The organism is Microbacterium sp. NPDC077391 (genome assembly GCF_040686955.1).
GTDB lineage: Bacteria > Actinomycetota > Actinomycetes > Actinomycetales > Microbacteriaceae > Microbacterium > Microbacterium commune.
The window spans coordinates 1-112,245 of record NZ_JBFBMI010000005.1 but is presented as its reverse complement, the minus strand read 5'-3'; the positions used below and the strand labels follow the sequence as shown (position 1 = coordinate 112,245).

Annotated in this window: 108 protein-coding genes, 1 tRNA gene, 2 pseudogenes and 1 riboswitch (1 of these 112 only partly in view); of the genes and pseudogenes, 74 read left to right on the top strand and 37 right to left on the bottom strand. The window is 70.2% G+C overall.

Translation table 11 applies throughout. The features are described 5' to 3' along the window. The 4 genes in view from AB0O65_RS13045 to AB0O65_RS13030 are tightly spaced (at most 45 nt apart) and all read left to right on the top strand, a layout consistent with a single transcriptional unit that may run on beyond the window. A protein-coding gene (locus tag AB0O65_RS13045; RefSeq protein WP_071644497.1) for a ribose-phosphate diphosphokinase crosses the window boundary here: on the top strand, positions 1-728 show its 3' portion. It extends 307 nt beyond the left edge of the window; the window shows 728 of its 1,035 coding nt (coding positions 308-1,035); its start codon lies beyond the left edge, outside the window; it ends in the stop codon at positions 726-728. 45 nt (positions 729-773) lie between these two features. After that, complete coding sequence (locus AB0O65_RS13040; protein ID WP_363385659.1) at positions 774-1,238, top strand: FMN-binding protein; 465 nt, start codon at positions 774-776, stop codon at positions 1,236-1,238. 6 nt (positions 1,239-1,244) lie between these two features. Further along, entirely contained in the window at positions 1,245-2,135 is an 891-nt protein-coding gene (locus AB0O65_RS13035) for an FAD:protein FMN transferase (RefSeq protein WP_363385656.1), read from the top strand. Between the two features lie 41 nt (positions 2,136-2,176). Then, complete coding sequence (locus tag AB0O65_RS13030; protein ID WP_313480449.1) at positions 2,177-3,706, top strand: flavodoxin reductase; 1,530 nt, start codon at positions 2,177-2,179, stop codon at positions 3,704-3,706. On the opposite strand, the gene AB0O65_RS13025 is transcribed toward AB0O65_RS13030, so the two are convergent. The 4 genes from AB0O65_RS13025 to AB0O65_RS13010 all read right to left on the bottom strand — a co-directional run bounded on the left by AB0O65_RS13025 (position 3,700) and on the right by AB0O65_RS13010 (position 8,471). After that, complete coding sequence (locus AB0O65_RS13025) at positions 3,700-5,229, bottom strand: ATP-binding protein (RefSeq protein ID WP_363385653.1); 1,530 nt, start codon at positions 5,227-5,229, stop codon at positions 3,700-3,702. The two genes, AB0O65_RS13030 and AB0O65_RS13025, sit on opposite strands and share 7 nt — an antisense overlap. A 3-nt stretch (positions 5,230-5,232) precedes the next feature. After that, positions 5,233-5,961 carry a response regulator transcription factor gene (locus AB0O65_RS13020; protein ID WP_363385650.1) on the bottom strand — a complete coding sequence of 243 codons (729 nt, stop codon included), beginning with the start codon at positions 5,959-5,961 and terminating at the stop codon, positions 5,233-5,235. A gap of 131 nt (positions 5,962-6,092) precedes the next feature. After that, the gene (gene gndA, locus AB0O65_RS13015; protein WP_313480399.1) at positions 6,093-7,541 is read right to left on the bottom strand and encodes an NADP-dependent phosphogluconate dehydrogenase; all 1,449 of its coding nucleotides are present in this window, start codon (positions 7,539-7,541) and stop codon (positions 6,093-6,095) included. 54 nt (positions 7,542-7,595) lie between these two features. Next, on the bottom strand, positions 7,596-8,471 hold the full coding sequence (locus AB0O65_RS13010) for an NAD(P)-dependent oxidoreductase (RefSeq protein ID WP_363385923.1): 876 nt from the start codon (positions 8,469-8,471) through the stop codon (positions 7,596-7,598). A 23-nt stretch (positions 8,472-8,494) separates the two neighbouring features. On the opposite strand from AB0O65_RS13010, the pseudogene AB0O65_RS13005 reads away from it, so the two are divergent. Next, a pseudogene (locus AB0O65_RS13005) lies at positions 8,495-9,279 on the top strand (GntP family permease); the annotation flags it as partial. Between the two features lie 12 nt (positions 9,280-9,291). On the opposite strand, the gene AB0O65_RS13000 reads toward AB0O65_RS13005, so the two are convergent. Continuing rightward, a complete protein-coding gene (locus AB0O65_RS13000; RefSeq protein WP_256220989.1) occupies positions 9,292-9,417 on the bottom strand; it encodes a hypothetical protein in 126 nt (41 codons plus the stop codon). Positions 9,418-9,626: 209 nt separating this feature from the next. On the opposite strand from AB0O65_RS13000, the gene AB0O65_RS12995 reads away from it, so the two are divergent. Continuing rightward, complete coding sequence (locus AB0O65_RS12995; RefSeq protein WP_071640646.1) at positions 9,627-10,223, top strand: 50S ribosomal protein L25/general stress protein Ctc; 597 nt, start codon at positions 9,627-9,629, stop codon at positions 10,221-10,223. A 74-nt stretch (positions 10,224-10,297) separates the two neighbouring features. Further along, entirely contained in the window at positions 10,298-10,876 is a 579-nt protein-coding gene (gene pth / locus AB0O65_RS12990; protein ID WP_071640648.1) for an aminoacyl-tRNA hydrolase, read from the top strand. Between the two features lie 34 nt (positions 10,877-10,910). On the opposite strand, the gene AB0O65_RS12985 is transcribed toward pth, so the two are convergent. The 8 genes from AB0O65_RS12985 to sdhC all read right to left on the bottom strand — a co-directional run bounded on the left by AB0O65_RS12985 (position 10,911) and on the right by sdhC (position 17,885). After that, entirely contained in the window at positions 10,911-11,435 is a 525-nt protein-coding gene (locus AB0O65_RS12985; RefSeq protein WP_071640650.1) for a hypothetical protein, read from the bottom strand. Between the two features lie 8 nt (positions 11,436-11,443). Beyond that, positions 11,444-12,448: a tryptophan--tRNA ligase gene (trpS, locus tag AB0O65_RS12980; RefSeq protein ID WP_071640652.1), complete on the bottom strand. Its 1,005-nt coding sequence runs from the start codon at positions 12,446-12,448 to the stop codon at positions 11,444-11,446. A 64-nt stretch (positions 12,449-12,512) separates the two neighbouring features. After that, entirely contained in the window at positions 12,513-13,406 is an 894-nt protein-coding gene (locus AB0O65_RS12975; protein WP_071640654.1) for an exodeoxyribonuclease III, read from the bottom strand. A 34-nt stretch (positions 13,407-13,440) separates the two neighbouring features. Continuing rightward, entirely contained in the window at positions 13,441-14,364 is a 924-nt protein-coding gene (locus AB0O65_RS12970; protein WP_363385643.1) for a YihY/virulence factor BrkB family protein, read from the bottom strand. Positions 14,365-14,417: 53 nt separating this feature from the next. After that, complete coding sequence (locus tag AB0O65_RS12965; RefSeq protein ID WP_191713165.1) at positions 14,418-15,185, bottom strand: succinate dehydrogenase iron-sulfur subunit; 768 nt, start codon at positions 15,183-15,185, stop codon at positions 14,418-14,420. Positions 15,186-15,187: 2 nt separating this feature from the next. After that, the gene (gene sdhA, locus AB0O65_RS12960; RefSeq protein WP_071640660.1) at positions 15,188-16,993 is read right to left on the bottom strand and encodes a succinate dehydrogenase flavoprotein subunit; all 1,806 of its coding nucleotides are present in this window, start codon (positions 16,991-16,993) and stop codon (positions 15,188-15,190) included. 17 nt (positions 16,994-17,010) lie between these two features. Next, positions 17,011-17,451, bottom strand: coding sequence for a succinate dehydrogenase hydrophobic membrane anchor subunit (locus AB0O65_RS12955; protein ID WP_071640662.1), 441 nt, complete (start codon positions 17,449-17,451; stop codon positions 17,011-17,013). After that, positions 17,451-17,885, bottom strand: a complete 435-nt coding sequence (gene sdhC, locus AB0O65_RS12950; protein WP_256220990.1) for a succinate dehydrogenase, cytochrome b556 subunit — start codon at positions 17,883-17,885, stop codon at positions 17,451-17,453. Before sdhC ends, AB0O65_RS12955 begins: the two co-directional genes overlap by 1 nt. A 143-nt stretch (positions 17,886-18,028) precedes the next feature. On the opposite strand from sdhC, the gene AB0O65_RS12945 reads away from it, so the two are divergent. From AB0O65_RS12945 to AB0O65_RS12910, 8 genes are all read left to right on the top strand, one after another. Further along, the gene (locus AB0O65_RS12945; protein ID WP_191713167.1) at positions 18,029-19,141 is read left to right on the top strand and encodes a mannose-1-phosphate guanylyltransferase; all 1,113 of its coding nucleotides are present in this window, start codon (positions 18,029-18,031) and stop codon (positions 19,139-19,141) included. Between the two features lie 156 nt (positions 19,142-19,297). Beyond that, positions 19,298-20,383 (top strand): BMP family ABC transporter substrate-binding protein, encoded by a 1,086-nt coding sequence (locus AB0O65_RS12940; RefSeq protein ID WP_071640666.1) that lies wholly within the window; start codon positions 19,298-19,300, stop codon positions 20,381-20,383. A 98-nt stretch (positions 20,384-20,481) separates the two neighbouring features. After that, positions 20,482-22,038 (top strand): ABC transporter ATP-binding protein, encoded by a 1,557-nt coding sequence (locus AB0O65_RS12935; RefSeq protein ID WP_071640668.1) that lies wholly within the window; start codon positions 20,482-20,484, stop codon positions 22,036-22,038. Further along, positions 22,035-23,330: an ABC transporter permease gene (locus AB0O65_RS12930; RefSeq protein WP_313480408.1), complete on the top strand. Its 1,296-nt coding sequence runs from the start codon at positions 22,035-22,037 to the stop codon at positions 23,328-23,330. Before AB0O65_RS12935 ends, AB0O65_RS12930 begins: the two co-directional genes overlap by 4 nt. Then, positions 23,327-24,628, top strand: coding sequence for an ABC transporter permease (locus AB0O65_RS12925; protein WP_071640671.1), 1,302 nt, complete (start codon positions 23,327-23,329; stop codon positions 24,626-24,628). The genes AB0O65_RS12930 and AB0O65_RS12925 overlap by 4 nt, the downstream gene beginning before the upstream one ends. A gap of 10 nt (positions 24,629-24,638) precedes the next feature. After that, complete coding sequence (locus tag AB0O65_RS12920) at positions 24,639-25,037, top strand: cytidine deaminase (protein ID WP_071640673.1); 399 nt, start codon at positions 24,639-24,641, stop codon at positions 25,035-25,037. Beyond that, on the top strand, positions 25,034-26,344 hold the full coding sequence (locus tag AB0O65_RS12915; RefSeq protein ID WP_363385634.1) for a thymidine phosphorylase: 1,311 nt from the start codon (positions 25,034-25,036) through the stop codon (positions 26,342-26,344). The genes AB0O65_RS12920 and AB0O65_RS12915 overlap by 4 nt, the downstream gene beginning before the upstream one ends. A 16-nt stretch (positions 26,345-26,360) precedes the next feature. Beyond that, positions 26,361-27,446, top strand: a complete 1,086-nt coding sequence (locus AB0O65_RS12910; protein ID WP_363385631.1) for an adenosine deaminase — start codon at positions 26,361-26,363, stop codon at positions 27,444-27,446. 28 nt (positions 27,447-27,474) lie between these two features. On the opposite strand, the gene AB0O65_RS12905 is transcribed toward AB0O65_RS12910, so the two are convergent. Next, the gene (locus AB0O65_RS12905) at positions 27,475-28,689 is read right to left on the bottom strand and encodes a globin domain-containing protein (protein WP_363385628.1); all 1,215 of its coding nucleotides are present in this window, start codon (positions 28,687-28,689) and stop codon (positions 27,475-27,477) included. Positions 28,690-28,808: 119 nt separating this feature from the next. On the opposite strand from AB0O65_RS12905, the gene AB0O65_RS12900 reads away from it, so the two are divergent. Beyond that, positions 28,809-29,489: a helix-turn-helix domain-containing protein gene (locus AB0O65_RS12900; protein ID WP_313480411.1), complete on the top strand. Its 681-nt coding sequence runs from the start codon at positions 28,809-28,811 to the stop codon at positions 29,487-29,489. Here AB0O65_RS12900 and AB0O65_RS12895 read toward each other — a convergent pair. Genes AB0O65_RS12895 through AB0O65_RS12885 form a run of 3 tightly spaced genes read right to left on the bottom strand, consistent with a single transcriptional unit; the run spans position 29,449 to position 32,714 of the window. Then, positions 29,449-30,210: an alpha/beta hydrolase gene (locus AB0O65_RS12895; RefSeq protein WP_363385625.1), complete on the bottom strand. Its 762-nt coding sequence runs from the start codon at positions 30,208-30,210 to the stop codon at positions 29,449-29,451. The genes AB0O65_RS12900 and AB0O65_RS12895 overlap by 41 nt on opposite strands. A gap of 9 nt (positions 30,211-30,219) precedes the next feature. Next, on the bottom strand, positions 30,220-31,884 hold the full coding sequence (locus AB0O65_RS12890) for a phospho-sugar mutase (protein WP_191713173.1): 1,665 nt from the start codon (positions 31,882-31,884) through the stop codon (positions 30,220-30,222). Continuing rightward, on the bottom strand, positions 31,881-32,714 hold the full coding sequence (locus AB0O65_RS12885) for a purine-nucleoside phosphorylase (RefSeq protein ID WP_071640686.1): 834 nt from the start codon (positions 32,712-32,714) through the stop codon (positions 31,881-31,883). The genes AB0O65_RS12890 and AB0O65_RS12885 overlap by 4 nt, the downstream gene beginning before the upstream one ends. Positions 32,715-32,762: 48 nt before the next feature. Here AB0O65_RS12885 and AB0O65_RS12880 point away from each other — a divergent pair, with 48 nt between their 5' ends. Next, entirely contained in the window at positions 32,763-34,211 is a 1,449-nt protein-coding gene (locus AB0O65_RS12880; protein WP_313480413.1) for an NAD(P)H-quinone dehydrogenase, read from the top strand. 69 nt (positions 34,212-34,280) lie between these two features. Here AB0O65_RS12880 and AB0O65_RS12875 read toward each other — a convergent pair whose 3' ends face one another. Together AB0O65_RS12875 and AB0O65_RS12870 are read right to left on the bottom strand one after the other, a co-directional pair. Next, positions 34,281-36,050 (bottom strand): biotin carboxylase N-terminal domain-containing protein, encoded by a 1,770-nt coding sequence (locus AB0O65_RS12875; protein WP_313480414.1) that lies wholly within the window; start codon positions 36,048-36,050, stop codon positions 34,281-34,283. A 67-nt stretch (positions 36,051-36,117) separates the two neighbouring features. Beyond that, positions 36,118-36,765: a Maf family protein gene (locus tag AB0O65_RS12870; protein WP_313480415.1), complete on the bottom strand. Its 648-nt coding sequence runs from the start codon at positions 36,763-36,765 to the stop codon at positions 36,118-36,120. A gap of 50 nt (positions 36,766-36,815) precedes the next feature. Between AB0O65_RS12870 and AB0O65_RS12865 the strand changes: the two genes are divergently transcribed. Genes AB0O65_RS12865 through AB0O65_RS12850 form a run of 4 tightly spaced genes read left to right on the top strand, consistent with a single transcriptional unit; the run spans position 36,816 to position 40,956 of the window. Next, positions 36,816-38,015, top strand: a complete 1,200-nt coding sequence (locus tag AB0O65_RS12865) for a TRAM domain-containing protein (protein WP_071640694.1) — start codon at positions 36,816-36,818, stop codon at positions 38,013-38,015. Positions 38,016-38,061: 46 nt separating this feature from the next. Then, on the top strand, positions 38,062-38,724 hold the full coding sequence (locus AB0O65_RS12860) for a response regulator transcription factor (RefSeq protein ID WP_071640696.1): 663 nt from the start codon (positions 38,062-38,064) through the stop codon (positions 38,722-38,724). Beyond that, positions 38,714-39,961 carry an ATP-binding protein gene (locus tag AB0O65_RS12855; protein WP_313480417.1) on the top strand — a complete coding sequence of 416 codons (1,248 nt, stop codon included), beginning with the start codon at positions 38,714-38,716 and terminating at the stop codon, positions 39,959-39,961. The genes AB0O65_RS12860 and AB0O65_RS12855 overlap by 11 nt, the downstream gene beginning before the upstream one ends. Positions 39,962-39,978: 17 nt before the next feature. Beyond that, positions 39,979-40,956, top strand: a complete 978-nt coding sequence (locus AB0O65_RS12850) for a hypothetical protein (protein ID WP_225211410.1) — start codon at positions 39,979-39,981, stop codon at positions 40,954-40,956. Between the two features lie 244 nt (positions 40,957-41,200). Here the strand turns inward: AB0O65_RS12850 and AB0O65_RS12845 are convergent, their stop codons facing one another. Both AB0O65_RS12845 and AB0O65_RS12840 read right to left on the bottom strand, forming a co-directional pair. Beyond that, positions 41,201-41,392 (bottom strand): acyl-CoA carboxylase subunit epsilon, encoded by a 192-nt coding sequence (locus AB0O65_RS12845; protein WP_071640753.1) that lies wholly within the window; start codon positions 41,390-41,392, stop codon positions 41,201-41,203. Positions 41,393-41,415: 23 nt separating this feature from the next. Next, on the bottom strand, positions 41,416-43,014 hold the full coding sequence (locus tag AB0O65_RS12840) for an acyl-CoA carboxylase subunit beta (RefSeq protein ID WP_071640700.1): 1,599 nt from the start codon (positions 43,012-43,014) through the stop codon (positions 41,416-41,418). Between the two features lie 86 nt (positions 43,015-43,100). Between AB0O65_RS12840 and AB0O65_RS12835 the strand changes: the two genes are divergently transcribed. After that, positions 43,101-44,063, top strand: a complete 963-nt coding sequence (locus AB0O65_RS12835; protein WP_363385617.1) for a nucleoside hydrolase — start codon at positions 43,101-43,103, stop codon at positions 44,061-44,063. Positions 44,064-44,206: 143 nt separating this feature from the next. Continuing rightward, positions 44,207-44,512: a helix-turn-helix transcriptional regulator gene (locus AB0O65_RS12830; protein WP_191713182.1), complete on the top strand. Its 306-nt coding sequence runs from the start codon at positions 44,207-44,209 to the stop codon at positions 44,510-44,512. 9 nt (positions 44,513-44,521) lie between these two features. On the opposite strand, the gene AB0O65_RS12825 is transcribed toward AB0O65_RS12830, so the two are convergent. The 3 genes from AB0O65_RS12825 to AB0O65_RS12815 form a co-directional block, all read right to left on the bottom strand. After that, the gene (locus AB0O65_RS12825; RefSeq protein ID WP_071640704.1) at positions 44,522-44,827 is read right to left on the bottom strand and encodes a hypothetical protein; all 306 of its coding nucleotides are present in this window, start codon (positions 44,825-44,827) and stop codon (positions 44,522-44,524) included. Positions 44,828-44,904: 77 nt separating this feature from the next. After that, positions 44,905-45,786 (bottom strand): hypothetical protein, encoded by an 882-nt coding sequence (locus AB0O65_RS12820; protein WP_071640706.1) that lies wholly within the window; start codon positions 45,784-45,786, stop codon positions 44,905-44,907. A gap of 85 nt (positions 45,787-45,871) precedes the next feature. Then, positions 45,872-46,564 (bottom strand): NTP transferase domain-containing protein, encoded by a 693-nt coding sequence (locus AB0O65_RS12815; protein ID WP_071640708.1) that lies wholly within the window; start codon positions 46,562-46,564, stop codon positions 45,872-45,874. Between the two features lie 233 nt (positions 46,565-46,797). On the opposite strand from AB0O65_RS12815, the gene AB0O65_RS12810 reads away from it, so the two are divergent. From AB0O65_RS12810 to AB0O65_RS12800, 3 genes are read left to right on the top strand one after another with little or no spacing between them, the layout of a single operon-like run. Further along, positions 46,798-48,813 carry an ATP-binding cassette domain-containing protein gene (locus AB0O65_RS12810; protein ID WP_363385612.1) on the top strand — a complete coding sequence of 672 codons (2,016 nt, stop codon included), beginning with the start codon at positions 46,798-46,800 and terminating at the stop codon, positions 48,811-48,813. Next, positions 48,789-50,354, top strand: coding sequence for a hypothetical protein (locus AB0O65_RS12805; RefSeq protein ID WP_071640712.1), 1,566 nt, complete (start codon positions 48,789-48,791; stop codon positions 50,352-50,354). Before AB0O65_RS12810 ends, AB0O65_RS12805 begins: the two co-directional genes overlap by 25 nt. A 33-nt stretch (positions 50,355-50,387) precedes the next feature. Further along, positions 50,388-50,654: a DUF3039 domain-containing protein gene (locus tag AB0O65_RS12800; protein ID WP_071640714.1), complete on the top strand. Its 267-nt coding sequence runs from the start codon at positions 50,388-50,390 to the stop codon at positions 50,652-50,654. A 12-nt stretch (positions 50,655-50,666) separates the two neighbouring features. Here AB0O65_RS12800 and AB0O65_RS12795 read toward each other — a convergent pair whose 3' ends face one another. Continuing rightward, positions 50,667-51,986, bottom strand: a complete 1,320-nt coding sequence (locus AB0O65_RS12795; RefSeq protein WP_071640716.1) for a nicotinate phosphoribosyltransferase — start codon at positions 51,984-51,986, stop codon at positions 50,667-50,669. Between the two features lie 80 nt (positions 51,987-52,066). On the opposite strand from AB0O65_RS12795, the gene AB0O65_RS12790 reads away from it, so the two are divergent. From AB0O65_RS12790 to AB0O65_RS12770, 5 genes are all read left to right on the top strand, one after another. Beyond that, positions 52,067-53,527 carry a glycoside hydrolase family 3 N-terminal domain-containing protein gene (locus AB0O65_RS12790; RefSeq protein WP_071640718.1) on the top strand — a complete coding sequence of 487 codons (1,461 nt, stop codon included), beginning with the start codon at positions 52,067-52,069 and terminating at the stop codon, positions 53,525-53,527. A 94-nt stretch (positions 53,528-53,621) separates the two neighbouring features. Continuing rightward, the gene (gene murI, locus AB0O65_RS12785; RefSeq protein WP_071640720.1) at positions 53,622-54,491 is read left to right on the top strand and encodes a glutamate racemase; all 870 of its coding nucleotides are present in this window, start codon (positions 53,622-53,624) and stop codon (positions 54,489-54,491) included. Positions 54,492-54,570: 79 nt separating this feature from the next. Next, positions 54,571-55,317: a ribonuclease PH gene (rph, locus tag AB0O65_RS12780; protein ID WP_313480426.1), complete on the top strand. Its 747-nt coding sequence runs from the start codon at positions 54,571-54,573 to the stop codon at positions 55,315-55,317. Continuing rightward, positions 55,314-55,907 carry an RdgB/HAM1 family non-canonical purine NTP pyrophosphatase gene (gene rdgB, locus AB0O65_RS12775; protein ID WP_071640724.1) on the top strand — a complete coding sequence of 198 codons (594 nt, stop codon included), beginning with the start codon at positions 55,314-55,316 and terminating at the stop codon, positions 55,905-55,907. Before rph ends, rdgB begins: the two co-directional genes overlap by 4 nt. A 91-nt stretch (positions 55,908-55,998) precedes the next feature. Then, on the top strand, positions 55,999-56,919 hold the full coding sequence (locus AB0O65_RS12770) for a cation diffusion facilitator family transporter (RefSeq protein WP_071640726.1): 921 nt from the start codon (positions 55,999-56,001) through the stop codon (positions 56,917-56,919). Between the two features lie 3 nt (positions 56,920-56,922). On the opposite strand, the gene AB0O65_RS12765 is transcribed toward AB0O65_RS12770, so the two are convergent. Then, on the bottom strand, positions 56,923-59,385 hold the full coding sequence (locus AB0O65_RS12765; protein ID WP_313480427.1) for an ATP-dependent DNA ligase: 2,463 nt from the start codon (positions 59,383-59,385) through the stop codon (positions 56,923-56,925). Between the two features lie 66 nt (positions 59,386-59,451). Between AB0O65_RS12765 and AB0O65_RS12760 the strand changes: the two genes are divergently transcribed. After that, the gene (locus AB0O65_RS12760) at positions 59,452-60,393 is read left to right on the top strand and encodes a Ku protein (protein WP_363385603.1); all 942 of its coding nucleotides are present in this window, start codon (positions 59,452-59,454) and stop codon (positions 60,391-60,393) included. 13 nt (positions 60,394-60,406) lie between these two features. Here AB0O65_RS12760 and AB0O65_RS12755 read toward each other — a convergent pair whose 3' ends face one another. Both AB0O65_RS12755 and AB0O65_RS12750 read right to left on the bottom strand, forming a co-directional pair. Then, the gene (locus AB0O65_RS12755) at positions 60,407-61,171 is read right to left on the bottom strand and encodes a VTT domain-containing protein (protein ID WP_071640730.1); all 765 of its coding nucleotides are present in this window, start codon (positions 61,169-61,171) and stop codon (positions 60,407-60,409) included. Positions 61,172-61,226: 55 nt separating this feature from the next. Further along, positions 61,227-61,308: transfer RNA gene (locus AB0O65_RS12750), tRNA-Leu, on the bottom strand. 110 nt (positions 61,309-61,418) lie between these two features. Between AB0O65_RS12750 and AB0O65_RS12745 the strand changes: the two genes are divergently transcribed. From AB0O65_RS12745 to AB0O65_RS12715, 7 genes are read left to right on the top strand one after another with little or no spacing between them, the layout of a single operon-like run. After that, positions 61,419-62,561, top strand: a complete 1,143-nt coding sequence (locus tag AB0O65_RS12745; protein WP_363385599.1) for an ATPase, T2SS/T4P/T4SS family — start codon at positions 61,419-61,421, stop codon at positions 62,559-62,561. Further along, complete coding sequence (locus AB0O65_RS12740; RefSeq protein ID WP_071640732.1) at positions 62,558-63,415, top strand: type II secretion system F family protein; 858 nt, start codon at positions 62,558-62,560, stop codon at positions 63,413-63,415. Before AB0O65_RS12745 ends, AB0O65_RS12740 begins: the two co-directional genes overlap by 4 nt. After that, entirely contained in the window at positions 63,412-64,350 is a 939-nt protein-coding gene (locus AB0O65_RS12735) for a type II secretion system F family protein (RefSeq protein ID WP_071640734.1), read from the top strand. Before AB0O65_RS12740 ends, AB0O65_RS12735 begins: the two co-directional genes overlap by 4 nt. Before the next feature lie 31 nt (positions 64,351-64,381). Beyond that, positions 64,382-64,567: a hypothetical protein gene (locus AB0O65_RS12730; RefSeq protein WP_071640736.1), complete on the top strand. Its 186-nt coding sequence runs from the start codon at positions 64,382-64,384 to the stop codon at positions 64,565-64,567. Between the two features lie 12 nt (positions 64,568-64,579). Continuing rightward, positions 64,580-64,981 (top strand): TadE/TadG family type IV pilus assembly protein, encoded by a 402-nt coding sequence (locus AB0O65_RS12725; RefSeq protein WP_071640739.1) that lies wholly within the window; start codon positions 64,580-64,582, stop codon positions 64,979-64,981. Then, positions 64,950-65,423: a TadE family protein gene (locus AB0O65_RS12720; RefSeq protein ID WP_313480431.1), complete on the top strand. Its 474-nt coding sequence runs from the start codon at positions 64,950-64,952 to the stop codon at positions 65,421-65,423. Before AB0O65_RS12725 ends, AB0O65_RS12720 begins: the two co-directional genes overlap by 32 nt. After that, a complete protein-coding gene (locus tag AB0O65_RS12715) occupies positions 65,420-65,854 on the top strand; it encodes a pilus assembly protein TadG-related protein (RefSeq protein ID WP_363385592.1) in 435 nt (144 codons plus the stop codon). Before AB0O65_RS12720 ends, AB0O65_RS12715 begins: the two co-directional genes overlap by 4 nt. Positions 65,855-65,862: 8 nt before the next feature. Here AB0O65_RS12715 and AB0O65_RS12710 read toward each other — a convergent pair whose 3' ends face one another. Further along, positions 65,863-67,086 carry an MFS transporter gene (locus AB0O65_RS12710; RefSeq protein WP_313480450.1) on the bottom strand — a complete coding sequence of 408 codons (1,224 nt, stop codon included), beginning with the start codon at positions 67,084-67,086 and terminating at the stop codon, positions 65,863-65,865. 133 nt (positions 67,087-67,219) lie between these two features. Between AB0O65_RS12710 and prfB the strand changes: the two genes are divergently transcribed. Then, positions 67,220-68,329 (top strand): peptide chain release factor 2, encoded by a 1,110-nt coding sequence (gene prfB / locus AB0O65_RS12705; protein ID WP_071643603.1) that lies wholly within the window; start codon positions 67,220-67,222, stop codon positions 68,327-68,329. A 65-nt stretch (positions 68,330-68,394) separates the two neighbouring features. Here prfB and AB0O65_RS12700 read toward each other — a convergent pair whose 3' ends face one another. After that, positions 68,395-69,441 carry a DUF2510 domain-containing protein gene (locus tag AB0O65_RS12700; RefSeq protein WP_071643604.1) on the bottom strand — a complete coding sequence of 349 codons (1,047 nt, stop codon included), beginning with the start codon at positions 69,439-69,441 and terminating at the stop codon, positions 68,395-68,397. A gap of 162 nt (positions 69,442-69,603) precedes the next feature. On the opposite strand from AB0O65_RS12700, the gene ftsE reads away from it, so the two are divergent. The 3 genes from ftsE to smpB are packed head-to-tail and all read left to right on the top strand — an operon-like array spanning position 69,604 to position 72,085. Next, positions 69,604-70,638, top strand: a complete 1,035-nt coding sequence (gene ftsE, locus AB0O65_RS12695) for a cell division ATP-binding protein FtsE (RefSeq protein ID WP_071643640.1) — start codon at positions 69,604-69,606, stop codon at positions 70,636-70,638. Further along, entirely contained in the window at positions 70,635-71,549 is a 915-nt protein-coding gene (ftsX, locus tag AB0O65_RS12690) for a permease-like cell division protein FtsX (protein WP_071643605.1), read from the top strand. The genes ftsE and ftsX overlap by 4 nt, the downstream gene beginning before the upstream one ends. Before the next feature lie 59 nt (positions 71,550-71,608). Next, positions 71,609-72,085: an SsrA-binding protein SmpB gene (smpB, locus tag AB0O65_RS12685; protein WP_071643606.1), complete on the top strand. Its 477-nt coding sequence runs from the start codon at positions 71,609-71,611 to the stop codon at positions 72,083-72,085. Between the two features lie 3 nt (positions 72,086-72,088). On the opposite strand, the gene AB0O65_RS12680 is transcribed toward smpB, so the two are convergent. Beyond that, positions 72,089-73,942 carry a prolyl oligopeptidase family serine peptidase gene (locus tag AB0O65_RS12680; protein WP_363385584.1) on the bottom strand — a complete coding sequence of 618 codons (1,854 nt, stop codon included), beginning with the start codon at positions 73,940-73,942 and terminating at the stop codon, positions 72,089-72,091. A 118-nt stretch (positions 73,943-74,060) separates the two neighbouring features. Between AB0O65_RS12680 and AB0O65_RS12675 the strand changes: the two genes are divergently transcribed. Next, on the top strand, positions 74,061-75,011 hold the full coding sequence (locus AB0O65_RS12675; RefSeq protein ID WP_313480434.1) for a methylenetetrahydrofolate reductase: 951 nt from the start codon (positions 74,061-74,063) through the stop codon (positions 75,009-75,011). Then, entirely contained in the window at positions 75,008-77,320 is a 2,313-nt protein-coding gene (gene metE, locus AB0O65_RS12670) for a 5-methyltetrahydropteroyltriglutamate--homocysteine S-methyltransferase (RefSeq protein ID WP_363385581.1), read from the top strand. Before AB0O65_RS12675 ends, metE begins: the two co-directional genes overlap by 4 nt. Positions 77,321-77,390: 70 nt before the next feature. Here metE and lexA read toward each other — a convergent pair whose 3' ends face one another. Next, positions 77,391-78,077: a transcriptional repressor LexA gene (lexA, locus tag AB0O65_RS12665; RefSeq protein WP_071643610.1), complete on the bottom strand. Its 687-nt coding sequence runs from the start codon at positions 78,075-78,077 to the stop codon at positions 77,391-77,393. 305 nt (positions 78,078-78,382) lie between these two features. Here lexA and AB0O65_RS12660 point away from each other — a divergent pair, with 305 nt between their 5' ends. The 4 genes from AB0O65_RS12660 to hisH are packed head-to-tail and all read left to right on the top strand — an operon-like array spanning position 78,383 to position 81,140. Then, positions 78,383-78,775 (top strand): LysM peptidoglycan-binding domain-containing protein, encoded by a 393-nt coding sequence (locus tag AB0O65_RS12660; RefSeq protein WP_363385578.1) that lies wholly within the window; start codon positions 78,383-78,385, stop codon positions 78,773-78,775. A gap of 54 nt (positions 78,776-78,829) precedes the next feature. Next, entirely contained in the window at positions 78,830-79,912 is a 1,083-nt protein-coding gene (locus AB0O65_RS12655; RefSeq protein ID WP_256221094.1) for a histidinol-phosphate transaminase, read from the top strand. Continuing rightward, complete coding sequence (gene hisB, locus AB0O65_RS12650) at positions 79,909-80,511, top strand: imidazoleglycerol-phosphate dehydratase HisB (RefSeq protein WP_071643613.1); 603 nt, start codon at positions 79,909-79,911, stop codon at positions 80,509-80,511. Before AB0O65_RS12655 ends, hisB begins: the two co-directional genes overlap by 4 nt. After that, a complete protein-coding gene (gene hisH, locus AB0O65_RS12645) occupies positions 80,508-81,140 on the top strand; it encodes an imidazole glycerol phosphate synthase subunit HisH (RefSeq protein ID WP_363385574.1) in 633 nt (210 codons plus the stop codon). The genes hisB and hisH overlap by 4 nt, the downstream gene beginning before the upstream one ends. Before the next feature lie 60 nt (positions 81,141-81,200). Here hisH and AB0O65_RS12640 read toward each other — a convergent pair whose 3' ends face one another. Beyond that, positions 81,201-82,373, bottom strand: a complete 1,173-nt coding sequence (locus tag AB0O65_RS12640) for an AAA family ATPase (protein WP_191713213.1) — start codon at positions 82,371-82,373, stop codon at positions 81,201-81,203. Between the two features lie 197 nt (positions 82,374-82,570). On the opposite strand from AB0O65_RS12640, the gene priA reads away from it, so the two are divergent. Beyond that, on the top strand, positions 82,571-83,317 hold the full coding sequence (gene priA / locus AB0O65_RS12635) for a bifunctional 1-(5-phosphoribosyl)-5-((5-phosphoribosylamino)methylideneamino)imidazole-4-carboxamide isomerase/phosphoribosylanthranilate isomerase PriA (RefSeq protein WP_071643615.1): 747 nt from the start codon (positions 82,571-82,573) through the stop codon (positions 83,315-83,317). Further along, the gene (locus tag AB0O65_RS12630; RefSeq protein WP_363385569.1) at positions 83,301-84,098 is read left to right on the top strand and encodes an SseB family protein; all 798 of its coding nucleotides are present in this window, start codon (positions 83,301-83,303) and stop codon (positions 84,096-84,098) included. The genes priA and AB0O65_RS12630 overlap by 17 nt, the downstream gene beginning before the upstream one ends. A gap of 9 nt (positions 84,099-84,107) precedes the next feature. On the opposite strand, the gene AB0O65_RS12625 is transcribed toward AB0O65_RS12630, so the two are convergent. After that, on the bottom strand, positions 84,108-84,539 hold the full coding sequence (locus tag AB0O65_RS12625; protein WP_191713215.1) for a DUF1844 domain-containing protein: 432 nt from the start codon (positions 84,537-84,539) through the stop codon (positions 84,108-84,110). A 199-nt stretch (positions 84,540-84,738) separates the two neighbouring features. Between AB0O65_RS12625 and infC the strand changes: the two genes are divergently transcribed. The 8 genes from infC (at position 84,739) to AB0O65_RS12585 (ending at position 90,389) form a co-directional block, all read left to right on the top strand. Further along, the gene (infC, locus tag AB0O65_RS12620) at positions 84,739-85,362 is read left to right on the top strand and encodes a translation initiation factor IF-3 (RefSeq protein ID WP_071643618.1); all 624 of its coding nucleotides are present in this window, start codon (positions 84,739-84,741) and stop codon (positions 85,360-85,362) included. A 74-nt stretch (positions 85,363-85,436) separates the two neighbouring features. Beyond that, on the top strand, positions 85,437-85,631 hold the full coding sequence (gene rpmI, locus AB0O65_RS12615) for a 50S ribosomal protein L35 (protein ID WP_071643619.1): 195 nt from the start codon (positions 85,437-85,439) through the stop codon (positions 85,629-85,631). Between the two features lie 31 nt (positions 85,632-85,662). Next, on the top strand, positions 85,663-86,049 hold the full coding sequence (rplT, locus tag AB0O65_RS12610) for a 50S ribosomal protein L20 (protein ID WP_071643620.1): 387 nt from the start codon (positions 85,663-85,665) through the stop codon (positions 86,047-86,049). Positions 86,050-86,125: 76 nt separating this feature from the next. Next, positions 86,126-86,932, top strand: coding sequence for an RNA methyltransferase (locus AB0O65_RS12605; RefSeq protein ID WP_071643621.1), 807 nt, complete (start codon positions 86,126-86,128; stop codon positions 86,930-86,932). Between the two features lie 110 nt (positions 86,933-87,042). Beyond that, positions 87,043-87,792 (top strand): amino acid ABC transporter ATP-binding protein, encoded by a 750-nt coding sequence (locus AB0O65_RS12600; protein ID WP_071643622.1) that lies wholly within the window; start codon positions 87,043-87,045, stop codon positions 87,790-87,792. A 40-nt stretch (positions 87,793-87,832) separates the two neighbouring features. Then, positions 87,833-88,738: a glutamate ABC transporter substrate-binding protein gene (locus AB0O65_RS12595; RefSeq protein ID WP_363385563.1), complete on the top strand. Its 906-nt coding sequence runs from the start codon at positions 87,833-87,835 to the stop codon at positions 88,736-88,738. 62 nt (positions 88,739-88,800) lie between these two features. Then, on the top strand, positions 88,801-89,457 hold the full coding sequence (locus AB0O65_RS12590; RefSeq protein WP_071643624.1) for an amino acid ABC transporter permease: 657 nt from the start codon (positions 88,801-88,803) through the stop codon (positions 89,455-89,457). Continuing rightward, positions 89,454-90,389, top strand: a complete 936-nt coding sequence (locus AB0O65_RS12585) for an amino acid ABC transporter permease (RefSeq protein WP_071643625.1) — start codon at positions 89,454-89,456, stop codon at positions 90,387-90,389. Before AB0O65_RS12590 ends, AB0O65_RS12585 begins: the two co-directional genes overlap by 4 nt. A gap of 27 nt (positions 90,390-90,416) precedes the next feature. Here the strand turns inward: AB0O65_RS12585 and AB0O65_RS12580 are convergent, their stop codons facing one another. Continuing rightward, positions 90,417-91,922 (bottom strand): gluconokinase, encoded by a 1,506-nt coding sequence (locus AB0O65_RS12580; RefSeq protein ID WP_363385558.1) that lies wholly within the window; start codon positions 91,920-91,922, stop codon positions 90,417-90,419. 123 nt (positions 91,923-92,045) lie between these two features. On the opposite strand from AB0O65_RS12580, the gene pheS reads away from it, so the two are divergent. The 12 genes from pheS (at position 92,046) to AB0O65_RS12520 (ending at position 107,529) form a co-directional block, all read left to right on the top strand. Beyond that, complete coding sequence (gene pheS / locus AB0O65_RS12575; RefSeq protein ID WP_071643627.1) at positions 92,046-93,095, top strand: phenylalanine--tRNA ligase subunit alpha; 1,050 nt, start codon at positions 92,046-92,048, stop codon at positions 93,093-93,095. Next, a complete protein-coding gene (gene pheT / locus AB0O65_RS12570) occupies positions 93,095-95,617 on the top strand; it encodes a phenylalanine--tRNA ligase subunit beta (protein ID WP_313480439.1) in 2,523 nt (840 codons plus the stop codon). The genes pheS and pheT overlap by 1 nt, the downstream gene beginning before the upstream one ends. A 99-nt stretch (positions 95,618-95,716) precedes the next feature. After that, the gene (locus AB0O65_RS12565) at positions 95,717-96,691 is read left to right on the top strand and encodes an NAD-dependent epimerase/dehydratase family protein (protein ID WP_363385553.1); all 975 of its coding nucleotides are present in this window, start codon (positions 95,717-95,719) and stop codon (positions 96,689-96,691) included. Between the two features lie 73 nt (positions 96,692-96,764). Next, a riboswitch (TPP riboswitch) is annotated at positions 96,765-96,858 on the top strand. Next, positions 96,850-97,713 carry a hydroxyethylthiazole kinase gene (gene thiM, locus AB0O65_RS12560; RefSeq protein ID WP_363385550.1) on the top strand — a complete coding sequence of 288 codons (864 nt, stop codon included), beginning with the start codon at positions 96,850-96,852 and terminating at the stop codon, positions 97,711-97,713. Its footprint overlaps the riboswitch before it by 9 nt. Further along, complete coding sequence (locus AB0O65_RS12555) at positions 97,710-99,836, top strand: bifunctional hydroxymethylpyrimidine kinase/phosphomethylpyrimidine kinase (RefSeq protein WP_363385547.1); 2,127 nt, start codon at positions 97,710-97,712, stop codon at positions 99,834-99,836. Before thiM ends, AB0O65_RS12555 begins: the two co-directional genes overlap by 4 nt. Before the next feature lie 281 nt (positions 99,837-100,117). After that, on the top strand, positions 100,118-101,170 hold the full coding sequence (gene argC / locus AB0O65_RS12550; RefSeq protein ID WP_071643631.1) for an N-acetyl-gamma-glutamyl-phosphate reductase: 1,053 nt from the start codon (positions 100,118-100,120) through the stop codon (positions 101,168-101,170). Continuing rightward, positions 101,167-102,324, top strand: a complete 1,158-nt coding sequence (gene argJ / locus AB0O65_RS12545) for a bifunctional glutamate N-acetyltransferase/amino-acid acetyltransferase ArgJ (protein WP_363385543.1) — start codon at positions 101,167-101,169, stop codon at positions 102,322-102,324. The genes argC and argJ overlap by 4 nt, the downstream gene beginning before the upstream one ends. Further along, a complete protein-coding gene (argB, locus tag AB0O65_RS12540) occupies positions 102,321-103,223 on the top strand; it encodes an acetylglutamate kinase (protein WP_071643633.1) in 903 nt (300 codons plus the stop codon). Before argJ ends, argB begins: the two co-directional genes overlap by 4 nt. Then, positions 103,216-104,457, top strand: a complete 1,242-nt coding sequence (locus AB0O65_RS12535) for an acetylornithine transaminase (RefSeq protein WP_363385540.1) — start codon at positions 103,216-103,218, stop codon at positions 104,455-104,457. The genes argB and AB0O65_RS12535 overlap by 8 nt, the downstream gene beginning before the upstream one ends. Then, positions 104,454-105,389 (top strand): ornithine carbamoyltransferase, encoded by a 936-nt coding sequence (argF, locus tag AB0O65_RS12530; RefSeq protein ID WP_363385537.1) that lies wholly within the window; start codon positions 104,454-104,456, stop codon positions 105,387-105,389. Before AB0O65_RS12535 ends, argF begins: the two co-directional genes overlap by 4 nt. Continuing rightward, complete coding sequence (gene argH, locus AB0O65_RS12525) at positions 105,386-106,807, top strand: argininosuccinate lyase (protein ID WP_363385534.1); 1,422 nt, start codon at positions 105,386-105,388, stop codon at positions 106,805-106,807. The genes argF and argH overlap by 4 nt, the downstream gene beginning before the upstream one ends. An 80-nt stretch (positions 106,808-106,887) precedes the next feature. Further along, the gene (locus AB0O65_RS12520) at positions 106,888-107,529 is read left to right on the top strand and encodes a SatD family protein (protein WP_191713225.1); all 642 of its coding nucleotides are present in this window, start codon (positions 106,888-106,890) and stop codon (positions 107,527-107,529) included. Positions 107,530-107,567: 38 nt separating this feature from the next. On the opposite strand, the gene AB0O65_RS12515 is transcribed toward AB0O65_RS12520, so the two are convergent. Then, entirely contained in the window at positions 107,568-108,152 is a 585-nt protein-coding gene (locus AB0O65_RS12515; RefSeq protein WP_363385531.1) for a hypothetical protein, read from the bottom strand. Between the two features lie 75 nt (positions 108,153-108,227). On the opposite strand from AB0O65_RS12515, the gene tyrS reads away from it, so the two are divergent. The 3 genes from tyrS (at position 108,228) to AB0O65_RS12500 (ending at position 112,112) form a co-directional block, all read left to right on the top strand. Continuing rightward, positions 108,228-109,529 (top strand): tyrosine--tRNA ligase, encoded by a 1,302-nt coding sequence (gene tyrS, locus AB0O65_RS12510; protein WP_363385528.1) that lies wholly within the window; start codon positions 108,228-108,230, stop codon positions 109,527-109,529. A gap of 94 nt (positions 109,530-109,623) precedes the next feature. Beyond that, positions 109,624-111,198, top strand: a complete 1,575-nt coding sequence (locus AB0O65_RS12505) for an MFS transporter (RefSeq protein WP_225211417.1) — start codon at positions 109,624-109,626, stop codon at positions 111,196-111,198. Positions 111,199-111,278: 80 nt separating this feature from the next. Then, positions 111,279-112,112: a DUF4184 family protein gene (locus AB0O65_RS12500; protein ID WP_363385525.1), complete on the top strand. Its 834-nt coding sequence runs from the start codon at positions 111,279-111,281 to the stop codon at positions 112,110-112,112. A gap of 37 nt (positions 112,113-112,149) precedes the next feature. Here the strand turns inward: AB0O65_RS12500 and AB0O65_RS12495 are convergent. Then, positions 112,150-112,245, bottom strand: a pseudogene (locus tag AB0O65_RS12495) (L-ribulose-5-phosphate 4-epimerase); the annotation flags it as partial.

Below are 112,245 nucleotides of genomic sequence, written 5' to 3'. Positions count from 1 at the left end.
GCGCCTCGGCCAAGCGCATCACCGTCGTCGCCCCGTACTACCCCTACTCCCGTCAGGACAAGAAGGGCCGCGGTCGCGAGCCCATCTCCGCCCGCCTCGTGGCCGACATGCTGAAGACCGCCGGCGCTGACCGCGTGATGAGCGTCGACCTGCACGCCGCGCAGATCCAGGGGTTCTTCGACGGACCGGTCGATCACCTCTTCGCCAAGCCCGTGCTGCTCGAGCACTTCCAGGGCACCCTCACCGCCGAGGACCGCGAGACGCTCACGATCGTGTCGCCCGACATGGGTCGTGTCCGTGTGGCCGACAGCTGGTCGGACAGCCTGGGAGCACCCCTCGCGATCATCCACAAGCGTCGCGACCCCAAGGTCGCCAACCAGGTCTCGGTGCACGAGATCGTCGGCACCGTCGACGGACGCACCTGCCTGCTCGTCGACGACATGATCGACACCGGCGGCACGATCGTCAAGGCCGCGCAGGCGCTGAAGGCGAACGGCGCCCGCAAGGTGATCGTCGCGGCCACGCACGCGGTCTTCAGCGACCCGGCATCCGACCGCCTGCAGGACGACGCGATCGACCAGGTCGTCGTGACCGACACGATCTCGCTCACCCAGTCGCGACGCTGGGACGGGCTCACGGTGCTGCCGATCGCGCCGCTGCTCGCCACCGCGATCAAGCAGGTCTTCGAAGACGGCTCCGTGACGAGCATGTTCGGCGGAGACGCCTGATCGCCCCGACGTCGCGACGACGGCATCCGGATTTCTCATAGCCGGATGCCCGAAGCTGGACGCATGAACGTGCATCCCGCAGCCCGCACCGGAACCGCTCTGCTCGGCGTCGCCGGCGCCCTCGTCCTCGCCGGGTGCTCGGGTGCGGCGGACGCCGACACCGGCAGGGCCGACCCGTCACCGCTGAGCACCGACGCCACTGCCCCCTACGCCGAGGGAACGTACACGGCTGAGGGGTCGTATCGCACGCCCGAGACGGTGGAGACGATCGAGGTGACCCTGACGATCGCAGACGACACCGTCACCGACGTCCGCGTGGTCGGCGACCCGCTGGCCCCGGAGTCGAAGAACTACCAGGGTCAGTTCATCGCCGGCATCTCCGATGTCGTGGTCGGGAAGAAGCTCGACGAGCTGGAGGTCGACCGCGTCGCCGGATCGTCGCTCACCAGCGACGGATTCGATCAGGCCGTGGTGAAGATCAAGGACGAAGCCGCCACAGCGGCCGAGTGATCCGGCATGCACTCGTGGCGGTTCGACGCCATCGGCACGTCGTGGGAGATCGAGACCGTCGACCCGCTGGACGGCCCGGCTCGAGCGCGCGTGGGCGGCATCATCGAGGCGTTCGACGCGACCTGGTCGCGCTTCCGTGACGACTCCGTCGTCTCGTCGCTGCGCGCGCACGGCGGCACGGCGGAGCTGACCCCCGCAGCCGCCGCCGATGCCGCCGCGATGATCGAGACCTACCGCGATCTCGGTCGGGCGACCGACGGCGGTGTGAACCCGCTGATCGGGTCGGCACTCGAGGCGCTCGGCTACGACGCCGCGCTGACCCTGCGCCCGCGCACGCGGCAGCCGGGTGGGATGCACGCGGGGCACCCGCGGTGGGAGCAGGTCTTGCACGGCGAGCACGGTTCGCTGACCCTCGAGGAGCCTGCCGTCATCGATGTCGGCGCCGTCGGCAAGGGGCGGCTGGTCGATCTCGTCAGCGACGCGCTGGCGGAGGTTCCCGGCCGGGTGAGCGTCGACGGCAGCGGTGATCTTCGCGTACGCGGCGGCACCGCGAGAGTCGCGCTCGAGCACCCGTACGACGCGACCTCCGCGATCGGGGTGGTCGAGGTGACGGATGCCGCGCTGTGTGCATCCGCGGTGACACGGCGGACGTGGGGGAGCGGACTGCACCACGTGCTCAACGGACGCACCGGGCTTCCCGTGCGCACCTGGGTCGCCACCTGGGCGCTCGCCGGCGACGCCATGCACGCCGACGGCGCGGCGACCGGCCTGTTCTTCGACGGGGGTCCCGAGATCGCCGATCGCTGGGGCGCCCACTGGGTGCGGATGTCGAGCGATGGGCGCGTCGAGCGCTCACGCGGGTTCCCCGGTGAGCTGTTCACCGAGCCCGCCCGCTGAGGATACGGAAGAGTAGAAGAGTGATCACTGCGTTCTTGGCCATGCGGCAGCGCGTGCTGGCCGTCCTCGGCGGCATCTCGATGTACCGGCTCGTGCTGTTCGCCCTCGCGGGGCTTGCGGCGATCGCGCTCGGGCTGTCGCTGGCGGGGCTGGTCGGACCGTCGGCGGGCGAGATCCTGGCATCCTTCGCCGTGCTCGCCCTCTCGATCTCCGCGGTCGACGCCGCCGCGCAGCGCGTCTTGCGCCTGCCGTGGCGCATCGAGTCGTCGCTGGTCACGGCACTCATCCTGCTGTTCGTGCTGCAGCCCTCGCTGACCCCGGCCGGCTTGGGCGGGACGGCACTCGCCGGGGTGCTGGCGAGCCTGTCGAAATACCTGATCGCGTGGCGCGGACGGCACATCCTCAATCCCGCGGCATTCGGCGCCGCGGTGGTGACGGTCTTCGGTCTCGGAACATTCTCGGCGTGGTGGGTCGGCACGCCTTGGCTTGCGCTGTCCGTCGTGCTGAGCGGGCTGATCGTGCTGTGGCGCACCGAGAAGGTGCGGCTGATGCTCGTCTTCCTGCTCGTGGTCGTCGTGGTGTCGGTGGTGCGGCAGGCCGTGCAGTCGCAGGAGTTCGGCATCCCGTTCAGCGCGGGCGAGGCGCTGCCGGCCGCACTCACGCAGACGCCGTACCTCTTCCTCGGCGCGTTCATGCTCTCCGAGCCGCTCACCCTGCCGCCGCGACGCTGGCAGCAGTACAGCGTCGCCGCTCTCGTGGGAGTGCTCGCCGGATGGCCGATCGCGGTCGGCTCGCTGTTCACGCTCGGCCAGGAGCGCGCTCTGCTGATCGGCAACCTGCTCGCCTTCGCCTTCGCGCTGCGCAGCTCGGTGCGGCTGGTGCTCACCGAGCGCACCTTCGTCACGCCCACCGCGCAGGAGCTCACGTTCCGCACCAAGGGGCGGCTGCGCTTCGTCGCGGGGCAGTATCTCGAGCTCGAGGTGCCGCATCGCAATCCGGATGCCAGGGGCACCCGCCGCGAGTTCAGCATCGTCTCCGCGCCTGCCGACCTGCCCACTCTGCGAATCGCCTACAAGGACGGCGATCAGAAGCATCCGTCGAGCTACAAGCGGGCGCTGAAGGCTGCCGAACCGGGAGCCGTGCTCGCCGTCACCGGCACGTGGGGAGACTTCGTGCTGCCGCGCGGGCGCACCCCGGTGCTGATGGTCGCGGCAGGCATCGGTGTGACCCCGTTCGTGTCGCAGCTGCGCCAGCTGCAGGCCACCGGCGCCGAGCGCGATGTCGTGCTCATCTATGTGGCCTCCGAGGCGGCCGAGCTCGCGTTCCGCGATGAGCTCGCGGCGACCGGCGTCCGCACGATCGTGTTCACGCGCGACGAGCCGGCCGAGCTGCCGGCGCACTGGGCCTGGGCGCAGGGTGCCCGGCTCGACGCGGAGGCTCTGCAGCGCGTGGTGCCCGATCTCGCCGCGCGGCACGCCTACATCTCCGGACCGCCCCGCCTCATCGCCGATCTCGCACCGGCGCTGCAGAAGGCCCGCGCGGTGACGACCGACGCGTTCGCCGGCTACTGATCCGGATGCTCGTCGCGCTCGGACCGCGCCTGCGCTGACCGCGCCGGGGTGGCCTGCTCGCCGCGCGGCAGGCGCACCGTGAACGACGTGTCACCCGGCGTGCTCTCGACCGTGATCGTGCCGCCGTGGCCTTCGACGATCGCCTTGGCGATCGCGAGGCCGAGGCCCGTGCCGCCGGTCTGCCGCGCGCGCGACACGTCGCCGCGAGCGAACCGGGCGAACAGCTCCTCCCGCACGTCGGGATCGATCCCTGGCCCGTCGTCGTGCACGCGCAGCTCGGCGCCCGAAGGGGTGGCCGACACCGACAGCGTGATGGTCGTGCCCTCCGGCGTGTGCGTGCGGGCGTTGGCGAGCAGGTTGCCGACCACCTGATGCAGGCGTCCGACGTCACCCGCGACGACGACGGGCTCGCCGGGGGTCTCGAGCTTCCAGTGGTGGTCAGGCGCGGTGGGCTGCGCGTCGGCGAGGGCTTCGACGGCGAGCTGCGAGAGGTCGACCTCGCCGTGCACCAGCTCGGCGCCCTCGTCGAGCCTGGCCAGCAGCAGCAGGTCCTCGACGAGTCGCGTCATCCGCAGCGACTGCGCCTGGATGCGCTCCAGCGCGGAGGTGGTGTTCTCGACGGTGGGCGCGTCCTGCGACTGGCGCAGCGCCCGCAGCGACAGCTCGGAGTACCCGCGGATCGACGCGAGCGGCGTGCGCAGCTCGTGGCTGGCATCCGCCACGAACCGCCGCATGCGCTCCTCGTTGCGCTGACGCGCCGAGAGCGATGAGTCGACGTGGTCGAGCAGGGTGTTCAGCGCCACTCCCACCCGGCCGACCTCGGTGCGCGGGTCGGCCTCGTAGTCCGGCACCCGCTCGGTGATGCTCACCTCGCCGCGATCGAGTGGCTGCCCGGCGACGCGTGACGCGGTCGCTGCCACCGCGCGCAGCGGTCGCAGCCCCATGCTGATGGTGAGCGCGGTGGTGAGGGCGAGCAGGATCAGCCCGCCGAGGGTCGCCAGGGCTATCACCGTGAACAGCGACGTCATGGTGTGCTGCACCTCGGCACGGGGGAGCCCCGTGATGACCACCACGCCGTTCTCGGTGCGCTCGACCATCACCCGGAACGAGCCGACGTCGTGCAGCGTGACCGTCGCGGAGTCGGACTCCTGCAGTGCCGCGGTGAGCGTCAGCAGATCGCGGGCGGGGAGGTCGCGACGGGATTCGGGGGTGACGATCACGCCCGAGGCGGGTGTGTCGGGAGGCAGGACGGCGAGCAGCAGACTGCCGGTCTGCACGATGCCGCCGCTGACCGCGTTCTCGGCGGTGAGGGGCTCACCGCGCAGCTCCGCCGCCGTGGCGCGGCTGGCGACCAGAGCCGTCGTGACTTTCGAGGTGGCGACGAGCTTCCTCTGCAGATCGTCCTCGAGGGTCTTGCCGAGCGTCGCGCTGGTGATGATCGCGACGATCACGAGGATGAGCGAGACGAACCCGATCACCGCGGCCATCAGCCGCGCCTGAAGGCTCAGCGGGTGCGGGAGCATGGGCTACTGCGGCGACTTGATCATGTAGCCGACACCGCGCACGGTGTGCAGCAGCGGAGTGCGGCCGGCGTCGATCTTCTTGCGCAGATACGAGATGTACAGCTCGACCACCGACGACTTGCCGCCGAAGTCGTAGCTCCACACCCGGTCGAGGATCTGCGCCTTCGACAGCACGCGCCGCTCGTTGCGCATCAGGAAGCGCAGCAGCTCGAACTCCGTGGCGGTGAGCTCGATCTCGTCGTCTCCGCGGATCACCTCGTGGCTGTCCTCGTTGAGCGAGAGGTCGGCGACTCGGAGGATCGACTGCTCGTCGTCGGTCTGCCCCTGGCCGGAGCGGCGGATGACGGCCCGCAGCCGTGCGATGACCTCCTCGAGGCTGAACGGCTTGGTGACGTAGTCGTCGCCACCCGCGGTGAGCCCGGCGATGCGGTCGGCGACGGCATCCTTCGCCGTGAGGAAGACGACGGGCACGAGATTGCCGGATTCTCTCAGCCGGCGCAGCACGCTCATGCCGTCGAGGTCGGGCATCATGACGTCGAGCACCAGGGCATCCGGTTCGAAGTCGCGGGCGACCTGCAGCGCCTCCAGGCCCGAGGCCGCGGTGCGCACCTCCCAGCCCTCCATGCGCAGGGCCATGGCGAGCAGGTCGGTGAGCATCGGCTCGTCGTCGACCGCGAGGATGCGCAGCGGGGTTCCGTCGGGACGGCGCAGATCAGGATGCTCGGTGCTCATGGCACCATTCTGCGCTCGTCTTCGCCGAGATTCCCTTGCATCTCCTATGCGTCACCTGTGGGTGTTGCGGGAGCGGGACATGCATCGGGCTCGGGACGGCGTGCGAGCGCCGTCCCGAGCCCGGGTTGCGGTCAGTGGGTGTCGACGGCGGGGATCTCGGTGCGGTCGCCTGACCAGAGGGTGTGGAAGGTGCCTTCCTTGTCGATGCGGCGGTAGGTGTGTGCGCCGAAGAAGTCGCGCTGGCCCTGGATGAGGGCGGCGGGCAGGCGCTCGGCGCGGATGCCGTCGTAGTAGGACAGGGAGGAGGAGAACGCGGGGGCGGGGATGCCGGCCTGGGCTGCGGCGATGACGACGCGGCGCCATGCTGCCTGGCCGCGGGAGAGCGCCTCGGCGAAGTAGGGGGCGGTGAGCAGGGCGGGCAGGTCGGGTTCGGCGGCGTATGCGTCGGCGATGCGGTTGAGGAACTGGGCGCGGATGATGCATCCGGCGCGCCAGATCTTCGCCACGGCGCCGAGGTCGATGCTCCAGCCGTATTCGGTGGCGCCGGCGCGGATCTCGTCGAAGCCCTGGGAGTACGCGACGATCTTCGATGCGTACAGGGCCAGGCGCACGTCTTCGATGAAGGCGTCCACGTCGTCGACGGTGAACTCGCCCTCGGGGCCGGGCAGGTGCGCGGCGACGGCGCGCTGCTCGGGGTGGGAGGAGAGGGAGCGGGCGAAGGTGGCCTCGGCGATGCCGGAGACGGGAACGCCGAGGGCGAGCGCGGTCTGCACGGTCCACGCCCCGGTGCCCTTGGCGCCGGCCTGGTCGACGATGACGTCGACCAGCGGCTGGCCGGTCTCATGGTCGATCTGGCGCAGCACCTCGGCGGTGATCTCGATCAGGTACGACTCGAGCTCGCCGGTGTTCCACTCGGCGAAGATGTCGGCGATCTCGGCGGGGGATCTGCCCGTGCCGCGACGGATCAGGTCGTAGGCCTCGGCGATCAGCTGCATGTCGGCGTACTCGATGCCGTTGTGCACCATCTTCACGAAGTGACCCGCGCCGCCGTGACCGACGTGCGTGACGCACGGCTCGCCCTCGGCGACCGCGGCGATCGACTCCAGGATCGGACCGAGCGTCACCCAGGACTCATCCGACCCGCCGGGCATGATGCTCGGCCCCAGCAGCGCACCCTCCTCACCGCCGGAGATGCCCGCGCCGACGAAGTTGATCCCCGTCTCACGCACTGCCTTCTCCCGGCGGATGGTGTCGGGGAAGTACGCGTTGCCGCCATCGACGATGATGTCGCCCGGCTCGAACACCCGCACGAGCTCATCGATCACCGCATCGGTGCCGAGCCCCGCCTTGACCATGATGATCGCCGTGCGCGGCTTCTGCAGCGACGCCGCGAACTCCTCGTACGAGAACGTCGGCACGAAACCCGCCTCCGGGTGCAACGCCACCAGATCATCCGTCTTCGCCCGCGAGCGGTTCAGCACCGCCACCGTGTTGCCCTCCCGGCTGGCGAGATTACGGGCCAGATTCGAACCCATGACGGCGAGTCCGACGACTCCGATATTGGCTGCAGCAGTGGGCACAGGGATCTCCTCGGTGATGAAGGTTGTGATCTCAGGGTATCGGTGGATGAAGGGTCAGAATTCGTTCGTGTCATCCGGCCTGGGACGCCGCTCGGCGACCAGGCGGCGGGTGACGGAGATGTCGCGATCTCCCAGGCCGCGGTCGACGATCTCGTCGAAGGCGGCGCGCAGGGCGGGCAGCAGAACCGCGTCGGTGCCGGTGCCGGCGGCGATGTCTGCCGCGAAGCGCAGGTCCTTGACCATGTACTTCGCCATGCCGCTGGCCGAGTCGTCGCCGGTCACGAGCTTGGAGTGCCTGGCCTCGAGCAGTCGCGACCCCGCGTATCCGCCGGCGAGCAGCGACCACATGCGGTCGAGATCGATGCTCGAGCGGTCCGCGAGCACGGTCGCCTCGCCGAGGGCCAGGATCGTGGCCGACACGACGAGCTGATTGCACGCCTTGGCCACCTGGCCGGCCCCGAGGGGGCCCAGGTGCACGGCGGTTCCGCACGGGGCGAGCACCTCGGCCGCGAGGGCGGTGTCGGCCTCGGCGCCGCCCAGCATGATCGAGAGGGTGCCGGCCCTGGCGCCGTCCTCACCGCCCGACACCGGGCAGTCGACCAGACGCACCCGGCCGGAGGTCTGCGCGTGCAGCCTGTCGCCGAGCGCGCGCACGGCCGGTGCCGACGACGTCGACGCGATGAGGATCAGCAGGTCTCGGTCGCCGGCGAGCAGTCCGTCGGGTCCGTCCAGCAGCTGCTCCAGCTCGGGCAGATCCGGCAGCACGCTCACCATCACGTCGACGCGCATGGCGAGCTCCCGCGGCGACTCGGCCCAGGTCGCACCGGCGGCGACGAGCTCGGGCTGCGGGCGGCGGGCGTGGATGACGAGCTCGCCGCGCTCAGCGAGCAGGCGTTCGGCCATCGGACGCCCCATCGAACCCAGGCCGATGATGCCGACGGTCGCGGAGGATGCTGGTGCTGCTGGTCGGCCTCGTCGTGGCGCTTCCGGTCTGGTACCTCTCGGGCTACCTGTGGGGGAAGTTCGTCGGCAGTCGCTGGATCCTGCCGGTGCCGTCGCTGTTCGGCAGTGAGGACAGGGATCAGCGCTTCTCATCTTCCTCAACACGGGGCTCACCACGCTGGGCAGCGCGGGCGTGATCGACTCCACCGAGCTCTGGGCGCAGTCGCTGATCTTCATCGGTCAGTCGCCGGTCGCGCTGACCATCACCGTGCTCGTCGCGCTCGTGGCGCTCGGCTGGCGACGCGGCGAACACGGCACCGCCCTGGAGAAGATCGTCGATTCGTCGCTCGGGCCCATCTGCTCCGTGGTGCTGATCACCGGAGCCGGCGGGATGTTCGGCGGGGGGCTGCGCTCGTCCGGCATCGGCGAGGCGCTCTCCGACACGCTGAGCGGCGTGGGTCTGCCCGTGATCGTCGCGGCGTACATCATCGCCGTCGTGCTGCGCGTCGCGCAGGGCTCGGCAACCGTCGCCCTGGTCACCGCGGCGGGCCTCATCGCTCCCGCCGTGCTCGGTGGCGACTTCAACCCCCTCGAGGTGGTCGCCATCACCCTCGCCACGGCGGCCGGCTCGGTGTTCGCCAGCCACGTGAACGACTCCGGGTTCTGGCTGGTGGGACGCCTGATGGGGATGGACGTCAAGACCACGCTGAAGACGTGGACGGTGCAGCAGACCATCCAGTCGGTTCTCGCCTTCGCGATCGTGCTGGTGGTGTACCTGCTCGCGTCGCTGTTCTGAGCGGCGCCCGGGTCAGTCCTCGCGGTAGCCCGTGCGTCCCATCGAGAACATCGCGGCGAACGACGACACGACACCGCAGACGGCGATCGCGCCGATGACCCAGAGGATGACGTGCGAGAGGAAGGCGGCATCGAGCATGCCCACAGCCTATCGAGCTTTCGGGTACGATGGAGGAGTTCCTCGGCGAGGGAGCGCGCATGCGCGCATCCGTTATCGACGCGGTGACGTGAGCCCGGTGGCCGGCTGAATCCTTCAGCCGCTCAGCGTCTCGTCTCCTCGTGTCCGCACCGAGGCTTCCGAGACCATGACCACCGCGAGGCACCGTCCCGCGCCCGAAGGAGAACAACATGTCTGACGAGAACAAGGTCGTCGCCGAGACCCGCACGAGCTTCGGCAAGGGCTTCGCCCGCCGTCTGCGCGCTGCCGGGAAGATCCCCGCCGTGATCTACGGCCACGGCACCGACCCCGTGCACGTCGCGCTGCCCGGCCACCAGGTGTCGCTCATCATCCGCCGCGCCAACGCGCTTCTCGACCTCGAGGTCGACGGCACCTCGCAGCTCGCCCTCGTCAAGGACGTGCAGCGTGACCCGGTGCAGCAGATCATCGAGCACATCGACCTGCTCGTGGTGAAGAAGGGCGAGAAGGTCGCCATCGACCTCCCCGTCGTCGTCACGGGCGAGTCGTTCGCGGGCACCATCGTGGCGCTCGACGCCGCGACCCTCGCCGTCGAGGCCGAGGCCACGCACATCCCCGAGAACGTCGAGGTCTCGGTCGAGGGCCTCGAGGAGGGCGCGCACATCACCGCCGCCGACGTGAAGCTCCCCAAGGGTGTCACGCTCGTGGCCGACCCCGAGACCCTCGTGGTCGCGATCTCCGTCCCGGCCGCTCCGGCCGAGGACGACACCGCCGCCGAGGCTCCGGCCGAGGAGGCCGCCGCGGAGTGATCCGCTGACGATCCAGTCGGAGGGGGCGCGAGTTGATCGCGTCCCCTCCGTCATATCCGCACGAGAGGATGCGAATGACCACCACCTGGCTGATCGTCGGTCTCGGCAACCCTGGTCCGCGCTACGCGGCGACACGGCACAACATCGGGCAGATGGTCGTCGACGAGCTCGCCGAGCGTCGCGGCGAGCGGTTCCGAGAGCACAAGGCCGGTGCGCGTGTGGCCGAGACCCGGGTGCGTCCTGGCGGTGATCGCATCGTGCTGGCCAAGCCCAACTCGTTCATGAACACGTCCGGCACTCCGGTGGCGGCGCTGGCGAGGTTCTACTCGGTGGCGCCCGAGAACGTCGTCGTCGTGCACGACGAGCTCGACATCCCGTTCGACAGCATCCGCATGAAGATCGGCGGAGGGCACGGCGGGCACAACGGCGTCCGCGACATCGCGCGAACGCTCACCACTCCCGACTTCCTGCGGGTGCGGGCCGGCATCGGGCGGCCGCCAGGGCGGCAGGATCCGGCCGACTGGGTGCTCGCGCCGTTCGGGTCGGTCGAGCAGAAGACACTGCCGATCTTCATCTCGGACGCCGCGGATGCCGTGGAGCAGCTCGTCGACGAAGGGCTGCTGGCGGCGCAGCAGCGCCACCACTCGCGCTGAACGCCTGGTCCTCAGTCAGACCAGCGGGCGCCGATCAGACCAGTGGGTCGAAGGCGATGCCGTTGCCGATGCCGTACATGAGCGCCACGGCGAGGAAGAAGATCCCCGGGCCCAGTGCGGCGACGACGATCGCGGCGATGCCCATCCCTCGGCCGCGGCGACCAGCGACGGCGACGATCCCGCCGATCACGCCGAACAGCCCGAGCGCGGTGCCCAGCCAGAACATGATCTCCGCCCACAGCGTCTCGATGCGCGCGGGGGAGAGGGCGGCGATCCGGAAGTCACCGTTGCGGTCGATGAGATCGTCCACCGACACGGCGAGCCCGATCTGCAGAGCGAGCACTCCGGCCACGACGGGCGTGACGAGCGCGGCGACCAGAGCGGCCGCGAGCGACACGGCGCCCGTCGCGCGAGAGGGCGCGGGGGCGGGAGGTGCCGAATAGGCACCGATGGGCGCCTGATATCCGCCCACCGGCACGCGGTACGCTCCGGGCGGCGGCGGCTGGGCAGCAGGAGAGCTCGGCGCAGGCAGCCCGGGCGGCACGAAGGGATCGGTCATCTCGCTCCTCAGACGCGACGCAGCAGCCCGACGCGCTGGTAGACGTCCGCGAGGGTGGCGTCGGCGACCTCGTCGGCTCTGGCCGCGTTCGCGGCCAGGAGTCTGTCCAGCTCGGCCGGGTCGTCGAGCAGGGCGTTCGCGCGCTCGCGCACAGGACCGAATTCGTCCACGACGACCTCGGCCAGCCCCTTCTTGAAGTCGCCGTACCCACGACCGGCGTACTCGTCCTCGATCGAGCCCACCTGGCGGCCGGTGAGCGCGGCGTAGATCGTCAGCAGGTTCGACACCCCTGGCTTGTTCTCGCGGTCGAAGCGCACCGAGCCTTCGTTGTCGGTCACGGCGCGCATGATCTTCTTGGCGGACTTCGCCGGATCGTCGAGCAGCCACAGGACACCCGCGTCGCTCTCGGCCGACTTCGACATCTTCGAGGTCGGGTTCTGCAGGTCGTAGATGCGCGCGGTGTCCTTCTGGATCACCGGGGTGGGCACCGTGAAGGTCGTGCCGAATCGGCTGTTGAAGCGCTCAGCGAGGTCACGCGTCAGCTCGACGTGCTGCTTCTGGTCGTCGCCCACCGGCACCAGCTCACTCTGGTAGAGCAGGATGTCGGCGGCCATCAGCACGGGGTAGGTGAACAGGCCCACCGAGGTGGAGTCCTGGCCGTAGCGCTGCGACTTGTCCTTGAACTGGGTCATCCGCCCGGCCTCGCCGAAGCCGGTGATGGTGCTGAGAATCCAGGCGAGCTCCGCGTGCGCGCGCACGTGCGACTGCACGTACAGCGTCGACTTCGAGGGCTCGATGCCGGCGGCGATGTACTGGGCAGCCGTGCGACGGGTCTTCTCGCGCAGCTCTTCCGGGTTCTGCGGCACGGTGATCGCATGCAGGTCGACCACGGAGAAGAACGCGTCGTACGAGGACTGCATCTCACGCCACTGCAGAAGCGCCCCGATGTAGTTGCCGGCCTGGAGGGAGTCGGCGGAGGGCTGCATTCCGGAGTAGAGGCGTGGTCTGGTCACGAAGCAATCCTATGCGTCTCGGGTCGGTCCCCTGTCGCCCGGCGTCCCCGAGCCCGTGGCAGGGTCAGCAGGTGTAGTCCACGATCACCGGCGCGTGATCGCTCCAGCGCTCCGCGTAGGTCTCGGCGCGCGCGACGGTGTACCCGGTGGCGCGAGCAGCAAGCGGCGGGGTCGCCAGGTGGTAGTCGATCCGCCAGCCGCTGTTGTTGTCGAACGCCTTCCCGCGCATCGACCACCAGGTGTACGGACCGGGAACCTCGCCGTGATGCGCGCGACCCACGTCTATCCAGCCGAGCCCCAGCCCACCGCCCTCCGCCGCGAACGGGCGGGTGTCGCTGAGCTGCCCCACTATTCCCCGGCCGACGCCCTCCTGACCGACCACTCGCTCGCCGGCGGCGCCGAGGAGGCGATCGAAGTAGGCCCGCTCGCGTGCGAGGAAGCCGGACTTCTTCACGTTGCCCTTCCAGTTCAGGATGTCGAACGGGCGGTGGCCGACGTTGAGATCTCCGGTGACGAGCGCGTGCGCGTCGTCAGCGCCCAGCGACGCCATGCGCACGCTCATCGCGTCGAGGAACTTCCACTTCTCGTCCTGTTTCGGGGTGTCGGCCTCGCCGGAGTGCACGTAGGCGCTGACCACCGTGAGCGGCGCACCGCCGATCTGGAAGTCGGCCTCGATCCAGCGGCCCGCGGAATCGAAGTCGTCGGCGCCGAGCGCGGTGCGCGACGCGAGTGCCGGGGTGCGGCTGAGCACGGCGACGCCGGCCCTGCCCTTCGACGTGGCCTTGTCGTGCACGATCTGCCAGTCGGGGAACGCGGCCGCGAGATGCTCGTCGTCGGCGCGCACCTCCTGCAGCGTGAGGATGTCGACATCGGCCTGCTCGAGCCACCCGTGCATCCCGTTGCGGACGGCGGCGCGGACGCCGTTGACGTTGACGGAGGCGATACGCAGATGGGGCATGGCATCCAGCCTAACGACGGGATCGGACATCCCGTCACGGGCCCCGCGCGGCCGTCGCACGCAGCGGACGCAGCCCGCCGCTGTCGCGCACCGGCTCGTTGCGGTCGCCGGCGCTCAACGCGATCCAGGACGCCGCGAGCAGGATCACCGCCGCGATCACCCGGCACCACAGCAGAAGCCCGACGGTCACCGCGAAGGTCGCCAGCAGCGGGTTCCCCGGCGTGTGCGCGGCCAGCAGGCCGGCGCCGAGCTGCAGCACGGCGACCGCGATGCCGCCGAGCACGGCACCGGGCAGGATCCGCCGCCACCGCACGACCGCGCCGGTGAGGAAGCGCACCAGGGCGGCGATGGCCGCGACGTCGATCACGATGACGACGAGCACGGAGGAGATCGAGACCAGGGAGCGCACCAGCGCGCTCGGCACCTCCAGCCCGAGCATCTCGACCAGCGTGCGCAGAGCCCAGACGCCGCCGAAGCTGATCGCCGCGCCCAGCAGCAGGCTCATCCCGAACGCGAGCGCCGCCACGGCGTCGCGCAGTTTCAGCAGCACGTAGCTCCTGGTGTCGAACGGCAGACCGAAGATGCCGCGCACCGCGCGCCGGGTGAAGGTGACCGCGCCGATCCCGGTCCAGATGACGACGACAGCCGCGATGGCGCCGGTGAGGGTGAACGCACCGGTGGCCGAGGTGGCCACCTCGCGCACCGCGTCGGGGGCGACGATGGCATCCACCCCGATGAAGCCGGGGATGTAGCTGTTCACGATCCGGATCATGGCGTCGACCGCGACGTCGCTGCCGCCGACCCAGACACCGGCACCGGCGAAGGCGACGTAGAGCAGCGCGAACAGCGCGAACAGCGTCTGGTACGCCATGCCCGCCGAGAGCAGGAAGCCGTTGCGGCGCAGGAAGTGCCGCCACACACGCACCGGGAACAGAGCGGCGACCCGTCGCCCCCACACAGCAGCGCGCCCGGCTGAACGAGTCAGTCGGGCGCGCATCGCTCTGGCAGCGCTCAGCGCGGGCCGCCGCGCAGGACGGCCTGCTTGACCTCGGCGATAGCCTTGGTGACCTCGATCCCGCGGGGGCAGGCCTCGGTGCAGTTGAAGGTCGTGCGGCAGCGCCACACGCCCTCCTTGTCGTTGAGGATGTCCAGGCGCACGTCGCCCGCGTCGTCGCGCGAGTCGAAGATGAAGCGGTGCGCGTTCACGATCGCCGCCGGACCGAAGTACTGCCCGTCGGTCCAGAAGATCGGGCACGACGAGGTGCACGCGGCGCACAGGATGCACTTGGTGGTGTCGTCGAAGATCGCCCGGTCGGCGATGGACTGCACGCGCTCCTTGCCCTTCTCGGGGGAGGAGTTGGCGATGAGGAAGGGCTGCACCTCGCGGTAGGAGGCGAAGAACGGCTCCATGTCGACGATGAGATCCTTCTCCAGCGGCAGACCCTTGATGGCCTCGACGTAGATCGGCTTCGAGATGTCGAGGTCCTTGATCAGCGTCTTGCAGGCGAGGCGGTTGCGGCCGTTGATGCGCATCGCATCCGAGCCACAGATGCCGTGGGCGCACGAGCGGCGGAACGACAGCGAGCCGTCGACCTCCCACTTGATCTTGTGCAGCGCGTCGAGCACGCGGTCGGTCGCGTACAGCTCGACGTCGTAATCGACCCAGCGCGGCTCCTCGTCGACCTCCGGATCGAAGCGGCGGATGTTGAAGGTGACCAGGAAGGACTGCACTCCAGAGTCGTTCGCGGCGTCGGCGGGTGCCTCTACGACATCGGTCATGATCAGTACTTCCTCTCCATGGGCTGGTAGTTCGTGATGACCACGGGCTTCCAGTCCAGCTTGATGTGGTCGGAGGCGACCGACGAGTGCGCGTCGCCGACCAGGTAGGCCATCGTGTGCTTCATGTAGTTCTCGTCGTCGCGCTTCGGGAAGTCGTCGCGCATGTGGCCGCCACGGCTCTCCTTGCGGTTGCGCGCGGCGTAGACGACGACCTCGGCGATGTCGAGCAGGAAGCCCAGCTCGACGGCCTCGAGCAGGTCGGTGTTGAAGCGCTTGCCCTTGTCGTCGACGTGGATGTTCTTGTAGCGCTCGCGCAGCTCGGCGATGACGCCCAGCACGTGCGTCAGCGACTCCTCGGTGCGGAACACCTGGGCGCCCTTGTCCATCTCGTCCTGCAGCGTCTTGCGCAGCACGGCGATGCGCTCGGTGCCCTGGTTGTTGCGCAGGTCCTCGACCATGTCCTTGACGAACCCGGCCGGGTTCTCGGGCAGCGGCACGAAGTCGGCGGTCTTGACGTACTCGACGGCGTTGCGTCCGGCGCGCTTGCCGAACACGTTGATGTCGAGCAGCGAGTTGGTGCCCAGGCGGTTCGAGCCGTGCACGGAGACGCAGGCGCACTCACCGGCGGCGTACAGTCCGGGGACCACGGTCGAGTTGTCGGCGAGCACCTCCGCGTCGTTGTTGGTCGGGATGCCGCCCATCGCGTAGTGCGCGGTCGGCATCACCGGCACCGGCTCGACCACCGGGTCGACGCCCAGGTAGGTGCGGGCGAACTCGGTGATGTCGGGCAGCTTGGTCTCGAGCACCTCCGCACCCAGGTGCGTGCAGTCCAGCAGGACGTAGTCCTTGTGCGGGCCGGCGCCGCGACCCTCGAGCACCTCCTGCACCATGCTGCGGGCCACGATGTCGCGCGGTGCGAGGTCCTTGATCGTGGGGGCGTAGCGCTCCATGAAGCGCTCGCCAGAGGCGTTGCGCAGGATGGCTCCCTCACCGCGGGCGCCCTCGGTGAGGAGGATGCCGAGGCCGGCCAGACCCGTCGGATGGAACTGGAAGAACTCCAGGTCCTCCAGGGGCAGACCCTTGCGCCAGACGATGCCGACGCCGTCGCCGGTCAGGGTGTGCGCGTTGGAGGTGGTCTTGAAGATCTTGCCGAAGCCGCCGGTGGCGAAGATGACGGCCTTCGACTGGAAGACGTGCAGGTCGCCGGTGGCCAGGTCGTACGCGACCACGCCCGCGACCTGCGTCGCGCCCGCGGCGTCCTTCACCGTGATCAGGTCGAGCACGTAGAACTCGTTGAAGAAGTTGATGCCGAGCTTGACGCAGTTCTGGAACAGGGTCTGCAGGATCATGTGACCGGTGCGGTCAGCCGCGTAGCAGGCCCGGCGCACGGGCGTCTTGCCGTGCTCGGCCGTGTGGCCGCCGAAGCGGCGCTGGTCGATCTTGCCGTCGGGCGTGCGGTTGAAGGGCAGGCCCATGTTCTCGAGGTCGATGACCGCGTCGATGGCCTCCCTCGCGAGGATCTCCGCGGCATCCTGGTCGACGAGGTAGTCGCCGCCCTTGACCGTGTCGTAGGTGTGCCACTCCCAGTTGTCGTCCTCGACGTTCGCGAGGGCTGCGGCCATGCCGCCCTGCGCCGCACCGGTGTGCGAGCGCGTGGGGTACAGCTTCGTGATCACGGCGGTCTTCGCGCCGGGGCCGGCCTCGATGGCCGCGCGCATGCCGGCGCCGCCGGCGCCCACGATCACGATGTCGAACTGGTGGTAGTGCACGCCGTCGCGCACGACGGAGTCAGAGGTCTGCGTAGTCAATGATCTGCCTTCTTCGCTTACTTGCCCAGTGCCTGGCAGGTCTCCCACATGGCGCCGTCTTCGAAGACGCCCGCGCAGGGATCGAACGTGAACACCACGAGGGTGCCGAGGATGATGAGGAGCGCCGCCGCCAGGCCCAGCGCCCAGACGAGAGCCTTGCGGGCCTTCTCGTGCGTGACGTAGTCGTTGACGATCGTGCGCATGCCGTTGGAGCCGTGGATCAGCGCGAGCCACAGCATCAGCACGTCCCACCACTGCCAGAACGGAGTGGCGTACTTGCCGGCGACGAAGCCGAAGTCGATCGCGTGGATGCCGTCGCCGACCATCAGGTTCACGAACAGGTGGCCGAAGATCAGCACGATCAGCAGCACGCCCGAGCCGCGCATGAACAGCCAGCCCCACTTCTCGAGGTTGACGCCGCGCTGGCGGCGGGCGGGTGCGATGGTCTGCGCGGACATCAGTTGCCCCCTCCGAATCCGGCGAACGCGAGGGCGAGGTGGCGCGGCACGAAGCCGGCCATCACCACGGCCCACAGCCCGAGGACGATCCAGAACAGCTGGCGCTGATACTTCGCGCCCTTCGACCAGAAGTCGACGACGATGATGCGCAGGCCGTTGAAGGCGTGGAACGCGATGCCTGCGACCAGCACCACCTCGCCGAACGCCATGATCGGGTTCTTGTACGTGCCGATCACCGCGTCGTACGCCTCGGGGGAGACGCGGATGAGCGACGTGTCGAGGACGTGCACCAGAAGGAAGAAGAAGATCGCGACGCCGGTGATGCGGTGCAGCACCCACGACCACATGCCTTCGCGGCCCCGATACAGTGTGCCGCGTGGAGACCTCGACGTGGTCTCCGAAACCGACGGTGTCAAGCGTGTGCTCGTGGACACGTCGTCCTCCCTGATCGATGAGACGTCGTGCATGCATCCGGGCACGCCCGACCGTGTCCATCCTATTCCCGTCCGGACGGGCGGGGCGACGAAGGCGACCCTTATCCGATCGGCGCGTCCGCACGCACGGCTAGGTTGGAGCCATGGCGCGAATCGACGACTTCTACGCGGTGATCCCGGCGGGCGGCATCGGCAGTCGGCTCTGGCCGCTGTCGCGGGCGGATGCCCCGAAGTTCCTCCACGACCTGACCGGATCGGGGCACTCGCTGCTGCGCGACACGTGGGACCGTCTGGAGCCCCTCGCCGGAGCGGACCGCATCGCGGTGGTGACGGGGCGAGCGCATCGCGCCGCCGTCGAGGCGCAGCTGCCTGGCATCCCCGACGCGAACGTGTTCCTCGAGTCCGAGCCGCGCGAGTCCGCCGCGGCGATCGGACTCGCCGCGGCGATCCTGCACCGCCGCGACCCCGACGTCATCATCGGGTCGTTCAGCGCCGATCACGTGATCCGCGGCACACGCGTGTTCGAGTTCGCCGTGCGCGATGCCGTCGAGGTCGCGCGGGAGGGATACATCTGCACGATCGGGATCACCCCCACCGAGCCCGCCATCGGCTTCGGGTACATCAAGAAGGGCGAGGAGCTCGTCGTCGACGGCGCGCGCGAGGCGGCCCTCGTCGAGCGCTTCGTCGAGAAGCCCGACCTCGAGACGGCGAAGGCCTATGTCGCCGACCGCGAGCACCTCTGGAACGCGGGCATGTTCATCGCGAAGGCGAGCGTGCTGCTCGACGAGCTGCGGATCAACGAGCCCGAGCTGCATGCCGGGCTGATGGAGCTCGCCGAGGCATGGGACGACCGCGACCTGCGGGGGCCGGCGGTCGATCGCATCTGGCCCCGGCTGAAGAAGATCGCCATCGACTACGCGGTGGCCGAGCCGGCCGCCGAACGCGGCAGGCTCGCCGTCGTTCCCGGTCACTTCGACTGGGACGACGTGGGCGACTTCGCCTCGCTGACGAAGCTCATCACCAACGGTCGCAAGAACGACCTCGCCGTGCTGGGTCCGCGGGCTCGCGTGCTCTCGGATGCCGCCAGCGGCATCCTCGTGTCCCAGACCTCGCGCGTGATCAGCCTGGTCGGGGTGCAGGACATCGTCGTCGTCGACACCGAGGACGCGCTGCTGGTGACCACGGTCGAGCACGCGCAGCGGGTCAAGGGCGTCGTCGAGTCCCTCAAGCTCACTGGCCGCGGCGACGTGCTCTGAGCGTCGCCGCCCGGCGCGTCGACGACCGCCGGACGGTCATCATTGCGGATTTGTAACCTTTCGCCAGCACATCCGGGGCGCGCGTGCGGGAAGCGCGTAACACTGGGTAACCTCGAGCGATCCGCGATGTCCGCGGAGATCACCCGGGAGGCATGAGTGTCCATCTCCATCACCAAGAAGCTGCTCGGCGCCACCGTCGCCGCCGGCGTCGTCCTGAGCCTCGCCGCGTGCGGCCAGGCTCCCGCAGACAACCCTGGCGCGGACGGCGGCAACGGCGACAAGTCCGACTTCTCCGCGTGCATCGTCTCGGATGCCGGCGGTTTCGACGACAAGTCCTTCAACCAGCTGTCCTACGAGGGCACCAAGAAGGCCGCCGATGAGCTCGGCGCCACGTTCCGCGAGGCGGAGTCGAACGCCGAGACCGAGTACGGCCCGAACATCGACAACATGGTCTCCGAAGGCTGCAACGCCATCGTCGCCGTGGGCTTCGCGCTGTCGCAGGCCACGGTCGACGCCGCCGAGGCGAACGCCGAGACGGACTTCATCCTCGTCGACGACGCCGGCGGCGACAGCAAGCCGGACAACGTCAAGCCGCTGCTGTACAACACGGCTGAGGCCGCGTTCCTCGCCGGATACATGTCGGCCGGCTACTCCAAGACCGGCAAGGTGGGCACGTTCGGCGGCATGGAGTTCCCGACCGTGACGATCTTCATGGACGGCTTCAAGCAGGGCGTCGACCACTACAACGAGAAGAACGGCACCTCGGTCGCCGTGGTCGGCTGGGACGGCACGACCGGATCGTTCACCGGCGGCTTCGAGGCCAACCAGAGCGCCAAGACGGTCGCGAAGAACATCATCGACCAGGGCGTCGACGTGCTCTTCCCGGTCGGCGGTCCGATCTACCAGTCCGGCCTGCAGGCCATCAAGGACTCGGGCAAGGACATCGCGCTGATCGGCGCGGACGCGGACCTGTTCGAGACCGACCCGACCACCGCCGACTTCGTGCTCACCTCTGTGCTCAAGGCGATGGACCTGTCGACCTACGAGGCCGTGATGGCCAGCGCCGAAGGCGAGTTCGACGGTGAGGCCTACATCGGCACCCTGGAGAACGAGGGCGTCGGCATCGCGCCGCTGCACGAGTTCGAGAGCAAGGTCGACGCCGAGCTGGTGAAGAAGGTCGCCGAGATCAAGCAGGAGATCATCGACGGTTCGATCACCGTCACCTCCTACCTCGACAACTAAGAGGAACCGCATCGGGGAGGCCGGTCGTGCCGGCCTCCCCGATGTCGTCTGCCCGGGCGATCCCCGGCGCGAGGACACATCACGAATAGGATCGACACATGAAGCTCGAGCTGCGCGGCATAACGAAGAGGTTCGGCGCACTGACAGCCAACGACCACATCGACCTCGAGGTGCAGGCGGGTGAGATCCACTGCCTCCTCGGCGAGAACGGCGCCGGCAAGTCCACGCTGATGAACGTGCTGTACGGGCTGTACCAGGCCGACGAGGGTCAGATCCTCCTCGACGGGCGCGTGCAGCGCTTCTCCGGGCCCGGCGACGCGATGGCCGCGGGCATCGGCATGGTGCACCAGCACTTCATGCTCATCCCGGTGTTCACCGTGGCGGAGAACGTGATGCTCGGTCACGAGGAGACGACGTTCGGCGGCCGGCTGGATCTCGCGGCGGCCCGCTCGAAGGTGCGTGAGATATCCGACCGCTTCGGCTTCGACGTCGACCCCGACGCTCTCGTCGCCGACCTGCCCGTGGGCGTGCAGCAGCGCGTGGAGATCATCAAGGCGCTCTCGCGCGAGGCCCGCGTGCTCGTCTTCGACGAGCCGACCGCCGTGCTCACGCCGCAGGAGACCGATGAGCTCATGGCCACGATGCGCCAGCTCAAGGAGCGCGGCACATCGATCGTGTTCATCACGCACAAGCTGCGCGAGGTGCGCGAGGTGGCCGACCGCATCACCGTGATCCGGCTGGGCAAGGTGGTCGGCGAGGCCTCGCCGACCGCGTCGAACGCGGAGCTCGCCTCGCTGATGGTCGGCCGTGCGGTGGAGCTCACCGTGCACAAGAACCCGCCTCAGCTGACCGACCATGCACTGGTCGTCGAGAACCTCACCGTCAGCGATGTCCTGGGCACCGTGCTCGTCGACGACGTGTCCTTCACCGTCCGCGGCGGAGAGGTGCTCGCGATCGCCGGTGTGCAGGGCAACGGACAGACCGAGCTCACCGAGGCGCTGCTCGGTCTGCAGGCGCGCGTGCAGGGCAGCATCCGCCTGAACGGCGAAGAGCTGCGCGGGCGCAGCGTGCGGCACATCCTCGATGCCGGCGTCGGTTTCGTCCCCGAGGACCGTGGCGTCGACGGACTCGTCAAGGAGTTCTCCATCGCGGAGAACCTCATGCTCGACCGCTCCCACGGCGCGCCGTTCGTCACGAGCGGCGCGCTGCAGCTGCGCCGTCTGATGGAGTTCGCCAAGCAGAAGATCGCGGAGTTCGACATCCGCACGCAGGGTCCGTCGCAGGCGGCCGGTCGGCTGTCGGGCGGCAACCAGCAGAAGGTCGTGCTGGCGCGCGAGCTCAGCCGCGACCTGTCCCTGTTCGTCGCCGCCCAGCCAACCCGAGGCGTCGACGTGGGATCGATCGAGTTCATCCACAAGCGCATCATCGAGACGCGCGACACCGGTGTTCCGGTGGTCGTCATCTCCACAGAGCTCGACGAGGTCGCGGCCCTCGCCGATCGCATCCTTGTGATGTACCGGGGTCGTGTGGTCGGCATCGTCCCCGGCGACACCCCCCGCGATCAGCTGGGCCTGATGATGGCCGGCGCCAGCGCCGAGGACGCGGCTCGCGAGGTCTCCGTCGGCGCAGCCCCGAGCGAAGGAGCGCAGGCATGACCGTCGCGCAGACGCAGATCCCCGACTCCGACAAGGCGCTTCAGCCGCAGAAGCCGCAGCGGCCGCAGCGCTGGCGGGCGGCCCTCATGCAGATCGCGACCGGAAGCGCTCTGACGACCGTGTTCGCCGTCGTGGCGGCCGTCATCGTGGGCTCGCTGATGATCGCGTTGACCGACCCCGACGTGCAGGCCGCGGCAGGCTACTTCTTCGCCGCTCCCGGCGACACGCTGAGCGCGATCGGCCAGGCCGTCGGCGGCGCGTACGCCGCGCTGTTCCGCGGATCGATCTACAACTTCAACGCCGACTCGTTCGCGATCGCCATCCGCCCGCTCACCGAGACGCTGAAGTTCGCCACGCCGCTGATCGCCGCGGGCCTGGGCGTCGGCCTGGCATTCCGCGCCGGGCTGTTCAACATCGGCGGTCAGGGTCAGATGCTCATGGCCGCCGCCGCCGCCGGGTACGTCGCCACCGCGTGGGACCTGCCCTTCCCGCTGCACCTGATCGTCGCTCTCGTCGCCGGCATCATCGCCGGCGCGCTGTGGGCGGGGATCGCCGGCATCCTCAAGGCGCGCACGGGCGCGCACGAGGTGATCACGACGATCATGCTGAACAACATCGCCGTGTACCTGCTGGCGTGGATGCTCGCCACCCAGGGCGTGCTGCAGGCGCCGGGCTCGAGCAACCCGAAGACCGCACCGATGGCCGAGTCGGCCGTCATGCCGCTGCTGCTCGGACCCAGCTACAAGCTGCACATCGGATTCCTGCTCGCGCTGGTGGCGGTCGCCATCACCTGGTGGCTGCTGGAGCGCTCCGGGCTGGGCTTCCGGTTCCGCGCGGTGGGGGAGAACCCGGATGCCGCGCGCACGGCCGGCATCTCCGTCGGCCGGACCTACCTCAGCGTCATGCTCATCGCGGGCGCGCTGGTCGGTCTCGCCGGAGTCAGCCAGGTGCTCGGCACCGAGCCGAAGGGCTTCAGCGGCGGCATCGACGCCGGCATCGGGTTCGACGCGATCACCGTCGCCCTGCTGGGGCGCTCCCGTCCGCTCGGCATCCTGTTCGCCGGACTGCTGTTCGGCGCTTTCAAGACCGGTGGCTTCACCATGCAGGCGTCGCAGGGCGTCCCGATCGAGATCGTGCTCGTCGTGCAGTCCCTGATCGTGCTGTTCATCGCGGCGCCGCCGCTCGTGCGCGCCATGTTCGGTCTGCCGCAGCCGGGCCGCCCGAGCCGGCGTGAGCGGCGCGCGGCCGAGCGACGAACGAAGCGCGCCGAGGCCGAGGAGGTGGCGGGATGAGCACTCAGACCGCACAGACAGGACAGAGCCCGCAGAGCGTGCAGGCCGAACTGCGTCAGGTGAGCGTGGTGTCGTGGAAGACGCCCATCATCCTCAGCGTGCTGACGGTGCTGGTGGCGCTGCTGCCGCTGCTGATCCCACGCGCCGGCGACGCGACGTTCCGCTTCACCGCCGGCAGCGAGATCATCGCGCTGCCCTCTGTCGTCGTGCCGGGCACGGCGACCGCGTGGGTCTGCGTCGTCATCGGCGCCGCGATCAGCGTCGCGGCGGTGATGCTCACCCGCGCGCATCGTCGCGTGCCGATGTGGCTCATCGCGGTGTACGTCGTCGTGCTGATCTTCGGATTCCTCGCCTGGGCGGCCGCGGGCAGCTCGGGGACGCTGCCCATGATCGGACTGCTCAGCGGCGGTCTCGCGCTGGCCACCCCGCTGATCTTCGGCGCGCTGGGCGGCGTGATCGGCGAGCGCGCCGGCGTCGTGAACATCGCGATCGAGGCGCAGCTGCTGGCAGGCGCGTTCACCGCGGCCATCGTCGCCTCGGCCGTGGGCACGCCCTGGGCGGGCCTCATCGCCGCGATGCTGGCGGGCGTGCTGGTCGCGGTGATCCTCGGGGTGTTCGCCATCACGTACTACGTGGACCAGGTGATCGTCGGTGTGGTGCTCAACGTCCTCGTGATCGGCGTGACCACGTTCCTGTTCCGACAGGTGCTCGCCCCCAACCAGGCGGCGCTGAACACCGTCGAGCCGTTCCGCGACCTGCCGATCCCGCTGCTCAGCGACATCCCCGTGCTCGGGCCGATCCTGTTCCGCCAGACGATCGTGGTGTACCTGATGTACGTCATCGTGTTCGTCGTCTGGTACGGCATGTACCGCACCCGCTGGGGTCTGCGACTGCGCGCGGTCGGCGAGCACCCGCAGGCGGCCGACACGGTGGGCATCAACGTCGCGCGCACGCGGTACATGAACGTGCTCATCGCCGGTGCCGTCGCGGGCATGGGAGGCGCGTTCTTCACACTGGTCTCGGTGCCGCGCTTCAACCCCGAGATGACCGCCGGAGCCGGCTTCATCGCCCTCGCCGCGGTGATCTTCGGCAAGTGGGACCCGATCCGCGCGACGCTGGCGGCACTGCTGTTCGGCTTCGCGAGCAACCTGCAGAGCGTGCTCAGCGTCATCGGCTCGCCGGTGCCCAGCCAGTTCATGCTCATGCTGCCGTACATCGTGACGATCTTCGCCGTGGCAGGCCTGGTCGGGCGCTCCCGCCCGCCGGCAGCCGACGGCGAGCCGTACATCAAGTCCTAGGAGAGAACACGTGACCGACATCGATTGGGACGAGCTGAGACAGGTCGCCTCCGAGGCGATGCAGAAGGCGTACGCGCCGTATTCGCGATACCGGGTGGGCGCAGCCGCGCTCGTGGACGACGGACGCATCGTCGCCGGATGCAACGTCGAGAACGCCTCGTACGGCGTCGGCCTGTGCGCCGAATGCGCTCTGGTCGGCGACCTGCACATGTCCGGTGGCGGTCGGCTCATCGCGTTCGTCTGCGTGAACAACGACGGACAGACGATCATGCCGTGCGGTCGCTGCCGCCAGCTGCTGTTCGAGCACTCCAGCCCCGAGATGCTGCTCGAGACCGTCTCGGGCATCCGCACCATCGACGAGGTGCTGCCCGACGCGTTCGGGCCGCGCGATCTGGAGGACGCCCGATGAGCTCTCAGACCGGCGTCGAGGCGTTCGACGCGATCGACGTGATCCGTGCCAAGCGCGACGGCGGAGTGGTGCCCGAGGCGGCGCTGCGGTGGATGGTCGACGCGTACACCCGCGGCTACGTGTCGGACGCCCAGATGGCGTCGTTCGCGATGGCGATCTTCCAGCGCGGCATGCAGCGCGAGGAGATCCGCGTGCTCACCGAAGCGATGATCGCGTCGGGGGAGCGGATGAGCTTCGCCAGCCTCGGCAAGCGCACCGTCGACAAGCACTCCACCGGCGGCGTGGGCGACAAGATCACCCTGCCGCTGGCACCGCTGGTCGCCGTGTTCGGCGTGGCGGTCCCGCAGCTCAGCGGCCGCGGCCTCGGCCACACCGGCGGCACGCTCGACAAGCTCGAATCGATCCCGGGCTGGCGGGCGGCGCTCAGCAACGACGAGATGTTCGCGCAGATGCAGTCCGACGTCGGCGCGGTGATCTGCGCCGCCGGCTCGGGTCTCGCGCCCGCCGACAAGAAGCTCTACGCGCTTCGCGATGTGACCGGCACGGTCGAGGCGATCCCCCTGATCGCGTCGAGCATCATGTCGAAGAAGATCGCCGAGGGCACCGACGCGCTCGTGCTCGACGTGAAGTTCGGCAACGGCGCCTTCATGCAGGACATCGATCGGGCCCGCGAGCTGGCGCGCACGATGGTCGAGCTCGGCACCGACTCGGGTGTCGCGACGACCGCACTGCTGACCGACATGAACGTTCCGCTCGGTCTCGCGATCGGCAACGCCAACGAGGTGCGCGAGTCGGTGGAGATCCTCGCCGGCGGCGGCCCCGCCGACGTGCGCGAGCTGACCCTCGCCCTCGCCCGCGAGATGCTCTCGCTGGCAGGGCAGCCGGATGCGGATGTCGAGGCGGCCCTCGACGACGGCCGCGCCATGGACAGCTGGAAGGCGATGATCCGCGCCCAGGACGGCGACCCGGATGCCCCGCTGCCGACCGCACGGGAGACGCACGTCGTCACCGCCGACCGCGACGGCGTGGTGATCCGCATGGACGCGCTGCCGTTCGGCATCGCCGCGTGGCGCCTCGGCGCCGGGCGCGCCCGCGCCGAGGATCCGGTGATCTTCGCCGCCGGCATCGACCTCGCCGTCAAGCCCGGCCAGACGGTCACCGCCGGAGAGCCGCTGTTCACCCTGTCGGCCGATGACGAGGGGCGCTTCGCCCGCGCTCTCGAGGCGCTGGACGGCGCCTACGAGATCGGCGACGCTGCAGCGGCACCCGCCGCACAGCCCATCGTGCGCGAGCGCATCACCGCCTGAGTACCGGAGGATCACCATGAAGATCGACGAGCTGCGCGCCCTGCCCAAGATCTCGCTGCACGACCACCTCGACGGCGGCGTGCGTCCCGCGACGATCCTCGAGCTGGCCGATGCCGGCGGCATCCAGACCCCGGCGCAGGATCCCAAGGGGATGGGTCGCTGGATCGCGCAGCAGAGCGATGCCGGCTCTCTCGTGGAGTACCTGAAGTCGTTCGACCTCGTGACCTCCGTCATGCAGTCCGAGCGAGCCCTCACGCGGGTCGCCCGCGAGTTCGTCGCCGACCTCGCCGCCGACGGCGTGATCTACGGCGAGGTGCGCTGGGCACCCGAGCAGCACGTCGCCGGCGGCCTCAGCCTGGACGACGCCGTGCGCGCCGTGCAGCGCGGCATCGAGGAGGGCGAGGATGAGGCGGATGCCGCCGGGCGCAGCATCCGGGTCGGTCAGATCATCTCGGCCATGCGCCAGGGCTCCCGCGTGCGGGAGATCGCCGAGCTCGCCGTGCGTCATCGCGAGAGCGGCGTCGTCGGCTTCGACATCGCCGGGCCGGAGGACGGCTTCCCGGCGTCGGAGCACCGCGCGGCCTTCGACTACCTTGCCGGCGAGTTTCTGCCGGTCACGGTGCACGCGGGAGAGGCCGCGGGGCCGGCATCCATCCGCTCCGCCCTGATCGACGGACGCGCGCTGCGCCTCGGCCACGGCGTGCGCATCGCCGAGGACCTGCAGATCATCGAGCGCGAGGGCGACGAGGTGCAGGTGCAGTTCGGCGATCTGGCCCGCTGGGTGCGCGACCGGGAGATCCCGCTGGAGCTCTCGCCGTCGTCCAACCTGCAGACCGGCGCGATCGCCCAGTGGGGCGATGAGGTCGCGGACCACCCCTTCGACCTGCTCTACCAGCTCGGCTTCTCGGTCACCGTGAACGTCGACAACCGCACGATGAGCGGCACGTCGCTCACGCGCGAGCTCTCGCTGCTGGTCGACGCGTTCGGCTACGACCTCGACGATCTCGAGGCCTTTCAGTTCAACGCCGCGTCCGCCGCATTCCTGCCGGTGGAAGAGCGCGAAGAGCTCGTCGAGATGATCGCCGAGGGGTTCGAGCGCTGAACCCCTCGGCGGACGGCCGACACGCCGCTCAGGCGGCTTCCGGGTTCTGAGCCCACAGATCGGGGCCGAACACCTCGTAGTGGATGCGATCGGCGGGCACGCCGCGGCCGATGAGTGTGCGGCGCATGGACTGCATGAACGGCAGCGGACCGCACATGAACACCGAGGCGTGCTCGGGCAGATCGACCTCGCTGAGGTCCATGAAGCCCTCGCGCGCCGGGTGCAGGGTGGGCGCGCCGAGGGCGTCCCGCTCGTACCAGTTCTGCGCCCTGGCATCGGGCATGGCCAGCACCTGGCGGCGCAGCGACGCGTACAGCGCGTGCGTGTCATGAGCGCGGTCGGCGTGGAACAGCCGCACGGTGCGGGCGGGCTGGCGGCGGGAGAGGTCTTCCATGATGGCGGCGACCGGCGTGATCCCGATCCCCGCCGAGACGAGCACGAGCGGGTGATCCTCGTCGTCGAGCACGACGTCACCCGCCGGCTGCGAGACGTCGAGCACGGTGCCGGGCTGCGCGTGCTGCCACAGCCACGTCGAGACCTGTCCGTCGGGTGCGCCGCCCGCCCCGTGCACTCGCTTGATCGTCACCCGGATCGAGTCGCCGCGCGGACCGGATGAGATCGTGTACTGACGTGGCTGTCTGCTGCCGTCCGGCAGGTCGACGGCGATGGCGACGTACTGTCCGGTGCGGTGGGAGGGGATCAGGCCGTCGACCGGTGCCAGCAGCAGCGAGAAGATGTCCTCCGACTCCTCGAACCGCTCCACCACCCGGTAGTCGCGCCACGGGTTCTGCGGGTCTGTGCCCGACAGGGCGTACAGCCGCGCCTCCTCGGCGATCAGCGCGGTGGCGAACAGCCAGTACACCTCGTCCCACGCCGACCGCACCGCGGGGGTGACCGCGTCGCCGAGCACGGTGTCCACCGCGTCGAGCAGATGACGGCCGACGATGGTGTACTCGCCGGCCCGGATCCCCAGCGAGACGTGCTTGTGGGCGATCCGGCGCATCACCGGAGTGAAGTCGGGGGCGTGCGGATCGATCAGCTGCACGGCGAAGGCGACCACCGAGGCGGCGAGCGCCTTCGGCTGCTCGCCGATCGCCTGGTTGGCGCGGTTGAACACCCGCAGCAGTTCGGGGTGCGCGGCGAACATGGCGGGGTAGAACACCTTCGTGATCTGCTCGGCGTGCTCGGCGACGACGCCGGCCGTGGCCGCGACGACTGCTTCGGACTCGGGCGAGAGCTTCATGACGTTCCTTTCGTGGGGTCTGCGTCCCCTCCACTCTGCGCTCGGGCTCTGGCGGCGAGGAGGGGTTTTCACCGGTTCTATTCCGAGCGCGGCAGACGCCGGCGCCGTAGCCTGAAGGAATGCCACGCCGAGTCGACGATTACCGCGGTCTCACTCAGCCGAGCCGCCTTCGTCTGCTGCGCGCCGTGCAGAGCGAGCCAGGTCTGCGCATCGCCGAACTCGCCGAACGTTGCGGGATGCCGCTCAACACCGCCCGAGATCACCTGCGCGTGCTCGTGCAGGAGGGCCTCGTGCGCGAGGAGAGGCTGCAGGTGGGCAGCAGGGGCCGTCCGCCGCTCGCCTACCACCCGGTGCGGGAGGCGGGGTCGAACCCCGCGGCGCAGCGTCGCGTCGACGGCGCGCGTCGACGCGGTGCCCTGTTGCGCGCGGTGACCCCGCCGACGTCAGGCGACGCGGCGCGGGAGGACGACGTGGATGCCGAGGCGCAGCTCGATGTGCTGTACGAGCATCTCGATGACGCCGGGCTCAGCCCCGTCCTCGACGAATCGGCGCTGCGCTTCGAGATGCTGCCGTGCAACTACCGCGGGATGCTCGCGCAGGATCAGTCGACGGTGTGCGGCACGCATGCCCGGCTGGTGCGCGACACGCTCGCCCAGGTCGATGGTCCGCTCGAGGTCGAGCGACTCGACCCGTTCATCACCGCGGACTCCTGTGCCCTGCTGCTGCGCCACGCCCGTGACCGGGCCGTGCCCGACCCGGTCAGCGCACCGCCGCCGCGAGATCCCCCACGAGCTCCGTGATCTGCGCCCGCACGGCGGCGTCCGTGATGGTGGGAGTGCCGTCGCCCGCCTGCGGGCCGTAGGAGCCGAACGACGCGTGCGAGGCGCCGTCGATCTCGACGAGCTCGGCATCCGCCGGAAGCAGATCCCTCGCATCCGCGATCTTCTCGGGTGTCGACAGGCCATCCTCGCTTCCGGACAGGCTCAGCACCGGCACCCCGGAGTCCGACAGGTCGTTCGCACAGTACGAGGCGAACAGCACCATGGCATCCGCGTCCGGTGCCAGCCGGCAGGCGCGCACCCCGCCCAGGGAGTGCCCGCCCACCATCCACGAGTCCACGTCGGGTGCGGCGGAGGTGAAGGCGTCCAGCCCGCGCGGATCGAAGAACGCGAGATTCAACCACGGTCGGGTGATGACGACGGTGATCCCGTCCTCGGCGGCGAGCTCCTGCAGCGTCGCGACATAGCCCTCGGGCTGCACCTTGGCGCCGGGGATGAACACCAGGCCGACGTCCGAGTCGCCGTCCGCGGGGGAGAGCACGATGCCCTCAGGGGCTTCCTCGATCTCGAGCGCGTGGTTCGCCCTCGCCTGCGCCAGCGGATCGGGTTCGGCGGACATCACGCCCACCTGCGTCCACACCAGGGTCCCGACGACGATCAGCACGATCAGTGCCCCCAGCGACCACAGTGCGCGGACGACGATCCGCCTACCCCTGCTGCGTGGCGCTCTCATCCGCGGCATCGGCGCGACTCACCGCCGCGCGGCGAGGAGCTCCCGCACGGCGGCTTCGAGCTCGGCGACGGCGCGGGCGGCGTCGGCCGTGCTCTCGCCGCGCGCGTCGATGTACACCTTCAGCTTCGGCTCGGTGCCGCTCGGGCGCACGATGACACGCGACCCGTCGTCGAGGCGGTAGCGCAGCACGTCTCCCGCGGGCACCCCCGCGTCACCGGTGGCCAGATCCTCTGCCGACGCGACCGCCCGCGCGCCGAACGCCGCGGGCGGCTGGGCGCGCAGAGACGCCATCGTCGAGCCGATCAGGCTCAGATCGTCGACGCGCACCGATACCTGGCCGCTCGCGAAGTGGCCGATCTCGGCACCGAGCTCGTCGAGCAGGCCGGCGAGCGTGGTCTCGCGCACCCGCGCCTCGGCGGCGAGGCCGAGCAGGGCGACCGCGGCGGAGATGCCGTCCTTGTCGCGCACGGTGTCGGGGTTCACCAGGTAGCCGAGAGCCTCTTCGAAGCCGAACACCATGCCGGGAGCACGCGAGATCCATTTGAAGCCGGTGAGCGTCTCGTGGAAGTCGAGTCCGTAGCGCTCGGCGACCGCACCGAGCCCGGGGGAGGAGACCAGCGAGCAGGCGAGGGATGCCCCTGCCGTGCCCTGCGCGGCGCGTGCCGCCCGCCAGCCGAGCAGCAGCCCGACCTCGTTGCCGGTCAGGCGGCGCCAGCCGCCCTCGGCTGCCGGATCCGGGATGGCGACGGCCAGACGATCGGCGTCGGGGTCGTTCGCGATGATGAACTCGGCATCCGCCTCACGCGCTCGAGCGAACGCGAGGTCCATCGCACCCGGCTCCTCGGGATTGGGGAACGAGACGGTGCGGAACGTCGGATCGGGGTCGCGCTGCGCGTCGACGATGCGCGGGGCCGGGTAGCCCGCGGCCTTCACGACGCGCGAGAAGGTCTCCCAGCCCACGCCGTGCAGGGCCGTGTACACCCAGCGCATCTCCTGCACGCCGAACGGTGCGGGAGCCACGGCTGCGGTCGCCGCGATGTAGGCGTCGACGACGTCGTCACCGGCGATCTCGTACGCGGCCGAGCGGGGCAGCAGGCTCACGTCGCCCGCATCGGCGACGCGCTGGATGTGCGCGGCGATCTGCGCGTCCGCCGGAGCGACGATCTGCGATCCGCCGTCCTCGCCGCCGAGGTAGACCTTGTAGCCGTTGTCGTTCGGCGGGTTGTGGCTGGCGGTGACCATGATTCCGGCATCCGCCTGCAGGTGGCGCACCGCGAACGCGAGCACCGGCGTCGGCAGCAGTCTCGGCAGCAGGATCGTGCGCAGCCCGGCACCGGCGAGGATCTCGGCCGAGTCGAGCGCGAAGCGGCGGGAGTTGCGTCGGCCGTCGTAGCCGATGACCACGGTGGGACGCGTCGTGCTGCGCTGCAGCAGGTACCCCGCGAAGCCGGCGGCCGCCTGGGTCACCAGCACGCGGTTCATGCGGTTGCTGCCCGCGCCCAGCTCACCGCGCAGACCCGCGGTGCCGAAGGCGAGCCGTCTGCCGAAGCGGTCCTCGAGATCGGCGAGAGCCGCCGCGTCACCGCCCGCGGCGCGGGTGATGATGCCGGCGAGCTCGTCGCGGGTCTCGGCATCCGGGTCCTGTCGCAGCCAGGCGCGCGCCTGGTCGAGCCGCTCGCTCACAGCGCCTCGATCACTCGGGCCAGCAGCGCCGAGATCACCGGCTCGGCCTCACGGCCGGCCTCGATGACCTCCTCGTGGCTGAGCGGGGTCTTCTGGATGCCGGCGGCGAGGTTCGTGATGAGCGAGAAGCCGAGGATCTCCATGCCCGCCTGGCGGGCCGCGATGGCCTCGAGAGCGGTCGACATGCCGACGATGTCACCGCCGATGGCCTTGGCCATCTGCACCTCCGCCGGGGTCTCGTAGTGCGGGCCGCGGAACTGGGTGTACACGCCCTCGTCGAGAGTGGGGTCGACGGTGCGGGCGATGTCGCGCAGCCGCGTCGAGTACAGGTCGGTGAGGTCGACGAAGGTGGCGCCCTCGAGCGGCGAGTCGGCGGTGAGGTTGATGTGGTCGCTGATCAGCACCGGCTGGCCGGGCTGCCACGTCTCGCGGATCCCCCCGGCGCCGTTGGTGAGCACCATGGTCTTCGCGCCCGTCGCGGCTGCGGTGCGCACCGAGTGCACGACCCGGCGCACGCCGTGGGCCTCGTAGTAGTGCGTGCGCGCACCGATCACCAGCACGTTCCGGCCGCCGGGGGTGCGGATGCTGCGCAGCGTGCCGACATGCCCGTCGAGCGCGGGCTTCGAGAAGCCGGTCACCTCGGTGGCGGGAACGGTGGCGACGGTCTCGCCGATCAGCTCGGCGGCCTTGCCCCAGCCGGAGCCGAGGGTCAGGGCGATGTCGTGGTGGTCGACCCCGGTCAGGCGAGCGATGTCGGCGGCCGCATCGGCGGCGACGGCGAACGGATCGGCCGTCGGGTCGTCCAGGGGGTTCAGGGAGTTCTCACGCATGCCTCCACTCTAGGAAGGTGGCGGGGCCGCTGCCAGGATTGCGGAAGAATGGAGTTCATGTCTCAGACTTCCTTCGCGAACAGGCAGAGCGTCGCCGTCCTCGGCGGCGGTCCCGGTGGGTACGAGGCGGCGCTCGCCGCAGCGCAGCTGGGAGCGGATGTGACGCTCGTCGAGCGCGTGGGCGTGGGCGGGTCGGCCGTGCTCACCGATGTGGTGCCGTCCAAGAGCCTCATCGCCACCGCAGATGCCGCCGTCGCCATCGCCGGGGCCACCGACCTCGGCGTGCAGTTCTACGCGCGCGGCGCGGACGACAGGCCGCTCAAGCCCGAGATCGCCATCAACCTCGCCGCCGTCAACAAGCGCCTGCTCGCCCTCGCCGGCCAGCAGTCGGAGGACATGCGCTCCACCCTGCTCGAGGCCGGCGTGCGCATCATCTCCGGACACGGCCGCCTGGAAGGTCCCAACGCCATCGTGGTCTCCACGGGACCGCACGGCACGGACTTCGACCGTGTCGAGGCGGACACCGTCGTCGTGTCGGTCGGCGCCTCGCCCCGCGAGCTGCCCTCGGCGAAGCCCGACGGCGAGCGCATCCTCACCTGGACCCAGCTGTACGACATGAAGGCGCTGCCCGAGCACCTGATCGTCGTGGGCTCGGGTGTGACCGGTGCGGAGTTCGCGTCGGCGTACATGAACCTCGGCGCGAAGGTCACGCTCATCTCGAGCCGCGACCAGGTGCTGCCCGGTGAGGACGAGGACGCCGCGAAGGTGCTCGAGAAGGTGTTCACCCGCGGCGGCATGAAGGTGCTCTCGAAGTCCCGCGCAGAGAGCGTGCAGCGCACCGATGACGGGGTGCGGGTCACCCTGTCCGACGGTCGCACCGTCGAGGGCAGCCACTGTCTGATGGCGGTCGGATCGATCCCGAACACGGCCGGCATCGGCCTCGAGGAGGCGGGCATCGAGCTCACCGAATCCGGTCACGTGCGGGTCAACCGGGTGGCGCGCACCTCGGTTCCCAACGTCTACGCCGTGGGCGACTGCACGAACTTCTTCCCGCTGGCATCCGTCGCATCCATGCAGGGGCGCACCGCCGTCTTCCACGCGCTGGGTGACATCGTGATCCCGCTCGAGGTGCGCAAGATCACCGCCAACATCTTCACCGCACCCGAGATCGCGACGGTCGGCTACTCCGAGCAGGACGTCGCGAACGGGCAGGCCGACGGCATCGCGCACAAGCTGCCGCTCGCCGCCAACCCGCGCGCGAAGATGCTGGGCATCAAGGACGGCTTCGTTAAGATCATCGCGCTGCGCGGCTCGGGGACGGTGGTCGGCGGTGTGATCGTCGCGCCACGGGCATCCGAGCTGATCTACCCGATCGCGATGGCGATCGAGCGTCGCCTCACCGTCGACCAGGTCGCGCGCGTGTTCGCCGCCTATCCGTCGCTGACCACCAGCATCACCGATGCGACCCGTGCCATGCATGCGGTCGGTGTCGTCTGACCCCGACCACCGCAGACGCAGAAGGCGCGCCCCGGGATCGGGACGCGCCTTCTGTGCATCGGGTGCGGGTCAGCTGATCGTCAGCAGCTGATGCCCGGCCGAGACGGTCGTACCGGGGGTGGCGTCGATGGCGCCGACGACGCCGTCCTTGTGCGCCTGCAGCGGCTGCTCCATCTTCATCGCCTCGAGCACGACCACGAGGTCGCCCTTGACGACGTGCTGGCCCTCTTCGACGGCGAGCTTGACGACGGTCGCCTGCATGGGCGACTTGACGGCATCGCCCGACGCCCCGGCGTTCGCGGTGGCGGTGTGGCTGCGTCGCGACGGCGGAACCGCCGCCGGACGGCCGGCGGTTCCCGCGACGGGGGCGACGACGCGGTCGGGAAGGCTCACCTCGAGGCGCTTGCCGGCGACCTCGACGACGACGGTGTGACGGCCGGGCGCGGGGGCGGGCTCGTCGAGCTCGCCGTCCCACGCGGGGATGTCGTTGACGAACTCGGTCTCGATCCAGCGCGTGTACACGCCGAACCCGCCGTCGGCGGCGACGAACGCCGGGTCCCGGACGACCTTGCGGTGGAACGGGAGCACGGTCGGCATGCCGGCCACCTCGAACTCGTCGAGCGCCCGACGGGAGCGCTCGAGGGCCTCGGCGCGGTCGCGGCCGGTGACGATGATCTTCGCCAGCAGCGAGTCGAAGGCGCCCGAGACGGCGTCGCCTGCCGTGACGCCGGAGTCGAGACGGATGCCGGGACCGCCGAACGTCTTGAAGACGTTGATCGGGCCGGGTTGGGGGAGGAAGCCGCGACCCGGGTCCTCGCCGTTGATGCGGAACTCGATCGAGTGGCCCTGCGGCGCCGGGTCGTCGTAGTCGATGGTGCCGCCGGCGGCGATGCGGAACTGCTCGCGCACGAGATCGATTCCGGTGACCTCCTCGGACACCGGGTGCTCGACCTGCAGGCGGGTGTTCACCTCGAGGAACGAGACCGTGCCGTCAGCGCCGATGAGGAACTCGCAGGTGCCCGCGCCGACGTAGCCGACCTCCTTGAGGATGGCCTTCGACGCGGAGTACAGCAGCTCGTTCTGCTCGTCGGTGAGGAAGGGCGCCGGCGCCTCCTCGACGAGCTTCTGGTGACGTCGCTGCAGCGAGCAGTCGCGGGTCGAGATGACGACGACGTTGCCCTCGGCATCCGCAAGGCACTGCGTCTCGACGTGGCGCGGCTTGTCGAGGTACTTCTCGACGAAGCACTCGCCACGGCCGAACGCGGCGACCGCCTCGCGCGTCGCCGACTCGAAGAGCTCGGCGACCTCGTCGAGCTCGCGCGCGACCTTGAGACCGCGCCCGCCGCCGCCGTATGCCGCCTTGATGGCGATCGGCAGGCCGTGCTCCTTCGCGAAGGCGATGACGTCGTCTGCGCCGTCGACCGGTCCGGGGGTGCCGGGGGCCAGCGGTGCGCCGACCTTCTCTGCGACGTGACGGGCGGTCACCTTGTCGCCGAGCGCCTCGATGGCCTCGGGCGATGGGCCGATCCACGTCATCCCCGCGCCGATGACGGCGCGCGCGAACTCGGCGTTCTCGGCCAGGAACCCGTATCCCGGGTGCACGGCGTCGGCGCCGGCGCGACGAGCCACGGAGAGGATCTTGTCGATCTGCAGGTAGGTCGCTGCGCTCGTGACCCCGTCGAGGCTGTAGGCCTCGTCGGCGAGACGCGCGTGCAGGGCGTCGCGATCCTGGTCGGCGTACACGGCGACGGAGGAGATTCCGGAGTCCCGGGCGGCGCGGATGATGCGTACGGCGATCTCGCCGCGGTTCGCGATGAGCACCTTGGCGATATCAGGCATGGGCTTCAGCCTAGCGAGGTCGACGCCGATCCTTTTGACGACTCTCCACAAGAAATACGGCAATCCGTTAGGACTGCGACCACAAATCGGTCCAGACGACGTCGAGCTCGCGCGCCAGGCGGCGCAGTGTCGACAGCGACATGCCCACCACCGTCGACGGGTCGCCCTCGACCCGCGTGATGAACGGCCCGCCGAGACTGTCGACCGTGAACGCGCCCGCCACGTGCAGCGGCTCGCCGCTGTCGATGTACGCCGCCAGCTCGGCATCCGTCACATCGTCGGCGAAGGTGACCGCAGCCTCGGCGACGGCCGTCGCCTCCACCGGCTCGCGGTCGGGTCCGACGCGGAAGACCGAGTGACCGGAGTGCAGGATGCCGGTGGCGCCGCGCATCTGCTGCCAGCGCTCGTATGCCGCCTCCGGCGTGTACGGCTTGCCGTGCACCTGCCCTCCGATGGCGAACATCGAGTCGCCGCCGATCACGATGCCGTCGAAGCGCGGATGCTCGGCGTGGATGCGCCCCGCGACATCGGAGGCCTTCGCCCTGGCGAGCAGAAGCACCAGCTCGTCCGGTGCGAGCGGGGCTCCGCGTTCCGCGCTCGCGGCGGCGGCGACGGCGTCCTCGTCGACCGTGGGCGCCACGATGAGCGGTTCGATGCCCGCCTGCCGCAGCAGCATCAGGCGGGCGGGGGAGGTGGATGCCAGGCACACGCGCATCCCTCCACGCTAGCCCGTGAGATCTCAGCGGTGTGTGGGATCCTGGAGGGATGACCTCTTCGGCCCGCACGCTCGACCTCGACATCACCGGTATCGCGCACGGCGGCACCTTCATCGCCCGGCACGAGGGGCGGGTCGTGTTCGTGCCCGACGCCATCCCCGGGGAGCGGGTGCGCGCCGAGGTGACCGAGGGGGAGGACGGCAAGCGGTTCTGGCGCGCCGAAACGCTCGAGGTGCTCGACGCATCGCCGCACCGCCGCGACCATGTCTGGGCCGAGGCCGACATCTCCCGCGCCCCCGCGGACCGAGTGGGCGGGGCCGATCTCGGACACATCGACCTCGCGCATCAGCGCGCGCTGAAGTGGCAGGTGCTGCAGGAGGCCCTCGACAAGTTCGCCGGCGCGGGGCTGGCCGCTCCCGTCGTGGAGCCGGTCGATCAGGGCGACGGCACCGGATGGCGCACCCGCGTCTCGCTGCACGTCGACGCCGACGGACGCGTCGGTCCGTACGCGGCCCGCAGCCATCGCGTGATCGACGTCGCCACACTGCCCCTCGCGCGCCCCGCCGTCGAGACCGCGGCCTTCGGCCTGCGCTCGCAGAAGCCGGGCCGGGTCGATCTGGTGGAAGCGGGCGACGGGCGCGTGCGGGTGCTGCCGCGGCCCGAGGGCGCTCGTCGCGGCCGCGCCGAGGTGGTGTTCGAGCAGGTGCGCGGGCGCCGCTTCCAGCTCGATGCGTCCGGATTCTGGCAGGTGCACCCGCGCGCCGCTGAGACGCTGCACGACGCCGTCGCCCAGGCGCTCGCCGGTCGGGTGGATCCGGATGCCACGCACTTCGACCTCTACGGAGGCGTCGGACTGTTCGCGGCGACACTCGCCGAGCAGGGCGCGCAGGACATCGTCACCGTCGAGTCGGACCGCCGCGCGACCGAGCACGCGGCCGCCAACCTGGCCGACGTCGACGTGCATGCGGTCACCGCGCGGGTCGACCGCTTCCTCACCGGCATCCCCGACGACACGCGTGCCGGCGCCGTCGTGCTCGATCCGCCGCGCGCCGGGGCGGGGCGCGGGGTCGTCGAGGCGATCAGCGCCCTCGCCCCCGAGGCCGTCGTCTACGTCGCCTGCGATCCGGTCGCGCTCGCGCGCGATCTCGGCACGTTCCGCGAGCTGGGCTGGGATGTCGCGTCGCTGCGCGCCTTCGACCTCTTCCCGCACTCGCACCACTTCGAGGCCGTCGCGCTGCTCGAGCGCTGACGTGCTCGAGCACGGCGCGCCGCCGTGCAATCGGTAGGCTGACGACATGAGTACCGTCGCCCTCATCGACGATCACGAGTCCGTGCGCCTCGGCCTGGAGGCCGCATGCCTGCGCGAGGGCGGCGAGCGCGTCGTCTTCTCCGGCGGAACCGTCAAGGAGTACCTGACCTGGCGGGCGACGTCCGCCGAGCCGCCCGTCGACGTGGTGGTGCTCGACCTCACTCTCGGTGACGGCACGACCGTGACCGAGAACGTCGCGACGCTGGTCGCCGACGGCGCGAGCGTCGTGATCCACAGTGTCGCCGACCGGCCGGCCTCGGTGCGCGAAGCGCTCGCCGCGGGAGCCGCCGGGGTGGTCAGCAAGTCGTCGGCGCTGGGCGACGTGCTCGATGCCATCCGCACGGTCGCGCGCGGCGAGGCGCTGAACAACGTCGAATGGGCCAGCGCCGTCGACGGCGACCGCGAGTTCGCCGACGCGCAGCTGTCGACCAGGGAGCGCGAGGTGCTGCGGCTGTACGCCGCCGGGCTGCCGCTGAAGGCCGTCGCCGAGCGTCTCGGGGTCGCGTACTCGACCGCGAAGGAGAACATCACGCGCATCCGCGTGAAGTACGTCGAAGTGGGGCGCCCCGCGCCCACGAAGGTCGACCTGCTGCGTCGTGCCATGGAAGACGGCATCGTCGAATCGGACGGTGCGCCGAGTGGCGAGTGAGGTCAGGGCTGACATCGACGCGATCAGCGAGGCGTGGACCAGTCTCCCCTCGCCAGGCGAGGTGGGTGTCGGTCTCGAGCGCTTCACCGGGCAGCGGATGGAGCGGATACTCGCCACGGTGGGCGGTATCGGCTCGACGGCGCTGGGAGCGCAGGCTCTTCTGGGTGCCCTGAGCCGGATCGACCTGCTGGACGGACCGCACGTGGCCGTCATGGTCATGGTGTTCGGGCCGCTGATGTGGATGATCGTCGCGTGCTTCTCCGGCCGGTGGATCAGCCAGGCGTGCGGCTCGTTCGCGGTGCTGTACGCCGTGGCTCTGGCGATCTGGCCGGTCGTGGTCGATCGAGGGCTCAACGAAGCCGAGAACCAGCCGTGGATCTTCTTCCTCGTGAACATCGGCGTGGTGGCGGCCCTGCTGGCCTTCTCGCCCCGCCTGCAGTTCGTCTGGGCGATCGGACTGCCCTTCGTCTACGGATACGTTCGCCTCGTGCAGGGCGGCTTCGAGCAGAGCTACTGGATCACGACCGCCTTCGACGTGTCGTTCACGCTCATCCTGGGATCGGTGATCGTCTCGCTGGGGTGGATGTTCCGACAGGTCGCCGCCGGTGTCGACGACGCCCGAGCGCGGGCTGTCGAGACGTACGCGGAGGCGGCGGCGGCGTCGGCCGCCGAGGAGGAGCGCATGGCGATGTCGGCCCTGATGCACGACAGCGTGCTGGCGGCTCTGATCAGCGCGGAGCGCGCCGAGAGCGCACGTGAGCGCTCGCTGGCGGTCGCGATGGCGCGAGAGGCTCTCACCCGCCTGGCCAACACCGAGGCCGCCATCGCGCAGGAGGGCAGCGACGAGCCTGCGGCGCGATCGAGGATCGTCGCCGAGCTGAGACGTGCTCTGTCGGAGCAGGGCGCCGATGCAGTCGTCGAAGAGCGCGGTGTTCCCGTGGCGGTTCCGGGGCGGGTTGCCCGTGCCATGGTGCTCGCCGCGCGGCAGGCGATCAACAATGCGGTCCTGCACGCGAAGGGCCGCGGCCTGCACGTGATCGTGGAATCACCCGAAGAAGGGCAGCTGACCATCGCCGTCTCCGACACCGGACCCGGGTTCGACCTTGCCGCCATCGGTGAGGATCGCCTCGGGATCCGCGCATCCATCGTCGCCCGGATGGCAGCGGTGGCCGGAACCTCCAACATCGTGACGGATTCGACCGGCACCACCGTCGAGCTGGGGTGGCGCGAATCATGACGCGGACAGTCCGGAGCATGACGACCGCTCTCGCGCTCGGCTTCGCCGTCTACTTCGCGGCGCGCGGCATCGGGTGGGTCGACCAGCCGTCGAACCCGCTGCTGATGATCGCCGGGATCCTGCTGTTCCTCGCTGCGATGCTCGTCGCGGTGCTCGCCGGCGCGTCGCACAGTGTGCGCATGCCGCTCGGGGCGACTCTCCTCGCAACCGTCGCCGCCGCCGGTGTGCCATCCCTGGTGAGCCTGTCGCTGGAGGCATCGATGCGCGGTGCCCCGTTCGCGACCTGGTACATCGGCGCGACCGGCCTGCTCGGCGTGGTCTGCGTGGTGCGGCGGCGCTTCTTCTTCGGATGGCTGATCCTCGGGATCCTCGCGCTGTCCACCTGGGCGTACATGGGACTCGACCGGGCTCTGACCCTCGGCCTGGTCGGATCCATCACCTGGGTGGTGGTGGCCCAGGTGCTCGTGCTGTTCTGGAACAGGGCGATCCGCGACACCGAGCGACTCACGGACGTTCAGCGCGGCGTCTCCGCCTGGCACGCCTCGCAGCTCGTGCGCCAGCGGGAGCGCAGGGTGCGCACGCAGCGGGCGCTGGTCATCGCCGGACCTGTGCTCTCGCGCACGGTCGCGACGAGGGGCGAGATCACCGAGCAGGAGCGCCTGGAAGCGCGTCTGGCCGAGGGAACGCTGCGCGACGAGCTGCGCGGCGCGAGCCTCATCAACGACGCCGTCAGGTCGATGATCAAGGATGCGCGGCGGCGCGGATCGGTCGTCTCCGTGTTCGACGAAGGCGGGCTGGAGGGCATCGACGAGGAGCGGGCCGGGCAGATCAGGGATGAGCTCGCGGCCGTACTGGCCAGCGCGCACTCCGATCGAGTCATCATCCGAGCCGGCCGGGACGACACGAACGCGGTGACCGTGGTCGGGCGCAGCGCCGACGGCGAGAGCGAGGACGCCGTCGACCTCTGGCACGAGATCCGCCGAGTCGCGGAATGAGAGAGGCGAGGGGCGGCAGGTCTGCCGGCCCCTCGCCAGATGCGGAACAGCTACCCGAAAACTGTCCGCGGGGTGGGCGGTACTGCGTCTGCCTACCCTGGGGACAGAGCAGCCGCCTAACGCGAAGCGTCCCTATCAGTTTCTCGGCCCGCAGATGGTCTGTCTGTAGGTATTTCGGGGGACAAACCGCCCGGCATCCGTCACAGCCGCAGCCCGGGAGACCACGGCCGGCCCGAGAGCGGGGTCAGCCCGAGAACCGCCCCCACGGGATGTCACGCCGCAGCGGGCTGCGGATGCCGCGCTGCGTGCGCTGCCACGCCGACACGCTCGGCACATCGGCGACCGCCTCGGCGGACTCGTGGGAGTACGCCTCGGCGACGACGGCGATGAGGGCGGCGAGCTCCTCCTCGGTCGGGTTGCCGCGGACGATCTCCATCCGGGGGGTCTGGTCGTCGTCGGTCACAGCGGGATGTTCCCGTGCTTCTTGGGCGGCAGGTCGGCCCGCTTGCCGCGCAGGGCGCGCAGCGACTTCGCGATCGCGACGCGTGTGCTGGACGGTTCGATGATGCCGTCGATCTCGCCGCGCTCGGCGGCCAGGAACGGGCTGGTCACGCTGTAGGTGTACTCGTTGGCGAGGCGCGTGCGCACGGCCGCGACGTCCTCGCCGGCCTCCTCGGCCTTGCGGATCTCGCCGCGGTAGAGGATGTTCACGGCGCCCTGGCCGCCCATCACCGCGATCTCTGCCGTCGGCCACGCGAGATTCACGTCGGCACCGAGCTGCTTGGATCCCATCACGATGTACGCGCCGCCGTACGCCTTGCGCAGGATCACGGTGACCATCGGCACGGTCGCCTCCGCGTACGCGTAGATGAGCTTCGCACCGCGGCGGATCACACCGGTCCACTCCTGGTCGGTGCCGGGCAGGTAGCCCGGCACGTCGACGAGGGTGACGATCGGGATCGAGAACGCGTCGCAGAAGCGCACGAAGCGGCTGGCCTTCTCGCCGGCCTCGATGTTCAGGGTGCCGGCCATCTGCGAGGGCTGATTGGCGATGATGCCCACCGAGCGACCCTCCACGCGGCCGAAGCCGATGACGATGTTCGGCGCGAACAGCGGCTGCACCTCGAGGAACTCGCCGGCGTCGACCACGTGCTGGATGACGGTGTGGATGTCGTAGGGCTGGTTGGGGGAGTCGGGGATGATCCTGTTCAGCACCTGATCGGCATCCGTCGTCTCCCACTCGAAGAGCGAGTCGTAGGCGGGGATCTCGGCCATGTTGTTGTCGGGCAGGTAGCTGAGCAGCGTGCGCGCGTAGTCGAGGGCGTCGTCCTCGTCCTCGGCGAGGTAGTGCGCGACGCCCGAGCGGGTGTTGTGCGTGAGCGCGCCGCCGAGCTCCTCCATGCCCACGTCCTCGCCGGTGACGGTCTTGATGACGTCGGGGCCGGTGACGAACATCTGGCTGGTCTTGTCGACCATGATGACGAAGTCGGTGAGAGCCGGGCCGTACACGGCGCCGCCGGCGGCCGGACCCATGATGATCGAGATCTGCGGGATGACGCCGGACGAGCGCGTGTTGTGCCGGAAGATCTCGCCGTACTTGCTGAGCGCGAGCACGCCCTCCTGGATGCGGGCTCCGCCCGAGTCGAGGATGCCGATGATCGGCATCCCGCCCTTCAGGGCGAACTCCATGATCTTGATGATCTTGTCGCCGGCGACCTCGCCGAGCGAACCGCCGAAGGTGGTGAAGTCCTGCGAGTACACCGCGACGGTGCGGCCGTGGATCGTCGCGACGCCGGTGACGACCGAGTCGCCGTACGGGCGGTTGCGGTCCATCCCGAACGACGTCGTGCGGTGGCGCACGTACTCGTCGAACTCGACGAAGCTGCCGGTGTCGACCAGGAGCTCGATGCGCTCGCGGGCGGTCATCTTGCCCTTGGCGTGCTGCTTCTGCTGGGCGATCTTCTCGGGCTCGAGGACCGCGTCGGTGAAGCGCGAGCGGAGGTCCGCGATCTTGGCGGCCGTGGTCGAGAGGTCTGGCGTGTCCGTCACGGATTCCACACTAGCGCCGGGGCCGGTTCGGCTGTTGGATGCTCGACACAACGGGAGCGGAGTTCCTTTGTCCTTCCCTGCGTATGCTCGTCAGCATGCCCATCCCCGTGATCATGGATGTCGACACCGGCATCGACGACGCCCTCGCCCTGCTCTTCGCCGCAGCCCATCCCGACATCGAGGTGCTCGGCGTCACCTGTGTCGCCGGCAACGCCGGGCTCGAGCAGGTGGTCGAGAACACGCTGCGGGTGCTGCATCTCGCCGACGCCTCCGATGTGCCGGTGGCAGGCGGCGCCCCGCGACCGCTGCTCGCGCCGGCGCGGGCGGCCTCGCACGTGCACGGGGCGGACGGACTGGGTGGCGTTGCCCTGCCCGCGAGTGGGCGGGATGCCGTCGGCGAGTCGGCCGTCGCGCTGATGCGTCGGCTGATCATGCAGCATCCCACGCCCGTCACACTCGTCGCGCTGGCACCGCAGACGAATCTCGCGCTGCTGCTTCGCACCCACCCGGAGGTGGCGGAGCGGATCGAGCGGATCGTGTTCATGGGCGGGTCGGCGAGCGTCGGCAACGCGACGGCACTGGCGGAGTTCAACGTCTGGCACGACCCCGAGGCTGCCGCGATCGTGCTGGATGCCGGGGTGCCGACCGTCATGTACGGTCTGGACGTGTTCAATCGGGTGGCGGTGCCGCAGGCGCTCGCCGACGAGCTCGCGTCGAGCTCGCATCGCGTCGGTCGCGTCGTCGGGCAGCTGCTCGGGCATCGGGTGGCGCTGAGCGAGGACGAGTCGTTGATGTACACCGGGCTGATCGGCGACGCGGGCGCGGTGTGCGCGCTGGTGGCGCCCGAGCTGGTGCGGTTCGAGGCGCTGCCGGTGCGCGTCGAGCTGAGCGGTTACAGCCGCGGGCAGACGATCGTGGATCGCCGCGCCTTCGCGGGTGAGGACCGGCTGCACGGTCTCGATGACGCGTGGTCGCGCTCGCAGGTGGCTCTGGGCATCGACGCGGATGCCGTGGCCGACCTCCTCGTGCAGACCGTACTGGCGCTGCCGGGGGAGTGAGCCTGCCGCGTCAGGTCGGGCCGGCTCAGGCGATGGTCCTCTCTTCGGACTGAACGCTCTCGTGCACGAGTGCCCCGAGCAGGCATAAAAGCCCATGTGCACATGCATGCGGTCGCCATGCGCCGCGCCAGGATGCTGGAGGGATGAAAGCCGCCCGGTCGCAGGCATCCGAGAAGGTGGGGATGCGGGTACGGGAGCTGCGTGCGAAGCATACGATCAGCAGAGCGAAGCTGGCCGAGCGCGCAGACATGGATGTCTCTCACCTCGCTCGGATCGAGAGCGGAATCGGAAACCCGACGCTGTTCGTGCTGATCCAGCTGGCGACTGCGCTCGAGGTCGAGCCGGCGACCTTCGTCGACGGGCTCACCGCCGCCGACCTGCCCGAGAACGTCAAGCCGTACTCCGAGTCGGACTTCCGCAGGGAGCTGCGCCGCCGCGACGAGCGGTGACCGACGGCGTCACACGACGAATCGCCACAGGTACTCCAGCCCGTCCAGCTGCCGGAACCAGGCGATCGACACCACCGCTTCGTCGGGGTCGGAGGAGCACAGGCACAGCTCGACGGTCTCGCCAGGCAGCACCTGACCCCACAGGTCGACGACCTGCTGGTGGTCGACGTCGTCGCGGAAGACGCGTACGAAGTCGACCGGCTCGCGGCCGGCGTTGAGCACGACCGGGTGCGCACGGTCGCGACGGGTGATCACCCACGGCACGCCGTACGCGATCGGTGGTGTGGGCTCAGCGGGATCGATGGGGTGCAGCATCCCGCCACGGTAGGAATGAGCTCAGACGCCCCGACGTCGCGGCAGACGACGATTCCCGATCTGTGGAGAGTCTCGTCTCACTCGCCGTCTGTGGCGGAGATGTCGGAGGGCGGCTCGACCCCTCGCGGAGTGCGACGGAGCTTCGATCCGATGAACCGTGCGCCGTTCAGCATCCGGATCTCGATCTTCTCGCCCGCCGGCGACGGCTCGAGTTCCGCCGGGAGCGTCGCGGGAGCGGCGCCGAAAGCGCGTCGCGAGGTCGTCAGCACCCGCCGCCCGAGAAGGTGATTCCCGGCGCCGCCCACCACCGCACCGACGCCGAACGGCAGCGCCTTGCCGATGATGGACGCCCCGCCGCGCTTGGCGAACTGGCGGATGAACGCGGACTTCAATCGGTCGACGATCGGTCCCATCGCCGCGCGCGGCAGCGACTTCGTCACCATCTCACCCCAGTACGACGAACGGGTTCCGCCGGTGCCGGTCGCCTGCCGCGCGAGCTGGGAGACGAGATCGACGCCCTCCTTGCCGAGCATCAGCATCATGACCAGCGCGCGCGCACGTTCGGGATTGTCGACCGCGATGCCATGCACCTCGGCGATCGATTGCGCGAACAGCGCTGTCGACTCCATGAAGCCGATGGTCTCGACACCGGACAGCGCCAGCGTGACGCCCGTGCCGATGCCCGGCACGACCGCGGTCGCGCCGACCGCCGCCCCGCCGGCCGTGACAGCGGCGAGGTAGCGAGCCTCGAGCGCGCGCACGATCTGCTCGGGGGTCGCGTCGGGATGGCGCCGGCGGATGCTGCGGATGTGCGCCACGACCAGCGGACGCTGCACGGCCATCACCCGATCCAGGCTGCGCACGCTGAGCGGGTGCTCGTGCGACCCGACGGGTGGCACGGGCTTGTCCCAGGGGGAGTCCTCGGGGAGCGAGTGGATCTTGTGGACCTTCTCACGCATGCGGCGATCCTATGCGCCACGCCCGTAAGAATGCCTGAAGCCCCGCTCCCCTTGACAGGGGCGGGGCTTCACGCATGCGTGTGGGTCACACGAAGAGGTTCGCGCGCTCCAGGTCCTCAGCGAAGTCGACCTCGACCGCGTACAGATCCGAGACGTCCATCGGCTCGAGAAGCAGGCCGTCCTCGGCGATGGCGAGCTCGAGACCGCGCTCGAAGTAGTCCTGGTCCTCGACGCGCTGCAGCTGACGCATGAACGCCTTCTTGTCGCGCGACGAGATGTAGTTGATGCCGACCGCTTCGCCGAGGCCGCCCTTGACCGTCTTCGAGAGCTCGTTGATGTAGCCCTCAGCGGTGACGGTGTACTTCACCTCTTCGTCGCTCACCTTCGAGGTGTTGACGGTGACGAACGACTGGTCGCGCTCGATGAACTCGATGGCACGGCCGAGGATGCGCGGATCGAACACGACGTCGCCGTTCATCCAGAGCACGCCGCTCTTGCCGGTGGCGTTCAGCGCGCGCAGCAGGCTCTTGGACGTGTTGGTCACGTCGTAGCGCTCGTTGTGCACGTAGTTCGCGGTGGGGAAGGCCTCGATGATCGTCTCGGCGCGGTAGCCGACGACGGTCGTGATGCGGGCGCTCTTGCCGAAGGCCGCGCGGATATTGTCGTGCTGCTGGCCCATGATCGTGCGGCCGTCGCTCAGCTCGGTGAGCGGCTTCGGCAGGGCGCGGCCGAGGCGCGAGCCCATTCCGGCTGCGAGGATGACGGTCTGAAGAGTCACGGAATCTCCTAAGAAAGAACGGTGTTCACTGTCGGTTCACCGACGGGACACCTCTTCGTGCCTCCGCAATGCTACCGATAGCCGCTGAGAGTCGCCGGGGGAAGGCTGTCCCGTTGTCCTTTCGTGATCGATTGCACACGTTTCTCCCAGAGTCCCACAAGGGGGTTGCGTTCGCGATGTCTCCCGGTTTCGGCCGCCGGGGGCCTGTCAGGGGCGGTTGGTACCGTAGACGCGTGACTGCTCCGCTTGATCCCGAAGATGCCCGCATCGACGACACGACGAGGTCGAGCGACGCTGCGGCCGAGCCGTCGGCCGAGCCGAAGAAGCCCGCGCGCGCGCCCCGCAAGGCCGCCAGCAGCCCGGGTGCCGCCGCTGCCAAGACGGCCGCCGTCAAGAAGGCGGCAGCGACGTCGGCGGCCTCGAAGTCCGCCGCGGCGAAGAAGGCGGCAGAGGCGGATGCCGGCCGTGCGGCGGCTGTGAAGAAGGCGTCCACCACGGGAGCGGCCGCGAAGACGGCGAGTCGTACGACCGCCGCTCGGACGACGGCGACCAAGACCGCGGCGGCGAAGCGGGCCGAGACAGCGAAGAAGGCCCAGACCGCTGCCGCTGCCGCCGCGAAGAAGTCGGCGCCCGCCGATCCCGTGGGCGCGGAACAGGAGGGGGCGCTCGAGGAGAGCGCTGCCGCTCCGGCGAAGACCACCGCGGCGAAGGCGACGGCGGCGGCGAAGACGGCGGCGGCGAAGACGGCGGCGGCGAAGGCGACGGCTGCGAAGGCGACGGCGGCCAAGACGGCGGCGACGAAGACCACGGCTGCGAAGGCGAAGTCGACCGCGGCGAAGACGACGGCTGCGAAGACCACGGCGACGAAGACCACGGCTGCGAAGGCGAAGTCGGCCGCTGCGAAGTCGACCGCAGCCAAGGCGACCGCTGCGAAGACCACGAGCGCGGCGAAGACATCTGCCACGACGCCGTCCACCGCGGCATCCCCGACGAAGGCGTCCACATCGACGTCGTCCTCCGGCGCGGCGCCTGCATCGACAGCGAAGCCCCCGGTGACGAAGGCACGCGCGAAGACGGCATCCGCTTCGACACCGGGGACCGACGGCGCGGTCGCCGATTCCGCCCCGCCGGTGCCCGAGATCACGTCCGATGCGGTCATCGCTCTCGACGCCGAGCCCGTGCGTCGGCTGGTCGCCGCATCGAACAGCGCAGAGCTGGCGGAGGCCCGCCCACCGCGCCGTGGAGAGGCAGGTTCTGCCGTCGTCGTCGAGCCGGGAGACCAGGCACCGACCACCCCGGCACCCGATGCTTCGGCAGCAGATTCCGCCGCGACCGAATCTGCAACACCAGACGAGGTGATCTCGAGCGCCGTCGCGGACCCGGCCGTCGCCGATTCGGCCGTGGCTGACCCGGCCGTGGCTGATCTGGTCGTCGCCGACCCGGCCGTGGCTGATCTGGTCGTCGCCGACCCGGACGGAGACGCGCCGGCAGGCGAGGCCATCCGCATCCGCGGTCTGGTGAAGCGCTTCGGCGACTCCGTCGCGGTCGACGATGTCGACCTGACCGTTCCGGCCGGATCGTTCTACGGCCTCGTCGGCCCGAACGGCGCAGGCAAGACCACCACGCTGTCGATCATCGCGGGCCTGCTGCGACCGGACGCGGGCACCGTGCACATCAGCGGAATCGATCAGCGTGAGAAGCCCCTCGACGCCAAGCGGGTCATGGGCGTGCTGCCCGACCGGCTGCGCACCTTCGACCGGCTCACCGGACGCCAGCTGCTGTACTACTACGGACAGCTGCGCGGGCTCGACCGCGCCGTCATCGAGAAGCGCACCGCCGACCTCGCCCGCGCGTTCGATCTCAGCGAGGCGCTGAGCCGCGTCGTCTCGGACTACTCGGCCGGAATGACCAAGAAGGTGATGCTGGCCGGAGCACTGATCCACTCGCCGCGCGTCCTCGTGCTCGACGAGCCGTTCGAGGCCGTCGATCCGGTCTCGTCGGGTGTGATCCTCGACATCCTGCGGTCGTACGTCGCACACGGCGGAACGGTCATCCTCTCCAGCCACGGAATGGATCTCGTCGAGCGGGTGTGCTCGCGCGTGGCCGTGATCGTGGGCGGAGAGGTGCTCGCCGAGGGGACGATCGACGAGGTCCGCGCGGGTCAGACGCTGACCCAGCGATTCATCGAGCTCTCGGGCACCGGCGGCGAAGTGGAGGGACTCGAGTGGTTGCACACGTTCTCCGCCTGAGGGTCGCGCTGCTCGTCGGTGCGCTGCGCGGGGAGCGTGCGGTTCGCGCCGCGGTCGCGCTCGCGGCATCCATCGCCGCGACCGTCGTCGTCTGCCTAGCCGTCCTCGGTCTCGGCGACGCACCACTGGCGACCGCTCGCACCGTCATCGCGCTCGGCGCGGCGGCGCTGATGCTGGCGTTCTTCGTCGGCCCCATGCTCACCGGCACGCCGGATCAGCTCGATCCACGACGTTTCTGGCCGTTCGGCCTGGATGAGCGGCGACTGGGCTGGATGCTCGCGCTGGCCTCGCTGATCAGCGTACCCAGCCTCGCCCTGATCGCCGTGACCGCGTGCGTCGTGATCGTCGTCGTCAACGCCGGAGTCGCCTGGGCGGCGGCTGTGCTGTTCGGCGCCATCGGCGTGCTGTCGATCGCGCTCGCCGCCCGCGTAGGGATGGCCATCAGCGCGATCCTGCTGCCCGAGCGCCGCTCGCGCGAGCTGACCATCCTGTTCGCGTTGCCGGTGATCGTCATCGCGTTCCCCGTCGCGGCGTACTTCGCGTCGCTGCGCTGGGACGGCCAGGTGCCCCCGGCCGTGCAGACGGCGACGGCCATCGTCGGCTTCTCGCCGCTCGCAGCCCCGCAGGCGTTCCTCTTCCATCTCGCCGCGGGCGAGACGGGCGCGGCGTGGGCGAGCGGTCTGATCGCGGTCGCGACGATCGGCGGGATGCTGCTGCTATGGCATCTGCTGGTCAGGCGGCTTCTCACCGCATCCGAGCGCCCCTATGCGACGCGCGAGCGGTCGGGACTGGGATGGTTCGGATTGCTGCCGGCCAACGCGTTCGGCGCCATCGCCGCGCGCAGCCTCGTGTACTGGCTGCGGGACCGGCGATACATCGTGAACCTGCTCGTCGTGCCGATCGCCGGCGTGCTGACGGTGTTCCCTCTGCTCGTGGCCGGAGTGCCGCTGTGGCTCGCCGCCCTCGTTCCGGTTCCGCTCATGGCGCTGTTCTTCGGGTGGCTGCCGCACAACGACGCCGCCTACGATTCCACGGCACTGTGGATGCACATCGCCAGCGGCGTGCGCGGACTGCCCGATCGGCTCGGCCGACTCGTGCCCGTGCTGCTCGTCGCTCTCCCCGTGCTCGCGATCGCCATCTCCGTCACCCTCGCGGTCATCTCGGACTGGCATCTCCTGCTGCCTCTGATCGGCGTGACGGCGGCGCTTCTGCTCACCGCGCTGGGCATGTCGAGCATCGCATCGGTCGTCGCGCCGTACGCCGTCTCGCGGCCGGGGGACAGTCCGTTCCAGCAGCCGCAGCGCTCGTCTGCACACGGCTCGTACGGCGCCGCGCTGACCTTCGTGGGCGCCCTGCTCGCGAGCACGCCCACGATCTGGCTGTTCGGCCTGACGCTCGTGGAGGGCGACCAGCACGCGCCGACGACGTTCTGGGTCGGGGTGATCAGCGGAGTCGTCGTGCTCTTCGGCGGTGCCGCGGTGGGCGCCGTGATCTTCGAGCGCAGCGGGGAGAGGCTGATGGAGTTCGTCGAGAGGACCTGACCTCGGCGTCCCAGACGCGGATAGAATCTCGGCATGAGTACTCCGCTGGACAGCCCCGATCAGGGTGGCGTGGCAACGCTCGATCGCGAACTCGAAGAGCTGCTGCAGGAAGAGCATCTCGAGCCGGGGGACCACGAGCGCTTCTCGCACTACGTCAAGAAGGACAAGATCCTCGAGTCGGCGATCACCGGCAAGCCGGTGCGCGCGCTCTGCGGCAAGAAGTGGACTCCGGGCCGCGACCCGGAGAAGTTCCCGATCTGCCCGACCTGCAAAGAGATCTACGAGAGCATGGTGTCCTGACGCGTCGTCGCGTCAGTCCGCATCCACGAACAGAGTCGGGATCGCCGGGTCCGATTTGCTGAGGGCCAGCGCCCGCACGGGCAGCTCCTCCCGCACCCGCAGGTGATGCTCTCGCGCCGACGCGGTCCCGGTGGCGCCCTCGTGCGCCGCATCGATCTCGCCGCCGTCGACGAGAACGACCTGCAGTGCGCGGGCGTCAGGGTGCTCGGCAGCCGTGTCGACCTGCTCGAAGCCGTCGGCGACCGACACGGTCTCGGCGACAGCGACGCCCGCGTCGAGGGTGCGGAACGCCGCCTTGCGTCCGCCCTTCGACCCCTTGTCGGTGGATGCCTTGGCCACGGCGACCCAGCCACCGGAGGAGTCCTGTCGGGCGACGAGCTTGTAGACCATGCTCGCGGTCGGGTAGCCGGAACCGGTGACCACGGAGGTGCCGACCCCGTAGAAGTCGACGGGGGAGGCCGCCAGGGCGGCGATCGCGTACTCGTCGAGGTCGCTCGTCACCGTGATCTTCGTCTCGGTCGCCCCGAGCTCATCGAGCTGCTGGCGGACGGCCGCCGCGACCAGCGGCAGATCGCCCGAGTCGAGCCGCACCCCGCCGAGCCCCGTGCCGGCGACACGAATGGCCGTCTCCACGCCCTTGCGGATGTCGTAGGTGTCGACGAGCAGCGTGGTGCCGGTGCCGAGGCTCTCGATCTGAGAGCGGAACGCATCCTCCTCGGAGTCGTGCAGCAGAGTCCACGAGTGCGCCGCGGTGCCCATCGTAGGGATACCCCACTGCCGCCCGGCCTCGAGGTTGCTCGTCGACGCGAATCCCGCGATGTACGCGGCGCGGGCGGCTGCGACCGCGGACTGCTCTGCTGCGCGACGCGAGCCCATCTCCGCGAGCGGGCGCTCGCCGGCGGCGATGCTCATCCGCGACGCCGCCGTCGCGACCGCGGAGTCGTGGTTCAGCACGCTCAACGCGAGTGTCTCGAGCACGACGGCGTCGGCGAACGTGCCCTCGACGGTGAGGATCGGGGAACCGGGGAAGTACAGCTCGCCCTCGCGGTAGCCGCGGATGGTTCCCGTGAATCGGTAGTTCTCGAGGTAGGTGACGGCCTCGGCATCCACCACGTCGTTGTCGCGCAGATACCGCAGCTCGTCCTCGCCGAAGCGGAAATCGCGCAGCAGCGTCAGCAGGCGCCCGGTGCCGGCGACGACCCCGAAGCGACGGCCGCCGGAGAGGCGCCGCGAGAACAGCTCGAACACGCTCGGTCGCGACGCGGTGCCGTCCCGCAGCGACGCGGCCAGCATGGTCAGTTCATAGCGGTCGGTGAGGAACGCGGAGCTCATCGGGCCAGTGTATCCAGCCGCCGGGTCGGGGATACTGGTCAGCGGACGCCCGCCCCCACGACCCGCGACGGAGCCTGCGCATGTCAGACGAGCTGACCCGACTCGTGAACGGAGTCCTGTGGCCCGGATTCCTCGGTTCCGAGGTGCCGACGTGGCTCGGCATCGCGCTCGATGAGGGGCTCGCGGGCGTGGTCTACTTCGCGCAGAATCTCGTCGGTGACACGGCCGCGCTGAGCGCGAGCATCCACGATCGATCGCCGCGTGCGCTGATCGGCATCGACGAGGAGGGCGGCAGCGTCACGCGGCTCGAGACGCAGGGCGGATCCACCGTCCCGGGGGCGGCGCAGCTGGGCGTCGTGGACGACGTCACGGCCACGGAGGCGACCGGCTACGAGATCGCGCGACGCGTCGACGCCGTCGGCGCCGACGTCGTGCTCGGCCCGGTGGCGGATGTGAACAGCGACCCGCGCAACCCCGTGATCGGGGTGCGCTCCTTCGGCGACAGCGCCGACCTCGTCTCCCGACACGCCGCCGCCGCGGTGCGGGGCATCCAGCGAGCGGGGCTCGCGGCGTGCGCCAAGCACTACCCCGGGCACGGCGACACGCGCACCGACTCCCACCACGATCTGCCCGTCCTCACCCTCACGCAGCGCGAGATCGACGAGCAGCATCTTCCGCCGTTCGCCGCCGCGGTGCAGGCGGGGGTGCGCTCGATCATGACCGCGCACATCGGCTCTCCCCTCTGGGGAGACGCTCCCGCCACCCTCAGCCCGACCGTGCTCGGGCGGCTGCGCGCCGACGGCTTCGACGGGGTGATCGTGAGCGACGCCCTCGACATGGCCGCGATCCGGGAGCGGGCGGGGATCGGCGGGGGAGCGGTGCAGGCTCTCGCCGCGGGCGTCGACCTGCTGTGCATCGGCAACCCCACGAACCCCGGAGCGGCGATGCTGCCCGATCAAGACGAGCGGGACTACCGCTCGGCACGCGACGCGATCATCGCGGCGATCCGCAACGGCGAGCTCGCCCGCGAGCGGGTGGAGGAGGCGGCCCGGCGCGTCGCGTCGATGGCGGATGCCGTCAGGCGGCGCCCCGAGCCCCCGGAGGCGGTCTTCGACGCGGACAGCATCGCCGATCGTGCGGTGCGCGTGCAGGGCGAGCTGCCGGCTTTCACCGACGAGCCGACCACGGTCATCGACCTGCGCACCCCGTCGAGCCTGGCGGTGGACAGCGCGGCGGGTCACGTCGCACGGGTTCTCGCCGTCGGCGGCGAGATCGTGCGCTTCGACGCATCGTCGGCCACGAGGAGTCAGCTCGCCGATGCTGCCCGTCGAGTGATCGCGCGGCAGAGCGTCGTGCTCGTCGACTGTCTGGACGTCGGGTGCGCGCAGCGGGCCGTGCTGGATGCGCTCCGCGCTGCCGCGCCCGGCGTCGTCGCGGTGAACGTGGGGCTGTTCGCGGAATCCGACGGCGTCGTCGTCTCGTCGCCTGCCGCCAGCGCGCTCGCCGCCCGCGCCGCCCGGCGCGCCCTGCGGGGGCGCTGACGCCGTCGAACAGCAGCCGCGGGCCGTACTCGAAGAGCGGCACCGGAGGCGTCCGCACCCGAGAGCAGCATGCCGCCGACTAGGCTTGAACACCATGGACGACGCACCGATCGGGATCTTCGACTCCGGTGTCGGCGGACTCACGGTGGCGAGGGCCATCCGCGCGCAGCTTCCGCAGGAGTCTCTGGTGTACATCGGCGACACGGCGCACTCGCCCTACGGGCCGAAGCCGATCGCCGACGTCAGGCGGTACAGCATCGAGGTGCTCGACGCGCTCGTGGACCAGGGCGTGAAGATGCTCGTGATCGCATGCAACACGGCATCCGCGGCGGTGCTGCGCGACGCCCGCGAGCGGTACGACGTGCCGGTCGTCGAGGTGATCGGCCCTGCCGTGCGGCGCGCCGTCTCGACCACGCGCAATGGCCGCGTCGGCGTGATCGGAACGGTCGGCACGATCGGTTCGCGGGTGTACCAGGACATGCTAGAGGTGAACGAGCGCCTGGAGGTGTTCACCGCCGCGTGCCCTCGCTTCGTCGAGTTCGTCGAGGCCGGCATCACCGGCTCGCCCGAGGTGCTGGCCGTGGCCGAGGAGTACCTCGCCCCGTTGCGGGATGCCAGGGTCGACACCCTCGTGCTCGGATGCACGCACTACCCGTTTCTGCGCGGCGCGATCAGCTACGTGATGGGCGAGGGCGTCTCGCTCGTCTCGAGCGACGACGAGACCGCCGCCGACGTCTACCGCCAGCTCGTGAAGCACGACCAGCTCGCATCCCCGGGCGCCGTCGCCAGCTACGTCTACGAGGCGACCGGCGATTCGGCGGAGGACTTCACCGCCCTCGCGAACCGGCTGATGGGCCACGAGGTGCGCGACGTGCAGCTCGTGCAGACCGGCGTGATCGATCTGCCGTACCTGCTCGCGGCTGAAGCCGACGAGGTCGGCCGTGACGGCACCGTCCAGTCCTGACACCCCCGCCTTCGACCCGCTCCGCCCTGAACCGCTCCTTCCTGAACCGCTCCGCCCTGAATCGCTCCGAGAGGACACCATGTCAGACATCGTCCGCGCCGACGGGCGCAGCACCGACCAGCTCCGCGAGATCACGATCGAGCGCGGCTGGTCCGCGCACGCCGAGGGCTCGGCGCTGATCAGCTTCGGCGGCACGAAGGTGCTGTGCACCGCGTCGTTCACCAACGGCGTGCCGCGCTGGCTGACCGGCAAGGGCAAGGGGTGGGTGACCGCCGAGTACGCGATGCTGCCGCGTGCCACCAACTCACGCAACGACCGCGAGAGCGTGAAGGGCCGCATCGGCGGTCGCACGCACGAGATCTCGCGCCTCATCGGCCGCGCGCTGCGCGCGGTGGTCGACACGAAGGCGCTGGGTGAGAACACCATCGTCATCGACTGCGACGTGCTGCAGGCCGACGGCGGCACCAGGACCGCGGCGATCACCGGGGCGTACGTCGCGCTCGCCGACGCCATCGAGTGGGGTCGGGACAAGAAGTTCATCGGTCGCAACGCGAAGCCGCTGCTCGATACCGTCGCGGCCGTCTCGGTGGGCATCATCGACGGCGAGCCAATGCTCGATCTCGCCTACGTCGAGGACGTCCGCGCCGAGACCGACATGAACGTCGTCGTCACCGGACGCGGGCTCTTCGTCGAGGTGCAGGGCACCGCCGAGGGCGCGCCGTTCGACAAGCGCGAGCTCGACGCCCTGCTCGACCTGGGAATCGCCGGCTGCGCGTCGCTGCAGCAGCACCAGCTCGCGGCGCTGGCCGAGGGAAGCGCCGAATGAAGGTCGTCCTCGCCACGCACAACCCGCACAAGGTCGCGGAGTTCCAGCAGATCGTCGCCGCCACCCGTCCCGACCTCGAGGTGATCGGGTACGACGGGCCCGAGCCGGTCGAGGACGGCGTCACCTTCGCGCAGAACGCGCTGATCAAGGCACGCGCGGCGTTCGCACATACAGGGCTGCCGGCGCTCGCCGACGACTCCGGAATCTGCGTGGACGTGCTCGGCGGATCCCCCGGCGTCTTCTCGGCGTACTGGGCGGGGCAGAAGAAAGATGCCACGGCCAACCTCGCGCTGCTGCTCGACCAGCTCCGCGACGTCGCCGACCCCCACCGCACCGCGCAGTTCCACTCGACCATCGCGCTGGTGACCGCCGACGGCGCAGAGCGCACCGTCGAGGGCGTCTGGCCCGGGCGCCTCGCGCACCGGGCATCCGGCTCGGGGGGATTCGGGTACGACCCGATCTTCATCCCCGACGGTCAGGACCCGGCCTCGGAGCGCTCAGTAGGCGAGTTCACCGACGCCGAGAAGCAGTCGCAGTCGCATCGGTCCCGCGCCTTCCAGGCTCTGATCCCGCTGCTCGCCGCGCTGTAGCACCGCCCCGCCCGGGCTGTTGAGAACCGTTACCGTTCCCGTGTGCTCGGAAAGGGCCTCGAGAGCGTGCCGCCCGGCCTAGCCTGGAGGCATGCACGACCACGCACCCGCCGCCGGGGGGATTCGCGACGCCGGCCACCGGCGCCTGCTGGCGATCTCGCTGACGCTGACCGCCACCGTGATGGTGGTGCAGGTCGTCGGCGCGATCCTGTCGGGCTCGCTGGCGCTGCTCGCCGACGCCGCGCACATGTTCACCGACTCGTCGGCCCTCGTGATCGCCCTGATCGCGACCGCGGTGGCCGCGCGACCCGCCGATGACCGGCGCACGTTCGGCTACCAGCGCGCGGAGGTGTTCGGTGCGCTGATCAACGCCATCATCCTCATCGCGCTGATGGTCGTGGTCGCCGTGCAGGGCATCCAGCGGCTGATCGACCCGGGCGAGGTCGAGGTGGCGGGCCCGCTCATGCTGGCCGTCGCAGTCATCGGCCTGATCGCCAACGCCATCGCGATGTGGGTGCTCAGCCGCGCGCAGAAGACGAGCATCAACGTGCGCGGCGCCTACCTCGAGGTGATGGGCGACCTGATCGGGTCGGCGATGGTCATCGTCGCCGCCGTCGTGATCGTGACCACGGGATGGATGCCGGCCGACGCGATCGCCTCGCTGCTGATCGCGGCGCTCATCCTGCCGCGCGCGATCTCGCTGCTGCGGGAGGTGTTCTCGGTGCTGGCGGAGTCTGCACCGCAGGGCATGGCGGTCAGCGAGATCCGCGAGCATCTGCGGGTGTACCCGGGCGTCGTCGACGTGCATGACGTGCACGTGTGGCAGCTGACCCGCGGCGCCCCCGTGTTCACCGCGCATGTGACGGTGGAACCGGCCGTGCTGGCATCCGGTGGTTCGTCGCGGCTGCTGCAGGAGCTGCAGGGCTGTCTTGCGCACCACTTCGACGTCGCCCACTCGACCTTCCAGCTCGAGCCCGCCGATCATGACGAGTGCGAGGCCGCGCACGCCTGAGGGTCAGTCCTCGACGCGCACCTCGTCGGGCGACTTGTCCGGCCGCAGCCCGCGCCAGCGGGAGTGACGCAGGATGCCGCCCGGTGACCAGTTCGCGAACTCCACCTCGCCGACCAGTTCCGGACGCACCCACAGCGCATCGGATGCATCGGGGGAGGGCACCTGCAACGGAGCGGTCTGCACGCGCAGCGGCTCGAGCTGCACGGCGAGATCGCGCAGCATCCGGTCGGTGAATCCGGTGCCCACCCGACCGACGTAGCGCAGGCCGCCGTCGGACTCCGGTGACGGCACGGCGAGCAGCAGCGAGCCGATCCCGTCTCGACGGGCGCCCTGACCGGGCCGGATGCCGACGACGACGACCTCCTGGGCATGCGTCCGCTTGAGTTTCAGCCACGAGCTCGAGCGTCGCCCTGGTCGGTACCGGGAGTCGGGGTCTTTGGCGACGACACCCTCGAGGCCGAACTCCCGACTCGCGTCGAGAGCGGCCTCGAGATCGTCGAAGACGGGCGGCACCTGCACCGGAGCGTCGAGATCGGCGGCGAGCTGCTCGAGCAGCTCGCGCCGCTGGCGCAGCGGCATGCCGGTGAGGTCGTGCCCGTCGAGTCGCAGCAGATCGAAGAGCATGTAGCTGATCGGGGTGCGCACGACCTCGCGTTCGATCTCGCGGCCCTTGGTGAGGTGCATCCGATTCTGCAGGAGGGCGAAGCTGGGGCGCCCGTCGTGGTCGAAGGCGACGATCTCGCCGTCGACCACCGCCTCGGCGGCTGGCAGGTGCGGGGCTCCGTCGGCGGTGAGCTCGGGATAGCGAGCGGTGATGTCGGTGCCGCTGCGGGCGCGCAGAGTGAACCGGCCGATGCCGTCGCCATCGCGCTGCCACGTGCCGATCGCTCGGATACCGTCCCACTTGATCTCCGCCCACGCCGGCTCGCTGAGCGAACGCGCGAGGCCCGGCGTGCCGGACTCCGACAGCATCGGCGGGATGAACGGGGGCACCGCGGTGGCGTCGGCGCTGTTCTCCTGCTCGGGTGGAGACGGTCTCCCGGTGCGGCGAGGGGATCGCCGGCCGGGGGATGGCTGCGCGTCCGCATCCTTCATGCGGTGCAGCAGCCACTGCGACTTCTCGCCCTCGCCGCCGGTGCGGATCAGAGCGAGACGGGCTGTGCCGAGCCTGCCGCCCGGCTGCCCGGTGAACGTGCCGATCACCTCCTCGTCGCGCCACTTCTCCAGTGAGACCGTGCCGGTGTCCCACACGGTCATGGAACCCGCACCGTACTCGCCGGCCGGGATCTCGCCCTCGAAGTCGAGGTACTCGAGCGGGTGGGGTTCCGTCATCACCGCCAGGTGGTTGCGGTCGGCGGTCTCCGGCACGCCCTTCGGCACCGCCCAGCTGACGAGCACGCCGTCGCGCTCGATCCGCAGGTCGTAGTGCAGCCGACTGGCGTGGTGCTCTTGGATCACGAACCGCGGGGCATCGCCCGAGCCCGCATATGCCGTGCGCGGCATGGGCTCGGGAGTCTTCTCGGCGTCCCGTTTCGCGAGGTACGAGGTGAGCGCGGTGCTGGGCGGTGCGAGGGCCGCCAGGGGGTCGACGCCGGAGCGCATCCGCTCGAGAACCTCGTGCAGGTCGAGGTGCCGCAGAGCCGGGTCGTCGAGCTCATCCCACGTGCGTGGCGCCGCGACCCAGGGGTGAGCGCGTCCGCGCAGGGAGTACGGCGCGATGGTGGTCTTGGACGCGCTGTTCTGACTCCAGTCGATGAAGACCCTGCCGCCGCGCTGCGACTTCGCCATGACGTGGGTCGCGAGGTCGGGATGGTCGGCCTCGATCAGCCGCGCGAGCTCCTTCGCCACCGCCGAGACGTCATCGCTCGACTGCAGGCCGGTGCCGTCGTCGGCCGTGGGCAGGCGGGCGTACAGGTGGATGCCCTTGCTGCCGCTCGTGACCGGCATCGGCTCCAGCCCCATCCCGCCGAGGATGACGCGGGCGATCCGCGCGACCTCGGCGCACTGCGCGAGGCCCACATCGGGACCCGGGTCGAGGTCGAGCACGAGCCGGTCCGGCATCCCGCGTCCGCCGGAAGGGGTGAAGCGCCACTGCGGCACGTGCAGCTCCAGAGCGGCGATCTGCGCGAACCAGACGAGCGAGGCGACATCGTCGGCGAGCGGGTAGTCCTTCGGGCCGTCGGAGTGCTCGATCGGCATCCGCCTGATCCAGTCGGGGGCCCCGCGCTCGAGCTGCTTGGTGAAGAAGCTCCCGCCGGGCGCGTCTGCCGTGCCGACCCCGTCGACCCACCGCTTGCGGGTGACCGGGCGTCCGCGCAGGTGCGGCAGCATGAGCGGCGCGATCTGCGAGTAGTAGGCGATCACCTCGCCCTTGGTGGTGCCGGTCTCGGGGTAGACGACCTTGTCGAGGTTGGTGATGCGCAGGCGACGGCCGTCGATCTGAACGACCTGCTCGCCGGATGCCATGGGGCCAGGTTAGTGGGCATCCGCAAGCCCCTCGCGACTGGCGGCGGCCTGGTGTTCACTGAGGGCATGAGAAGCATCTGGAAGGGCGCTCTGACGTTCGGACTCGTGAACGTCCCGGTGAAGGTGTACTCCGCGACCGAGGACCACGACGTGCCGCTGCACCAGGTGCACCACGAAGACGGCGGGCGCATCCGGTACCAGCGCATCTGCGAGATCGACGGCGAGCCCGTCGAGTACGCCGACATCGACCGCGCCTACGTCGACGACGGGCAGACGATCGTGCTCACCAAGGACGACCTGGCGTCGCTCCCGGCCGAGAAGAGCCGCGAGATCGACGTCGTCGAGTTCGTGCCCAGCGACCAGGTCGATCTGCTGACCCTCGACAAGGCGTACTACCTGGAACCCGACTCGAAGTCGCCGAAGGCGTACGTGCTGCTGCGCAAGACCCTCGAGCAGACCGACCGCACCGCCATCGTGCGCTTCACCCTGCGGCAGAAGACCCGCCTCGCCGCGCTGCGCGTGCGTGGCGACGTGCTCGTGCTGCAGACGCTGCTCTGGGCGGACGAGGTGCGCGAGGCCGCTTTCCCCGCGCTCGACGAAGACGTGAAGATCAGCACGAAGGAGCTCGAGATGTCGGCAGCTCTCGTCGAGAGCTACTCCAGCGACTTCGACCCGGAGGAGTTCGTCGACGAGTACCAGAAGGAGCTGCGCACCCTCATCGACGCGAAGATCGAGGCGGGCGAGGGCTTCGACGCGGCCTCGACCTTCGGCGACGAGCGCGAGGCCGAGAAGGGCGGCGAGGTCATCGACCTGATGGAGGCGCTGCGCGCCAGCGTCGAGCGCACCAAGGCGGCCAGGAAGGGCGGCGCGGCGGTGGATGCCGAGGACACAGCCGACGACGGGGACGCCGACGAGGAGAAGCCGACGCGCAAGAAGGCGGCCCCGAAGAATGCGGCCCCGAAGAAGCCGGCGGCGAAGAAGGCGTCGACCAGGAAGAAGGCCGGCTGAGCCTTCGGCAGGGTCAGTGCTTCCCGTCGCCGTCGAGGTCGGGCGCACGGTCGAAGACCTCGGGATCCAGCCGCAGGGCCTCTGCCTCGGCGGCATCCGTGTCGACGTCGTCTCCGCGGGCGGCGGCCTTCTTGGCCTTGTACCGCTCGACGAGGTAGTGCCACAGGGTGACGACGGCGGTGCCGCCGACGGCGAGCAGCAGGATGAGGTCGATGTAGTCGACGACGAGGTCGCGGATCCACGGGATGTAGGCGATCAGGTAGCCGACCATCGTCAGGCCGAAGCCCCACAGCAGCGCGCCGATCAGGTTGAACAGCGAGTACCGCTTCCACGGCATGTGGCCGACTCCCGCGGCGACCGGGGCGAAGGTGCGCACGATCGGCACGAAGCGGGCGAGGATGATCGTGATTCCGCCGAAGCGGTCGAAGAACGCGTTGGTGCGCTCGACGTTCTTCACGCTGAACAGGCCGGATTCCTTGCGCTCGAACACCGCGGGCCCGCCCTTGTGTCCGATGAGATAGCCGACCTCGCCGCCCACGAACGCCGCGAGCGCGATCAGCAGCGAGACGCCCCAGATGTTCACGCCGAAGATGTCGCTGGTGTGGGTGAGCAGCCCGGAGATGACGAGCAGCGTGTCACCCGGCAGCAGGAAGCCCACCAGCAGCCCGGTCTCGGCGAACACGATGAAGCAGACCACCGCGAGCGCCCAGGCACCTGCTCCCTCGATGATGTTCGCCGGGTCGAGCCATGGGATCAGCGCCGTCGGGGCCTGGAGCATGGTGTGGAGCAAAAGAGTTCCCGTCGTTCGATATCGGCGGAGTGCGGAGATGCGGTGCGGAAGATGGGACTTGAACCCACACGCCCGGGGGCACAGGAACCTAAATCCTGCGTGTCTACCGATTCCACCACTTCCGCGCGGTTTTGAGTCTAGCGATCGAGTCGGTCGGGTTTTCCGTAGATTCGCCCTACGGCTTCCTGTGGATAACTTCGACGCGGGCGTGTCGATCTCTGTCAGGATGCCCGGCGTGAGCTATCCGTCCGCCGCCGTCGCCGAGAGAGTGCGTCGGCGTCTGCGCCTGGAGAACACCGATCCCTCCGCCGAGCCCGACGAGGCGCGTCGGATCGCGCAGCTGGAGGTGCGCAGGCACAACGACCTCGCCCTGCAGCGGGGCGAGGCGATGATCGACGACGAAGCGGCTCTCGTGCGCGATGTCCTGGCCTCCGTCTCGGGGTTCGGTGCGCTGCAGCCTCTTCTCGACGACCCCGAGATCGAGGAGATCTGGCTCAACGGTCCCGACCGGGTGTTCGTCGCGAGGGGCGGGGCGACGCACCGCGTCGACCTGCAGCTGACGGATGCCCTGATCCGCGACCTCGTCGAGCGGATGCTGCAGACCACGGGCCGCCGCGTCGACGTGAGCCAGCCGTTCGTCGATGCGTCGCTGCCCGACGGATCGCGTCTGCACGTCGCGATCGCCGACGTGGTGCGTGGATCCTGGGCGGTGAACATCCGCAAGTTCCTGACGCGGCACCGCACCATCGAGGCGCTGGTCGCTCAGGGCTCCGTGCCCTCGCAGGTCGCCGACCTGCTGCTGGCCGGGCTGCGCGCGGGACGCAGCATCATCGTCTCCGGCGCCACGCACGCGGGCAAGACCACGCTGCTCGGTGCTCTGCTGTCAGCCTGCGCGGCCGACCAGCGCATCATCACGGTCGAGGAGACGTTCGAGCTCGCCGTTGACGGCCCGGACGTGGTGGCGCTGCAGGGCCGTCAGGCGAGTCTCGAGGGCACCGGAGAGATCACGCTGCGCCGGCTCGTGAAGGAGGCCCTGCGCATGCGACCTGATCGCCTCGTCGTCGGCGAGGTCCGCGATGCCGAGGCGCTCGATCTCGTTCTCGCCCTGAACACCGGCGTGCCCGGCGCGGGCACAGTGCACGCCAACTCGGCCGCGGAGGCACTCGAGAAGCTGGCGCTGCTGCCCCTGCTCGCCGGGCGCAACATCGACCGCTCCTTCATCGCGCCGGCGCTGGCATCGTCGATCTCGTTCGTCGTGCACTGTCGTCGGGAGGCAGACGGGTCGCGTCGGGTCGTCGAGGTGATCGCGCCGACGGGCGAGGTCGCCGACGGCCGCATCGTCAGCACCTCGGTCTACCGGGCGGAGGAGGCGACATGACTCTGCTCGTCGGCGCGCTGCTCGGTGCGGGGCTGCTCCTGTGCGTGTCGCCGTGGCTCTGGCCGCGCCAGGAGCGACCCGCTCGCGATCCGCGCAGCACGCGTCTGCGACGGCTGCTGGATGAGGCCGGGCATTCGCGCACGCCGACGCGCACGATCGTCGCGGTCATGGTCGCGATCGCCGCGGTGTCGGCCGCCCTCGCATGGCTGCTCACGGGCATCCCGGTGCTGGTCTCCCTCGCTGCGCTCGCCGGCGCTGCCGCTCCCGTGATGTTCCTGCGCGGACGCAGGCTGCGGCTGCGTAAGGCGCGGCGGCAGATGTGGCCGGACGTCTGCGATCTGCTGGTCGCGGCCATCCGTGTGGGGCTCTCGCTGCCGGATGCGGTGGCGAGCCTCGCCGAATCGGCGCCGCCGGCCGTGCGTCCGGCGTTCCAGGTCTTCGCCCGCGACCTGCAGTCGACCGGACGCTTCGAGTCGAGCCTCGACCGGCTGAAGGCGACGCTGGCCGATCCGATCGCCGACCGCATCGCCGAGACGCTGCGGATGGCCCGCCAGGTCGGCGGCACCGAGCTGACCGGCGTGCTGCGCGCGCTGTCGTCGTCGGTGCGCGCGGATGCCGCGCTGCGCGGCGAGGTCGAGGCGCGGCAGTCGTGGATCCGCGGCGCCGCCGTGCTCGGCGCGGTCGCCCCCTGGGTGATCCTGGGCCTGCTCGTGATGCGCCCCGAGGGTCGCGACGCGTACGGCAGCACCGAGGGAGTGCTCGTCATCCTCGTCGGCGCGGTCGTGTCGGTGGTGGCGTTCCGCATCATGCTGCGCATCGGGCGGCTGCCCGAGCCGGAGCGGTGGTTCGGATGACCGCCGCGACGGATGCCGCCATCGCGGTGCTGCTGGGCGGGTCGCTCGCGCTCGGCCTGCTCGGCGTGCTCTCGGCGCTGCCGCGCTGGGGCGCACCCTCTCTCGAGCGACGGATCGCGCCGTACGTGCGCGATGTGGTCGACGATGATGCGCTGCCGGCGGGCATCCTGCCGGCCGTCAGCGTCATGCCGGTGCACGGCCGGCGACTGTGGGAGAGGCTGCGGGAGATGTTCGACCGGATGCTCGGCGGTGGCGACACGCTGCGGCTGCGTCTCGCGCAGGCCGGCGCCGACCAGACACCTGCAACCTTCCGCGGGCGTCAGCTCGCCTGGGGAGTGACCGGACTCCTGGTCGGCGCGGTCGCCGTGGTGGTCATGGCGGTCTCCGGGCGCATGACTCCGCCGGCCGTGCTGCTGCCGGTCATCGCCGCAGCCGGCGCGGCGATCGCATACGACATGCAGCTCACCGCGCGGGCACGCTCTCGTCGCGCGCGCCTGGCCGACGAGCTGCCCACGACGCTGGAGTTCCTCGCCCTGTGCCTCTCAGCGGGCGAGTCGCTGCTCGACGCGCTGCGCCGCGTGTCGGCGATCGGCACGGGGGAGCTGACCGGAGAGCTGCGTCAGACGGTGCTGGCGGTGCACACCGGGTCGCCGCTCGCGGACGCGCTCGGCGAGACAGCCACGCGGCTGCAGCTGCCGGGGCTCTCCCGGGCCACCGACCAGATCGTCGCCGCCCTCGAGCACGGTGCGCCGCTCGCCGCGGTGCTGCACTCGCAGGCTGCCGACGCCAGAGACGAGGCGAAGCGCGTGCTCATCGAGCAGGCAGGGCAGAAGGAGATCCTCATGCTCCTGCCGCTCGTGTTCCTGATCCTGCCGCTGAGCGTGCTGTTCGCGGTGTATCCGGGCCTGTTCATCCTGCGACTGGGCCTGGGCTGACAACGATCGACGATCCGGAGGGAGAAGAGAGATGAAGAAGCTGGAGAGGTGGTTCGCGCTCGGCCGCGACGTGGTGGAGGACGAACGGGGCGACGTGCCCGGCTGGGTGCTGGTGACGCTGATGACCGCGGCGCTCGTCGTGGTGATCTGGGCGGTCGCCGGTCCCGCGCTGGTCGACCTGTTCGAGCAGGCGATCTCGCGCGTCTCGGGCATCTGACCGACGCTCGGGATGCGTGCGCGCTCTCTCCTCGCCGATGAGCGAGGGTCGAGTCCCGTCGAGTTCGTGCTCGTCGGCGCGCTGCTGACGGCGCTCACCCTCGCCGTGCTGCAGATCGCGCTCGCCGTGTACGTGCGCAACGTCGTGCACGACGCGGCGGTCGAAGGCGCGCACCACGCGGCGCTCGCCGACACGACGCTCCAGGAGGGCGCCGCGCGCACCGAGGCCGTGATCACCCGAGCAGTCGGGGACGAGTACGCCGGAGACATCGGGGTCGGAGAGGACATGAGCCTGGGGCACCCGAGCGTGCTCGTGCGCGTGCGCACGACGCTGCCCGTGCTGGGTCTGCTCGGCGTTCCGTTCGGATTGGAGGTGGAGGCGCGTGCGCCCGTCGAATCGTTCGGAGACGACTGAACCGCTGCTCGACGACGAGACCGGTTCCGCCGCCCTCGAGTTCATCGTCGCCGGCCTGCTGCTGCTCGTCCCGCTCGTGTACCTCGTGCTCGTGCTGGGCGCGCTTCAGGAGCAGACGCTCGGCGCGGAGGCCGCGGCGCGTCACACGGCGCGGGTGATCGGTCAGGCGCCGGATGTCGAGACGGCAGCCGAACGCGCGGATGCCGTGCTCGCCGGCGTCATCCGGGAATACGGCATGGACGAGGACGCCGTCGACGTGGGGATCAGCTGCCGTCCGGCATCCCCCGCATGTCCGAGCGCCGGGGCGACGGTGATCGTCACGGTGCGAGCGGAGGTGACGCTGCCCCTCATGCCGCCGATCTTCGGGCTCGATGAGCTGGCGGCCATACCCGTCGAGGCGCAGGCCGCGCAGAAGGTCTCGAGACTGTGGGGGAGCGGATGAGCGGCTCGGCGCGGTTCCGCGCCGCGCTCGCGGGCGACGACGGCAGCGTGCTGCCGCTGGTGCTCGGGTACGCGATGCTCGCGATCGCGGTGATCTTCGTCGGCGTGTGCGCCACCGACCTCTACATCGCCCAGAAGCGTCTCGACTCGCTCGCCGACGCGGCGGCGCTCGCCGGATCCGACGGCTTCACCCTCGAAGCCGAGGGAGAAGGCGTGCGAGCCGAGCTCACCGACGACGGTGTGCGCGACCAGGCATCCGCGGTGATCGGGGCGGTCGACTCCGCGGCGAGCCTGGTGTCGGCGGGAACGCCCGACGGGGTCTCGGCGCGGGTCACGGTCGCCGCGGCCTGGCATCCGCCGCTCCTCTCGCCGTTCGTGCCCGACGGGGTGCCGCTCGAGGCGACGGCGACGAGCCGCACGGCGCTGCGGTGAGCGGGATGTCAGTGCTCGCGTCGCGGCAGGAACTTCGGCGTCCAGACCGCGAAGCCCGCGGCTCCCAGCAGCGCAACCCCGCCCATCACCGCGGTCGCGAGGGGCAGCGAGGCCAGCGCCACGATCGACGCGATCATCACCGGGGCTGCCGCGCCCCCGGCATCCGTCAACGTCCGCCACGCCCCGAGGAACGTCGCGGGATCGGTCTCGGGGGCGAGATCGGCTCCGTAGGTGAGCAGGATGCCACTGGAGAGGCCGTTGCCGAGTCCGAGCACCGCGGCCATCAGCGCGAACCACATCGTCGCCTGATCCAGATCATGCGTGAACGACAGGGCGATGAGCCCGGCACCCATCAGCAGCATCGCGGGAAGCGCCGCCCAGATGCGGCCGAACCGGTCCATCACCTGGCCGCTCGCGTAGAACAGCGCGAAGTCGATGGCGCCGGAGACGCCCACGACGATGGCGATCGTGCTGGCATCGAGCCCGAGCGACACCCCCCACAGCGGCACGATCACCTGGCGAGCCGATCGCACCGCCGACAGCGCCGCGGCGGAGAGGCCGAGGCGCATCAGCACACCGCGGTAGTACGAGATGGTCTCGAGCACGCCGTAGCGATCGCGCGTGGGGATCGACCCGGTGACGACCTCGCCGGAGTCCTCTGCGACCGCAGCGCCGGTCGGCTTGAGCAGCACCGGGCTGCTCTTCTCGGGGTCGGGGCCGAACAGCACGAGCGGCACGATCGCCGCGCAGCACACGATCAGCGCCCAGATCGTCGACTGCTCCGACCCGGTCAGCTGGATCAGCGCGGCGGCGACGAACGGCCCGATGAAGACGCCGAAGCGGAAGCTGCCGCCCAGCAGCGACAGCGCCCTGGCGCGGAACCGCGGTGGCACCCGGGTCGTCATGAAGGCGTGCCTGGCCAGACCGAAGGCGGCGGCGCAGAAGCCCAGCACGAACACCGATGCGGCGAACAGCGCGAGGTGCTCGGCGAGCAGCATCCCGACGCCCGCGGCGATCGACAGCACACCTGCGACGACCATCGTGACCCGCTCGCCGACCTTCGCGACCAGCGCGCCGGCGGGCAGGTTGCCGCACAGCTGGCCGATCACGAGCGCAGCGGCCACGAGCGCCGCCAGCGACACGTCGGCGCCGAGTCGCGTCGCGATCACGGGGATCAGGGGGATGACCGCGCCCTCGCCCAGCGAGAAGAGCACCGTCGGCGCGTAGACCATAGGCCCGAACCGTCTCAGGACACCCGCCGCACTCTCGCTCACACCGCTCACGCTAGCCCGGCCCGCTGCCGCCGAACGGCAGGACATACCGCGGTCAGGGAAGCGCGTCCGCGGCGCGATAAGGTGGACTGCCATGTTCGAACTCGATCTCTCCGCCGACATACAGGCCCTGCGACACACCTTCGGCGACATCCGCGAGGTCGTCGACGTCACCTCCCTGCGCGAGGACATCGCGCGACTCAGCGAGGAAGCGGGCGCCCCCGACCTCTGGGACGATCCCGAGAAGGCGCAGAAGGTGACCAGCGCGCTCAGCCACAAGCAGGCCGACCTCAAGCGCATCACCGAGGTCGAGCGCCGACTCGACGACCTCGACGTCCTCATCGAACTCGCCAACGAGATGCAGGATGACGACTCCGCCGCCGAGGCGCGCGCCGAGCTCGACTCGCTCACGCAGACCATCAACCAGCTCGAGGTGCAGACGCTTCTGGACGGCGAGTACGACGATCGCAACGCGATCATCACCATCCGCTCGGGTGCCGGCGGCGACGACGCCACCGACTTCGCCGAGATGCTCATGCGCATGTACCTGCGCTGGGCCGAGCAGCACGGCTACCCGGTGAAGGTGATGGACACCTCGTACGCCGAGGGCGCCGGCATCAAGTCGGCGACGTTCGAGATCACCGCCCCCTACGCGTTCGGCACGCTGTCGGTCGAGGCCGGCACGCACCGACTGGCGCGGATCAGCCCGTTCGGTTCGGCCGACAAGCGGCAGACCTCGTTCGCCGCGGTCGAGGTCATCCCCCTCATGGAGGAGGCCACCGAGGTCGAGATCCCCGAGAACGACCTGCGCGTCGACGTGTTCCGGTCCTCCGGTCCGGGCGGGCAGTCGGTGAACACGACCGACTCGGCCGTGCGCCTGACCCACCTTCCCACCGGCATCGTCATCTCGATGCAGAACGAGAAGTCGCAGATCCAGAACCGTGCCGCGGCCATGCGACTGCTCCAGACCCGACTGCTGCTGCTGCAGCGGGAGCAGGAGGCGGCGAAGAAGAAGGAGCTCGCGGGCAACATCACCGCCAGCTGGGGCGATCAGATGCGCTCGTACTTCCTCTACGGCCAGCAGCTGGTCAAGGACCTGCGCACCGGCCACGAGTCCGGCAACCCGGCCAGCGTCTTCGACGGAGACCTCGACGACTTCATCTCGGCGGGCATCCGCTGGCGCAAGCGCAAGGAAGAGGACTGATCCTCGCCTGACATGAAGACGGGCCCGGGAGCGCTGCTCCCGGGCCCGTCTTCATCACTGCGGCGTCATTGGCTGCACGTGCCCGCCGCCTCGGCGAACGTCGACGCGAAGTCCAGTCCGTCCGCCGGATCGGTGAAGTCCGTGCTGCCGGCGGCGACCATCTGCAGGGCCTCATCGCTCATCTCCGACGCGTAGAACGCGTCACCCAGGCAGAGCAGGAGATCATCGGGGAAGCCGCCCGCACCGGACTCGTCGACGATCGTCTCCAGTCCCGTCGCCAGCTCCTGCGCCGACGGGCGCTCGCCGCCGGCATCGGGCGCGGTCGTCTCCTCGTCGTAGGGCTCGTCCGATGCGTACGGCTCGTCGGTGGCGTACGGGTCGTCGGAAGACTCCCATGAGTTATCGGCGAGGGTCGTGAAGAGGGTGACGCTGAGCACGATCGTGGCGACGATGCCCATCACGATCGACAGGACCAGACCGGCGATGCCCGGCCACTTCGCGGTGTTCTTGATGAACAGCGCGATGATCGACACGACGAACGCGCCGAAGAGCAGGAACGATCCGATGCCGAAGGTGATGAGACCAGGGACGCAGGCGATGATGCCGCCGATGACCGCGAGCCCGAGGCCGACGTATCCGAGCACGGGGGTCTTGCGCGGTCCGGCATCGGGTGCCGGGTAGGCGCCGCCGTACCCTGCCGCGCCGCCGTAGGGTGCGGGTGCGGCGTAGGCGTTCTGCGCATCGCCGCCGCCGGCGCCGGGATAGCCCTGCTGACCGTAGCCGCCCTGGCCGTACGCATTCTGGCCGTACGCGTCCTGGCCGTACGCCGGCGCGTCGCCGAACCCGCTCTGCGGATAGCCGTCCGGCGTGACCGCGGGGTAGGCCTCGGTCGGCTGGGTGGCCTCGGTCGCGCCCGGCGCGACCGGCGGGATGTATTCGCTGTGCGGCTCGCCGGATGCACCGGCATCCGGCGTCACGTCGTCACCCGCAGTCGACTCCGACGGCGCGGCTGCCGGGCTGCTCTCCGGGGCGTAGTGCTCGGTCCACTGCTCGCCGTCCCACCAGCGCTGGCGCCCCGATCCGTCGTCATACCATCCTGCGGGAACGCTCATGGCCTTCTCCTCGTCTTCGTCTGCGCCGTCGGCCGGAGCCGCGCGACCTGCTCTCGTGACGCATGCGCGCCCTTACGTGTATATCAGTCGCGGTCGACGGGAACGGCCCGGGGGAGTGTCGCTGGCAGCGCTGGCCCGGCCCGCGCCTAGGCTCGTATGGCCATGATCCGGTTCGAGAACGTCACAAAGCGCTATCGCGGCACGAAGCGCCCCGCACTGTCAGAAGTCGACTTCAACGTCGACGCGGGGGAGTTCGTCTTCCTCGTCGGAGCCTCCGGCTCCGGCAAGTCGACGTGCCTGCGGCTGATCCTCCGAGAGGACGTCCCCTCCGCCGGCCGCGTGGCCGTGCTCGGCCGCGACCTCCGCTCACTCGCCAACCGCAAGGTGCCGTATTTCCGGCGCCACATCGGATCGGTGTTCCAGGACTTCCGTCTGCTGCCGTCGAAGACGGTCGCGCAGAACGTGGCGTTCTCGCTTCAGGTGATCGGCTCGTCGCGCGGTTTCATCCAGCAGGCGGTGCCCGAGGCGCTCGCGCTGGTGGGTCTCGACGGCAAGGCGAAGCGGATGCCGCACGAGCTCTCCGGCGGCGAGCAGCAGCGCGTCGCGATCGCGCGGGCCATCGTCAACCGGCCGAAGGTTCTGCTCGCCGACGAGCCCACCGGAAACCTCGACCCGGCGACGTCGGTGGGCATCATGCAGCTGCTGACCCGCATCAACGCCGGCGGCACGACGGTGGTCATGGCGACGCACGAGGCGGCGTTCGTCGACCAGATGCAGCGACGTGTCATCGAGCTCAAGGGCGGGGAGATGGTCCGCGACGAGGTGGGCGGCGGCTACGGCGACACCTCCAGCATCCCGCGCCTCACGCCGGAGGCCGTGCCAGGGGCTGCGGCCGCCGCGGCGCTCACCGCGGTGCAGGAGATCCAGCGCGAGACGATCACCGGCGTCGTGCCGACGCCCCCGGTCGAGCAGCCGGCGACCGCCCGTCCGGCAGCCGCTCAGGATGCCGTGGAGCCGAGCGCGCAGGGTGCCCCGTGGCCGCCCGCCGTGGCCACCCCGCCCGAGGAGCGGGCGACGGCCGCGGTTCCGCGAACCACCCCGATCGTGATCCCGGAGGTGGAGGTCGCCGAACTCGGCATGGCCGACCGGCTCGGCCTCTCGCGTGACGACGACGAGGAAGTGGGCCCGACCTCATGAACTTCGGACTCATCGTCGGCGAGGCCCTGATCGGCCTCCGCCGCAACATCTCCATGGTCATCTCGGTGGTCCTGGTGACCTTCGTCTCGCTGACGTTCGTCGGCGCGGCCATCCTCATGCAGACGCAGATCCAGACGATGCGCGGCTACTGGGGTGAGAAGGCGGAGGTCACCATCTACATGTGCTCGCCGCTGTCGACGTCGCAGAACTGCACGTCGGATCAGGCGACCGAGGAGCAGATCGCCACGGTCAAGGACGATCTCGCGGGGCCCGCGCTGAAACCGCTGATCAGAGAGGTCGCCTTCGACGACAAGGAGACGACGTACCAGAACTGGGTCGAGCGCTTCGGCGAGGAGCAGGCGAACGCGTTCGGCGTCGAGAACATGGGCGTGGCGTTCCGCGTGACCATGAAGGATCCGCAGCAGTCGCGCGTGCTCACCGAGGCGTTCTCGGGAGTCGCCGGCGTCGACGAGGTGCAGGATCAGCGTCGACTGCTCGATCCGCTGTTCTCCGCGCTCACCGTCGCGACGTACATCGCGGTCGGTGTCGCGGCCCTCATGCTGATCGCCGCCGTGCTGCTCATCGCCACGACCATCCGGCTCTCGGCGTACGCGCGCCGGAAGGAGATCGGCATCATGCGCCTGGTCGGCGCGTCGAATCGATCGATCCAGACGCCGTTCGTGCTCGAGGGCGTCTTCGCCGCGTTCCTCGGATCGGTGTTCGCCAGCGCGGCTGTGCTGGCGGGAGTGAAGTTCGGCGTCGAGGGATACCTCGCCGAGCGGGTGCCGTTCATGCGCCCGCTGGTCGACATGCAGGACGCCGTCTTCGTCGTGCCCGTGCTCATCGGCATCGGCGTCGTGCTGGCGGCCCTGTCGGCCGGCTTCGCGATCCGGCGGTGGCTGCGCACCTGACCCGTCGAGGGGTGCGGTAACCGGTAGGGTTGAGGGCTGTCTGTCGTCAGGAGAAGAACATGCCCAGGGAACGCGGGGAGAAGGTCGTCGCGACCAACCGACGCGCGCGTCACGATTACAACCTCGAGAAGTCATACGAGGCGGGTCTGGTGCTCACCGGCACCGAGGTCAAGTCCCTGCGCCAGGGGCGCGCGAACCTCAGCGACGGCTACGCGTACGTGAAGGGCGGTGAAGCTTTCCTCGACGCGGTGCACATCCCGGAGTACTCCCAGGGGCACTGGACGAACCACTCCGCCAAGCGCATCCGCAAGCTGCTGCTGCACAAGGACGAGATCCGCAAGCTCGAGCACGCCGTCTCCGCTGGCGGCTACACCCTCATCCCGCTGAAGCTGTACTTCTCGGACGGCCGCGCGAAGGTCGAGATCGCACTCGCGAAGGGCAAGAAGGAGTACGACAAGCGGCAGACCCTGCGCGAGCGCCAGGACACGCGCGAGGCCGAGCGCGCCATGCGCCTGCGCAACCGCGTGGGGGAGTAGCGGCTACCGCGCGGCGTCGAACCCGAACGTCCGACCCAGGAAGCCCAGTTCGGCCTCGAGCGACGCGATGATGGTCTCCGCCGCGCGGAAGCCGTGGCCCTCGCCCTCGAACAGCAGGTACTCGTGCGGCACGCCCCTGGCGGCGAGGGCGTCGCGGATCGCCTCCGACTGCGAGGGCGGCACCACCCGGTCGTCCGAACCCTGCTGCAGCAGCACCGGCACGTCGATCCGGTCGGCGTGCGAGAGCGGCGACCGCTCGATGTACACGCTCTCCGCCTCGGGCAGCGGCCCGACCAGACCGTCGATGTAGTGCGCCTCGAAATCGTGGGTCTCGGCTGCCAGCATCCGCAGATCCGCCACGCCGTATCTCGAGATGCCCGCGGTGAAGGTGCCGCCGCGCACCAGCGCGCAGAGCACCGTCCACCCTCCGGCGGAGCCGCCGCGGATGGCGATGCGGGCGGGGTCGGCCAGACCCGATTCGGCCATGCCGCGTGCTGCGGCGATGACGTCGTCGACGTCGACGATGCCCCACTGCCCGTCGAGGCGCTCGCGGTAGGCGCGGCCGTAGCCCGTCGAGCCGCCGTAGTTCACGTCGAGCACGCCGATGCCGCGGCTGGTCCAGTACGCGTACGCCGTGGATGCCGCGCCCGAGACGTGCGCGGTGGGGCCGCCGTGCACCATGACGATGTACGGCGGCAGATCGCCCTCGGGCGCTGAGACGTCGGGGTTCGTCGGCGGATAGTCGAAGGCGTGCACCGGGCCGTGCGGACCGCGGAAGGTCACCGGGCGCGCGCGGGGGATCCACCGGGCATCCGCCGCGTCGCCCCCCGTGACGGTGGTGATGGTGCCGTCGTCCAGGTCGACGCACCACAGCCCCGCCCCGACCGCCCGCCCCGCGCCCGAGATGAGCACGCGAGCGCCGCGCGCGTCGTCGATGCTCGCGCCGGACGTGATCGGCAGCGTGAGCAGCTCGATGGCGTCGCCGTCAGGGGAGATCAGCACGATCTCGTCGGCCCCGTTCGTGCGCACCGCCACGACACGGCCGTCGTCGAGAGGCTGGTACCAGCGGTTGCCGAGCACCCAGAGGCCGCCGCCCGTGTCGGCGTCGGCGGGTGCCACCGGCTTTGCGGTGTCGCCGACGCGCAGCCGCTGCAGGTTCCACCGGCCTGATGGATCATCGAGGTAGAGCAGCTCGTCGTCGCTCACCCACTCCGGCTGCAGGGCGGCACGGGTCGGCGTCGACGCGAGCGCGTCGCCGTCGACCGACGCCACGTGCAGCAGCGCCTGCTCCCAGGGCATCCGGACGGTGCTCCACTGCACCCAGGCGAGACGCTGTCCATCGGGTGAGAGGGCGGGATGCGCGACGAAGCCACTCGTCGAGACGAGGGTGCGCACAGCCGACTCGTCATCGGCCGCGGCGCCGTCGAGGGGGACCTCCACGATCGCGCGCACGTGCTGCTCGGGGCGAAGATCCTCCTGCACCGCGAGCAGCCGTCCTCGCTGCAGCCGCAGTCCGCCGTATGAAGGTCCGGCCGCGGTCAGCGGCTCGGGAGCGGCGCCGGGCGACATCCGGTGGATCCGCTGGTCTGCGCCGTGCACGAAGTACAGGGTGCCCTCGGCATCGGCGGTCCACGACCCGCCGCCGTACTCGTGCACGCGGGAACGCGCGTTCCACGGCGCGGGGAGGATCTGGTCGCCGCTCGAGCTGCGCACCGTCACCCGGCCGCCCTCGGCGGGAACGGATTCGCCCCACCACACCTCGTCGCCGACGAAGCGTGCTCCGTCGATGCGGGGGGATGCCTGCGCGATCATCTGAGCGGTGAACGGGGAGGGCCACGAGCCGTGCGGTGCGGTCATGCATCGAGCCTAGCCAGACCCGCAGGTGACACACGGCGTCACAGAGTGTGCGCCGCGGCGAGGGGCTGTCCTACCGTCTGAGAACACCCCGCAGACCGAGCCTCGAAGGAGAACCGCCGTGAGCAGCATCCCGTTCTCCTTCGAGCTGTATCCGCCGCGCACCGCCGAGAGCACCAGGGCGCTGCATGACACGATCGACCGGCTCGCCGAGGCGGGACCTGACTTCATCTCGGTCACCTACGGCGCGGGCGGCTCGACCGGCGGTCGCTCGCTCGAGGTGCTGCGATACATCCGCGCGCACACCGACACCGAGCCGCTCGCGCACCTCACGTGTGTGGGCAACACCTATGCGGGTGCCGCCCGTCTGATCCGCGAGTTCCTGGATGCCGGCGTGCTCAGCTTCCTCGCGCTGCGCGGCGACCCGCCCGCGGGTCAGAGCGAGGACGACGTGTTCCTCGGCGACCTCGAGAGCTCGGCTCAACTCGTGCAGCTGATCGACCGCGTGCAGGCGGAGCGGGCCCCGTACGAGGAGTCCCCGGTGCGCGGCAACCCCGGCGCCGTGCGCGTCGCGCCGCGCCGTCGGGTGAACATCGCCGTCGCCGCCTTCCCCAACGGCCACCCGCGCTCGGCGTACAGCAGCCAGCACGTCGACGCGCTGCTCGCGAAGCAGGCGGCCGGGGCGACGGTCGCGATCACGCAGCTGTTCTTCCACCCCGATCACTATCTCGCGTTCGTCGAACGCGCCCGCCGCGCCGGGGTGGCGATCCCGATCCTCCCCGGCATCATGCCGATCACCTCGCCCGCGCGTCTGGCGCGGGTGCTCGAGCTGACCGGCGAGGAGCTTCCGAGCGAGCTCGCCATCGAGCTCGAGGTCGAGCCGACCACCGAGGGGCGCCGCCGGATCGGCATCCGCTGGGCCGCCGACCTGATCCGCGCCGTCGTCGACGGCGGCGCGCCCGGTGTGCACCTGTACGCGTTCAACCAGCACGAGACCGTGCTCGACGTCCTCCGCCTCGCCGGGATCATCCCGCAGCGCCAGCTCTCCGCAGCATCGAAAGGAACACCATGACCGCTTTCCCCGCAGGGACGATCCTCGGCTACCCGCGCATCGGCCGGCGCCGCGAGCTGAAGAAGGCCGTCGAGTCCTTCTGGGCGGGCCGCTCCGACCAGACGGCTCTCGAGCGCACGGCCGCCGAGCTGCGCGCCACGACGCGTGCGCGTCTCGCCGAACTCGGTCTCGGCCGTGATGACTCGTCGATCCCCGAGTCGTTCTCGTTCTACGACCAGGTGCTCGACGCCGCCGTCACCGTGGGTGCGATCCCGACGCGCTTCGACGACCTCCGTGACGCCGACGGCAGCATCGGACTCGGCGCCTACTTCACCGTCGCCCGAGGCGAGGGCGATCGCGCACCGCTCGAGATGACCAAGTGGTTTGACTCGAACTACCACTACCTCGTCCCCGAGATCGGCCCCGAGACGGTCTTCTCCCTCGCCAGCGAGCACCTCGTGCAGCAGGTCGCGGAGGCCGCGGCCGCCGGATACGTCACCCGCCCGGTGGTCGTCGGACCGGTCACCCTGCTCGCCCTGGCGAAGGCGTCGGATGACGCGCCCGAGGGCTTCGATCCGCTCAGCCGCCTCGAGGACGTGCTGCCGGTCTACGCCGAGCTGCTCGCCAAGCTGAAGGCAGCCGGCGCCGCGTGGGTGCAGCTCGACGAGCCGGCGCTGGTGAGCGAGTCGCTGCCGGTCGGCACCGCCGCGCTCGCCGACGCCGCCGCCCGCGCCCTCGCCGTGCTCGGCGGCGCCGGCGAGCGACCGCAGATCTTCGTGGCCGCGCCCTACGCCGCTCTCGGCACGACGCTCGACGTGCTGGCGACCGCACCCGTCGAGGCCATCGGCATCGACCTGGTCCGCGGCGAGGTGCCCGCAGCGCTCCCCGCGCTCGAGGGCAAGACCCTCGTCGGCGGCGTCATCGACGGACACAACATCTGGCGCGGCGACCTCGACGCGGCGTTCGCGAAGCTCGAGGCGCTGCGCGACCTCGGGGCGTCCCACATCTCGGCGTCCACCTCGACCTCGCTGCTGCACGTGCCGCACGACGTCGACGACGAGACGGCGCTGGACCCGCGTCTCGTCTCCTGGCTCGCCTTCGCCGACCAGAAGGTCGGCCAGGTCGTCACCCTCGCCGAAGGACTGGCCCAGGGGCGGGATGCCATCACCGACGCGCTGGATGCCGCGTCCGCGGCCCTCGCCGACCGGCATGACGCACCCGGCGTGCGCGACGGAGCCGTGCGCGGCCATGAGGTCGCCGAGACGGAGTTCTCGCGCGTCTCGTATGCCGAGCGCGAGAGCGCGCAGCAGGCGCTGAACCTGCCGGCGCTGCCGCTGACGACGATCGGCTCGTTCCCGCAGACCGGCGACATCCGCAGGGCTCGTGCGCAGTTCCTGCGCGGCGAGCTGCCCGCCGACGACTACGACGACTTCCTGCGCCGCGAGATCGACCAGGTCGTCGCCCTGCAGGAGGAGCTGGGCCTCGACGTGCTCGTGCACGGCGAGCCGGAGCGCAACGACATGGTGCAGTACTTCGCCGAGCACCTCGACGGGTCCGCCGTCACCCAGCACGGGTGGGTGCAGTCGTACGGCTCGCGCGCCACCCGGCCCTCGATCCTCTGGGGAGACGTGTCGCGCCCTGCGCCGATCACCGTCTCGTGGGCGTCGTACGCGCAGTCGCTGAGCGCGAAGCCGGTCAAGGGCATGCTCACCGGCCCCGTGACGATCCTGGCCTGGTCGTTCGTGCGCGACGACCAGCCGCTCGGCGAGACGGCCAACCAGGTCGCGCTCGCCCTGCGCGACGAGATCACCGACCTCGAGGCCGCCGGAATCGCGATCATCCAGGTCGACGAGCCGGCGCTGCGCGAGCTGCTGCCGCTGAAGGCGGCCGATCAGGCGGACTACCTCGACTGGTCGGTGCGCTCGTTCCGGCTCGCGACCGGCGGCGCCGCCGCCGGAACGCAGATCCACACGCACCTCTGCTACTCGGAGTTCGGTGTCGTGATCGACGCGATCCGCGCCCTCGACGCCGACGTCACCTCGATCGAGGCCGCCCGCAGCCGCATGGAGGTCGTCGCCGACATCGCGCGATTCGGCTTCGACCACGGTGTCGGCCCCGGCGTCTACGACATCCACTCGCCGCGTGTGCCCAGCGTCGAGGAGATCGAGGCGCTGCTGCGTCGCGCCGTCGACGAGCTGCCGCTGCGCCAGCTGTGGGTGAACCCCGACTGCGGCCTGAAGACCCGTGCGTACGAGGAGACGGTGGAGTCGCTGCGCAACATCGTCGAGGCGACCAGGCGCGTCCGCGAGGACGTCGCCGTCACCGTCTGAGCACCGCCCACGACGAAGAGGCGCCACTTCCCGACCGGGAAGGGGCGCCTCTTCGTTCGCGAGGGCTCGCTCAGACCGAGCGCAGCACCGCCACGACCTTTCCGAGCACGACCGCCTCGTCGCCGAGGATGGGCTCGAAAGCCGAGTTGCGCGGCAGCAGCCAGGTGTGTCCGTCTCGGCGGCGGAAGGTCTTCACCGTCGCCTCCCCGTCGATCATGGCGGCGACGATCTCGCCGTTCTCGGCGTTGTTCTGCGTGCGCACGACCACCCAGTCGCCGTCGCAGATCGCCGCATCGATCATCGACTCTCCGTTGACCTTCAGCATGAACAGGTCGCCCTTGCCGACGAGCTGCCTCGGCAGCGGGAAGATCTCCTCCACCTGCTGGTCTGCCGTGATCGGCACGCCGGCGGCGATCTGACCGACGAGCGGCACCAGCGCGGCATCGCCGACAGACGGCGCGGTGTCTGCCGGGTTCTCGGCTCCGCTGCCGGGCAGATCGATCAGCACCTCCATGGCGCGGGTCTTGCCCGGGTCGCGGCGGAGGTAGCCGCTCAGCTCGAGCTGTCCGAGCTGGTGGGTGACGCTCGAGAGCGACTTCAGCCCCACCGCGTCGCCGATCTCGCGCATGCTCGGCGGGTAGCCGTGACGGGCGATCGAGCTCTGGATCACCTCGAGGATCGCCATCTGCTTGGGGCTCAGGCTCTTGCGGCGCCGCGTGCGGGGAGCCTCGGCTGCGGTCTCGGGGTTGTCGCTCATGGGTGCTCCTTCATGCCCTCACACGGTGCAGATCCGCGTCTTCGCGGGGATGCGGTTCGAATGTCGGTGGCCCATGGTGGGCTGACTTCATCGAAACCGTATCCGAGTTCGCTCGGAAAACGGAAGATCTGTTCGAGCGTGTCGCAGAACCGCGGGCGCTGTATTCGAAGAATTCTTGACAGATGTTCGATATCGAAGATAGATTCGGAACGTAGCTTCGGATCCGGCATCCCCGGCCGGATGCCGGATGCGAAAGCTGCACCACTTCCGCCCGATGGGCGGAGGAGAGCGAAGAGGAGCATCGCATGAGCACCATCAGCATCCAGGCCCCCCTGACCGCGTCGGTCACGGCCGCTGCCCGGCGTTCTGTCCCGACCCGGCTGCGCCTCACCGTGCGTGGTCGTCGTCTGCTCGCCACCCTCGCCGCCGCGCCGGTCATCGCCGGCATCGCGGTCTCTCTGCTGGCCGGCGGCTCCGCCATCGCGTCCGGCCAGAGCGCACCCGTCGCGTTCGAGACGGTGACGGTGCTGCCCGGTGACACCCTCTGGTCGATCGCCGCTGAGGCCGCTCCCGGCTCCGACCCGCGCGAGGTCATCGATGCCATCAGGCGTCTCAACAACCTCCCCTCCGGCATGATCCAGGCCGGTGCGTCGATCGCGATCCCGACCGCCTACTCCGAGACCGCGCCCGCCGAGTGAGAGTGCGCCGTCATCCGAGGCGGTGGGTGCGATGCGCGGCCTACGATGGAGCATGTGACCTCCCTCGATGAGCTGCCCCTCCGCGACGATCTGCGCGGGCTCACGCCGTACGGCGCCCCGCAGGCGCCGCTTCCCGTCGCTCTGAACGTCAACGAGAACACGCATCCGGTTCCCGACGAGGTCGCCAGCGACATCCTCGACGACGTCGCCCTCGCCCTGCGCGATGTCAACCGCTACCCGGACCGCGAGTTCACCGCGCTGCGGGAAGGGTTCGCCGAGTACCTCGGTCACGGTCTCACGGCCGAGCAGATCTGGGCGGGCAACGGCTCGAACGAGGTGCTGCAGCACATCATGCAGGCCTTCGCCGGCCCCGGCCGCACGGCGTTCGGGTTCGCACCCACCTACTCGATGTACCCGCTGATCACGCAGGGCACCGGCGCACGGTGGGTCGCCGGCACGCGCCACGACGACTTCACCATCGACCCCGACGATGCCGCCAGGCAGGTCGCCGAGGCCGACCCGGACGTCATCCTGCTGTGCACCCCGAACAACCCGACCGGCACGCCGCTGGGACTCGACGTCATCGAGGCCGTCTATGAGGCGGCCCGCGGTGTCGTGGTCGTCGACGAGGCGTATCAGGAGTTCGCCCCGCACGACGCGCCCTCCGCGCTGAGCCTGCTGCACGGTCGCCCGCGTCTCGCGGTGTCGCGCACGATGAGCAAGGCCTTCGCCTTCGCCGGTGCTCGGGTCGGGTACCTGGCCGCCGATCCGGCGTTCATCGACGCGCTGCGGCTCGTGCGCCTGCCGTACCACCTCAGCGCCCTCACGCAGGCCGCCGCCGTGGCGGCGCTGCGCAACTCCGCCACCATGCTGCGCATGGTCGATGAGATCGTCGAGCAGCGCGAGCGCATCTCGGCCACGCTCGAGGCCCTCGGGTACCGGCCGCACGCCTCGTGGTCGAACTTCGTCCTGTTCGGCGGGGTGGACGACCCCCAGGCCCTGTGGCGCGCACTGTACGACCGCGGAGTGCTCATCCGCGATGTCGGCATCCCGCATCACCTCCGGGTCTCCGCAGGCACCGAGGCCGAGACCACCGCATTCCTGGAAGCCCTCGCGTCGATTGGACCGTCAGCATGACCGAACGCACCGCCCGCCGCACCCGCAGCACCTCCGAGTCGACCGTCGAGGTCGTCGTCGACCTCGACGGCACCGGTCGCAGCGACATCGACACGAGCGTGCCGTTCTTCGACCACATGCTGACGGCCTTCGCCAAGCACTCGCTCACCGACCTCACCGTGCGCGCTACGGGAGACACGCACATCGACGCGCATCACACCGTCGAGGACATCTCGATCGTGCTCGGCCAGGCGATCCGCGAGGCACTGGGCGACAAGGCGGGCATCTCGCGCTACGGCGACGCCATGGTGCCTCTCGACGAGGCTCTCGCCCAGGCCGTGGTCGACATCTCCGGCCGCCCGTTCCTCGTGCACGACGGAGAGCCGGCCGGCTTCGAGTTCCACCTCATCGGCGGGCACTTCACCGGATCGCTCGTGCGCCACGTGTTCGAGGCGATCACCTTCAACGCCGGGCTCACCGTGCACGTGCGCGTGATCGGCGGACGCGACCCGCATCACATCGCCGAGGCCGAGTTCAAGGCATTCGCCCGTGCGTTCCGTCAGGCCAAGGCGCTCGACCCGCTCGTCGAGGGCATCCCCTCGACCAAGGGTGCGCTGTGACCACGCGCCGCGTCGTCGTCTTCGACTACGAGTCGGGCAACGTGCACTCGGCCGTCAAGGCGCTGGCCGCCGCGGGCGCCGAGGTGGAGCTCACTCGCGATCGCGGCAGAGCGCTGGAGGCAGACGGCCTGCTCGTGCCCGGCGTCGGGGCCTTCGCCGCCGTGCGCGAGGCGCTGGTCGCACACGGCGGTGACGAGATCATCGACCGTCGCCTGGCCGGTGGGCGCCCGGTGCTCGGCATCTGCGTCGGCATGCAGGTGATGTTCGAAGGCGGTGTCGAGCGCGGGCACCCCGCCGAGGGCCTGGGGGAGTGGCCGGGCACGGTCGCCGAGCTGCACGCCCCGGTGCTGCCGCACATGGGCTGGAACACCGTGGAGCCGGGGGAGGGCAGTGTGCTCTTCCGCGGCATCGAGCACGAGCGCTTCTACTTCCTGCACTCGTACGCCGCCACGTCGTGGGAGCTCGACGTCATCCCGCCGTTCCCGCAGCCCGCCGTGACGTGGGCGACCCACGGGGAGCGCTTCATCGCCGCGGTCGAGAACGGCCCGCTCTCCGCAACGCAGTTCCACCCCGAGAAGTCGGGACAGGCCGGCATCCGGCTGCTGCGCAACTGGGTCGAGTCGCTCTAGCGTCCGACGCGACCCGGAGCCCCGCACGGAGACCCGTGCGGGTGGTCCCGGTACGGGTGGTCAGAGGCCCCGCGCGACGGCTGCTCCCGCCGCCAGCCAGGCGGTCTGGGAGGCCGGGGCGAGGGCGCCGAGGCGCAGGTGGCCGTCGACCATCTCGTGATCGAACGGAATCGCGACCACCTCCCGTGCCAGGTCGCGGTAGCCGGTGACGACCTGGTCGACATCGGCCGGGGTCGCCTTGGGGTCCGCCTGAGTGACGACGACCACCGACTGACGGGCGAGCCGGGCGGATCGCTCGTCGCGGTCCTCGAGAGCCTCGAGCAGCAGCGCACCCGCCTCGGCGTGGTCGTCGCGCGTCGTGGTCGCCACGACGATCTGGTCGGCGTGGTCGATCATGCGCAGCCACATCGGGTCGGATTCGTCGTTCCCGGAGTCGATGATGATCAGCCGGTAGTACTTCGCCGCCACGGCGTGGATCGCGTCGATGTCTGCGGAGCGCAGCCGGTTCTCCTGAGCGAGCCGCATCGGCTTCGAGCGCAGCACGTCGTACTTCTCCCGCGCCTGGTGGTGCACGAAATGCGCGAGATCCGCCGACTGCGCGCCCGCGCCCAGCAGCCGATCGGCCTCGGGGAGCAGCTCGAACAGCGTGCGGTCGTGCGGGCCGGTGTCGGTGCGCCAGCCCAGGGTGCCGCGGGTCTGGTTGTTGTCCCAGGCGAGCACACCCGCGCCTCCGAAGCGCGCGAAGACGGCAGAGAGCAGCACGGTGGTCGGGGTCTTGCCCGCGCCGCCCTTGCCGTTCACCACGGCGATCGTGCGCGGGCCCGGCCAGTGCTGACTGACGAGCAGCTCGTCTTCGCGCACCGCGCGCTCTGCGGCACCGGGGGCGAGCGAGAATCCGATCCGGTTCAGCATGCCGCGCGCGCCGGTCCTGGCGGGCTCCTCGCGTCGCTCCTGCTGCAGGAACGACGGTCGCTCACGCTGCTCGCGCCGCGAGACGGGAGATGCGGGCGGGGTCGTCGGGAGTGCCGGCGCTGCGGGCGCGGATTCCGGTGCCGGAGCGGGCGCGGACGCGGCGGCGGACCCGCGATGATAGCGCGGTGCCTCGACCGGACCGTCGGACGCGACCAGCGGGACCTCGGACACCATCGACTCGGGCTCGGGTGCGGAACGCCGCGCAGCGCTCGTCCGCCGGCGCAGCGGACCTGCGCCGCTGTCGTTGTGCGCGTCGGCCATGCCTCGCGTCCCTTCGTGTCGATGTGCGCACAGGCGGGGCTGCCCGGCCGGTGCGCCTCCGATCGTACCGCCGGGGCCTGCGAGAACCCCACTTCACCGAGACGCCGGACGTCACGTCATTTGAGACGACCCCCCTGCCCGGCTACTCTGATCTCTCGTGCCCGCTCGGGCCGCACCCACCCCCTTCGAAGGACGACATGAACGACTTCGCACAGTCCCCCTCGCTGATCCTGCTGCCCGCGGTCGATGTGGCCGGCGGCAAGGCGGTGCGCCTGACGCAGGGCGAGGCCGGCACCGAGACGAGCTACGGCGACCCCGTCGACGCGGCCGGCGAGTTCGTCGACGCCGGTGCTCAGTGGATCCACCTCGTCGACCTCGATGCGGCGTTCGGCCGCGGCAGCAACACCGCGATCCTGCGCAAGGTCATCAAGCAGTACCGCGGCGTGAGCATCGAGCTCTCCGGCGGCATCCGCGACGACGCGAGCCTCGACGCCGCGCTCGAGGCCGGTGCGACCCGCATCAACCTCGGCACGGCCGCCCTGGAGAACCCGGAGTGGTCGGCCGACGTCATCAGCCGATACGGCGAGGCGATCGCGGTCGGGCTCGACGTGCGCGGCACGACACTCGCCGCGCGCGGCTGGACGAAGGAGGGCGGTGACATCTGGGATGTGCTCGAGCGCCTCGAAGAGGCCGGCTGCAGCCGCTACGTCGTCACCGATGTCACGAAGGACGGCACCCTGCGCGGTCCGAACCTCGACCTGCTCCGCGAGATCACCTCGCGCACCCCGAAGCCGGTGATCGCGTCCGGCGGTGTCGCGACGCTCGACGACATCGCGGCGCTGCGTCAGCTCGTGCCCCTGGGCGTAGAGGGCGCGATCGTGGGCAAGGCGCTCTACGCCGGGAAGTTCACCCTCGCCGAGGCGCTGGATGTCGCCGGCGACTGACGACGCCGGCGACCACGGGCGCGGGAACCCGGGCGACTCGGCCGGCGTCCCGTGGGAGGGGCGGAGCTTCCAGGCGAACCCGCACGCCGCCGACGACGGCTCCGCCGACCCCGCCCTGCTCGCCGCCCTGCTGCGCTTCCGCGGCGGCTCGGGCTCGCAGGTCGAGGTGGTCGACGCCTTCCGCGATGCGCGCGTGCTCGTTCCCCTCATCGCCGAGAAGGGCGATGAGGGCGTGGGGCCGACCGGACTGACGGTCGACAAGACGCAGGAGCTCTCGATCGTCACGGTCGCCGCCCCCGACGGGCGTCGTGTGCAGCCGGTGTTCTCGTCGGTCGACACGATGCGCCGCTGGGACGCCGCAGCCCGGCCGATCCCCGTCGAGGCGATCCGCGTGGCGCTGTCGGCGTCGAGCGAGCAGACGGACCTCATCATTCTCGACCCGGCATCCGAGACCGAGTTCGTCATCCGTCGCCCGGCGGTCTGGGCGATCGCCCAGGCGCAGCGCTGGGAGCCGAGCCACCTGTCGCCGGAGGTGTTCACCGCTCTGCGGGAGAGCATCGCTCACGAGCTGGCGGTGATCGACGTGTCGGTCGCGGCGGGGGATCCGGATGCCCGGATGCGCGGCGCGGAACTCGTCGTCACCCTCGAGCTCGTCGACGGCCTGGAGCGCGAGACGCTGGACGCCGTGCTCGCGCGGCTCGCGCAGCGCTGGGCGGCCGATGACCGGATGGCCGTGCTGGTCGACTCGCTCACGGTGAAGCTGACGCGCTCCGCGGGCTGAGCGAGAAGCTCAGTTGACGGGGCCGGTCCACTTCTCGCCGGGTCCCTTGCCAATCGGGTCGGGGATCACGGACGCCTCGCGGAAGGCCAGCTGAAGCGAGCGCAGTCCGTCGCGCAGCGACCGGGCATGCATGTCGCTGATCTCGGGCGCTCCGGCGGTGATGAGGCCGGCGAGGGCGTTGATGAGCTTGCGCGCCTCGTCGAGGTCGGTCTGCTCCTCGGGGGAGTCCGCCAGGCCCACCTTCACGGCCGCGGCGCTCATCAGGTGCACGGCGGTCGTCGTGATCACCTCGACGGCGGGAACGTCCGCGATGTCGCGCGTCGCGGCGCTCGCGGCGTGCTCCTGCTGCTCCCAGCGATCGTGGCGGTCATCGTGGTGCTCAGCGGGAATCGTCACTTCGGGGTGCTTTCTGGTAGACTTCTGCGGGCTTCGGAGTGTCATGCTCCGATACGAAAGAGGATTCTGATCCCACCCGCGCTTGCCGTTCCAGGCTACCGGGTTCAGCACCCCGCCGGTTCCGGTGGAAAGGGTGTCACAAGCCGGTGTGTCTGACTGCACCGGCGGGTGGGGAGAACTCCGATTTCGCCCGAGATGCGACCTGCATCCCGGTGGCCGAGAACCCACGTCTTAGGAGCTCCGCATCAGCGATCCCCGTACCAATGAGCGCATCCGCGTCCCCGAGGTCCGCCTCGTCGGTCCCGCGGGTGAGCAGATCGGCGTTGTCCGCATCGAGGCAGCACTGCGTCTGGCCCAGGAGGCGGACCTCGACCTCGTCGAGGTGGCCCCCAACTCCAAGCCGCCCGTGGTCAAGATCATGGACTACGGCAAGTTCAAGTACGAGGCCGCGCAGAAGGCCAAGGAAGCGCGCCGCAACCAGGCGAACACCATCCTCAAAGAGGTCCGCTTCCGCCTGAAGATCGAGGCTCACGACTACACGACCAAGCTCAAGCGCGCCGAGGGCTTCCTCAAGGCCGGTGACAAGGTCAAGGCGATGATCCTGTTCCGCGGCCGCGAGCAGTCGCGTCCCGAGCAGGGCGTGCGTCTGCTGCGCAAGTTCGCCGAGGACGTCGCCGAGCTGGGCACCGTCGAGTCGAACCCCACCATCGACGGGCGCAACATGGTCATGGTCGTCGCCCCGCTGAAGAACAAGTCCGAGGCGAAGGCAGAGCAGAACGCCGTCCGCACCGCGAACAAGCAGGCCGCGCGCGACGCGAAGAACGGCCCGGGCACGGACTCCGAGGCGACCGACGAGTCCGAGGCGTAGCCCGCCCCCACAGCTCCCGCTTCCGAGCGGGTACCCACCGTCGCCCGCCAGGGCGCCACACGAAGGAAGAGAAGATGCCGAAGCAGAAGACCCACTCGGGTGCGAAGAAGCGCTTCAAGATCACCGGCAGCGGAAAGCTGAAGAAGCAGCAGGCCGGCATGCGCCACAACCTCGAGGTCAAGTCGAGCCGGCGCACCCGTCGCCTGAACCAGGACCAGGTCCTGTCCAAGGCAGACACCAAGGTCGCGAAGAAGCTTCTCGGTCGCTGACCGCGACGCCCGTACGAATAGGAATACGAAAATGGCAAGAGTCAAGCGCGCAGTCAACGCGCAGAAGAAGCGTCGCGTCATCCTCGAGCGCGCGTCCGGTTACCGTGGCCAGCGTTCGCGCCTGTACCGCAAGGCGAAGGAGCAGGTCACCCACTCGCTCGTCTACGCGTACCGCGACCGCCGCAAGCGCAAGGGCGACTTCCGTCGTCTGTGGATCCAGCGCATCAACGCCGCTGCCCGTCAGAACGGCATCACCTACAACCGCTTCATCCAGGGCCTCGGCCTCGCGGGTGTGCAGGTCGACCGCCGCATGCTGGCCGACCTGGCCGTGACCGACGCCGGCACCTTCACGGCACTCGTCGAGGTCGCGAAGAACGCTCTGCCCTCGGACGTCAACGCGCCGAAGGCCGCTGCCTGATCCGAGTGGTCTGCACGGGCGTCTCCCTCCGGGGAGGCGCCCGTTTCGCGTCTCCGCACCCCGGTAGACTGGCCGGGTGCTCGAGAACCCTCGCTCTCCCCGCGTCCGTGCCGTCGCCAAGCTGACCAAGCGCAGCGCCAGGGTCGAGACGGGACTCTTCCTGCTCGAGGGCCCGCAGTCGGTGCGCGAAGCGCTGCAGTACCTGCCGGACGCGATCGTCGAGCTGTTCGCGACTCCCACCGCGTGGGAGAAGCATGCCGACGTGCGCGCTCTCGCCGATGAGCGCGACGTCGAGGTCGAGTACGTCACCGAGGCGGTGCTCGCCGCCATGGCCGACACGGTGACCCCGCAGGGTCTGATCGCGGTCACACGCCAGACCCCGACGTCCGTGAAGGACATCTTCGCCGCCGAGCCGAAACTCATCGCGATCTGCGAGGAGGTCCGCGACCCCGGCAACCTCGGCACCATCATCCGCGCGGCGGACGCGGCAGGCGCGGATGCCGTGGTGCTCACCGGGCGCACCGTCGACCCGTACAACCCGAAGGTGGTGCGCTCGACGACCGGTTCTCTCTTCCACCTCCCCGTCTCCGTGGGGGGAGACCTCGACGATGTGATCCGCCGCGCCCACGCCGCGGGCATGAACGTCGTGGCCGCGGACGTGAAGGGCGACGACCTGCTCGCCGCGCGCGCCGACGGCGTGCTCGCGCAGCCCACCGCCTGGCTGTTCGGCAACGAGGCGCGCGGGCTGGATGACGATGCCCTCGCTCAGGCGGATCGGGCGCTGCGTCTGCCGATCTTCGGCCGCGCGGAATCGCTGAACCTGGCCACGGCCGCGAGCGTCTGCCTCTACGAGTCGGCGTTCGCGCAGCGCGCGGCCGACTGAGCTCCCGCCGGGCGATCTGGCCCGTGCGGGTCAGCCGAGACCCATCACGAATCGGTAAACCCGCGTGGGGTCTCCGCGACGGACGCGGCCTCTGGCCTAGTCTGTAACCCATGGCAGAGCGCAATGACGCCCTCGTGGTGGTCGAGAACGTCCAGAAGCACTACGGCGATTTCCATGCCCTGAAGGACATCGATCTGAAGGTCGACCGGGGCGAGGTGGTCGTCGTCATCGGTCCGTCCGGCTCGGGCAAGTCGACGCTGTGCCGCACGATCAACCGACTCGAGACGATCACGAGCGGCGAGATCCGCATCGACGGCAAGACGCTTCCCGCCGAGGGCAAGGGCCTCGCGAAGCTGCGCGCCGAGGTCGGCATGGTCTTCCAGTCCTTCAACCTCTTCGCGCATCTCACCATCCTCGAGAACGTCACCCTCGGGCCTATCAAGGTGCTCGGCAAGAGCAAGGCCGAGGCCGAGAAGGAGGCCATGGCGCTGCTCGAGCGCGTGGGCGTCGCGCAGCAGGCATCCAAGCTCCCTGCCCAGCTCTCCGGCGGCCAGCAGCAGCGCGTCGCGATCGCGCGCGCTCTCGCGATGCACCCGAAGGTGATGCTCTTCGACGAGCCGACCAGCGCGCTCGATCCGGAGATGATCAACGAGGTGCTCGACGTGATGGTCGGGCTCGCGAAAGAGGGCATGACGATGATCGTCGTGACCCACGAGATGGGCTTCGCGCGCAAGGCGGCCAACCGCGTCGTCTTCATGGCCGACGGCCAGATCGTCGAAGAGGCGGCACCGGAGGAGTTCTTCACCAACCCGAAGAGCACGCGCGCGAAGGACTTCCTGTCCAAGCTCCTCACCCACTGACCCCGCACCGAAACGCACCACAGCACAGAAGGAGACGCACATGCGACGCACACGAGCTCTCGCAGGGATCGGAATCGCCACGGCGGCGCTGCTGGCCCTCACCGGCTGCAACAGCGGCAGCCCCAGCAACCCGGGCGGCGGCGACGCCGGCGACGGCGGCGACACGCCGCTGTTCGAGGTCGCGAAGGACGTCACGCTCGACGGCAGCCCCACCTTCGACAAGATCGAGAAAGCCGACAAGGTGACCATCGGCGTCAAGGAGGACCAGCCCGGCCTCGGCTACCTCGACGCGACGACCGGTGAGCGCACCGGCTTCGACGTCGACATCGCCCGGTGGATCGCCGCCTCGCTCGGCTACGGCGAGGACAAGATCGAGTTCAAGCCGATCGCCTCCGCGAACCGCGAGCAGGCCATCGTCAACGGCGACATCGACTACTACGTCGGCACCTACTCGATCAACGACAAGCGCAAGGAGCAGATCGACTTCGCCGGCCCGTACTTCATCACCGGACAGGGTCTGCTCGTCGCGAAGGACGCACCGGAGGCGGACAAGCTCGAGGACTTCAACGGCAAGACCGTCTGCTCGGCCACCGGATCCACGCCGATCCAGAACATCAAGGCCAACTTCCCCGAGATCAAGACGCAGGAGTACGACCTGTACTCCGCATGCGTGCAGGACCTGATCGACGGCAAGGTCGACGCGGTCACCACCGACCAGGCCATCCTGATCGGCTACGCCGCCCAGTACCCGGACGAGGTCAAGGTCACCGGCGGACTGTTCACCGAGGAGCGCTACGGCGTCGGCCTCACCAAGGGCGATGACGCGCTGCGTGCGCACATCAACGACCTGTTCACCGCGAACAACGACATCTGGCAGGCCATCTTCGACAAGAACCTCGGCGACTCGGGGATCAAGGTCGAGCAGCCTGAGGTCGACGCGTACTGATCACCCTTCGGGGCGGCCCGCAACCGGGCCGCCCCGAACACATCCTGAGAAGGGAAGACGGCGTGGACGTCATCTTCGGAAACCTCGACCTCTGGGGTGGGGCGATCGCCAACACGCTGCTGGTGTTCTTCGTCGGCGGGCTGATCGCCCTCGTGCTCGGCATCATCGTCGGTGCGATGCGCGTCTCGCCGGTGCCGATCGCCCGCGGTGTGGGCACCGCGTACGTGAACATCATCCGCAACACCCCGCTCACGCTGGTCTTCTTCTTCTTCGTGTTCGGCTACCCGCAGCTCGGGCTGCCGGACCTGTCGAACACCGTGCTCGGCATCCTCGCCATCGGCATCTACACCGCCACCTACGTGGCGGAGGTGCTGCGAGCCGGCATCAACACCGTGCCGGTCGGCCAGGCCGAGGCCGCCCGCGCGATCGGCCTGCCGTTCGGGCAGGTCATGACGCTGATCGTGCTGCCGCAGGCGTTCCGCTCCGTGGTCCCGCCCATGATGAGCGTCTTCATCGCCCTGCTCAAGAACACCACCGTCGCCGCCGGGTTCTCGATCGCCGAGCTCGCGGCCCTGCGCGCCACCATCAACGATGCGCCCGGACGCCCCGGCAACCCGATGGAGGTCCTGCTCTGGGTCGCCGTCGTGTTCGTCGTGCTCGTGCTCGCGATGAGCGCGGTGCAGCGGCATCTCGAGAACAAGTGGAGGATCGCACGATGACCTCAGTGCTCTACGACGTCCCCGGTCCCCGGGCGATCGCGCGCAACCGCATCCTCGCCGTGATCACCATCGTCGTCGTGCTGGCTGCGATCGGCTTCGTCCTGTACCGGATGTACGCGACCGGGCAGTTCGAGCCGCAGAAGTGGTACGTCTTCACCTTCGCCAATGTCTGGAACGGCATCCTGGGCGCCCTCGGGAAGACCCTCGGCGCCTTCGCGCTCGCCGCCGTGCTCAGCGTCGTCCTCGGGTTCGTGCTCGCCATCGGCCGCCTCTCCGACCACGCCTGGGTGCGCATCCCGGTCGGCGTGGTCATCGAGCTGTTCCGCGCCGTGCCGGTGCTGGTGTTCATGATGCTGCTGTACTACGGCCTTCCGGTCATCGGCGTCGACATGGACCCGTACTGGGCGGTCGTCATCGGTCTGATGGTGTACAACGGCTCGGTGCTCGCCGAGGCGCTGCGTGCCGGCATCGAGTCGCTGCCCAAGGGCCAGAAAGAGGCCGGTTACGCGATCGGTCTGCGCAAGAGCGGCGTGATGCGCCTCATCCTGCTGCCGCAGGCGGTTCGGGCCATGCTGCCGGTGATCGTCGCGCAGCTGGTGGTCACGCTCAAGGACACCGCTCTCGGCTTCATCATCACCTACCCCGAGCTGCTGTACTACGCGAAGCTGCTCAGCTCGCAGCAGGGCCGGCCCATCCTGCAGTCCGCGTTCGTCATCGGCGGCATCTACATCCTGCTCTGCCTGCTTCTCGCCGGCGTGGCGAAGTGGGTCGAGGTGCGCACCCGCCACTCGCCGAAGACGAAGGGCTACACCCCGGATGCCGGTGGCGACCCCCGCATCCACGGCGAGTCGACGGTGACCGAGGTCATCGCGATGCAGCGCGGGGCAGGCAAGTTCGACGCCGGAACGGGCGCGCCGCCCGCTCAGATCTGACCGGCGGCCCGCCCGATCCGGGCGGGCTCAGCCGGCGATGATCGCCGCGTACGCCTCATCGAATCGGCGTCGCAGGTCGTCGTAGTAGGCCCGCTGCCCGGCATCCGGTTCGGTGCGATCGGTCTGCGGGATGATCGCGAGCGGATGCTCCGGCTGCAGCACCGACAGGGCGATCGCCGCGGCGCCGCGCATCGTGACGCGCTTGACGTTCACCACCTGGACGGGGAATCCGAGCGCCTGCGCGATCACGGACATCATCGCGGGGAAGGCGCCGGCCACACCGCCCGATCCGATCACACGCTCGATCCCCGGACTCACCTCGCGCAGCTGCTCGAACACCCGCTGGTACGAGATGGCGATGCCCTCGGCCGCCCCGCGCCACAGCTCGCGCGGGCCCGAGGCCGATGACACCCCGGTCAGGGCGGCCCGAGCGCTGCCCGACCATCCGGTGGCGCGCTCTCCGGTGAGGAAGGGCAGCATGAGGGGCGTGCCCTCGGCGGGCGCGGCGCGCAGCAGCATGTCGACCTCGTCGTACGAGAGCGGAGCGAGGGTCGCCTGCAGCCACAGCGTCACGCGTCCGACGTCGTTCAGCGCCCCGCCGATGATCGACTGGGTGCGCGAGATGCGATACGCCCACAGGCCGGAGGGCAGCACGTCGGGGGTTCCGTCGACGATCACGCGGATCGCACCCGAGGTGGCCGCGGACATCGCGGCGACCTCCGGCGCAGATGCCCCCACCCCGACGTTCGACGCGTAGCCGTCGGGAACGGCAGGGAACCATGCGGCTCCCTCGAGCGCCGGCCAGCGGCGTGCGACATCAGGAGAGACGGCGGTGATCGGCTCGTCAGGGTCGACGATCGGCGCGAAGCGAGACCGATCGACGCCGACCGCCGCGAGCAGCTCGTCGTCGAGCTCGCAGGTGTGCCGGTTCAGGATGCCCGCCCACGCCATCGTCGAGGTCGCCGCGCCCTCGACCCCGGCCAGCTTCGCGTACACGTACTCGCCGAGCGAGAGGAACTTCGCGGTGCGTGCGAAGACGTCGGGCTGCTCGTCCTGCAGCCAGAGCAGGCGTGGCGGGTGATAGCTGGTGTGCAGACGCGCGCCGACGCGCTGGTGCACCTCGGTCTCGTCCAGGCGCGTGCGCAGCTCGGCCAGGTGTCGTGCCGACCGTGAATCCGCGTAGGTGTAGCACGGCGTGAGGGCGGCGCCGTCGGCATCCACGCACACCAGCGAGGAGGCGAACGTGTCCATCACCACGGCGCGGATGAGTCCGGGCTCGACGCCGTCGACCACCTGCCCGATCACGTCGGCGACCTCGGCGACGATCAGATCGGCGTCGATCTCGGCGGTGCCGTCCGCCTCCTCCACGAATCGGTGATCCGCTTTCGCGATGCGCTTCCTGATCGGACGGGCATAGGCGTCGTACAGGCTGCAGCGGGTGGAGCCGGAGCCGATGTCGATGGCCAGCACATACGGTGCGGGCGCGGACACCAGGGCGATGGCCTCGGTGGTGGGCAGGTCGTTCGCGGTCATCGTCATCCCGTCGCGCTCGTCGGTCCCGGTCGATGGCGATCCTATCGGCGAGCGCTCGGTCCGGCGGCGGGCGGTCCGGCGGCGGGCGGGTCGGCATGCGGGGCGCCGGTAGACTCTTCTCTCGTGTCAGACTCGCCCGAAACACCCCAGATCACCCCAGAGGCGGTGGAGGTCGCCGTCGACGCCGCGCTCGCCGCGATCGGCGCCGCAGCCGACACGGCGCAGCTGAAGGCGGCACGTGCTGCGCACGTCGCCGAGGGCTCCCCGCTGGCCGCGCTGAATGCGGCGATGCGTCAGGTCGCCCCGGAGCACAAGGCCGCGTTCGGCAAGCTGATCGGTCAGGGCAGGGGTCGCGTGACCCAGGCGCTCGCGGCCAAGGAGACCGAGCTCGCCGAGGCCGAGACGGCCGCGCGACTCGAGGCCGAGCGCGTCGACATCACCGCCGTCGCGTCGCGCTCCCGCGTCGGCGCTCGACACCCGCTGCCCCTCATGCAGGAGCAGATCAGCGACATCTTCGTCGGCATGGGGTGGGAGGTCGCGGAGGGGCCTGAGCTCGAGCACGAGTGGTTCAACTTCGACGCGCTCAACTTCGACGAGGATCACCCCGCCCGCCAGGAGCAGGACACCTTCTACGTCGATCCGACCTCGCGTCACCTCGTGATGCGCACGCACACCAGCCCCGTGCAGGTGCGCTCCATGCTCGACCGCGAGCTGCCGATCTACGTGCTCTGCCCGGGACGCGTGTACCGCACCGACGAGTTCGACGCCACCCACCTGCCGGTGTTCACCCAGGTCGAGGGTCTCGTCGTCGACAAGGGCATCACGATGGCGCACCTGAAGGGCACCCTCGATCACCTCGCCCAGCAGCTGTTCGGGGCTGAGGCGAAGACGCGTCTGCGCACCAACTACTTCCCGTTCACCGAGCCCTCAGCCGAGTTCGACCTGTGGCACCCGACCTTCGCCGGCGGCGCACGCTGGATCGAGTGGGGCGGCTGCGGCATGGTCAACCCGAACGTGCTGCGCGCGGCGGGCATCGACCCCGAGGTGTACAGCGGATTCGCCTTCGGCATCGGCGTCGAGCGCGCCCTGATGTTCCGCAGCGATGTGAAGGACATGCGCGACATGGCAGAGGGCGATGTGCGCTTCAGCGAGCAGTTCGGGATGGTGGTGTGATGCGCGTTCCGATCTCATGGCTGCGCGAGTACGTCGATGTGGCACCGGATGCCACGGCCGAGGACGTGCTGGCGTCGTTCGTGTCCGTCGGTTTCGAAGAGGAGGACGTCCACCGCTTCGAGATCTCCGGCCCCGTGGTCGTGGGCCGGGTGCTGTCGATCGAGCCCGAGCCGCAGAAGAACGGCAAGACGATCAACTGGTGCCAGGTCGATGTCGGCGTCGAGAACGGCGGCGTGCGCGGTATCGTGTGCGGCGCTCACAACTTCGTGGTCGGCGACAAGGTCGTGGTGAGCCTGCCGGGGGCCGTCCTGCCAGGGCCGTTCCCGATCTCGGCCCGCAAGACCTACGGCCACGTCTCCGACGGCATGATCGCCTCGGCGCGCGAGCTGGGTCTCGGTGACGAGCACGACGGCATCATCGTGCTCGCCACCCTCGGGCTCGACCCGGAGGTCGGCTCGGATGCCATCGCCCTGCTGCACCTCGACGACTTCGCCGTCGACGTGAACGTCACCCCCGACCGGGGATACGCGTTCTCGCTGCGGGGACTCGCGCGCGAGTACGCGCACGCCACCGGCGGAGAGTTCCGCGACCCCGCCGAGCGGGACTTCTCGGACCTGCAGCCAGGATCCGGCTTCGACATCCGCGTCGACGACTCCTCGCCCATCCGCGGTGCGGTGGGCGCGAGCGAGTTCGTCGTGCGCGTCGTGCGGGACGTCGATCCGTCGCGCCCCACCCCGCCCTGGATGATCGCTCGGCTGAGCCTGGCCGGAATGCGCTCGCTCGGCGTGCTGATCGACATCACCAACTACGTGATGCTCGAGCTCGGCAACCCGATCCACGGGTACGACCTCGACAGACTGCAGGGCGGCATCGTCGTGCGTCGCGCGGTCGAGGGCGAGCGGATGACCACGCTCGACGGCCAGGACCGCGCCCTGCACGTCGAGGATCTGCTGATCACGGACGGCTCCGGACCCATCGGTCTCGCCGGTGTCATGGGCGGCGGCACGACCGAGATGAGCGATGAGACCCGCAACGTGCTCATCGAGGCGGCGACCTTCGACCCCGTCACGATCGCCCGCACCGCCCGGCGCCACAAGCTCCCCAGCGAGGCCTCCAAGCGCTTCGAGCGCGGAGTGGACCCGCTGATCCCGTTCGTCGCCGCTCGCCGCGTGGCCGATCTGATGGTCGAGCTCGCCGGCGGAACGCTGACCGATGAGGGCGGCGCCCTCTACGCCGAGGTCGAGATCGCGGGCATCGACCTGCCCCGCGGCTTCACGCAGGGTGTCGTGGGGGTCGACTACACGGATGAGGAGATCGTCAGCGCGCTCGAGATGATCGGCGCCGAGGTGACCCCTGCGACAGGCTCGGGAGCCCCGGCACAGGGGTGGTTCGTCATCCCGCCGAGCTGGCGACGCGACCTGACCGACAAGTGGACCCTGGTCGAGGAGGTCGCGCGGATCCACGGGCTCGACCGCATCCCCTCGATCCTGCCGACCCCGCCGTCCGGGCGCGGATACACCGCGCTGCAGATCGGGCGCACGCGCGTGGCGGATGCGCTCGCCGCGGCGGGCTTCGTCGAGACTCCGTCGTTCCCGTTCACCACCGAGCAGCACAACGATCTGCACGGCTCGGCGAGCGGCGCGCACCTGCCCAGCATCCGTCTGGCCAACGCTCTCGACGGTCAGGCGCCGTTCCTGCGCCGCTCGCTCGTGCCCGGCCTCCTGCAGACCGCGCACCGCAACATCTCGCGCGGGCTGGTCGACCTGGCGCTGTTCGAGGTCGGCTCGGTGTTCGCGCCGGAAGACGGCGTCGCGTACGGCACCGACGTCGTCCCGCCGCTGGGCCAGCGTCCGTCCGACGAGACGCTCGCCGAGCTCAACGCGTCGATCCCGCCGCAGCCGCGCCTCGTCTCGGCGCTGCTGACGGGCAACATCACCCCTCGGCAGCCGGGGCGTGCGGCCGAGCACGTCGATCTCTCCGATGCGCTCGATGCGGTCCGCGTCATCGCGGTGGCCGCGGGTGTGGAGATCGACGTCGAGCAGACACAGCGCGCGGCACTGCATCCGGGTCGCGCGGGGGCATTGAGCGTGTCGGGCGAGCAGGTCGGGTACGTCGGCGAGCTGCACCCGCAGGTCTCGGCGGATGCCGATCTCCCCGGTCGCGCGTACGTGCTCGAGCTCGACCTCGATCGCGTGCTGACGCTCGCCGGGCACCGGGTCGTGGCCGAGTCGCTGTCGACGTTCCCCGCCGCGACGCAGGACGTCTCGCTGGTCGTCGGCGTCGAGGTGCCGGCGTCAGAGGTGCGCACGGCGCTCGTGGAGGGCGCAGGCGATCTGCTGGAGTCGGCGCGGCTCGTCGACGACTACCGCGGCGAGGGCCTCGGGGAGGGGCAGAAGAGCCTGAGCTTCGCCCTGCGCTTCCGGGCATCCGATCGCACCCTGACCGCGGCCGAGGCGACCGAGGCGAAGCTCGCCGGCGTGGCCGTCGCCGCTGAGCGCTTCGGGGCGACCATCCGCGACTGACCGCACGACGCCCCCGGAGCCGACCGGCTCCGGGGGCGTCGTCGTCTGCTCTGAGCGGAATCCCTTCCCCTCTTCGTGCACCGGTGCTGTCATGGCCGGATGGATCAGGTGCTCGTGCTCGGCGGAACAGGATGGCTCTCGGGGCGGATCGCACAGCGGTGGCGGGATGCCGGTGCGGAGGTGACCTGTCTGGCGCGGGGCGAGCGCCCCGCGCCGGACGGCACCGTGCTGTGCCGCGGCGATCGGGACGACCCCGGTGTCTACGACCCGCTCGCCGAGCAGCACTGGATCGAGGTGGTCGACGTCTCCTCGCGCGCCGATCACGTCACCGCGGCGCTCGCCGCGCTCGGCGACCGCGCCGATCACTGGACGTACGTGTCGTCCCTGTCGGTGTACGCGGACGACGTGACGGACGGGCTCGACGAGTCGGGTCTGCGTCACGCGCCGGCCCAGCGCGGCGACGCGTACGACTACGGTGCGCAGAAGGTCGCTGCGGAAGACGCCGTGACGGCGCTGGTCGAGAACGCGCTGATCGTGCGCCCTGGACTCATCGTCGGCGCGGGCGACCCGAGCGACCGCTTCGGGTACTGGCCGGCGGCTTTCGCCCGGGCGGGGAGCGAGCCCGTGCTGGTGCCCGAATCGGCCGACCGCTCCGTGCAGGTGGTCGACGTCGACGACCTGGCTGACGTCGTCGTCGGTGAGCTCGGGCAAGGGGTCATGAACGCCATCGGAGACGTGCATCCGCTCGCCGAGCTGCTCAGCCGCATCCGTGCCGGGGCGGGACACACCGGGGAGCTGCGGGAGGCGAGCGACGAGTGGCTGGAGGGGCACGGCGTGCAGTACTGGATGGGGGAGAGGTCGCTTCCTCTCTGGCTGCCCGCCGACATGCCCGGCTTCATGCGCCGTGACAGTTCCGCTTACCGGGCGGCCGGAGGGGTGCACCGCCCGCTCGCCGAGACGATCCGCGCGGTTCTCGACGACGAGCGCACCAGGGGTCTGGACCGTGCGCGCCGCGCGGGCCTGAGTCGCGCGGACGAGCTCGCTCTCCTCGCCCAGCTGACGTCGCCCAGCTGAGTCGCCCTGACATGTCGCCCTGACACGGAGCGTCATTCCGGCCGCCCCGGTCGGTGTCCTCGCTAGACTCGCGGGCAGTGACACGGGGTGCCGCATCCGCGGCTGAGATCACACCCGTCGAACCTGATCTAGTTCGTACTAGCGAAGGGATGTCGCCCATGTGCGATCCGCTGCGTCCATCCGTCCGTATCCCGGCGGTCTCCGCCGAGCTTCTCACCCGTGTGCGGCAGATACCGCCGCTCACGCACTGCATCACGAACACCGTCGTCACGGGCTTCACCGCGAACGTGCTCCTCGCCGCGGGCGCGTCGCCCGCGATGGTGGACATCGTCGGAGAGGCCGGCATGTTCGCCCGGCTGGCCTCGGGTCTGCTGATCAACCTCGGCACCCCGACGCCGGAGCAGCGGGCGGCCAGTCGTGAAGCCGTCGCCGGAGCGAACGACGCGGGCACGCCGTGGGTCCTCGACCCGGTCGCGGTCGGCGCCCTCCCCGTGCGCACCGCCCTCGCCGGCGAGCTGGTGCGGCTGCGGCCGACGGCCGTGCGCGGCAACGCCAGTGAGATCCTCGCGCTGGCCGGCAGCGGCTCGGGCGGGCGAGGGGTGGACGCGCTGGATGACCCGGACGCCGCGCTGGATGCGGCTCGTTCCCTCGCCACCCGCTTCGGCGCCGTGGTCGCCGTCTCCGGGCCGGTCGATCTCCTCACCGACGGCACGCGCGTCATCCGGGTCGCGAACGGGGATGCACTGCTCACCCGCGTGACCGGCGGCGGCTGCGCCCTCGGGGCGCTCATGGCCGCCTTCCTCGGCGCTGCGCGTGACACCGACGCGGACGCCCTGGAGGCGGTCGCGGCGGCCACGCTCGTCTACACCCTGGCAGCCGAGCACGCGGCTCGCGTCGCCGACGGGCCCGGCAGCTTCGCGGTCGGCCTGCTCGATGCCCTCGCCGGAATCGACCCGACCGACATCGCCGCCGAGGCGCGGGTCGAGCAGCACGATGCGCTCGTCGAGGAGGTCGCGAGATGACCCGTGACCTGTCTATCCACCTGGTGACCGACTCCGCCCTGTGCGGCGAACGCGGTGTCGTCGACACGGTCCGCGAGGCCGTCGCCGGGGGCGTGAGCGTGGTGCAGCTGCGAGACAAGAGCGCCTCCGACGCGTCGGTGATCGAGCAGCTCATCGCCCTCAGCGACGTGATCGACGGCCGCGCGGCGCTTGTCGTCGACGACCGGATCGACGCGGCTCTCGAGGCGCGACGGCGGGGAGCGCGAGTCGACGGAGCGCATGTCGGACAATCGGACATGCCGGTCGCCGAGGCTCGGCGTCTGCTCGGACCCGACGCGCTGATCGGACTCACCGCGAACACGTCCGCTCACCTCGCCGCCGTGCGCGCGCTGCCCGCCGGGACCGTCGACTATGTCGGCATCGGAGTGATCCGACCCACCAGCACCAAGCCGGACCACCCGCCTGCTCTCGGCCTCGACGGATTCGCCGCGCTCGCCGCCGAGAGCCCGGTGCCGGTCGTGGCGATCGGCGGCATCCGGACCGACGACGTCGCCGCGCTGCGCCAGGCGGGGGCGGCAGGGGTCGCCGTCGTCTCCGCCGTCTGCGCCGCGCCCGACGCCCGTCGCGCGGCGCGCGAACTCCGGCGTCGGTGGACGGGGCGCACCGTCCCGCGCGTGCTCAGCATCGCCGGCAGCGATCCCTCCGGCGGCGCGGGGATCCAGGCCGACCTCAAGTCGATCGCCGCGCACGGCGGATACGGGATGGCCGCCGTGACCGCCCTGACGGCCCAGAACACCCGGGGCGTGCACGGCGTGCACGTGCCACCGGCGGAGTTCCTGCGGGCGCAGCTGGACGCCCTCGCCGACGACATCGTGATCGACGCGGTGAAGATCGGGATGCTGGCAGACGCCGAGATCATCCGCACGGTCGCCGACTGGCTGCGGGCGCACCGCCCGCCGACGGTGGTGCTCGACCCCGTGATGGTCGCCACCAGCGGGGACCGCCTGCTCGACGCGCCGGCGGAGGCTGCGCTGCGCGAGCTCACCGGGCTCGCAGACGTGATCACCCCGAATCTGGACGAGCTCGCGGTGCTGGTGGGACGGGGCATCAGCGACTGGGACGACGCGCTGGGCGCCGCGCAGCGGCTGTCAGCCCAGACGGGAGCACTCGTGCTCGCGAAAGGCGGTCACCTCGACGGCCCGACCGTCCCGGACGCCCTCGTCGACGCGGACGGAGTCGTGGCCGCATTCGACGGCCCGCGCATCGACACGACCAGCACGCACGGCACCGGCTGCTCGCTCTCGTCGGCGATCGCCACGCTCCGGGCTGGCGGGCGGGAGTGGCCGGATGCCGTGCGCGCGTCCCGCGCCTGGCTGCGGGAATCCCTGCGCGCGGCCGACGCCCTGGACGTCGGGCGCGGACACGGGCCGGTCAGTCACTTCGCCGGGCTGTGGCACCGTGGCGGTCTGGCCACACGTCCGTCCGCCGAGGAGATCCGGGATGAGTGGTGGCGCAGCGTCGCCGGAATCCGACGCGACATCGACGGGCTGCCGTTCATCCGCGCGCTGGCCGACGGATCGCTCGATCGCGAGCGGTTCCTGGCCTACCTCGCGCAGGACGCCCTGTACCTGCGGGAGTACGCACGCGTGCTCGCGGAGGCCGCGCGTCTGGCTCCGACGCCGGTCGAGCAGGCGTTCTGGGCGGAATCCGCCCGGGGCTGCATCGTGGGCGAGCTCGAGCTGCACGCCTCATGGCTGACGCCGGCGACGGGCGTCAGTGCGGAGACGTTCGACGCCGAACCGAGCGCGGTCACGACGGCCTACCTCGATCACCTGCGCGCGACGGCGTTCGCGGGTGCGTACGAGACGCTGGTCGCCGCCGTGCTGCCCTGCTTCTGGCTGTACACCGACCTCGGCATGCGGCTGCGCGCGGGGGAGTTCGGAGCGCAGACGCGGGATCCGCAGCATCCCTATGCGTCGTGGCTCGAGACGTACGCCGACCCGGATTTCGCCGCGGCGAACGAGCGCGCCATCGGCTTCGCGACCGCGGCGGCGGCGAGAGCAGACGATCGGCTCAGACGGGACATGCACCGCGCCTTCGTCGTCGCGTCCGAGCACGAACGGGCCTTCTTCGACCTTCGCTGAGACAGCAGCGCCGAGCGTGTGGATTTGCGGATCCCGCGCCCTCGGCGCTACTGTCGCCGCATGCCCTCGGTGCCACAGCCCTCGCAGACGCTCGTCTTCAGCGTCGCTGCCGTGCGCCGACGTCGCAGCGGCCGCCGACTCTAGGCGACCCCGCGCCCCCGCCCTCCGCCACGCGCAGGGACCAGATCGGAGGACGCCGGTGTCGCCGCCCCGGCCCGCCCATCGCTCGCATCCCGCGTCATCCTCGGGGTCGACCGAGCACCGACCGTTAAGGTAGAAGCATGACGTACTCCGTCGCCGTCTCCGGCGCATCCGGCTATGCGGGAGGCGAGATCCTGCGGCTCCTCGCCGCCCACCCCGACATCGAGATCCGCACCGTCACCGCGCACTCGAACGCCGGTCAGCCGCTCATCGAGCACCAGCCGCATCTGCGCTCCCTCGCGCACCTGACCCTGCAGGACACCACCCCCGAGATCCTCGCGGGGCACGACGTGGTCTTCCTGGCGCTTCCGCACGGCCAGTCGGGGCAGTACACCGACGCGCTGGCCGACGCGCCGCTCATCATCGATGCCGGGGCGGACCACCGCCTCACCTCGCGGGACGCGTGGGACGCCTTCTACGGCGGGGCATTCCACGAGCCGTGGGTCTACGGCGTCCCGGAACTGCTCACCACCGCCGGCAAGCAGCGCGAGAACCTGCAGGGGGCGACCCGGATCGCCGCCCCCGGCTGCAACGCCTCCACCGTGGGCCTGAGCCTCGTGCCCGGCGTCGCGGCCGGCGTGATCGACCCGTCCGACATCGTCAGCGTGCTCGCCGTCGGCCCCTCCGGCGCCGGCAAGAGCCTGAAGACCACCCTTCTCGGCAGCGAGATCCTCGGCACCGCGAACCCGTACGCGGTGGGCGGCACGCACCGGCACATCCCCGAGATCCGCCAGGCTCTGGCCGCGGCATCATCCCACGCGCCCGACGACATCCGCATCTCGTTCACCCCCGTCATCGTCCCGATGGCCAGGGGCATCCTCGCCACCTCGACCGCTCCGATCGCCGCCGGCGCGACCGACGCCCAGATCCGCGACGCGTGGCAGAGCGCGTACGCAGACGAGACGTTCGTGCAGCTGCTTCCTGAAGGTCATTTCCCCCGCACGGCCGACGTGCTCGGCGCGAACACCGCGCTGATGGGTCTCGCTGTCGACCGCGCCGCGAACCGGGTGACCGTCGTCACCGCGGTCGACAATCTCGTCAAGGGTACGGCGGGCGCCGCCGTGCAGTCCATGAACATCGCGCTCGGCCTGCCCGAAGGTCGCGCCCTCACCGTGAACGGAGTCGCGCCGTGAGTGTCACCGCACCCCAGGGTTTCGAAGCATCCGGAGTCGCCGCAGGCCTGAAGAGCACAGGCAAGCCCGACGTCGCCGTCGTCGTCAACCGCGGCCCGCGCAAGATCGGAGCGGCTGTCTTCACCACCAACCGCGCCAAGGCCAACCCGATCATCTGGTCGCAGCAGGTCATCGCCGATCGCGTGGTCGAGGCGGTCGTGCTCAACTCCGGCGGCGCCAACTGCTTCACCGGTGCCTTCGGCTTCCAGACCACCCACCTCACCGCGGAGAAGGCGGCCGAGCTGCTCGACGTCAGCGCGGGTGATGTCCTGGTGTGCTCGACCGGGCTCATCGGCACCGGCGACGAGGTGTTCCGCGGCAAGGTGCTCGACGGCGTCGAACGCGGCATCGCCTCCCTTCGTGCCGACGGCGGCGACGACGCGGCGGCGGCCATCATGACGACCGACAGCGTGCCGAAGACCGCAACGGTCACCCGCGACGGCTGGACGATCGGCGGCATGGCCAAGGGCGCGGGCATGCTCGCCCCGGGGCTGGCGACCATGCTCGTCGTGATCACCACCGACGCCGATCTCGAGGCATCCCAGGCCGACGCGGCGCTGCGCAGGGCGACCGCCGTCAGCTTCGACCGGCTTGACTCCGACGGATGCATGTCGACCAACGACCAGGTCACCCTGCTCGCCAACGCCGCCAGCGGCATCCGCCCCGACCTGGACGACTTCGCCGCCGCGCTCACCGAGCTGTGCCGCGACCTCGCCGAGCAGCTGCAGGCCGACGCCGAAGGCGCGAGCCACAGCATCGCCATCGAGGTGAAGAACGCCGTCACCGAGACCGAGGCCGTCGAGGTCGGCCGATCGGTCGCACGCAACAACCTCTTCAAGGCCGCGATCTTCGGCAACGACCCGAACTGGGGCCGCGTGCTCGCCGCGATCGGCACCACCTCCGCCCAGTTCGACCCGTACGACGTCGACGTCTCGATGAACGGGGTGCGCGTGTGCACCGCGGGAGGCCCCGACCGCCCCCGCGAGGAGGTCGACCTGACGCCGCGCGAGGTGCGCATCGAGATCGACCTGAAGATGGGCGACGCGACCGCGACCATCCTCACCAACGACCTGACCCACGACTACGTGCACGAGAACAGCGCCTACGCCTCATGACAGACATCCAGGACACCCCGCCGGAAGAGGCCGCCGTCAAGGCAGCGACACTCATCGAATCCCTGCCGTGGCTGAGGAAGTTCCGCGATCAGATCGTCGTCGTCAAGTACGGCGGCAATGCGATGGTCTCCGACGAGCTGCAGGAGGCGTTCGCGCAGGACATCGCATACCTGCGCTACGTCGGCGTGCAGCCGGTCGTCGTGCACGGCGGCGGGCCGCAGATCTCGAACATGCTCGATCGACTCGCCATCCCGAGCGAGTTCAAGGGCGGCTACCGGGTGACCAACACCGAGGCGATCAGCGTGGTGCGCATGGTGCTCACCGGGCAGGTCAATCCGCAGCTCGTCGCGAAGATCAACTCGCACGGGCCCATCGCGACCGGCCTCAGCGGTGAGGACGCCGGCCTGTTCGGCGGCCGTCGACGTGGCGTCGTGATCGACGGCGAAGAGGTCGACCTCGGCCGGGTCGGCGACGTCGTCGAGGTCGATCCGACGCCCGTGCTGGATCACCTCGCCGCCGGGCGCATCCCGGTGGTCTCCTCGATCGCCCCCGACCTCGACCACCCCGGCCAGTCGCTGAACGTGAACGCGGATGCCGCGGCAGCCGCGCTCGCCGTCGCGCTCGGCGCCCGCAAGCTCGTGATCCTCACCGACGTGCCCGGCCTGTACGCCGACTGGCCGAACCGCGACTCCCTCGTCTCGCACCTCACATCCAGCTCGCTGGTCGAGCTGCTCCCCACGCTCGAGTCGGGGATGATCCCGAAGATGCGGGCATGCCTCGACGCCGTCGAGGGCGGCGTCGATGCCGCAGCCATCATCGACGGACGGGTGCCGCACTCGGTGCTGGTCGAGCTGTTCACGAGCAAGGGAATCGGCACGGAGGTGGTCAAGGATGTCTGACTGGAGCGATGACGCCGCGCGCGATCTGATGAGCCTGGGCGGGCGGCTGGCACTGCTGACCCGGGGTGAGGGCTCGTGGGTGTGGGATGCCGACGAGAACCGCTACCTCGACTTCCTCGGCGGCATCGCGGTGAACTGCCTCGGGCACGCGCACCCGGTCTTCGTCGACGCCGTCTCACGTCAGGCCGCGACACTGTCGCATGTGTCGAACTACTTCGCATCCCCCGCCCAGCTCGAGATCGCCGCGCGACTGAAGCGCCTGGCCGGCACCGGTGAGCAGGGCCGCGTGTACCTGGCCAACTCCGGCGCCGAGGCGAACGAGACCGCCATCAAGCTGTCCCGCCTGCACGGTGCGCGTTTCGCCGAGACCGAGGGCGGCGCACGCACGACGATCCTCGTCGTCGAGGGGGCCTTCCATGGCCGCACGATGGGCACGCTGTCGCTGACGCCGAAGGCCGCGTACCGCGACCCCTTCCAGCCCGCGGTCCCCGACGTGGTGACCGTCGAGCGCTCCGTCGAGAGCCTCGAGGCGGCATTCGCGTCACACGCGGTGGCCGCGATGATCGTCGAGCCCATCCAGGGCGAGGCGGGGGTCGTCGAGCTGCCGGCCGGGTTCCTCGCCCGTGCCAGGGAACTCGCCACCGAGAACGACGCGCTGCTGATCCTCGACGAGGTGCAGACCGGGTCCGGACGCACGGGGGAGTGGTTCGCATTCCAGCGGGAGGGCATCACCCCGGATGCGGTGACCGTGGCCAAGAGCATCGGCGCCGGCTTCCCGCTCGGCGCCCTCATCACCTTCGGAGCGGCGAGCGACCTGTTTTACCCCGGAACCCACAACTCGACCTTCGGCGGCAACCCGCTCGCGAGTGCTGTCGCCAACGCCGTGCTCGGGCACATCGAGAGCGCGCATCTGCTCGAGAACGTCACCGCGCGCGGAGCACAGCTGCGCGATGCCGTGACCTCGCTGCCGCTCGTCGACGCGGTGTCGGGCGCGGGACTGCTCATCGGCATCCACCTCACCGCACCGGTCGCCGCCGACGTCCGCGCGGCCGCGCACGAGCGCGGACTCATCGTCAACGCGCCCACGGCGGATGTCATCCGCATCGCCCCGGCGTACACGATCGGCGACGAGGAGGTCGACGAGTTCGTCTCGCGGTTCAGCGCCGCGCTCGCCGCCGTCGCCGAGACGCTCCAGGCACAGAACGCAACGACCCCCACGGAGGCTTCCGCATGACCCGTCACCTGCTGCGCGACGACGACCTCACCCCCGCCGAGCAGGCGGAGATCCTCGATCTCGCGCTTGAGCTCAAGAAGGACCGCTGGGCGAACAAGGCGCTCGCAGGTCCCCAGACCGTCGCGGTGATCTTCGACAAGTCCTCCACGCGCACCCGTGTCTCGTTCGCGGTCGGGATAGCTGATCTCGGCGGATCACCGCTGATCATCTCGACGGCGAACAGCCAGCTCGGCGGCAAGGAGACACCCTCCGACACGGCACGCGTGCTCGAGCGTCAGGTTGCGGCCATCGTGTGGCGCACCTACGCGCAGTCTGGCCTGGAGGAGATGGCGCGCGGCACCCGGGTTCCCGTCGTCAACGCGCTGTCCGACGACTTCCACCCCTGCCAGCTGCTGGCCGACCTGCTCACGATCCGCGAGCACAAGGGCGACCTGAAGGGGCTCACCCTGTCGTTCTTCGGCGACGGCCGCAGCAACATGGCGCATTCGTACGCGCTCGCCGGAGTGACCGCCGGGATGCACGTGCGCATCGCCTCTCCCGAGGCCTACGCGCCACGCCCTGATGTGGTCGCCGCCGCGCGGTCGCGTGCGGCGCAGACCGGCGGCTCGATCACGCTGATCTCCGACCCGCGCGAGGCCGCCGTCGGCGCCGACGTGGTCGTCACCGACACCTGGGTGTCGATGGGCAAGGAGGAGGAGAAGATCGAGCGGCTGCGCGATCTCGGCGGGTACAAGGTCACCACCGGTGTCATGTCGCAGGCGGCATCGGATGCCATCTTCATCCACTGCCTGCCCGCCGACCGCGGCTACGAGGTCGACTCCGAGGTCATCGACGGCCCGCAGAGCGTCGTCTGGGATGAGGCGGAGAACCGTCTGCACGCGCAGAAGGCGCTGCTGGTGTGGCTGCTCGGCAAGCAGGAGGCGGCAGCGTGAGCGGCCACGGCACGAACGAGGGCGCACTCTGGGGTGCGCGCTTCGCCGGGGGGCCCTCGCCGGAACTGGCCGAGCTGAGCCGGTCGACGCATTTCGACTGGATCCTCGCCCCGTACGACATCGCGGGATCGCACGCGCACGCCACGGCGCTGGAGGCGGCGGGGTACCTCGAGGCCGACGAGGCCCGCATCATGCACGAGGGGCTCGACGCCCTCGCCGCACGCATCGCAGACGGCACGCTGCTGCCCGACCCGGGTGACGAGGACGTGCACGGCGCGCTCGAGAAGGCGCTCATCGCCGAGGTCGGTGCCGATGTGGGCGGCCGGCTGCGCGCCGGTCGCAGCCGCAACGACCAGATCGCGACGCTCGTGCGGATGTACCTCATCGACCACGCGCGGATCATCGCCAAGCACCTGCTGCGCGTGATCGACGCGCTGGTCGCCCAGGCCGAAGCCCACCCCGGCGCCATCCTGCCGGGGCGCACGCACCTGCAGCACGCCCAGCCGGTGCTGCTCGCCCATCATCTCCAGGCGCACGCCTGGCCGCTCGTGCGCGAGCTCGAGCGCCTCGTCGACTGGCGGCGTCGCGCCGGCGCCTCGCCGTACGGCGGGGGAGCGCTCGCCGGCTCCACCCTGGGGCTCGACCCCGCGCTCGTGGCGCGCGAGCTCGGGTTGGACCGCCCGGCCGAGAATTCGCTCGACGGCACCTCGGCGCGCGATGTGGTGGCGGAGTTCGCGTTCATCGCGGCGATGACCGGCATCGACCTGTCGCGTCTGAGTGAGGAGATCATCCTCTGGAACACACGGGAGTTCGGCTTCGTCACGCTCGACGATGCCTACTCGACCGGGTCGAGCATCATGCCGCAGAAGAAGAATCCCGACATCGCCGAGCTCGCCCGCGGCAAGTCGGGCAGGCTGATCGGCAACCTGTCCGGGCTGCTCGCCACGCTCAAGGGCCTGCCTCTGGCGTACAACCGCGACCTGCAGGAGGACAAGGAGCCCGTCTTCGACTCGGTGCAGACGCTCGAAGTGGTGCTGCCCGCGTTCGCCGGCATGATCGCCACGCTGCGCTTCGACACCGAGCGGATGGCGCAGCTCGCGCCACAGGGCTTCTCGCTCGCGACGGACGTGGCGGAGTGGCTGGTCAAGCGCCGGGTGCCGTTCCGCGACGCCCACGAGATCTCGGGTGCGCTGGTGCGTGCCTGCGAGGAGCGGGGCATCGGTCTCGAGGATGCGGATGACGAGCTGCTGCGCTCGGTGTCGGAGCACCTGACCGCCGAGGTGCGCGACGTGCTCTCGATCGAGGGTTCCGTGGCATCGCGGTCGGGTGTCGGCGGCACGGCGCCGGAGCGCGTCGCCGAGCAGCGGGCCGAGCTTGTGGCCCGCGCGCAGGCCGCGGCGCACGCCCTCGGTCTCTGATACTCGGGGGCTTCGCCTGATATCCACCAGACATGAGTGATTCGCTTATTATCGCAAGATATCAGTGATAACCTTATGACATGGTGATCGCAGTCACGGCCGACATCATCGGCTCCCGGCAGCTCGATGACCGCGCCGTCGCGCAGCAGCACTTCGACGCGGCGATCGCTCGCGTGCAGCGCGATCTCCCTGTGGCTGCGCAGCCGCTTCGGCCCACGGTCGGCGACGAGCAGCAGGGGGTGTATCCCACGCTGGATGGCGCACTGGCCTCTCTGCTGCTGATCCGTCTCGCGCTGCCGGACGGTGTGGAGTTCCGCTTCGGGATCGGCGTCGGCGATGTGGGGCGCATCCCCTCCACCGCGTCCAGGGACGGCATTCCGGAGGGGCCGGGATGGTGGGCCGCCCGCAGCGCCATCGAGCACGTGCAGACGCTGCAGAAGCGTGCCGCCCCCGAGGCCCGCAGCTGGATCGTCGTGCACGAGAGCGCGCAGATGCCGCGTGAGCAGGTGCGGTGGGCCAACGCCTACCTGCTCGCACGCGACGAACTCGTCGGCGGGATGCGAGAGCGCCTGCGACGCCTCACCTACGGTCGCTGCCTCGGTCTCACCCAGCGTGAGCTCGCCGAGCAGGAGGGCATCACGCAGTCGGCCGTGTCGCAGGCGCTGACGGCCGCGGGGGCTGCGGCTGTGGTCGAGGGGTTCCGGCTGCTCGACGTCGACTGACGGGGGCAGTCCTGATCACCCCAGGCTGAGGCGCAGGATCAGCCCAGGCTGAGGCGCACGATCAGCCCGATCGCTCCCGCCCAGAGCAGGCTGGCGAGCGTGCCGATGATGAAGCGCTCCCGCGCCTCGGCCTCGGCCAGCTCGGGGAATCGACCGATGCCCTTCACGGCGATGATCGCCGCGATCGCCTCGGGGAACCCGACGGCGATGGCAAGCACTGTGCAGATCCGCTCGAGGTAGCCGATCACCGTGCCCCCGCGCATGAGCGTGCGCACGTGCGCGGGATCGGCGTGCTGGGCGGCGACGATGAGGATGCCGCCGTCCTCCGTCTCCCGCACGCGCTTGCCCGTGGCGATGTCCAGCGCACGACGGGTGAACGGATTGCCTCCGAGCGTCGCGGCGCCGATGCCGATCACCGTCATCGGCACGCCGATGGCGGGCATCGCGATCGGGCGGACGACGATGGCGATCGTCACCGCAGTCACGAGCAGAACCGCGCACAGCACCATCGGCGGCGTCGACGGTCTGCGCACGCCGAGCAGGGAGAGCACCAGCACGACGAGCAGCACGATCCCGATGATCGCGGAGAGCACGGTGGAGGTGAGCGGATCGACCGGCGACATCCCGACAGCATCGCACGGGCATCCGACAGCCCGACGGGTCGGGAGCGCGTGTCCCGCGCTGATAATCTGGAACGCGTGTCGAATCCCGCTCTGACGACCGCCTCCGTGGCGCTCGATCCCACGTTCGAGAACGTGTGGGACGAGCTGCTGTGGCGCGGCCTCGTCCACGTGTCCACCGATCAGGAGGCGCTGCGCGCCCTTCTCGCCGGGGACCCGATCACCTATTACTGCGGATTCGACCCGACCGCGCCCAGCCTGCATCTCGGCAACCTCGTGCAGCTGCTCACCCTGCGCCGCATCCAGCTCGCCGGTCACAGGCCGCTCGGCCTCGTCGGCGGATCGACCGGCCTGATCGGGGATCCTCGCCCGACCGCGGAGCGCACGCTGAACACGCCCGAGACGGTCCAGGAGTGGGTGCAGCGCCTGCGTACGCAGGTCGAGCGCTTCCTCAGCTTCGAGGGCGAGAACGCCGCCCGCATCGTGAACAACCTCGACTGGACGGCGCCGATGAGCGCCATCGACTTCCTGCGCGAGATCGGCAAGCACTACCGTGTCGGCACGATGCTGAAGAAGGACGCGGTGGCAGCCCGTCTGAACTCGGATGCCGGCATCAGCTACACCGAGTTCAGCTACCAGATCCTGCAGGGCATGGACTTCCTGGAGCTGTTCCGCTCGTACGACTGCGTGCTGCAGACGGGCGGCAGTGACCAGTGGGGCAACCTCACCAGCGGCACCGATCTCATCCACCGTGTCGAGGGTGCCTCGGCGCACGCGATCGGCACTCCGCTCATCACCAACAGCGACGGCACCAAGTTCGGCAAGAGCGAGGGCAACGCGGTCTGGCTCGACGCCGACATGTGCAGCCCGTACCGGATGTACCAGTTCTGGCTCAGCACCGCCGACGCGGACGTGATCGAGCGGCTCAAGGTGTTCACATTCCTGACCCGAGCCGAGATCGAGGAGTACGCGGCTCTCGTCGAGAGCGAGCCGTTCCGCCGCGCGGCGCAGAAGCGTCTCGCGCTCGAGGTGTGCGCCACCGTGCACGGCATCGAGGCGACGGCCGCGGTGATCGCGGCGTCGGAGGCGCTGTTCGGTCAGGGCGACCTGAGTGGACTCGATCCGGCGACCCTGCGCACGGCGCTGGACGAGCTGCCGAATGCGACGATGCCCGCCGGCACGCCGGTGGTCGAGGCGCTCGTCGCGACGGGTCTGGTGACCAGCGCATCCGAAGCTCGGCGCGCCATCGCCCAGGGTGGTGTCTCGCTCGACGGTGCGAAGGTCGTCGACGACGAGACCACCGTCCAGGGCACACTGCCCGGCGGTGTCTCGGTGCTGCGCCGCGGCAAGAAGACCCTGGCGGGCGTCTTCGTGGAGTGAGGCCGCTCTGCGCGGCGGCCCAGCTTCGCGGCCCGGGGGAGCAGTAGCATCGGACAGCTGACGCTGTCCGCAAGCACTCGAGGAGCTGGTCCCCTTGCCCAAGGAAGCACATGTCCGCCGTACCGTCCCGCGCCGCGCCACGCGCCGGCTGCAGGTCGATGACGTCCTGGTCGTCCGCAAGAGCCGTTTGAGAACGGCGATCTCGGGCACCGTCGTCGGCAACTTCATGGAGTGGTTCGACTTCGGGGTCTACGGCTATCTGGCCGTCACGCTCGCCGTCGTCTTCACCGGCGATCTGCCGGGCTCGTGGGGGCTGCTGATCACGCTGCTCGGCTTCGCCATCTCGTTCCTCGTGCGCCCGCTGGGTGGGATCGTGCTGGGTCCGCTGGGCGATCGCATCGGTCGTCAGCGCGTGCTGTTTCTCACGATGGCGATGATGGCGGTCGCGACCGGCCTCATCGGCGTGCTGCCCACCTCAGCGCAGATCGGCCTGTGGGCGATCATCCCGCTCTACCTGCTGAAGATGGTGCAGGGCTTCTCCACGGGTGGCGAGTACGCCGGTGCGACCACCTACGTCTCGGAGTTCTCACCCGACCGCAGCCGCGGCTACTGGTCGTCGTTCCTCGACGTCGGCTCGTACGTCGGCTTCGCGGCGGGCGCCAGCGCGGTGGCGGTGACCACGTGGATCACCGAGAGCCTGTCCGGCCCCGACGCCATGACCGAGTACGGCTGGCGCATTCCGTTCCTCATCGCCATCCCGCTCGGTGCGGTCGCGATCTGGTTCCGGCTGCGCATTCCCGAGACCCCTGCCTACGAAGCGGAGGAGAGCGCCGGGCTCACCCGCACCGACGCCGACGACCCGTTGGCGCGCCAGGGGATCGCGGGCATCTTCCGCCACTACTGGCGTCAGATCCTCATCGGCGTCGCCCTCGTGTCGGCGACGAACACCGCCGGGTACGCCCTCACCAGCTACATGCCGACGTACCTCGAGAAGGAAGTGGGCGTGTCGAACCTCATGGCCGCGCTCGCCACCGTGCCGGTGCTCGTCGTGATGAGCGCGTGCCTGCCGTTGATCGGGCGACTGTCCGACCGCATCGGCCGACGGCCGGTGTACGGCATCGCCGTCGGGTCGACGATCCTGCTCATGGTGCCGGCGTTCGCGGTCATGCAGATCGGCGAGGAGTGGGCCGTCATGATCGCGCTCGCCATGGTCGCCATCCCGGTGGCGTTCTATGTGGCGATCTCGGCTTCTGCGCTGCCGGCGCTCTTCCCGACGGCGTCGCGATTCGGCGCGATGGCCATCGCGTACAACCTCGCCGTGTCGCTGTTCGGCGGCACGACGCCGCTGTTCAGTCAGGCGCTGATCGAGCTGACCGGGAACGTGTACATGCCCGCGTTCTACATCATGTTCTTCGCGGCGCTGGGCGGCATCGCGCTGCTGAGCATGCGCGAGACCGCGCAGCGGCCGCTGCTGGGTTCGGTGCCGACGGTCGAGAGCGTGGCGGAGGCGGAGGAGCTCGTGGCGGGGCAGGACGAGAACCCGTTCATCGACACCCGCACGATGCCCCTCGCCGTGGTCGGCGCCGAGGACGACGCGGAGCGCGCGAGCGGTGCGCCTGACTCCGGAAGCCGCCCCGCTGCGTCCGGCGACGACTCGCCGAGCCGGTAGCAGGTCGACGCCGGAGCGGCCAGACCGATGGCCGGATCGGCACACCCGAGACGTTCGCGCACGCCGCAGCTGGAGGCCGCATGCCGTTCACACCCAGCCACGCCATCGTGGCCCTGCCGCTGCTGCGCACGCCCCTCGTGCCGGCCGCGCTCGCGATCGGCGCGATGACCCCCGATCTGCCGCTGTTCACGCGCGGCCTCGGCCCCGGATACCTGTTCACGCACTCCGTGGCGAACGTGGGGTTCACCGCGCTCATCGCGCTCGTGCTGCTGCTGCTCTGGCGAGTGGTGCTGCGTCCCGGACTCGTCGCCCTCGCGCCGGATGCCCTCGCCCGCCGCCTTCCCGAGGCGTGGTCGCAGTCCGGTAGGGCGATCGCACGGGATGCGCTGCGCGGCCCCGATGGTCGGGGAGGGCCGTGGCTGCTGGCAGCATCCCTCGTGATCGGTGTGCTCTCGCACATCGGCTGGGATCTGTTCACCCACGAGGGACGGTGGGGGGTCGAGGCCCTGCCCGCGCTGCAGCAGATGTGGGGTCCGATGCCGGGGTACAGGTGGCTGCAGCACGGCTCGAGTGTCGTCGGCCTCGTGGTCATCGCCGGATTCATGCTGCGCTGGGTGCGGCAGCGTCCGGCGAGGCAGCTGCCGCACCGCAGCCCGGTATGGCTGCGGTGGCTGTGGATGCTCGCGCTGCCGGCGGTGCTCGGGGGAGCGTGGCTGCTCGGGCTGGCGACCTCCGGTCCCGACATCACGGTGCAGCAGCTGGCCTACCGCACGCTGCCGGCCGCATCGGGACTGTGGGGAGCGCTCACCTTCGTCCTGTGCCTGCTGCTCGTCACCATGCGCAGAGAGACCGGCGTCACGGACGCCAGCATCACTGCAACACCGACGGTCCCGCCCCGCACCGGGCCGAGTTGACGAGGCCGACCCCGAGCCGGCTGCTGTCGTGTTCGGGGACCACACCCCCCACCTCGGGCATGTTCCGGTACACGTAGGCGTGCGCGGCGGTGTCGCTCGACGGCGACCGGTCGCTGCCCTCGCTGCCGGGGAT

Coding starts and splice junctions, on each gene's coding strand:
- AB0O65_RS12630 (WP_363385569.1), top strand. CDS start 83,301: ATGTCGCCGGCGACTGACGACGCCGGCGACCACGGGCGCGGGAACCCG.
- rph (WP_313480426.1), top strand. CDS start 54,571: ATGTCAGACATCGTCCGCGCCGACGGGCGCAGCACCGACCAGCTCCGC.
- ftsX (WP_071643605.1), top strand. CDS start 70,635: ATGAACTTCGGACTCATCGTCGGCGAGGCCCTGATCGGCCTCCGCCGC.
- AB0O65_RS12925 (WP_071640671.1), top strand. CDS start 23,327: ATGAGCACTCAGACCGCACAGACAGGACAGAGCCCGCAGAGCGTGCAG.
- AB0O65_RS12755 (WP_071640730.1), bottom strand. CDS start 61,171: ATGCTCCAGGCCCCGACGGCGCTGATCCCATGGCTCGACCCGGCGAAC.
- AB0O65_RS12595 (WP_363385563.1), top strand. CDS start 87,833: ATGCGACGCACACGAGCTCTCGCAGGGATCGGAATCGCCACGGCGGCG.
- AB0O65_RS12580 (WP_363385558.1), bottom strand. CDS start 91,922: ATGACCGCGAACGACCTGCCCACCACCGAGGCCATCGCCCTGGTGTCC.
- AB0O65_RS12795 (WP_071640716.1), bottom strand. CDS start 51,986: ATGAGCTCCGCGTTCCTCACCGACCGCTATGAACTGACCATGCTGGCC.
- AB0O65_RS12585 (WP_071643625.1), top strand. CDS start 89,454: ATGACCTCAGTGCTCTACGACGTCCCCGGTCCCCGGGCGATCGCGCGC.
- AB0O65_RS13035 (WP_363385656.1), top strand. CDS start 1,245: ATGCACTCGTGGCGGTTCGACGCCATCGGCACGTCGTGGGAGATCGAG.
- AB0O65_RS12850 (WP_225211410.1), top strand. CDS start 39,979: ATGACGACCGCTCTCGCGCTCGGCTTCGCCGTCTACTTCGCGGCGCGC.
- AB0O65_RS12885 (WP_071640686.1), bottom strand. CDS start 32,714: ATGCGTGAGAACTCCCTGAACCCCCTGGACGACCCGACGGCCGATCCG.
- murI (WP_071640720.1), top strand. CDS start 53,622: ATGGACGACGCACCGATCGGGATCTTCGACTCCGGTGTCGGCGGACTC.
- AB0O65_RS12935 (WP_071640668.1), top strand. CDS start 20,482: ATGAAGCTCGAGCTGCGCGGCATAACGAAGAGGTTCGGCGCACTGACA.
- AB0O65_RS12875 (WP_313480414.1), bottom strand. CDS start 36,050: ATGCCTGATATCGCCAAGGTGCTCATCGCGAACCGCGGCGAGATCGCC.
- argF (WP_363385537.1), top strand. CDS start 104,454: ATGACCCGTCACCTGCTGCGCGACGACGACCTCACCCCCGCCGAGCAG.
- AB0O65_RS12760 (WP_363385603.1), top strand. CDS start 59,452: ATGAGAAGCATCTGGAAGGGCGCTCTGACGTTCGGACTCGTGAACGTC.
- AB0O65_RS12500 (WP_363385525.1), top strand. CDS start 111,279: ATGCCGTTCACACCCAGCCACGCCATCGTGGCCCTGCCGCTGCTGCGC.
- metE (WP_363385581.1), top strand. CDS start 75,008: ATGACCGCTTTCCCCGCAGGGACGATCCTCGGCTACCCGCGCATCGGC.
- AB0O65_RS12800 (WP_071640714.1), top strand. CDS start 50,388: ATGAGTACTCCGCTGGACAGCCCCGATCAGGGTGGCGTGGCAACGCTC.
- AB0O65_RS12520 (WP_191713225.1), top strand. CDS start 106,888: ATGGTGATCGCAGTCACGGCCGACATCATCGGCTCCCGGCAGCTCGAT.
- AB0O65_RS12680 (WP_363385584.1), bottom strand. CDS start 73,942: ATGACCGCACCGCACGGCTCGTGGCCCTCCCCGTTCACCGCTCAGATG.
- AB0O65_RS13000 (WP_256220989.1), bottom strand. CDS start 9,417: ATGCTCGATGCCGCCTTCCTCTCGCACGTCATCCTCTGGGTCATCGGC.
- AB0O65_RS12725 (WP_071640739.1), top strand. CDS start 64,580: ATGCGTGCGCGCTCTCTCCTCGCCGATGAGCGAGGGTCGAGTCCCGTC.
- priA (WP_071643615.1), top strand. CDS start 82,571: ATGAACGACTTCGCACAGTCCCCCTCGCTGATCCTGCTGCCCGCGGTC.
- rdgB (WP_071640724.1), top strand. CDS start 55,314: ATGAAGGTCGTCCTCGCCACGCACAACCCGCACAAGGTCGCGGAGTTC.
- AB0O65_RS12735 (WP_071640734.1), top strand. CDS start 63,412: ATGACCGCCGCGACGGATGCCGCCATCGCGGTGCTGCTGGGCGGGTCG.
- AB0O65_RS12870 (WP_313480415.1), bottom strand. CDS start 36,765: ATGCGCGTGTGCCTGGCATCCACCTCCCCCGCCCGCCTGATGCTGCTG.
- AB0O65_RS12770 (WP_071640726.1), top strand. CDS start 55,999: ATGCACGACCACGCACCCGCCGCCGGGGGGATTCGCGACGCCGGCCAC.
- lexA (WP_071643610.1), bottom strand. CDS start 78,077: ATGAGCGACAACCCCGAGACCGCAGCCGAGGCTCCCCGCACGCGGCGC.
- rpmI (WP_071643619.1), top strand. CDS start 85,437: ATGCCGAAGCAGAAGACCCACTCGGGTGCGAAGAAGCGCTTCAAGATC.
- AB0O65_RS12660 (WP_363385578.1), top strand. CDS start 78,383: ATGAGCACCATCAGCATCCAGGCCCCCCTGACCGCGTCGGTCACGGCC.
- AB0O65_RS12930 (WP_313480408.1), top strand. CDS start 22,035: ATGACCGTCGCGCAGACGCAGATCCCCGACTCCGACAAGGCGCTTCAG.
- AB0O65_RS12915 (WP_363385634.1), top strand. CDS start 25,034: ATGAGCTCTCAGACCGGCGTCGAGGCGTTCGACGCGATCGACGTGATC.
- prfB (WP_071643603.1), top strand. CDS start 67,220: ATGTTCGAACTCGATCTCTCCGCCGACATACAGGCCCTGCGACACACC.
- AB0O65_RS12820 (WP_071640706.1), bottom strand. CDS start 45,786: ATGCGTGAGAAGGTCCACAAGATCCACTCGCTCCCCGAGGACTCCCCC.
- AB0O65_RS12740 (WP_071640732.1), top strand. CDS start 62,558: ATGACTCTGCTCGTCGGCGCGCTGCTCGGTGCGGGGCTGCTCCTGTGC.
- AB0O65_RS12710 (WP_313480450.1), bottom strand. CDS start 67,086: ATGGTCTACGCGCCGACGGTGCTCTTCTCGCTGGGCGAGGGCGCGGTC.
- AB0O65_RS12865 (WP_071640694.1), top strand. CDS start 36,816: ATGACCTCTTCGGCCCGCACGCTCGACCTCGACATCACCGGTATCGCG.
- AB0O65_RS12730 (WP_071640736.1), top strand. CDS start 64,382: ATGAAGAAGCTGGAGAGGTGGTTCGCGCTCGGCCGCGACGTGGTGGAG.
- AB0O65_RS12995 (WP_071640646.1), top strand. CDS start 9,627: ATGTCTGACGAGAACAAGGTCGTCGCCGAGACCCGCACGAGCTTCGGC.
- AB0O65_RS12535 (WP_363385540.1), top strand. CDS start 103,216: ATGTCTGACTGGAGCGATGACGCCGCGCGCGATCTGATGAGCCTGGGC.
- AB0O65_RS12515 (WP_363385531.1), bottom strand. CDS start 108,152: ATGTCGCCGGTCGATCCGCTCACCTCCACCGTGCTCTCCGCGATCATC.
- argB (WP_071643633.1), top strand. CDS start 102,321: ATGACAGACATCCAGGACACCCCGCCGGAAGAGGCCGCCGTCAAGGCA.
- AB0O65_RS12825 (WP_071640704.1), bottom strand. CDS start 44,827: ATGCTGCACCCCATCGATCCCGCTGAGCCCACACCACCGATCGCGTAC.
- pheT (WP_313480439.1), top strand. CDS start 93,095: ATGCGCGTTCCGATCTCATGGCTGCGCGAGTACGTCGATGTGGCACCG.
- ftsE (WP_071643640.1), top strand. CDS start 69,604: ATGATCCGGTTCGAGAACGTCACAAAGCGCTATCGCGGCACGAAGCGC.
- AB0O65_RS12900 (WP_313480411.1), top strand. CDS start 28,809: ATGCCACGCCGAGTCGACGATTACCGCGGTCTCACTCAGCCGAGCCGC.
- AB0O65_RS13020 (WP_363385650.1), bottom strand. CDS start 5,961: ATGAGCACCGAGCATCCTGATCTGCGCCGTCCCGACGGAACCCCGCTG.
- rplT (WP_071643620.1), top strand. CDS start 85,663: ATGGCAAGAGTCAAGCGCGCAGTCAACGCGCAGAAGAAGCGTCGCGTC.
- AB0O65_RS12835 (WP_363385617.1), top strand. CDS start 43,101: ATGCCCATCCCCGTGATCATGGATGTCGACACCGGCATCGACGACGCC.
- hisB (WP_071643613.1), top strand. CDS start 79,909: ATGACCGAACGCACCGCCCGCCGCACCCGCAGCACCTCCGAGTCGACC.
- thiM (WP_363385550.1), top strand. CDS start 96,850: ATGTGCGATCCGCTGCGTCCATCCGTCCGTATCCCGGCGGTCTCCGCC.
- AB0O65_RS12640 (WP_191713213.1), bottom strand. CDS start 82,373: ATGGCCGACGCGCACAACGACAGCGGCGCAGGTCCGCTGCGCCGGCGG.
- AB0O65_RS12945 (WP_191713167.1), top strand. CDS start 18,029: ATGGCGCGAATCGACGACTTCTACGCGGTGATCCCGGCGGGCGGCATC.
- pth (WP_071640648.1), top strand. CDS start 10,298: ATGACCACCACCTGGCTGATCGTCGGTCTCGGCAACCCTGGTCCGCGC.
- AB0O65_RS12600 (WP_071643622.1), top strand. CDS start 87,043: ATGGCAGAGCGCAATGACGCCCTCGTGGTGGTCGAGAACGTCCAGAAG.
- AB0O65_RS13040 (WP_363385659.1), top strand. CDS start 774: ATGCCCGAAGCTGGACGCATGAACGTGCATCCCGCAGCCCGCACCGGA.
- argC (WP_071643631.1), top strand. CDS start 100,118: ATGACGTACTCCGTCGCCGTCTCCGGCGCATCCGGCTATGCGGGAGGC.
- AB0O65_RS12880 (WP_313480413.1), top strand. CDS start 32,763: ATGGAGTTCATGTCTCAGACTTCCTTCGCGAACAGGCAGAGCGTCGCC.
- AB0O65_RS12625 (WP_191713215.1), bottom strand. CDS start 84,539: ATGACACTCCGAAGCCCGCAGAAGTCTACCAGAAAGCACCCCGAAGTG.
- AB0O65_RS12910 (WP_363385631.1), top strand. CDS start 26,361: ATGAAGATCGACGAGCTGCGCGCCCTGCCCAAGATCTCGCTGCACGAC.
- AB0O65_RS12985 (WP_071640650.1), bottom strand. CDS start 11,435: ATGACCGATCCCTTCGTGCCGCCCGGGCTGCCTGCGCCGAGCTCTCCT.
- AB0O65_RS12905 (WP_363385628.1), bottom strand. CDS start 28,689: ATGAAGCTCTCGCCCGAGTCCGAAGCAGTCGTCGCGGCCACGGCCGGC.
- AB0O65_RS12765 (WP_313480427.1), bottom strand. CDS start 59,385: ATGGCATCCGGCGAGCAGGTCGTTCAGATCGACGGCCGTCGCCTGCGC.
- AB0O65_RS12860 (WP_071640696.1), top strand. CDS start 38,062: ATGAGTACCGTCGCCCTCATCGACGATCACGAGTCCGTGCGCCTCGGC.
- AB0O65_RS12715 (WP_363385592.1), top strand. CDS start 65,420: ATGAGCGGCTCGGCGCGGTTCCGCGCCGCGCTCGCGGGCGACGACGGC.
- AB0O65_RS12790 (WP_071640718.1), top strand. CDS start 52,067: ATGTCAGACGAGCTGACCCGACTCGTGAACGGAGTCCTGTGGCCCGGA.
- AB0O65_RS13030 (WP_313480449.1), top strand. CDS start 2,177: ATGCGGCAGCGCGTGCTGGCCGTCCTCGGCGGCATCTCGATGTACCGG.
- AB0O65_RS12965 (WP_191713165.1), bottom strand. CDS start 15,185: ATGACCGATGTCGTAGAGGCACCCGCCGACGCCGCGAACGACTCTGGA.
- AB0O65_RS12955 (WP_071640662.1), bottom strand. CDS start 17,451: ATGTCCGCGCAGACCATCGCACCCGCCCGCCGCCAGCGCGGCGTCAAC.
- AB0O65_RS12895 (WP_363385625.1), bottom strand. CDS start 30,210: ATGCCGCGGATGAGAGCGCCACGCAGCAGGGGTAGGCGGATCGTCGTC.
- AB0O65_RS12700 (WP_071643604.1), bottom strand. CDS start 69,441: ATGAGCGTTCCCGCAGGATGGTATGACGACGGATCGGGGCGCCAGCGC.
- smpB (WP_071643606.1), top strand. CDS start 71,609: ATGCCCAGGGAACGCGGGGAGAAGGTCGTCGCGACCAACCGACGCGCG.
- AB0O65_RS12830 (WP_191713182.1), top strand. CDS start 44,207: ATGAAAGCCGCCCGGTCGCAGGCATCCGAGAAGGTGGGGATGCGGGTA.
- AB0O65_RS12975 (WP_071640654.1), bottom strand. CDS start 13,406: ATGCCCCATCTGCGTATCGCCTCCGTCAACGTCAACGGCGTCCGCGCC.
- AB0O65_RS12565 (WP_363385553.1), top strand. CDS start 95,717: ATGGATCAGGTGCTCGTGCTCGGCGGAACAGGATGGCTCTCGGGGCGG.
- AB0O65_RS12845 (WP_071640753.1), bottom strand. CDS start 41,392: ATGGAGATCGTCCGCGGCAACCCGACCGAGGAGGAGCTCGCCGCCCTC.
- AB0O65_RS13025 (WP_363385653.1), bottom strand. CDS start 5,229: ATGCTCCCGCACCCGCTGAGCCTTCAGGCGCGGCTGATGGCCGCGGTG.
- AB0O65_RS12555 (WP_363385547.1), top strand. CDS start 97,710: ATGACCCGTGACCTGTCTATCCACCTGGTGACCGACTCCGCCCTGTGC.